The sequence below is a fragment of the Promicromonospora vindobonensis genome, assembly GCF_042685865.1.
Taxonomy (GTDB): domain Bacteria; phylum Actinomycetota; class Actinomycetes; order Actinomycetales; family Cellulomonadaceae; genus Promicromonospora; species Promicromonospora vindobonensis.
This window is the reverse complement of the sequence record NZ_JBHUOG010000001.1, coordinates 2,787,022-2,901,475: the sequence shown is the minus strand read 5'-3', so window position 1 is coordinate 2,901,475 and position 114,454 is coordinate 2,787,022. Positions and strand designations below refer to the sequence as shown.

Annotated in this window: 112 protein-coding genes and 2 pseudogenes (1 of these 114 cut by a window edge); 81 read left to right on the top strand and 33 right to left on the bottom strand. The window is 68.9% G+C overall.

Annotation, left to right across the window (positions count from 1 at the left end):
* Positions 1-198: 198 nt before the first annotated feature.
* Together ACFS27_RS13145 and ACFS27_RS13140 are read right to left on the bottom strand one after the other, a co-directional pair.
* Positions 199-462, bottom strand: coding sequence for a YHS domain-containing protein (locus ACFS27_RS13145; protein WP_377183518.1), 264 nt, complete (start codon positions 460-462; stop codon positions 199-201).
* 84 nt (positions 463-546) lie between these two features.
* Positions 547-762: a heavy-metal-associated domain-containing protein gene (locus ACFS27_RS13140; protein ID WP_377183516.1), complete on the bottom strand. Its 216-nt coding sequence runs from the start codon at positions 760-762 to the stop codon at positions 547-549.
* An 85-nt stretch (positions 763-847) separates the two neighbouring features.
* On the opposite strand from ACFS27_RS13140, the gene ACFS27_RS13135 reads away from it, so the two are divergent.
* Positions 848-1,192: a hypothetical protein gene (locus tag ACFS27_RS13135; protein ID WP_377183718.1), complete on the top strand. Its 345-nt coding sequence runs from the start codon at positions 848-850 to the stop codon at positions 1,190-1,192.
* Positions 1,141-1,317 (top strand): FAD-dependent oxidoreductase, encoded by a 177-nt coding sequence (locus tag ACFS27_RS13130; RefSeq protein WP_377183514.1) that lies wholly within the window; start codon positions 1,141-1,143, stop codon positions 1,315-1,317. The genes ACFS27_RS13135 and ACFS27_RS13130 overlap by 52 nt, the downstream gene beginning before the upstream one ends.
* Positions 1,318-2,469: 1,152 nt before the next feature.
* Here ACFS27_RS13130 and ACFS27_RS13125 read toward each other — a convergent pair.
* Entirely contained in the window at positions 2,470-3,102 is a 633-nt protein-coding gene (locus ACFS27_RS13125; RefSeq protein ID WP_377183512.1) for a TetR/AcrR family transcriptional regulator, read from the bottom strand.
* Between the two features lie 102 nt (positions 3,103-3,204).
* Between ACFS27_RS13125 and ACFS27_RS13120 the strand changes: the two genes are divergently transcribed.
* The 6 genes from ACFS27_RS13120 (at position 3,205) to ACFS27_RS13095 (ending at position 7,820) form a co-directional block, all read left to right on the top strand.
* Positions 3,205-3,372: a hypothetical protein gene (locus ACFS27_RS13120; protein ID WP_377183510.1), complete on the top strand. Its 168-nt coding sequence runs from the start codon at positions 3,205-3,207 to the stop codon at positions 3,370-3,372.
* A gap of 29 nt (positions 3,373-3,401) precedes the next feature.
* A complete protein-coding gene (locus tag ACFS27_RS13115; protein WP_377183508.1) occupies positions 3,402-3,890 on the top strand; it encodes a DUF2269 domain-containing protein in 489 nt (162 codons plus the stop codon).
* Between the two features lie 161 nt (positions 3,891-4,051).
* Positions 4,052-4,444, top strand: coding sequence for a hypothetical protein (locus tag ACFS27_RS13110; protein ID WP_377183506.1), 393 nt, complete (start codon positions 4,052-4,054; stop codon positions 4,442-4,444).
* 108 nt (positions 4,445-4,552) lie between these two features.
* On the top strand, positions 4,553-5,395 hold the full coding sequence (locus tag ACFS27_RS13105; protein WP_377183504.1) for a C40 family peptidase: 843 nt from the start codon (positions 4,553-4,555) through the stop codon (positions 5,393-5,395).
* A gap of 549 nt (positions 5,396-5,944) precedes the next feature.
* Positions 5,945-6,793 carry a F510_1955 family glycosylhydrolase gene (locus ACFS27_RS13100; protein WP_377183502.1) on the top strand — a complete coding sequence of 283 codons (849 nt, stop codon included), beginning with the start codon at positions 5,945-5,947 and terminating at the stop codon, positions 6,791-6,793.
* A 298-nt stretch (positions 6,794-7,091) separates the two neighbouring features.
* Complete coding sequence (locus tag ACFS27_RS13095) at positions 7,092-7,820, top strand: M15 family metallopeptidase (protein ID WP_377183500.1); 729 nt, start codon at positions 7,092-7,094, stop codon at positions 7,818-7,820.
* Between the two features lie 615 nt (positions 7,821-8,435).
* On the opposite strand, the gene ACFS27_RS13090 is transcribed toward ACFS27_RS13095, so the two are convergent.
* The 5 genes from ACFS27_RS13090 to ACFS27_RS13070 form a co-directional block, all read right to left on the bottom strand.
* Positions 8,436-8,960: a hypothetical protein gene (locus ACFS27_RS13090; RefSeq protein ID WP_377183498.1), complete on the bottom strand. Its 525-nt coding sequence runs from the start codon at positions 8,958-8,960 to the stop codon at positions 8,436-8,438.
* Positions 8,961-9,623, bottom strand: coding sequence for an aldo/keto reductase (locus ACFS27_RS13085; RefSeq protein ID WP_253878198.1), 663 nt, complete (start codon positions 9,621-9,623; stop codon positions 8,961-8,963). It lies immediately after the preceding gene.
* Between the two features lie 127 nt (positions 9,624-9,750).
* Positions 9,751-10,392: a dTMP kinase gene (gene tmk / locus ACFS27_RS13080; RefSeq protein WP_253878200.1), complete on the bottom strand. Its 642-nt coding sequence runs from the start codon at positions 10,390-10,392 to the stop codon at positions 9,751-9,753.
* The gene (locus ACFS27_RS13075) at positions 10,389-11,003 is read right to left on the bottom strand and encodes a 3'-5' exonuclease (RefSeq protein WP_253878202.1); all 615 of its coding nucleotides are present in this window, start codon (positions 11,001-11,003) and stop codon (positions 10,389-10,391) included. The genes tmk (ACFS27_RS13080) and ACFS27_RS13075 overlap by 4 nt, the downstream gene beginning before the upstream one ends.
* Complete coding sequence (locus ACFS27_RS13070) at positions 11,000-12,160, bottom strand: radical SAM protein (RefSeq protein ID WP_253878204.1); 1,161 nt, start codon at positions 12,158-12,160, stop codon at positions 11,000-11,002. The genes ACFS27_RS13075 and ACFS27_RS13070 overlap by 4 nt, the downstream gene beginning before the upstream one ends.
* A gap of 238 nt (positions 12,161-12,398) precedes the next feature.
* Here ACFS27_RS13070 and ACFS27_RS13065 point away from each other — a divergent pair, with 238 nt between their 5' ends.
* The 3 genes from ACFS27_RS13065 to ACFS27_RS13055 all read left to right on the top strand — a co-directional run bounded on the left by ACFS27_RS13065 (position 12,399) and on the right by ACFS27_RS13055 (position 16,574).
* Entirely contained in the window at positions 12,399-13,649 is a 1,251-nt protein-coding gene (locus ACFS27_RS13065) for a cytochrome P450 family protein (RefSeq protein ID WP_377183494.1), read from the top strand.
* 163 nt (positions 13,650-13,812) lie between these two features.
* Positions 13,813-15,093 (top strand): hypothetical protein, encoded by a 1,281-nt coding sequence (locus ACFS27_RS13060; protein WP_377183492.1) that lies wholly within the window; start codon positions 13,813-13,815, stop codon positions 15,091-15,093.
* 116 nt (positions 15,094-15,209) lie between these two features.
* Complete coding sequence (locus tag ACFS27_RS13055; protein WP_253877748.1) at positions 15,210-16,574, top strand: ABC transporter substrate-binding protein; 1,365 nt, start codon at positions 15,210-15,212, stop codon at positions 16,572-16,574.
* A 138-nt stretch (positions 16,575-16,712) separates the two neighbouring features.
* On the opposite strand, the gene ACFS27_RS13050 is transcribed toward ACFS27_RS13055, so the two are convergent.
* The 11 genes from ACFS27_RS13050 to ACFS27_RS13000 all read right to left on the bottom strand — a co-directional run bounded on the left by ACFS27_RS13050 (position 16,713) and on the right by ACFS27_RS13000 (position 28,542).
* Positions 16,713-17,498, bottom strand: a complete 786-nt coding sequence (locus tag ACFS27_RS13050; protein WP_253877750.1) for an NUDIX domain-containing protein — start codon at positions 17,496-17,498, stop codon at positions 16,713-16,715.
* Positions 17,499-17,585: 87 nt separating this feature from the next.
* A complete protein-coding gene (locus ACFS27_RS13045; protein WP_253877752.1) occupies positions 17,586-17,984 on the bottom strand; it encodes a hypothetical protein in 399 nt (132 codons plus the stop codon).
* Complete coding sequence (locus tag ACFS27_RS13040; RefSeq protein ID WP_253877754.1) at positions 17,981-19,141, bottom strand: hypothetical protein; 1,161 nt, start codon at positions 19,139-19,141, stop codon at positions 17,981-17,983. The genes ACFS27_RS13045 and ACFS27_RS13040 overlap by 4 nt, the downstream gene beginning before the upstream one ends.
* 35 nt (positions 19,142-19,176) lie before the next feature.
* The gene (locus ACFS27_RS13035) at positions 19,177-20,076 is read right to left on the bottom strand and encodes a hypothetical protein (protein ID WP_377183489.1); all 900 of its coding nucleotides are present in this window, start codon (positions 20,074-20,076) and stop codon (positions 19,177-19,179) included.
* Positions 20,073-21,368: a lanthionine synthetase C family protein gene (locus ACFS27_RS13030; protein ID WP_345376353.1), complete on the bottom strand. Its 1,296-nt coding sequence runs from the start codon at positions 21,366-21,368 to the stop codon at positions 20,073-20,075. The genes ACFS27_RS13035 and ACFS27_RS13030 overlap by 4 nt, the downstream gene beginning before the upstream one ends.
* A 374-nt stretch (positions 21,369-21,742) precedes the next feature.
* Positions 21,743-22,540 (bottom strand): HAD family hydrolase, encoded by a 798-nt coding sequence (locus tag ACFS27_RS13025; protein ID WP_377183487.1) that lies wholly within the window; start codon positions 22,538-22,540, stop codon positions 21,743-21,745.
* 244 nt (positions 22,541-22,784) lie between these two features.
* On the bottom strand, positions 22,785-23,531 hold the full coding sequence (locus tag ACFS27_RS13020) for a 5-formyltetrahydrofolate cyclo-ligase (RefSeq protein ID WP_253877762.1): 747 nt from the start codon (positions 23,529-23,531) through the stop codon (positions 22,785-22,787).
* Positions 23,528-24,757, bottom strand: coding sequence for a hypothetical protein (locus ACFS27_RS13015; RefSeq protein WP_253877764.1), 1,230 nt, complete (start codon positions 24,755-24,757; stop codon positions 23,528-23,530). The genes ACFS27_RS13020 and ACFS27_RS13015 overlap by 4 nt, the downstream gene beginning before the upstream one ends.
* A gap of 49 nt (positions 24,758-24,806) precedes the next feature.
* Positions 24,807-25,664: a phosphotransferase gene (locus tag ACFS27_RS13010; RefSeq protein WP_377183484.1), complete on the bottom strand. Its 858-nt coding sequence runs from the start codon at positions 25,662-25,664 to the stop codon at positions 24,807-24,809.
* 14 nt (positions 25,665-25,678) lie between these two features.
* A complete protein-coding gene (locus tag ACFS27_RS13005) occupies positions 25,679-27,031 on the bottom strand; it encodes a hypothetical protein (protein WP_253877774.1) in 1,353 nt (450 codons plus the stop codon).
* 302 nt (positions 27,032-27,333) lie between these two features.
* Positions 27,334-28,542, bottom strand: coding sequence for a M20 metallopeptidase family protein (locus ACFS27_RS13000; RefSeq protein ID WP_377183482.1), 1,209 nt, complete (start codon positions 28,540-28,542; stop codon positions 27,334-27,336).
* A 235-nt stretch (positions 28,543-28,777) separates the two neighbouring features.
* Between ACFS27_RS13000 and ACFS27_RS12995 the strand changes: the two genes are divergently transcribed.
* A complete protein-coding gene (locus tag ACFS27_RS12995) occupies positions 28,778-29,815 on the top strand; it encodes an NAD-dependent epimerase/dehydratase family protein (RefSeq protein WP_253877778.1) in 1,038 nt (345 codons plus the stop codon).
* On the opposite strand, the gene ACFS27_RS12990 is transcribed toward ACFS27_RS12995, so the two are convergent.
* Positions 29,771-31,276: a hypothetical protein gene (locus ACFS27_RS12990; RefSeq protein ID WP_253877780.1), complete on the bottom strand. Its 1,506-nt coding sequence runs from the start codon at positions 31,274-31,276 to the stop codon at positions 29,771-29,773. The two genes, ACFS27_RS12995 and ACFS27_RS12990, sit on opposite strands and share 45 nt — an antisense overlap.
* Before the next feature lie 234 nt (positions 31,277-31,510).
* Here ACFS27_RS12990 and ACFS27_RS12985 point away from each other — a divergent pair, with 234 nt between their 5' ends.
* Positions 31,511-32,161 carry a YdcF family protein gene (locus tag ACFS27_RS12985; protein WP_253877782.1) on the top strand — a complete coding sequence of 217 codons (651 nt, stop codon included), beginning with the start codon at positions 31,511-31,513 and terminating at the stop codon, positions 32,159-32,161.
* A gap of 60 nt (positions 32,162-32,221) precedes the next feature.
* Here ACFS27_RS12985 and ACFS27_RS12980 read toward each other — a convergent pair whose 3' ends face one another.
* The gene (locus tag ACFS27_RS12980) at positions 32,222-33,529 is read right to left on the bottom strand and encodes a hypothetical protein (RefSeq protein ID WP_253877784.1); all 1,308 of its coding nucleotides are present in this window, start codon (positions 33,527-33,529) and stop codon (positions 32,222-32,224) included.
* Between the two features lie 309 nt (positions 33,530-33,838).
* Here ACFS27_RS12980 and tmk (ACFS27_RS12975) point away from each other — a divergent pair, with 309 nt between their 5' ends.
* From tmk (ACFS27_RS12975) to ACFS27_RS12945, 7 genes are all read left to right on the top strand, one after another.
* The gene (tmk, locus tag ACFS27_RS12975; protein WP_253877786.1) at positions 33,839-34,477 is read left to right on the top strand and encodes a dTMP kinase; all 639 of its coding nucleotides are present in this window, start codon (positions 33,839-33,841) and stop codon (positions 34,475-34,477) included.
* Between the two features lie 187 nt (positions 34,478-34,664).
* Positions 34,665-35,900 (top strand): methyltransferase, FxLD system, encoded by a 1,236-nt coding sequence (fxlM, locus tag ACFS27_RS12970; protein ID WP_253877787.1) that lies wholly within the window; start codon positions 34,665-34,667, stop codon positions 35,898-35,900.
* Between the two features lie 48 nt (positions 35,901-35,948).
* Positions 35,949-36,143 carry an FxLD family lanthipeptide gene (gene fxlA, locus ACFS27_RS12965; RefSeq protein ID WP_253877789.1) on the top strand — a complete coding sequence of 65 codons (195 nt, stop codon included), beginning with the start codon at positions 35,949-35,951 and terminating at the stop codon, positions 36,141-36,143.
* Between the two features lie 64 nt (positions 36,144-36,207).
* A complete protein-coding gene (locus ACFS27_RS12960; protein WP_377183477.1) occupies positions 36,208-39,420 on the top strand; it encodes a lantibiotic dehydratase in 3,213 nt (1,070 codons plus the stop codon).
* Entirely contained in the window at positions 39,417-40,619 is a 1,203-nt protein-coding gene (locus tag ACFS27_RS12955) for a lanthionine synthetase C family protein (RefSeq protein WP_253877793.1), read from the top strand. Before ACFS27_RS12960 ends, ACFS27_RS12955 begins: the two co-directional genes overlap by 4 nt.
* The gene (locus ACFS27_RS12950; protein WP_253877795.1) at positions 40,601-41,539 is read left to right on the top strand and encodes a thiopeptide-type bacteriocin biosynthesis protein; all 939 of its coding nucleotides are present in this window, start codon (positions 40,601-40,603) and stop codon (positions 41,537-41,539) included. The genes ACFS27_RS12955 and ACFS27_RS12950 overlap by 19 nt, the downstream gene beginning before the upstream one ends.
* Positions 41,536-42,717, top strand: a complete 1,182-nt coding sequence (locus ACFS27_RS12945) for a hypothetical protein (RefSeq protein ID WP_253877797.1) — start codon at positions 41,536-41,538, stop codon at positions 42,715-42,717. Before ACFS27_RS12950 ends, ACFS27_RS12945 begins: the two co-directional genes overlap by 4 nt.
* A 250-nt stretch (positions 42,718-42,967) precedes the next feature.
* Here the strand turns inward: ACFS27_RS12945 and ACFS27_RS12940 are convergent, their stop codons facing one another.
* Complete coding sequence (locus ACFS27_RS12940; RefSeq protein WP_377183474.1) at positions 42,968-43,504, bottom strand: GNAT family N-acetyltransferase; 537 nt, start codon at positions 43,502-43,504, stop codon at positions 42,968-42,970.
* Between the two features lie 181 nt (positions 43,505-43,685).
* Positions 43,686-44,273: pseudogene (locus tag ACFS27_RS12935) on the bottom strand (GntR family transcriptional regulator); the annotation flags it as partial.
* Between the two features lie 418 nt (positions 44,274-44,691).
* Between ACFS27_RS12935 and ACFS27_RS12930 the strand changes: the two are divergent.
* The 5 genes from ACFS27_RS12930 to ACFS27_RS12910 all read left to right on the top strand — a co-directional run bounded on the left by ACFS27_RS12930 (position 44,692) and on the right by ACFS27_RS12910 (position 47,520).
* Positions 44,692-45,000, top strand: a complete 309-nt coding sequence (locus ACFS27_RS12930) for a hypothetical protein (RefSeq protein ID WP_253878341.1) — start codon at positions 44,692-44,694, stop codon at positions 44,998-45,000.
* Between the two features lie 3 nt (positions 45,001-45,003).
* A complete protein-coding gene (locus ACFS27_RS12925) occupies positions 45,004-45,498 on the top strand; it encodes a hypothetical protein (RefSeq protein WP_253878343.1) in 495 nt (164 codons plus the stop codon).
* Entirely contained in the window at positions 45,486-45,686 is a 201-nt protein-coding gene (locus ACFS27_RS12920) for a hypothetical protein (RefSeq protein WP_377183471.1), read from the top strand. Before ACFS27_RS12925 ends, ACFS27_RS12920 begins: the two co-directional genes overlap by 13 nt.
* Positions 45,687-45,725: 39 nt before the next feature.
* Positions 45,726-46,987 (top strand): IS3 family transposase gene (locus ACFS27_RS12915; protein WP_377183469.1). Its coding sequence is split into 2 segments (ribosomal slippage): positions 45,726-46,071 and positions 46,071-46,987, totalling 1,263 coding nucleotides; the frame shifts between segments, so codons are not numbered across the junction.
* 182 nt (positions 46,988-47,169) lie between these two features.
* Entirely contained in the window at positions 47,170-47,520 is a 351-nt protein-coding gene (locus ACFS27_RS12910; RefSeq protein WP_253873316.1) for a hypothetical protein, read from the top strand.
* Positions 47,521-47,570: 50 nt separating this feature from the next.
* Here the strand turns inward: ACFS27_RS12910 and ACFS27_RS12905 are convergent, their stop codons facing one another.
* Entirely contained in the window at positions 47,571-47,975 is a 405-nt protein-coding gene (locus ACFS27_RS12905) for a hypothetical protein (RefSeq protein ID WP_253873314.1), read from the bottom strand.
* A gap of 179 nt (positions 47,976-48,154) precedes the next feature.
* Here ACFS27_RS12905 and ACFS27_RS12900 point away from each other — a divergent pair, with 179 nt between their 5' ends.
* The 21 genes from ACFS27_RS12900 (at position 48,155) to ACFS27_RS12800 (ending at position 67,858) form a co-directional block, all read left to right on the top strand.
* Positions 48,155-48,643 (top strand): tyrosine-type recombinase/integrase, encoded by a 489-nt coding sequence (locus ACFS27_RS12900; RefSeq protein WP_253873312.1) that lies wholly within the window; start codon positions 48,155-48,157, stop codon positions 48,641-48,643.
* Positions 48,644-49,371: 728 nt separating this feature from the next.
* A complete protein-coding gene (locus ACFS27_RS12895; RefSeq protein ID WP_253873310.1) occupies positions 49,372-49,941 on the top strand; it encodes a hypothetical protein in 570 nt (189 codons plus the stop codon).
* A 233-nt stretch (positions 49,942-50,174) separates the two neighbouring features.
* Positions 50,175-50,957 (top strand): hypothetical protein, encoded by a 783-nt coding sequence (locus tag ACFS27_RS12890; RefSeq protein WP_377183466.1) that lies wholly within the window; start codon positions 50,175-50,177, stop codon positions 50,955-50,957.
* A 189-nt stretch (positions 50,958-51,146) separates the two neighbouring features.
* Complete coding sequence (locus tag ACFS27_RS12885; RefSeq protein ID WP_301312736.1) at positions 51,147-51,665, top strand: SAF domain-containing protein; 519 nt, start codon at positions 51,147-51,149, stop codon at positions 51,663-51,665.
* Between the two features lies 1 nt (position 51,666).
* The gene (locus ACFS27_RS12880; protein ID WP_253873304.1) at positions 51,667-52,422 is read left to right on the top strand and encodes a hypothetical protein; all 756 of its coding nucleotides are present in this window, start codon (positions 51,667-51,669) and stop codon (positions 52,420-52,422) included.
* Positions 52,419-53,966, top strand: a complete 1,548-nt coding sequence (locus tag ACFS27_RS12875) for a CpaF family protein (RefSeq protein ID WP_253873302.1) — start codon at positions 52,419-52,421, stop codon at positions 53,964-53,966. The genes ACFS27_RS12880 and ACFS27_RS12875 overlap by 4 nt, the downstream gene beginning before the upstream one ends.
* Positions 53,967-53,968: 2 nt before the next feature.
* Entirely contained in the window at positions 53,969-54,892 is a 924-nt protein-coding gene (locus ACFS27_RS12870) for a type II secretion system F family protein (protein ID WP_253873329.1), read from the top strand.
* Complete coding sequence (locus ACFS27_RS12865) at positions 54,889-55,797, top strand: type II secretion system F family protein (protein WP_345375458.1); 909 nt, start codon at positions 54,889-54,891, stop codon at positions 55,795-55,797. Before ACFS27_RS12870 ends, ACFS27_RS12865 begins: the two co-directional genes overlap by 4 nt.
* A gap of 111 nt (positions 55,798-55,908) precedes the next feature.
* Positions 55,909-56,136 (top strand): hypothetical protein, encoded by a 228-nt coding sequence (locus ACFS27_RS12860; RefSeq protein WP_253873298.1) that lies wholly within the window; start codon positions 55,909-55,911, stop codon positions 56,134-56,136.
* Between the two features lie 50 nt (positions 56,137-56,186).
* Positions 56,187-56,582 (top strand): TadE/TadG family type IV pilus assembly protein, encoded by a 396-nt coding sequence (locus tag ACFS27_RS12855; protein ID WP_253873296.1) that lies wholly within the window; start codon positions 56,187-56,189, stop codon positions 56,580-56,582.
* Entirely contained in the window at positions 56,579-57,049 is a 471-nt protein-coding gene (locus ACFS27_RS12850; protein ID WP_253873294.1) for a TadE/TadG family type IV pilus assembly protein, read from the top strand. The genes ACFS27_RS12855 and ACFS27_RS12850 overlap by 4 nt, the downstream gene beginning before the upstream one ends.
* An 89-nt stretch (positions 57,050-57,138) precedes the next feature.
* On the top strand, positions 57,139-57,528 hold the full coding sequence (locus ACFS27_RS12845) for a pilus assembly protein (RefSeq protein WP_253873292.1): 390 nt from the start codon (positions 57,139-57,141) through the stop codon (positions 57,526-57,528).
* Positions 57,525-60,986 carry a LysM peptidoglycan-binding domain-containing protein gene (locus ACFS27_RS12840; protein WP_253873290.1) on the top strand — a complete coding sequence of 1,154 codons (3,462 nt, stop codon included), beginning with the start codon at positions 57,525-57,527 and terminating at the stop codon, positions 60,984-60,986. Before ACFS27_RS12845 ends, ACFS27_RS12840 begins: the two co-directional genes overlap by 4 nt.
* A gap of 109 nt (positions 60,987-61,095) precedes the next feature.
* Positions 61,096-61,491: a hypothetical protein gene (locus ACFS27_RS12835; protein ID WP_253873288.1), complete on the top strand. Its 396-nt coding sequence runs from the start codon at positions 61,096-61,098 to the stop codon at positions 61,489-61,491.
* Positions 61,492-62,288: 797 nt separating this feature from the next.
* Positions 62,289-63,236 carry a bifunctional DNA primase/polymerase gene (locus ACFS27_RS12830; RefSeq protein WP_253873286.1) on the top strand — a complete coding sequence of 316 codons (948 nt, stop codon included), beginning with the start codon at positions 62,289-62,291 and terminating at the stop codon, positions 63,234-63,236.
* On the top strand, positions 63,233-63,619 hold the full coding sequence (locus ACFS27_RS12825) for a hypothetical protein (RefSeq protein ID WP_253873284.1): 387 nt from the start codon (positions 63,233-63,235) through the stop codon (positions 63,617-63,619). The genes ACFS27_RS12830 and ACFS27_RS12825 overlap by 4 nt, the downstream gene beginning before the upstream one ends.
* Positions 63,619-64,560, top strand: a complete 942-nt coding sequence (locus ACFS27_RS12820) for a hypothetical protein (protein ID WP_377183460.1) — start codon at positions 63,619-63,621, stop codon at positions 64,558-64,560. Before ACFS27_RS12825 ends, ACFS27_RS12820 begins: the two co-directional genes overlap by 1 nt.
* Positions 64,553-65,680 (top strand): ParB/RepB/Spo0J family partition protein, encoded by a 1,128-nt coding sequence (locus ACFS27_RS12815; protein ID WP_253873280.1) that lies wholly within the window; start codon positions 64,553-64,555, stop codon positions 65,678-65,680. Before ACFS27_RS12820 ends, ACFS27_RS12815 begins: the two co-directional genes overlap by 8 nt.
* Complete coding sequence (locus tag ACFS27_RS12810) at positions 65,677-66,354, top strand: hypothetical protein (RefSeq protein WP_253873278.1); 678 nt, start codon at positions 65,677-65,679, stop codon at positions 66,352-66,354. Before ACFS27_RS12815 ends, ACFS27_RS12810 begins: the two co-directional genes overlap by 4 nt.
* A gap of 17 nt (positions 66,355-66,371) precedes the next feature.
* Positions 66,372-67,541 (top strand): M23 family metallopeptidase, encoded by a 1,170-nt coding sequence (locus ACFS27_RS12805; protein WP_253873276.1) that lies wholly within the window; start codon positions 66,372-66,374, stop codon positions 67,539-67,541.
* A 32-nt stretch (positions 67,542-67,573) separates the two neighbouring features.
* Positions 67,574-67,858: a DUF6112 family protein gene (locus tag ACFS27_RS12800; RefSeq protein WP_372496139.1), complete on the top strand. Its 285-nt coding sequence runs from the start codon at positions 67,574-67,576 to the stop codon at positions 67,856-67,858.
* 80 nt (positions 67,859-67,938) lie between these two features.
* Here the strand turns inward: ACFS27_RS12800 and ACFS27_RS12795 are convergent, their stop codons facing one another.
* A complete protein-coding gene (locus ACFS27_RS12795; RefSeq protein WP_253873274.1) occupies positions 67,939-68,304 on the bottom strand; it encodes a hypothetical protein in 366 nt (121 codons plus the stop codon).
* 139 nt (positions 68,305-68,443) lie between these two features.
* Between ACFS27_RS12795 and ACFS27_RS12790 the strand changes: the two genes are divergently transcribed.
* The 5 genes from ACFS27_RS12790 to ACFS27_RS12770 all read left to right on the top strand — a co-directional run bounded on the left by ACFS27_RS12790 (position 68,444) and on the right by ACFS27_RS12770 (position 75,340).
* Entirely contained in the window at positions 68,444-68,767 is a 324-nt protein-coding gene (locus tag ACFS27_RS12790; RefSeq protein WP_372496140.1) for a DUF6112 family protein, read from the top strand.
* 225 nt (positions 68,768-68,992) lie between these two features.
* Positions 68,993-69,652, top strand: a complete 660-nt coding sequence (locus tag ACFS27_RS12785; RefSeq protein WP_377183456.1) for a TnsA-like heteromeric transposase endonuclease subunit — start codon at positions 68,993-68,995, stop codon at positions 69,650-69,652.
* Complete coding sequence (locus tag ACFS27_RS12780; RefSeq protein ID WP_377183454.1) at positions 69,649-71,766, top strand: Mu transposase C-terminal domain-containing protein; 2,118 nt, start codon at positions 69,649-69,651, stop codon at positions 71,764-71,766. The genes ACFS27_RS12785 and ACFS27_RS12780 overlap by 4 nt, the downstream gene beginning before the upstream one ends.
* Positions 71,763-72,926 carry an ATP-binding protein gene (locus tag ACFS27_RS12775; protein WP_377183452.1) on the top strand — a complete coding sequence of 388 codons (1,164 nt, stop codon included), beginning with the start codon at positions 71,763-71,765 and terminating at the stop codon, positions 72,924-72,926. Before ACFS27_RS12780 ends, ACFS27_RS12775 begins: the two co-directional genes overlap by 4 nt.
* Positions 72,926-75,340, top strand: coding sequence for a TniQ family protein (locus tag ACFS27_RS12770; protein ID WP_377183450.1), 2,415 nt, complete (start codon positions 72,926-72,928; stop codon positions 75,338-75,340). The genes ACFS27_RS12775 and ACFS27_RS12770 overlap by 1 nt, the downstream gene beginning before the upstream one ends.
* A gap of 58 nt (positions 75,341-75,398) precedes the next feature.
* On the opposite strand, the gene ACFS27_RS12765 is transcribed toward ACFS27_RS12770, so the two are convergent.
* Both ACFS27_RS12765 and ACFS27_RS12760 read right to left on the bottom strand, forming a co-directional pair.
* Positions 75,399-75,656, bottom strand: coding sequence for a hypothetical protein (locus ACFS27_RS12765; RefSeq protein WP_377183448.1), 258 nt, complete (start codon positions 75,654-75,656; stop codon positions 75,399-75,401).
* Between the two features lie 6 nt (positions 75,657-75,662).
* Positions 75,663-76,187, bottom strand: coding sequence for a hypothetical protein (locus ACFS27_RS12760; protein ID WP_377183446.1), 525 nt, complete (start codon positions 76,185-76,187; stop codon positions 75,663-75,665).
* A 363-nt stretch (positions 76,188-76,550) separates the two neighbouring features.
* On the opposite strand from ACFS27_RS12760, the gene ACFS27_RS12755 reads away from it, so the two are divergent.
* The 8 genes and pseudogenes from ACFS27_RS12755 (at position 76,551) to ACFS27_RS12725 (ending at position 84,574) form a co-directional block, all read left to right on the top strand.
* Positions 76,551-77,981 (top strand): conjugal transfer protein TrbL, encoded by a 1,431-nt coding sequence (locus ACFS27_RS12755; protein WP_377183444.1) that lies wholly within the window; start codon positions 76,551-76,553, stop codon positions 77,979-77,981.
* A pseudogene (locus tag ACFS27_RS29755) lies at positions 77,981-78,538 on the top strand (SCO6880 family protein); the annotation flags it as partial. The gene ACFS27_RS12755 and the pseudogene ACFS27_RS29755, both read left to right, overlap by 1 nt.
* Entirely contained in the window at positions 78,471-79,427 is a 957-nt protein-coding gene (locus ACFS27_RS12750) for an SCO6880 family protein (protein WP_449301526.1), read from the top strand. The pseudogene ACFS27_RS29755 and the gene ACFS27_RS12750, both read left to right, overlap by 68 nt.
* Before the next feature lie 92 nt (positions 79,428-79,519).
* Positions 79,520-80,572 (top strand): hypothetical protein, encoded by a 1,053-nt coding sequence (locus ACFS27_RS12745; protein WP_377183442.1) that lies wholly within the window; start codon positions 79,520-79,522, stop codon positions 80,570-80,572.
* A gap of 53 nt (positions 80,573-80,625) precedes the next feature.
* Complete coding sequence (locus ACFS27_RS12740; RefSeq protein WP_253873228.1) at positions 80,626-81,657, top strand: hypothetical protein; 1,032 nt, start codon at positions 80,626-80,628, stop codon at positions 81,655-81,657.
* Between the two features lie 39 nt (positions 81,658-81,696).
* Entirely contained in the window at positions 81,697-82,557 is an 861-nt protein-coding gene (locus ACFS27_RS12735) for a hypothetical protein (protein ID WP_253873225.1), read from the top strand.
* 62 nt (positions 82,558-82,619) lie between these two features.
* Complete coding sequence (locus ACFS27_RS12730) at positions 82,620-83,093, top strand: hypothetical protein (RefSeq protein ID WP_253873223.1); 474 nt, start codon at positions 82,620-82,622, stop codon at positions 83,091-83,093.
* Entirely contained in the window at positions 83,090-84,574 is a 1,485-nt protein-coding gene (locus tag ACFS27_RS12725) for an ATP-binding protein (RefSeq protein ID WP_253873221.1), read from the top strand. The genes ACFS27_RS12730 and ACFS27_RS12725 overlap by 4 nt, the downstream gene beginning before the upstream one ends.
* Positions 84,575-84,669: 95 nt before the next feature.
* On the opposite strand, the gene ACFS27_RS12720 is transcribed toward ACFS27_RS12725, so the two are convergent.
* Positions 84,670-85,056 (bottom strand): hypothetical protein, encoded by a 387-nt coding sequence (locus ACFS27_RS12720; protein ID WP_253873218.1) that lies wholly within the window; start codon positions 85,054-85,056, stop codon positions 84,670-84,672.
* A gap of 180 nt (positions 85,057-85,236) precedes the next feature.
* Between ACFS27_RS12720 and ACFS27_RS12715 the strand changes: the two genes are divergently transcribed.
* Positions 85,237-86,196, top strand: coding sequence for a hypothetical protein (locus ACFS27_RS12715; protein ID WP_377183438.1), 960 nt, complete (start codon positions 85,237-85,239; stop codon positions 86,194-86,196).
* Between the two features lie 39 nt (positions 86,197-86,235).
* The gene (locus ACFS27_RS12710; protein WP_377183436.1) at positions 86,236-86,691 is read left to right on the top strand and encodes a hypothetical protein; all 456 of its coding nucleotides are present in this window, start codon (positions 86,236-86,238) and stop codon (positions 86,689-86,691) included.
* A 119-nt stretch (positions 86,692-86,810) separates the two neighbouring features.
* Here the strand turns inward: ACFS27_RS12710 and ACFS27_RS12705 are convergent, their stop codons facing one another.
* Positions 86,811-86,957, bottom strand: a complete 147-nt coding sequence (locus tag ACFS27_RS12705) for a hypothetical protein (RefSeq protein ID WP_253873210.1) — start codon at positions 86,955-86,957, stop codon at positions 86,811-86,813.
* 299 nt (positions 86,958-87,256) lie between these two features.
* Between ACFS27_RS12705 and ACFS27_RS12700 the strand changes: the two genes are divergently transcribed.
* From ACFS27_RS12700 to ACFS27_RS12650, 11 genes are all read left to right on the top strand, one after another.
* Positions 87,257-88,276, top strand: coding sequence for a hypothetical protein (locus ACFS27_RS12700; protein ID WP_253873207.1), 1,020 nt, complete (start codon positions 87,257-87,259; stop codon positions 88,274-88,276).
* Positions 88,277-88,300: 24 nt separating this feature from the next.
* Positions 88,301-89,302, top strand: coding sequence for a DNA-processing protein DprA (locus ACFS27_RS12695; protein WP_253873205.1), 1,002 nt, complete (start codon positions 88,301-88,303; stop codon positions 89,300-89,302).
* A gap of 219 nt (positions 89,303-89,521) precedes the next feature.
* Positions 89,522-90,679 carry an ArdC-like ssDNA-binding domain-containing protein gene (locus tag ACFS27_RS12690; RefSeq protein ID WP_253873202.1) on the top strand — a complete coding sequence of 386 codons (1,158 nt, stop codon included), beginning with the start codon at positions 89,522-89,524 and terminating at the stop codon, positions 90,677-90,679.
* Positions 90,676-91,017: a hypothetical protein gene (locus tag ACFS27_RS12685; RefSeq protein ID WP_253873200.1), complete on the top strand. Its 342-nt coding sequence runs from the start codon at positions 90,676-90,678 to the stop codon at positions 91,015-91,017. Before ACFS27_RS12690 ends, ACFS27_RS12685 begins: the two co-directional genes overlap by 4 nt.
* Positions 91,014-92,858, top strand: coding sequence for a type IV secretory system conjugative DNA transfer family protein (locus tag ACFS27_RS12680; protein WP_253873197.1), 1,845 nt, complete (start codon positions 91,014-91,016; stop codon positions 92,856-92,858). Before ACFS27_RS12685 ends, ACFS27_RS12680 begins: the two co-directional genes overlap by 4 nt.
* Positions 92,830-93,900: a hypothetical protein gene (locus ACFS27_RS12675; RefSeq protein WP_253873194.1), complete on the top strand. Its 1,071-nt coding sequence runs from the start codon at positions 92,830-92,832 to the stop codon at positions 93,898-93,900. Before ACFS27_RS12680 ends, ACFS27_RS12675 begins: the two co-directional genes overlap by 29 nt.
* Before the next feature lie 190 nt (positions 93,901-94,090).
* A complete protein-coding gene (locus ACFS27_RS12670; protein WP_253873191.1) occupies positions 94,091-94,561 on the top strand; it encodes a single-stranded DNA-binding protein in 471 nt (156 codons plus the stop codon).
* Between the two features lie 14 nt (positions 94,562-94,575).
* On the top strand, positions 94,576-95,406 hold the full coding sequence (locus ACFS27_RS12665) for a hypothetical protein (RefSeq protein ID WP_253873188.1): 831 nt from the start codon (positions 94,576-94,578) through the stop codon (positions 95,404-95,406).
* On the top strand, positions 95,406-96,536 hold the full coding sequence (locus tag ACFS27_RS12660) for a hypothetical protein (RefSeq protein ID WP_253873185.1): 1,131 nt from the start codon (positions 95,406-95,408) through the stop codon (positions 96,534-96,536). The genes ACFS27_RS12665 and ACFS27_RS12660 overlap by 1 nt, the downstream gene beginning before the upstream one ends.
* A gap of 289 nt (positions 96,537-96,825) precedes the next feature.
* Positions 96,826-97,362: a hypothetical protein gene (locus tag ACFS27_RS12655; RefSeq protein WP_377183431.1), complete on the top strand. Its 537-nt coding sequence runs from the start codon at positions 96,826-96,828 to the stop codon at positions 97,360-97,362.
* 145 nt (positions 97,363-97,507) lie between these two features.
* A complete protein-coding gene (locus ACFS27_RS12650; RefSeq protein ID WP_345375437.1) occupies positions 97,508-97,951 on the top strand; it encodes a hypothetical protein in 444 nt (147 codons plus the stop codon).
* Positions 97,952-98,437: 486 nt separating this feature from the next.
* Here the strand turns inward: ACFS27_RS12650 and ACFS27_RS12645 are convergent, their stop codons facing one another.
* From ACFS27_RS12645 to ACFS27_RS12635, 3 genes are all read right to left on the bottom strand, one after another.
* Positions 98,438-99,937, bottom strand: a complete 1,500-nt coding sequence (locus ACFS27_RS12645) for a recombinase family protein (RefSeq protein ID WP_253873178.1) — start codon at positions 99,935-99,937, stop codon at positions 98,438-98,440.
* Positions 99,938-100,154: 217 nt separating this feature from the next.
* Complete coding sequence (locus ACFS27_RS12640; protein ID WP_377183428.1) at positions 100,155-100,766, bottom strand: ATPase, T2SS/T4P/T4SS family; 612 nt, start codon at positions 100,764-100,766, stop codon at positions 100,155-100,157.
* Positions 100,763-101,551: a pilus assembly protein FlpE gene (locus ACFS27_RS12635; protein WP_377183426.1), complete on the bottom strand. Its 789-nt coding sequence runs from the start codon at positions 101,549-101,551 to the stop codon at positions 100,763-100,765. The genes ACFS27_RS12640 and ACFS27_RS12635 overlap by 4 nt, the downstream gene beginning before the upstream one ends.
* 289 nt (positions 101,552-101,840) lie before the next feature.
* On the opposite strand from ACFS27_RS12635, the gene ACFS27_RS12630 reads away from it, so the two are divergent.
* Complete coding sequence (locus ACFS27_RS12630) at positions 101,841-102,671, top strand: HAD family hydrolase (RefSeq protein ID WP_377183424.1); 831 nt, start codon at positions 101,841-101,843, stop codon at positions 102,669-102,671.
* A 503-nt stretch (positions 102,672-103,174) separates the two neighbouring features.
* Here ACFS27_RS12630 and ACFS27_RS12625 read toward each other — a convergent pair.
* The gene (locus tag ACFS27_RS12625; RefSeq protein ID WP_377183422.1) at positions 103,175-104,266 is read right to left on the bottom strand and encodes an NADH:flavin oxidoreductase/NADH oxidase; all 1,092 of its coding nucleotides are present in this window, start codon (positions 104,264-104,266) and stop codon (positions 103,175-103,177) included.
* A 182-nt stretch (positions 104,267-104,448) separates the two neighbouring features.
* On the opposite strand from ACFS27_RS12625, the gene acs reads away from it, so the two are divergent.
* The 8 genes from acs to ACFS27_RS12585 form a co-directional block, all read left to right on the top strand.
* Positions 104,449-106,479: an acetate--CoA ligase gene (gene acs, locus ACFS27_RS12620; RefSeq protein ID WP_377183420.1), complete on the top strand. Its 2,031-nt coding sequence runs from the start codon at positions 104,449-104,451 to the stop codon at positions 106,477-106,479.
* A 110-nt stretch (positions 106,480-106,589) separates the two neighbouring features.
* The gene (mshD, locus tag ACFS27_RS12615; protein WP_377183418.1) at positions 106,590-107,561 is read left to right on the top strand and encodes a mycothiol synthase; all 972 of its coding nucleotides are present in this window, start codon (positions 106,590-106,592) and stop codon (positions 107,559-107,561) included.
* A gap of 57 nt (positions 107,562-107,618) precedes the next feature.
* Complete coding sequence (locus ACFS27_RS12610) at positions 107,619-110,138, top strand: RNA degradosome polyphosphate kinase (RefSeq protein ID WP_377183710.1); 2,520 nt, start codon at positions 107,619-107,621, stop codon at positions 110,136-110,138.
* Positions 110,135-111,169 (top strand): NUDIX hydrolase, encoded by a 1,035-nt coding sequence (locus ACFS27_RS12605; RefSeq protein ID WP_377183416.1) that lies wholly within the window; start codon positions 110,135-110,137, stop codon positions 111,167-111,169. Before ACFS27_RS12610 ends, ACFS27_RS12605 begins: the two co-directional genes overlap by 4 nt.
* A gap of 83 nt (positions 111,170-111,252) precedes the next feature.
* The gene (locus ACFS27_RS12600; RefSeq protein WP_357470117.1) at positions 111,253-111,852 is read left to right on the top strand and encodes a hypothetical protein; all 600 of its coding nucleotides are present in this window, start codon (positions 111,253-111,255) and stop codon (positions 111,850-111,852) included.
* 337 nt (positions 111,853-112,189) lie between these two features.
* Positions 112,190-112,807 (top strand): DUF47 domain-containing protein, encoded by a 618-nt coding sequence (locus ACFS27_RS12595; protein ID WP_377183414.1) that lies wholly within the window; start codon positions 112,190-112,192, stop codon positions 112,805-112,807.
* 1 nt (position 112,808) lies between these two features.
* Positions 112,809-113,813 (top strand): inorganic phosphate transporter, encoded by a 1,005-nt coding sequence (locus tag ACFS27_RS12590; protein ID WP_377183412.1) that lies wholly within the window; start codon positions 112,809-112,811, stop codon positions 113,811-113,813.
* Between the two features lie 99 nt (positions 113,814-113,912).
* Positions 113,913-114,454, top strand: the start of a protein-coding gene (locus ACFS27_RS12585; RefSeq protein WP_377183410.1) for a sugar porter family MFS transporter. Its footprint extends 901 nt past the window's final position; the window shows 542 of its 1,443 coding nt (coding positions 1-542); it begins with the start codon at positions 113,913-113,915; its stop codon lies beyond the right edge, outside the window.

The window sequence follows — 114,454 nt, the reverse complement described above, 5'->3', positions numbered from 1 at the left end:
GCGGTGTGCCCCGCGTGCTCGTCACCAGCCGGAGCCGCCGGGTGGTGAGAGTGCTCGCCGCGTCCGGGGGTCCCGGCGCCGTTCGGCCCGTGGTGGTGCTGGTGATCCTGGCTCATGGTGGTCAGCCTTCGCTGGGTGGGGTGGATGGGCAAGAGGAACGGTCGTGGGCGGCCGGGCGGACGCCCACGACCGCTGGGGTCAGGCCGCGGTGACGTACCGTTTGGGGTCGGCGTCGAACAGTGGCCCGCACGCGTCGCAGCAGAACCAGTACCGGGCGCCGTCGTAGTCGCGGAACAGGCCCGCGGCCTCGGCGTCGGTCTTGATGACCGAGCTGCCGGGCATGACTGGGCAGTCTGCGACGTCCTCGGCGCTCAGGCCGCTGGTGTCCGCGGCGTGCCCGCAGGCGGTCGCCGGCGCGGGGCCGTCGTGCGCATCGCCGTGGGCGTGGGCGTGGTCATGCATGCCGTGGTCGTGCGCGTGATCATGCGCCATGAGAGAGAAGCCCTTCGTTCTGGGGTCGGGGTCAGGTGTGTTGCGCCGGCGTGCTCAGGCCCGCTGTGCGCTGTAGCCGGCCTCGGCGACCGCGGCCAGCACGTCCGCGTCATCTACCGGGGCAGAGCTCGTCACGTCGAGACGGCCCGTCGAGGCGCTGACCTGCACGCCGTCCACTCCGGGCACCTGGGTGACCTCTTCGGTCACCGACATCTCGCAGTGACCGCACGTCATACCGGTCACCGCGTAGGTCGTGGTGGTCTGGCTCATGGTTCATCCCTTCCAACAGATACCCTTAGGGGGTATGTTCCCGGAGAACATACCCAGCCCGGGTATCCTATGCAAGGGGCGGAGCATGAACACGTTCGGCGTCGTCGTAGTGGGGCATGGTGCGGCTGCCCAAGCCGTGCTCCGAGAGCTGCGAGCCAACGCGCCGCACCTGTCCGCGGCCCTGATCGCCGATGCAGGTGGCATCATTCGCACGCTGGTCACCAAGGGCGTGCTCACTGGTCTGCTCTCCGCCGACCAGACAGCAGGCCACCCGCCGCAGGGTGTGGAGCGGGTCGAAGGCCCCGCCGCGGGCCCGAATGCCTCCGGCGGCGCGTCGACCTGCACCTGCTTCACACTGCCCACCCCGGGTCAGCCCGGGTGGCGATCCTCGGCGCGGGATTGGTCGGTGCGGAGACGGCTGCACCTTTGACGGACGCCGGCGCATACGTCCATCTGATCGCCCGCTCCGAGCGGCCGCTTGTGGCGACGCTGGGGCCACAGCTCGCCGATCGGGTGGCCGACCTGCACCGAGAGCACGTCAGCAAGGCCCTTTAAGTCCACGGCTACGGCGGTCGGGTCTCTTCGGCGAAGTCGAGTGCAACTACTCGCCTGACGCAGCAGTGACCACTGTTCGGTTGCAGCGACTTGTCGACGGCGTCTGGAAAAACTTCGGGAAGTCCGTAAGCAGTTCCAGCGCCGCTACGCACCTGTCGATCTATGGTGGGGCGGGCGCATCCTCGGGTTGCCATCGCTTTTGGGGTCGGATTCATCGTGAGGCCTTTTCACGGAGCCTGGGGCTATGCAACCAAGTACGGCACGCCCGTGACCCTCTGCTTTTGAGAGAGGTACTGACATCACCTCCTGGTGGGACACAAGACATCGCCTGCAAGCCGGCAGCAGGAGCATCCTGGTCGAAGCTTCTGACGACTCGGTCTACATTGCGCTCGTTCTCGACGAGGTGAATCCGCTGACGGCTCGCGCGCACGCGTTCGTCGTGCGTGCCGACGACGGGCGTGTTCACGAGCTGAATCCCATGCTCGCCGTGCAACTGACCGACGAGCAAGCTCTCTATACCGGTGTAGTCGCTGCAGGTAAGGACGCCCCTCCGTTCGTCCACTTTGTGTTTGCGAAGGGTGCTCCGGGGCGAATCGAGGCGGGCCTTGCTCCCGATGGTTCGCCCGTCGCGGTCGACCTATCCCCTAATGGATGGGGAGCAGCAGTCCAGGCAGCAGATTCGCGTTCACCAGGGTTTGAGTTCTGAGCCATGCGAGTCGTCACTGCGACTTGTGGCACAGTTGCGGCTACGGTCGCACTCGCTATTGAATCCTAGGCCTGCAGGAGACCAAGTCCCGCGTTCGGGCTGTTTATCGACGAGATGCAAGACCTCGACGAGGCGACCTTCGCAGGACTCATCGCCGCTCAGCATGCCGCGGGCCAACGCGAGTGGCGGTTCTGCATCATCGCCGCCGAGCTACCGAGCCTTCCCCGCGTGCTGACCGAAACGCGGCCATCACCCGGTTCATCAGCTCAGCCGGCCGGCTGGTCGGCACTGTCGCCCTCGATGCACCAGGCGTGGCCCGAGATCTCGTGCCCTCGATCTCCCGTGCCTGATCGCACGCAGGATCCCTGACGATTCAGGACCTGCTCGCCAGCAAGCGCCTCGGGCGACGGTGTGTCACTCCCACGGCGACGCGCCGTCCACCCAGGCTAATGGGCCCCGCGATGATTCCTGGCCGCTGCTACCTGGCTGCCGTTCTTGGCCTGAGTCGAGTATCCGAGTCCGTCCAGCACCACCCGCGCGAGCATGGCAACTCCGTCCAGGTCGCTCGCCTCGCTGGCCGCTTCCAGCGCGCGTCGGCAGTACACGGCGAGCCCGTCCGGGCCGACATCAGTACGCACGAGGCCTTCTGCTGCCGCCTCCGCAATCAGATCGGCGAAGACGCTGTGCAGACGCCGCTCCGCGTCGGCGATCTCGGGCCCTTGATGGACCAGCGCGCGGATGTCGACGGACGAGTGCCTCCCGCGGTGGAAACAGATGGACGCGTAGGCGTCGACAACGGCCTCGAGTCGAGCACCCGACGGCCGTGATTCCACGCGCAGGTCCTCCAAGGCCCGGAGGTGGCCCTCGACGTGCTGTTCGTGGTGCTCCACAAGGATCGACTCGATGTCCGTGAAGTACTTGTAGAGCGTCGCTCGACCGATTCCTGCGGCGCCGGCCACTTGCGACATCGTCAGGGAGAGAGGGCCGTGCTCCTGGGCCAGTCGCCAGGTGGCCTCAGTGATGGCATCTCGCACGGATCGGCGATGCTCATCGATCGATTCCTCCCACAGCTTCGGCACCCGGCAATCGTACGCCTCGTCGATGGCGTGACACTCCGTCGATAGCCAATACACTGTGTCTCGAACGATTAGTTCTGGCCAGGCCGATCCAAGGAGACGACGATGACGCGAAACGCACCGGACCCGGCGGCAGACAACGACCCACGGCCCCATCCTGGGCTGCCCCGATGGGCCAAGCTGCTAGTCGCGGGTGCTGCGATCGCGGTCGTCGTGCTCGTGGTGGTCATGCTGCTCGTCGGCGGCGAGCACGGTCCTGGGATGCACGGCTGATGCTGATGCCTCCGGCGATTCGGAAACTGATGCTGACGGTCCACATCACCAGCTCGGTGGGCTGGCTTGGCGCGATCGTGGCGTACATCGCCCTCAATGTCCCCGTCTACGTCAGTAATGACGAGCAGGCCGTGCGGGCGGCGTACCTGATGATGGAACCCGTTCTGCGGTATGCCCTGATCCCGCTCGCCGCGGCGGCGCTGGCCACCGGCATCGTCCAGGCCCTCGGCACACCCTGGGGTCTGCTGCGGCACTACTGGGTGACGATCAGCCTGGTACTGACCACCTTCGCGTTCGCGATCCTCGTGCTCCACCTGCCGGAGGTCGAGGCCCTAGCGGCTGTCGCGGCGAACCCGACGGCCGATGTCGACCGGCTCGGCGGGGACCTGTTCCACGCCGTGGGCGGCCTGGTCGTGCTGCTGGTCCCGCTGGCACTGAACATCTACAAGCCGCGCGGGTTGACCCGTTACGGCTGGCGTCGCGCACAGGACCGCCACACAACGAGCCCAACCACCTGACCAGCGCGACCAGCACGCATCACAGCATTGGCCAAGGCCCCGGACGGCACGGATCACGACCCGGTGTTGCAGAACACCGTGTCCATTCCGTTACTCTTGGGCTCGCTATGGACCTGAACCGTGTTGCTCGCTCGCCGCTCGCCGCTCCTCGGCGTGGTTTCGTGAGCGTCCTGACGGTCATGTTCCTCGTGCTCGCTGTCCTGGGCGTGCAGGCCGTGTGCGGCGTCCACCTGGACGAAGCCGGCCACACCAGCGCGCTCACGGATGCCGGTGCCGGGCACCATGCGGCCTCTGCCGGGTTGGGCACCTCGGACCAGGCCACCGAGGCGGACCTCGGACACCACGGTGACGACCCGTCCCACTGCTCGGAAGAGCGCACGGCGACAGCACGGTATGACCGGACGCTGTCGCCCTTCCCGGACCTGGCCCAAGCCCCGGACCTCGCCCAGCAGTGGCTGGTGCCCGGTATCGCGCACCACGCCCCCCGGGGGCCGTCGGGCCTGGCCGTAGCAGCCGCGCCGTCGCTGCACGCTCTCGGGATCTCCCGGACGTAGACCACCACATCCCGTCGACACCACCCCACCTGGGTGTCGACCGGTTCAGCGCGCCCCGAACCGGGTCGCGTGCGTGGTTCTACTCCGATCCGAAAGGTCCCAGCTTTCATGGAGCCCAGCTTCAACCTGAACCCGGCCGTGCGCGGCCGTGGTCGTCACCGGGCGGCGCGTCGCCCCGTCCTGGCCGACGTCGCCCGAACCGCCACCGAGCAGGCCACCGCGTTCGCCGGCCGCACCGCCGTGGTAGCCGCGGCCGGTTCCGGCGTCCTGCTGTCCCTGGTGGCCGCCCCCGCCCAGGCCGCACCGGCGCCCGCGTCGATCAACACTTCGCTGGCCGGCACGCCCGTCAACGGCACGCTCAACTCGGTCGATCTCAATGCCCTGGCTACCCAGGCAAAGGAATCAGTCGCCGCTGCGCCCGTGGTGACCGTCGCTCCCGATGCGGAGCTGAAGGTCGAGACGGCCGCCGTCTCCGTCGTCTCGGCCGACGAGAATGAGGAGTACCAGGCGCAGCTCGCCGCTGAGGCAGAAGCGGAGGCGGAGGCGGAAGCCGCCGCAGCCGCCGAAGCGGAGGCTGAAGCAGCTGCCCAGATCGCCGTCGATATCCCCGCCTCCGCCCAGGGCTCCGCGATCGTGTCCATCGGGATGCGGTACCTCGGGGTGCCGTACCTGTGGGGCGGATCGACCCCGGCGGGGATGGACTGCTCCGGGTTCACGTCCTACGTCTTCGCGCAGGTAGGGATCAACCTTCCCCGGACCTCGTCCGAGCAGCGGTACGCGGGGACCGAGGTGCCCTGGTCCCAGGCGCAGCCCGGTGACCTGCTCTGGTCGCCCGGCCACATCGCGATCTACGCCGGTGACGGCATGCAGATCGAGGCGCCCGTGCCGGGCAAGTCCGTCCGGTACACCCAGGTCTGGCAGTCCAACCCGGTAGTCCTGCGGGTCGGCTGACCGATACCTGGCGTGAGGGGCGGGTTCAGGCCCGCCCCTCACGCTGCCCACCGGGCGCCGTTCCGGTCGCCCGGAAGCCTCGGTACCGCTGAGCCGAAAGACCCCCATGCACACCCACTTGACTCCTAACCCAACAACAAGAACGACGCCAGACCTCCGCTCCCGACCGCGGGTCACCGGCGTTCAAGTGGCCATGCTGTTCTTCGTGCTCGCCCTGCTGCTGGCTCCTACGCACGGCCAGCTGTTGTCGTCGGCATCGGCAGCCCCGAGGGCAGAGCTCACCCAGCCCCGCGGGGAGAGTCCCGCTGATCGGGCTTTACAGACCGGTCCGAGTCCCGCTGCCGCGTCGTCCGCATCCGAACCGACAACGGGCGGCCACCACAGCACAGTCGCCGGAATCCCGACCCCACTCGCCCTGGCCGTCGGAGCCGTGATCCTGGTGCTCGCGATCCTATTGGCGATCACGACACTCACCAGGCAGCGCCACGACGACGATCCCCGTACGCCCACCAGAAAGGCCCAGCCGTGGCTCGACCGAGATCTGTTGTCATGACCGTCGGGATCGCGCTCGCCGTCGCTCTTGTCGTCGCCGCGCTCATGATCCCGAGGCTGGCCGCCGATACTCTGCACGAAGGCCAGAGCGACACCGGAGCTGCCCCAGAGATGGAGCACATCCATGGGATCGGGATCGATCCTGGCGACGGCACGGTCTATGCGGGAACGCACCACGGCCTCTTTCGGATCGCCGACGGCCGGGCGACCCCGGTCGCGGACCGAGTGCAGGACTACATGGGCTTCACCGTCGCCGGACCGGGCCAGTTCCTGGCCAGCGGCCACCCCGGCCCAGGGCAGGGCGGCCCGAGTTCGGTCGGCCTCATCGAGAGCACCGACGCCGGCCAGACCTGGAAGACGCTCTCTCTGAGCGGGCAGGCAGACTTCCACGCGCTCGAGTACCGCCACGACCGCGTGTACGGACTCAACTCGATGACCGGCCAGCTCCTTGCCAGCACCGACAAGAAGTCCTGGGAAGAGCTCAGCAGTGCACAGATCGCGGACTTCGCGGTCAGCCCAACGGATGCCGACTTCCTGGTGGCCACCACTGAGCAGGGCCTGACCCACAGCACCGACGGCGGAGCCACGTTCGAGGTGGTTGAGTCCGCACCGGTGATGATCTTCGTCAGTTGGGCTGACGACGGCACACTGGCCGGCGTGACCCCGGACGGCGTCGTCTACACCACGCAGGACCCCATCGATGAGTGGACCGAGCAGGCTCACCTGGACGGCCAGCCCGAGGCGCTGACCATCGCTTCAGGCGCGCAGATCTACGCGGCTGCCAACGGCACCGTGCTCGCCTCCACCGACGGCGGGGCCACCTTCTCCTCGATGGTCGAACAGTGAACTGCTCGCCATCCGTCGGCCCGACGGCCAAGAGGTACTCCATGACACCGATGGCTCGAGGGTGTGTCTTCGCCCGTCGCCCACCACACGTTCCACACCGCGATCCGCACCACTGCCTACGTCGGAGGAAGCGATGAGGCACGGACGAGACGCGACCTCCTCCCGGCGCCTAACCCTGGCCGAGGGCTCCGAGACGCAGACGCGGCGTAACCGAGGACGGCGTCGCAAGGGTCGCCACGCGGCCTCGCCGCGTCGCACGCCACCTCCGACCTCAGGACGATGGTCGTTGACTCTTGGCGTGGGGATCGCCCTGGCCACCACGACATCGTTCACGGTCGCCGCAAACGCCGGGGCGTCGGGCGGCGATGAGCACAACCGGTCAGGAGCGGCTGACGCCGTGGCGGCATCCGGTCCATCGCCGTCGAGCATGGCAGCGGCGGTGCCCGACCGGCGGAGCGGAGCGTCGCGCAGTCAGGAGCGTTCACCACGCGGAACCTCTGCCGCTGGTGTCACCGTGTCTCCGGATGCGTCGATGCCGGTCGAGGAGCCAGCCCCCGTGCGGGTGAAGGCCCCGCCGGTCCTGCCTGGTTGCGATGGCGAGGCGACGGGCGCGGGACTCAACGGCCAGGTGCCGCAGAGCGAGCTGTGCGACCTGTGGGACGGACACCCGCCGATCCGTGCCGACGCGGCCGTGGCATTCGCGCGCATGAACAAGGCATACACCGCGCAGTTCGGCGAACCCATATGCATCACCGACGGGTACCGCAGCTACGCGCAGCAGGTCGCCGCGAAAGCGGCAAAGCCCACCCTGACGGCAACGCCGGGCCGGTCCAACCACGGTTGGGGGCTTGCGGTGGACATCTGCGCCGACGGCTACGCCGGTGAGCGCTTGAACTGGCTCAAAGCGCACGGACCCGAGTACGGGTGGGACAACCCGCCGTGGGCCCGAGAGGGAGGCTCGGGACCGTACGAACCGTGGCACTGGGAATTCACGGCCGCCGTGGCTCAGATCGACGAACACCACTGAGGCAGCCAGCTTCGACGGCTGCCTGCCCTATCCGGCACGCTGCGAGCGTGTCAGACGGCGATGCGTGAAACGGAGGATCACATCACCGCCTCTTTCAACAGGTCTGAATCCGGTCATACCCGAGGGGGGTACTATCCGGGAGTGCTTGAGACTTCACCGGCCCGTGCTGCGACGTCGACCCCTGGTCTGACGGCGTGCAGTCTGTGCGCTGGAGAGACGTTGGGTGAGGGTGACACGATGCCGGGCGGCCAGCTCGCCCGGCTGCGCCGACTGGGTGCGGCCGGCATAGCGCGCCTGACCCTGTCTGAGTGCCTGGACGAGTGCGAGCGGGGAGATGTCGTCGTTGCGCGTCCGAGCGGCGCCGGGCGGGAGGCAGCGGGCAGGCCTGTGTGGTTCGAACGCCTCGCCGGCGACGAGCCGACCACCCGGCTTTGCCAGTGGCTCCAAGCCGGCGGCCCAGGTGTCGAAGACGTCCCTGACGAGCTGGTACCGCTGATCATCGACCGGTCAGGATTAACGCAGCACCACAGCCTTCCGCCAGAACCGATCGCTCCCGCCACTCGGCTCCAACGCTCCTGAAACCTCTGTAGCCTCAAGCCACCACCTCGTCGGTGATCATTCGGTCGAGCGCGTCGAGACCGGACTCGTCGTTGTCAGCGTCCTGGAACTGTCGTTCAGCCTGGCGCTTCTGGTCGGCGATGTGCCTAAGTCTTCGTCGAGCGCTGAGTTCGGCAAGCCAGGACGAAACGATCCGCGCCGCTCTTCATGATCGAGTTCGAGGGCATCAGCGTCAGCGTCGGCTCTACACGCAGGGCAGGTGCACAAGAGGTGCTTGGCGTACGGCATGCCGGTAGTGCAGAGAAGCATGTACGGCGCCGACAAAGACGACAGCGCTCTGCCCTCGGCTGAGAAGCGGGTCCGCAGCGCATCGTGGACTGCGTACGGCAGCTCGGTCGGAGTACCTGACGGAGCGAACACGTCACGCGGCACAGCCCGGAACGCTGATTGGATCGCTGGATCGTCGAGCACGCCCTCCTCGATGAGTTCCTTGACCATCTGCTCACGCAGTGCCTCGGCGCTTGGTGCGACCGGTGCGGGCTCGTCGTCGAGTTCTGTTTGGGCGAGGTCGGGCTGCGTCATTCAGGCCTTCTTCCGGGTCGCTGCGGCGAGGTTGGCGTGGAGGTGGTCGATCGATGTCGTCCCCGGAATCGGTAGGACGGCGGGCGACTGGTCCAGGAGCCATCTGATGGCTTCGGGCGCGCCGCCGGCGCGAGCGAGTGTTCCGGCGCTGAGCGGTGCGTAGGGCACGAACGCCAGGCCCTGTTCGGTGCAGTACTCCAAGACGGCGCGGTCCCCTTCGAGCTGGTTGAACTTGTTTTGCACAGCGGCGATGGGGGTGATCGCTCGGGCGGCTTCGGCCTGGGTGGGGGTGGCCTTGGATACCCCGATGTGTCGGATCTTGCCCTCTTCACGGAGTACGGCGAGTTCGCCGAGCTGGTCGGCCAACGGCACGTGCGGGTCGATGCGGTGCAGGTAGTACAGATCGATCCGGTCCAACTCGAGGCGGCGCAGGCTCATCTCGACGCATTGACGCAGGTACTCCGGGCGACCTACAGGCGCCCACCGGTTCGGGCCCTGGCGCGTCATGCCGCCCTTGGTGGCGATGACCAGGTCGTCCGGGTAGGGGTGCAGGGCCTTGCGGATGAGGCGTTCGCTGGTCTCCGGCCCGTAGGCGTCGGCGGTGTCGATGTGGTTGACCCCGAGGTCGACCGCTTCGCGCAGGACGGCTTTGGCTCCGTCCATGTCGGCGGGGTGGAACCAGTGCCGGGTCCGGTGATCTGCATCGCGCCGTACCCGATGCGGCGGACCGGGAGGTCCCCGCCGATGCTGAATGTTCCGCCCAGATCAGTGGTTGCAGGTGCGATGCTGGTCATGAGGCCTCCTTCAGGTCGAGGGGGACTTCGAGCACGATCGCTGCCGCCCGCTCGGCAACCGTGGCGGCGTCCAGGTCGGTGGTGTCGATCCGCTCGATCCGAGCGTTCGTCTGGGCGAGCCGGTCGGCTGCCTCGAGGAAGTAGGCCACTTCGTTGGCTGTCGCGTCGGGCTGGTCTTGGTAGCGGTTGTGCGCTCCGCGCTCGGTCAGGCGCGCTCGGACGACGTCGGGTGCGCCGGTCAGCAGGATCGTCAGGTCGGCTTCGAGGACCGGTGTGTTGATGGTGTCCAGGAAGGCGACATCGACGCCGTCATGGCGTTGCATGACCATGCCGGAGGCCGTGTACCGGTCAGTGACGACCATCTGTCCTGCAGCCAGGCGGGGCGCGATCTCGGTGGTGGCTTGGTGGTAGCGGTCGGCGGCGTACAGGCACGCCAAGGCGTGGCCGGCGACCGTCTGGGTCAGCTCGCGCGCCAGGGCGCCGATCGGTCCGGTGGAAGGCTGGGTGGCCTGGTGGACGTCGAGGCCCGCGGTACGCAGGAGCGTGCTCAGGTTCGCGCACAGCGTCGACTTGCCGACGCCGGACGGGCCGTCGACGGCAATCAGCAGACCGGCACGGCGTGAGATCAGGGCCGTCATAGGTCGAACAGCGTCGCGTCGGCGGCCACCGCAGGAGCCTGCTTGGACGATGAGCCCATCGCGCCGGCCTGCCGGAGCTCCTCCAGGGTCGTGCCTGGCGTGAGCCTGGCCATCTGGACGAAGAGCCGCGCGGTGACGGTCGCGTCGTAGTCGGCCCGGTGCGCCCGCATCCCCGGAGGCAGACCGTCGGCGAGATGGCGGTGCTCGACCAGGGCGCTCAACCCGTAAGAGGGCAGGTCGAAGGCGCGTCGCGCCAGCTTCAACGTGTCGAGCGCGACCGGGACCTCCCAGCCGGGCAGCGATCGACGCAGCACGTCGACGTCGACGTGCACCCCGTGCCCCACCGGAATCGCGCTCCCCAGCACTGCCCGGATCTCTCCGGCAACTTCTCCGACGGCGGGCGCGTCGGCGACGTCGTCGTTGCTGATGCCGTGGATTTTGTGCGCCTGCCAGGAAATCGGCGTCGGCGGGCGAAGAAGCCACGTCCTGGCCTTCTCGATCTTCCCCCGCCGGACCGGCACCACGGCCACCTCGACGAGCTCTGGTGGCCGCGCGCCGTTGCCTTCGACATCGACGACGACGTAGTCGGCCTCATCCCAGACCATGCTCATGCGGGTGTCTCCTCGTTCGGGACCCACCCGATGTCGGCGCGCCCGTGCAGGCGGAGCTTGTGCGGGTGGCGCGTGTCGTGGAACTGGAACCCGAGGCCGTGCTGGAGGAAGTACCGGGGCGACTCGTCCAGCCCGGCCACCAGCACGGCGCGTTCGGTGATGTCCACGATCTCGACATCCTCCCTGCCTGGTAGCCGGCGCGCGAGGTCTCGGACCGCGTCTTCGGTCGGGACCTGATGGTTCTGTGCGCACAGCGCCAGCTGCTTGACCGGGCAGATGTCGCACAGCTCCCGGACGCCGTAGTGCCCGTTGTAGTCCGGCACGTCGTGGGCGAACGAGACCGAGCAGCTGGTCTTGCGGAACAGCGGCCCGCCGGCGCCGTCGGTGAACGCTTCCAGGACCCGGCGCTCCAGGGTCTCGGGGACGATCTTGCGGCGCGCGGTGTCCGCGTACGGCTCCGGGAGATTATTGGCCTTGTAGTAGTCGGCGATCTCGTCGCGGTAGAACAGGCCGGTAAACACCGTCCCGTGCGCGTGGTGGGACAGCTCGACGGCTTTGGCCATGTGCTCCGGCGTGTCATTCAGACCGGGCACCAACGGACGCCAATACAGGATGACGCGATACCGGTCCGCGTGCGCGTGCAGGGTTTTGAGAGACTTCTCGGCGATCTCGCTCGCGACCGGCTCTATCCGCTTGTCGCTGATCCCGGAGAAGGTCACCAGGATCGTGACCCGGATGTTGGCCAGCCGGTTGAGCCGGTCGCAGTCCTCCGGGTCGACCCGGTAACGGGTGATGACCAGGACGTGGTTGGTCAGTCCCCGTGCGTCGAGGTCTTCCAGGACGTTGAACAGGTGCCCCTTGACCCGAGGCAGGAAGGGGTCGGTTGCCCGGTTGAAGATCTGCACCGGGGTGTGATGTGCCTGGAAGTAGGGGTGCTCGACCAGCTGTCGTACGGCTTCGTCGTCGGGCATCAGAGCGCGCGGCTGGGTCATCTCCCACACGCCGTAGGTGTGACGGATGCAGTACGCGCAGTCCAGTGGGCAGCCCTGGATGTGGTTGAGCGACAGCCCGGACTTGCGGTAGTCCACGACGCTGCGCGCCGCTTCGGGCAACTGGGCGATCTGGTCAGGGGTGAGCAGCGGAACGGTGACGGGCACGAGCGCCTCCGGAGGGATCTACCGGCCCCTTCCCGAGCGAAAAGGGGTTCATGGCCAATCTGCCGGTTACCGCGTGGTCTCGGCACGGCATTCTGGCAGGTCGGCTCCGGCATTCTGCGAGGTCGATGCTCGTCTCGGGCCGAAAGAATAGGCATTCTGCCAAAATGCGTACCGCAGACTGCCAGAATGCGGCGGGGAACTCTTGTTTGTGATCGCCGGCTGCTGTGCGGTAGCGCCCATGACTTCTGCTGCCCCGGCACGACATGTCCTGGATCCGACCGGGAAAGATGTGTACGGCGAGATCGAGAGGTTCCGGGCCGACGGCCCGATGGTCCGCGTTGAGATGCCCGGCGGGCGGCCCGCGTGGGTGGTGCTCGGCTACGCCGAGGCAGTCGAGCTGCTGAAGGTCCGCAACAGGAACCCGTTGGTGTCCAAGGACATCGCGCATTGGGCCGACTTCGTCGCCGGGCGGGTACCGGAGGGCTGGCCGCTGCTGATGTGGGCAGTCAAGGCGGGTATGTTCACCGCCGACCCGCCGCGGCATCGGGATCTGAGGTCCTGGGCCGCGCCGGCATTCACTCCACGTCGGATCGAGCGCCTGGCACCGGTGATCGAGCAGATCGTCGCTGATCGCCTAGACGTCATGGCCACTGCTGCTGCTGCTGCTGACGGGCGGGTCATGGATCTACGGGCAGAGTTCTGCCTTCCTGTGCCGATCGAGACCATCGGTGCGTTGCTGGGTGTTCCAGACGATCTGGCCGGGACGTTCCTGCTAGGTGCGGACGCCCTGTTCGACACCGCCATCACCCCCGACGTAGCGCAGGCCCGGTTCGGGGCACTGCTGGGCGCGATCGAGACGATGGTCGACCGCAAGGTGGCCGACCCGGGCGTTGACCTGACCAGCGACCTGGTCAAGACGCTGGGCAAAAAGGACGCCTATACCCGCGAGGTGCTGCTGGAGACCGTGCGGTTGACGATCGTGGCCGGGTACGAGACCACGGGCAACCTGATCGACCAGGCCGTGTTCGCGTTGCTGACCCACCCCGAGCACCTGGCCGCGGTCCGGGCCGGCGAGGTCTCGTGGGACGCGGTGATCGACGAAACCCTGCGCTGGGCGGGCGTCGCCGGCAACCTCCCGCTGCGGTTCGCCGTGAAGGCGTTCGAGCTTGGTGGCGCCCAGATCCAGGCAGGTGACGCGATCCTGGTCTCCTACGTCGGTACCGGTCGTGACCCACGCAAGTTCGACCGGCCCGACGCGTTCGACCCGACCCGAGCTACCCGGGACCATCTCGGGTTCGGGCACGGCACCCACTACTGCCTCGGCGCACCCTTGGCGGTTCTGGAGGCCAAGGTCGCACTGCCCGCTCTGTTCGACCGGTACCCCGGCCTGCGCCTCGCCGAGGACCCGGGCACGATCCCGGCGAACCCCGGCTTCATCACCAACGGGCACGCCCGCCTGCCCGTCCACCTGGGCACGACCAGAGCCTGACGGCCGCACTCCGCCGGGGCCGCGACCGTCTGCGGCCCTGGCAGAACGCGCGGTGCCCGCCCACCCGATGCCCGCCTATCGCTGGTCGCGCTGCCACGTCCCCCTTCGCTTCGTCCTACCTGGGCTTCGTGCGCCCTGCGCGCCCCCTCTGAGGAGACTTACGTTGTTCGGCACCACGTCTGATGTCCGCCTGGACGACCTCGCCGCGAACCCTGGCCCGGGGCTGCCGATGCTCGCCGCGGCGACCATGGCCCCCGACCCGGACGCGGTCTACCGCACGTGGCGGGCACAGTGGGGACCGGTCGTGCCGGTCGAGCTGTCCGACGGCGTGCTGGCCTGGCTCGTGCTCGACTACGAGGACATCAAGCAGATCCTGATGACCTGGTCCGTCTTCAGCCGCGACGTCGAGCACTGGGCAGCCTTCCAGGACGGCCGGGTGGCCCCTGGCACGGGCCTGCACGCGTTCTTCTCGCCGCGCCAGAACGCGTTCTACACCGAGGGCGATCGGCGGGTGCGGTTGCGCAGCGTCGTGGACGATGCGTTCGCCGCGATCGACGAGACCAAGCTCGTCCGCGACGTGCGCACGGCGTGCAGAGCACTGCTCGCCCAGATCGCCCCCTTGGGCCAGGCGGACCTTGTCGCCTCCTACACCGCCGCCGTCCCGTCGTTGGCCGTGGCGGCGATGTACGGGCTGCCGGCTCACCTGGCAGACCGGATGCGGCAGTACGCCACCGACATCTTCTCCAACACCCCCGCGGCGGTGCCTGCGTTCGTCGGACTTAACACCATGCTCGCCGAGCTGATCGCCATCCGGCGCGAGGACCCGGGCGACGACCTGCTCTCGACGATCGTGCACCACGAGCACGCCCTGGACGACACCGAGCTGCTGGACACCGCGCAGATGATCCAATCCGCGGGCCACGAGATGTCGGTGGCCTGGACCACCATGACCCTGGTCCACCTTCTCGGTGACCACGACTTCGGCACCCGCACCCGCTCCGGCCGCCTGATGGTGGATGAGGCGCTGGACAACGTCATGGTCCACCAGTCCCCCACCTGGCACACCCCCGCCCGGTTCGTCACCGGCAACACCGAGCTCGGCGGACGCATGCTGCGCAAGGGCGAGGCGATCGTGTGCGCGGTCGCGCACGCCACCAAGACCGAGCACGAAGGCGCCGACCTCATCTGGGCCTCCACCAGTCGCGCCACCCTCGGATTCGGCGCAGGCGTGCACCGGTGCCCCGCATCCCGTGTGTCTCGGATCATCACCAAGACCGCCGTCGAGCAGGCTCTGATTCAGCTGCACGCGCTGAAGCTGGACGTCCCGATCAAGGACCTCCCCTTCGTGCCCGGCCTGTGGGCCCGCTCCGCGGCCACCCTCCCGGTCACCTTCGAGCCCACCCACGCGCCCGGCTCGGCGCAGCGGGACCCCGTCAGCGTCTAACGCAGCCCAGGCCCATGGGCCGGACAGACCTGCGCGCCACCGTTCTGGGCCCGCACGAGCCTGCCCTGCAGCCGCACGTAAGACCTCCCACCTGCCTTCCGAGAGGAATCCCCGCCATGCCCACTCCCCCACGCCACCACCGCTCCGTTGCCGCGGCATTCACCACGCTCTGCGCGCTCCTGGCGCTCTCCGCGTGCACAGCCGGGCTCGACGACGACGCCGGGACCGTCGACCCGTCGGCTGGCACCAGCGGACGGGACGACCTGCTGACCGAGGGTGGTGAGCTCCTGATCTGGGCGTGGGAGCCCACGCTGAACCAGGTCGTGGCGGACTTCGAGGCCGACTACCCGAACGTTGACGTCGAGCTCGCGAACGTCGGCACAGGGAACGACCACTACGTTTCCTTGCAGAACGCGATCAGTGCCGGTTCGGGCGTGCCGGACATCGCTCAGGTTGAGTACCACGCCCTGCGCCAGTTCACCATCGCCGATTCGCTGGCTGACCTCAGCCCATACGGCGCAACCGACCTGAGTCGAACGTTCTCCCCGGGCACCTGGGACGCCGTCACCGGCGGCACCGACGCCGTGCATGCGCTGCCTATGGACTCCGGGCCGATGGCCCTGTTCTACAACCAGCGAGTCTTCGCCGACGCCGGCGTGGCCGTGCCGACAACATGGGAGGAGTTCATCGACGCCGCCGAGGCGATCCACACCCACGACCCCGACACCTACATTACCGCGGACAACGGGATCGCGACGGTCACGACTTCCATGATCTGGCAGGCCGGCGGCCACCCCTTCCAGGTCGAGGGCACCGACGTGACCGTGGATCTGGCCGACGAGGGCACGCTGAAGTTCGCGCGCATGTGGCAGCAGCTCATCGACGCCGGCCTGGTCGCCGACATCCCCGACTGGTCCGACGAATGGTTCCAGGGCCTCAGCGACGGCTCGATCGCCGCACTGGTGACCGGTGCCTGGATGCCCGCCAACCTCACCACCGGCGCTGCCCCGGCGTCCGGCGACTGGCGCGTGGCCCGCATGCCCCAGTGGACCGAGGGCGCCAACCAGACCGCCGAACTCGGCGGATCCGCCCTCGCGCTCACCGAAGCCAGCCAGGCCAAGGAACTGGCCTACGCGTTCCTGAAGTACGCCAACATCGGCGATGGTGTCACCACGCGGTTGGACGCCGGCGCGTTCCCGGCCACGATGCGGGACCTGACCGACCCCGCCTTCCTCGCCCAAGAGCCTGAATACTTCGGTGGGCAGCAGATCAACCGGATCCTTGCCGACTCCGCAACGCACGTCCTGCCCGGCTGGCAGTACCTGCCCTACCAGGTCCACGCCAACACCATCTACCCCGACACCGTCGGCCAGGCGTATACCGGCTCGAGGACGCTGACCGAGGGGCTCGCGGACTGGCAGGAATCGATCCTCGGCTACGGCGACGAGCAAGGTTTCACCGTAGGGCACCCCAGCGAGTAGGGGGCCCGTCCCCGAGAGCGGCAGGCGCACCATCGCTGCTACCAGCGATCAATACGGCGACACGGGATCCCGGGTGTAGCCCGAGCCAGGTCCGACGCTGTCCCGACTCGAACGGGACGCACATCGGGGCCATTCGAGTCAGATCGTCCACGGGCGCCAGAACGAACCGTCCGCACCACTGAGGAGTGCGTCTTTGAGGGCTGCGGGACGCACATCACGTTCAGCCAGCTCGGCCAAAGCGAGCCACTCGACTCCGGGGCGGAGCTCGTCCCGGTCGGCGGCAGTGATGTCGACGTGGGCCTCGAACACCAGGGTGATCACGCTGTGAACCTCGCCAGTCCGGGAGTGGTGATGATCGACGACCCCTGCGAATCCGGCAATCGTGGCCACCAGACCGGTCTGTTCGGCCACGTGTCGTAGGAGTGTGCTGTGGACGGGCTGACCATCAATGGAGCCCCCGGGCAGGTGGGACCATCCCAGTCCCTGATCATCGACCACGAGGAACTTGCGGTCGTTCCGGATCAAGGCTTGAGCGATGACCTGAACGCCGGCGAGATGGCTGCCCGGGGTGGCCGCCGGCGGCGGCGGGAGTGAGCCTTGGGTGATCGCTGCTCGAGCCCGTGCCTCGTGCGGGCTCAGGCCTCGCGGAGTGGGGAAGAAGCCGAGCTCCTGGTCTGACCTGGCTTTCAGGATTTTCCGCAGCGCCTCGCGGTACAGCTTGCTCGGCCAGCGGACCTCCCCACGCTCGTATCGACCGATCTCGCTCCCCCGCAGCCCACCTGACCGCCCCGTCTTGACACGGACGTATTCATTGACCGCTGCGGCAAGCTCCGCTCTCGACATCGCCTGCCCAGAGCCGGAGGGCGACGACGTCGCTTTTCGCTGGGTCCGGAGCTGTTCGTTCCTCACCGCCCACCCGCCCATGCACTCGACTCCTCATCGCCACAGTGACGCCGTACGCGACAGGCCACCATCCACTCCCGGTAGAGCCTCGCCAGCACCCACACCCCCTTAGCCCTCAACTGGGCTCGCCCCGTCCTGCCGCGCGCACCCCACCGTGACCGACAACGGCGTATGCCGGTGCGAGCCAGCCATCCATCCCCGCCAGCGAGGGCACTGCGTGCACCTGCCCGGCACGCTGGCGCCTGGGTCGAACTCCTCGTGCTTGAGAATCTCGAATCTCGACGTGGCCGGGTCCAGGTCCAGGACCGCCGCGAGGAACGCGGCACCAGAGCAGTCACGGGTCGCGACCTGTGCGGCCAGCAGGAGAACCTGCTCTGTGTGTCTGGCTGTCTCGAACCACAGCGCCTCCGGTCGGACGCTGACCTCGATCAGCTTCACGTGGCACAGTGCGGCGATCTGGCTCAGAGCATGAGCGACCCGGTCGACGCCGATGCTGGTCGTGGTCATGACGCCTGCTCCAGCACTGTCTGGGCGAGCGCGGCGGCGTCGAGCAGTCGGGTGCGGGCGCGGCCGATCAAGGCGCCGCCGGCAAGGCCTGACCGCGCCACGACCCGCGCTAGGTAGACCTGTTCCGTGCCGGTCGCGACACGGACCAGCGGGTGACGCAGGACATCCCGCGCGGCGGGTCCATCCATCAGGTCGCAGGCATCGGTCACGACCCGGTGCGCGATGTCCTCACCAGCTCGACGGACCTTCAGGTCCGAACTGAGACAGGCGATCGAGGCAACGAGCAGGGCCAGGCGAATCCGGAAGCCGACGTCGCCGTCGTCCACTGGTGTCCGGGCGTCGTACCGGTCGAGCATCTCCCGGGTCGCTTCACCGCGCCGCGCAGGTGGTACGCACAACACGGTCAGGCAGTCCCGCACCTGCTGCTCCCACGCCTGTCGTGGCTCACAGGCGTCGATGACTCGGCACGCCGCGGGCATGTCCCCCCTCATGATCCGGTCGACGATCATTGCCTGCCGGCCCTCGAGCAGCCGGGAACTGGCCCGGTCGTAGGTCTCGGCCAGGTCGGCTGCCGCCGACCAACGGCCGACCGCAGTCTCGGCGGTGATCCCGCCAACCAGGAGGTGCGTACGGACCTGGTACTCCAGGGTGCGGCGTTCCTCAGGAGTCGCCAGGACGTTGCCCAGGGGTAGCCGCGCATCGCCGATCCGGACCGGCACCAGCCCGTGGACGGCGTGCAGCAGCAGGCGCAGCCCGGCCACGACCTGACCCGGACCGCTCTCCAGACCGTGCAAGCGCGCCAGGGTGATCCCGGGCCCGAGCATCCGGGCAGCCTGCGGCGCGGTCAGGCGCCGCGCCGGTTCGACGTACGCGCGCAGGTGGGACTGGCACAACTGGCGCGCCAGGTCGAGCGCCCCGCAGTCCTCGGCGACCATCGCGGCCCGGCCGAGGGCCCGGGTCGCAGTCACGACCGCCTCGACCGGGTCGCGGACCGCATGGGCTTCCCGAGACATCTGGTCGACGGCGTCGATGCGTCGTGTCAACGGCCCGATGTGCGGACGCGGGCGGGCGACCAGCGGGAGCAGCCGGGTGACCGAAGCCAGGCCAGCTTTGTCGATCGAACCGTGAGCCCGCGGTGCGCCCCGCAGTCTGCTCATATCAGGGAGCGAAACCGCTGATCGGGACTGGGTCGTCATCGTCTCTCCTGGGACCACAATGCGTTGCGGATAGCGACGGCCAGGATCTGCTGGTCGGTCGGTGAGAAACCGAGCCGGTTCCATTGCGCTGCTACTACTAGACGAAGGTCGAGACGCAGCGCCTCAGGCACCGCCGTGCGCGGGGTCGGGAGGAAGCCCTGGTTGGTAGCGCCTAGCCGAGTGGCCGCGTGGGTGAGCTCTGCTGCCCAACGGGCCGCGTACGGGTCAAGATCCAGGAGCGCCGCAGCGGGCGTACGCAGGAGGGCACTGAGCATCTCGGTCAGGCCATGAGCCCGGATCCGGGCCGGCTCTGCCAACGGTGCCGCCCCAAGCCAGTGCTCATCGACGAAGTCGGCGGTCTGTGCGTCGCTCAAGCCCGCTGCGCGGCATATCACCGTGGTCAAGATCCCGGCGATGTGCCGCGGCGCCAGCAGCGGCCGGTCGCGCGCGTAGTCCAGGACCCCCCGACTGTCCGCGCAGTGCAGGTCCATGAGTGCACGGCGCCGGTCTGCGTCGTACTTGGGTTGTGTCGACCGTGGCCTGGTCAGGCGAGGTTCGGGTGTAGGTGGGGACGTTGCGGTCCAGGGCACTGGGTTGTCGAGTGCCCCGGGCCGGTTCAGCACGAGTATCGCCTCCTCCACCAGGAGATCTTGGAGGTAGACGCGCCAGCCCTTGTCGTGGTTCAGGAACCACCAGCGACCCCCTCGGTGAGCGCACAGCCCGTCTAGGATCACGGCCACAACGTCCGGCCCGCTGGCGCAGTCCGTCTCGGGGAACAGAACATCGAGCTGGGACCACCCCGCGACGTCCGCTGCATCAGGCGTCGGACCGGGGGATACCGGGGTCGGGTCAGTCAGTTTGTCGGCGGTGGGTAGGTAGATGACCGTGCCGGTCATTCGGCCCATCCGATCCCGAGGACGCCGTCGGCGCCGGAGACCGGGGCCGCCCGGGTGCGTAGTGACTCGAAGACTAGGCGTGTTCCGAATCGCCCCCACAAGAACTCGGTGTCGTCTGGGTCCGGGAGGACTCGGCTGGTGCGAGACACTGCGTCGGCAGCCACGCCCAGGCGGCTGGTCTCAAGCGAGTGCCCTCGCCTGTGTAGGGCCATGAATGCTTCGGCATCCTCGGCGGCGCGCAGCACTGTCAGATACATCCCCCCGGTTCCGACATACAGGTCAGGCTCGGTGAGCCGGTTTAGTTCACGCTGGGTCAGGCACGACGCGACGGCGTCCTCAGCTACGACTCGGCCGCGCTCGTCACCCAACGCGATTCCGGCCATCTGCAGCGCCCGGCCGATGCCCGGGGTCCCGTGCGCCCACGTTGGCTCTGACGGGCCTGGTTGGTGCACGCGCCCCGTGCGGAGCTCGTCCAGGCTCAGCTGCTGGGGCCACCAGGTCACCTTGTCGGGGGTCTCCTGCCTCCACCGCGTGTACCAGCCGGTGATGTGCCGGATCGCCTCAGCCTGACCCGGCACTGCGTAGCCGGCACGGTAGCTCGCTGCGAGGAACGCAAGAATGCCCGCGCCGCCACGTGCCATCCCGAAATCCGCGTACCCATTCGGTTGTTTGTCCCCCACCGGTGTTGTGGGCTGGGGGGCGCTGGCGCTCCACCACCCGGGGAGGAGCACCTCCGAGAGAATGCGGTCTTTTGAACGGTCGACCAGGTAGGACAAGACGCCTGACAGTGCCCCGCTGACTGCCTCGTCGAGCGCGGTGCCGCGCGCGGGCTGGTGTACGGCGCGGCGCAGCAGCACCATCCCGAGCCCGGTCAGACCTGTCATGAGGTCGAACTCGCTGCCGTGCGTCGGTGCTCCCGCCTCAATCCGGTCGTTGACGGCTTCGAACCGCTCAGCGGTCAGCTCCACGAGTATTTGGTCCAGTGCGGCGAGCTCGTGTGCCCACCGCGCACGGTATTGGGCGCCTGTCGTGTCCAGAACAAAGGTGAGCGCCGGGGCCCCGTAGAACAGGTCGGCGCGCGCGGACCGGTCGAGCGGCCTCTTTTTGGCGGCCAGCAGCGCGTCGGTGACCTCGTCCCAGGACCCCCGGGTGGTCGTCATCGCCAGCTCGACGGCGAGCAGCATCCTGGCGAGGTCGCCGTCCGCCAGCGACTGCGCCGGATCATCCGGCCTGCGCTGCCCGTGCTGGCCATCGAGACCGCGTTGCCCGAGACGGTTGTGCGTGGCGATCACAGGTCGCTCCCGATCGAGCGGTGCACGCTCGCACATTGGTCTGGCTCGCTGCGGTTGGCCCTCTGGTGGCCGGGATAGTGCAGGTAGGTCGGCATTGCGTATCTCCTGGGGGTGCTGGGACCCGGCCGGTGACGGTTTCTCCGGCACATCACCGGCCGGGGTGGCGGGTATCAGCAGCGCCTGCTCGCTGACCCCGCCAGCTCTTCGAGCGCTCCCGGTTTCGCGGGAACGGCTACGTTTTCGGGTTGGCCGTGCTTAATACGTAGCCGGAGTGGTCGCGGCGCGGGATCGAGGCCGGAAAGGTGCGCGCGGGTGCAGTTCGTCCACGACGGCACGGACTTGGTCGTCCAGTGGCGCCGGCGACGCGATGGCCGTCACTGTGCCACTCCGCTGGTCACGGGGCCCTCGAGCATGGTCCGCAGCACGAGCGCAGCGCCGTGCTCGGCGAGTGTCCCGGTGACGTGGTCCGCGGCGGCTCGTACGGCGCTCGGCGCGTGCCCCATGGCGTGGGACTCTGCGGCCCACGCCATCGCAGGTAAGTCGTTCATCCCATCACCAACGAAGATTGTGCGCTCCGGCGCGACGTCCAGCATCATCCGTACGGATTCCAGCGCGGCTGCCTTCGACGTTCCGGGAGGTGTCACGTCCAGTGCGTGGGGAGCGGCGTAGACGACGACCCCGAGGGCACACAGCGGCTCCAGTAGCAGCTCGGCGATGTCCGGTGCAGCGAGCACGACACGTGTTGCTGCGCCTTGATCAAGCTCGTGCTGGCTCACGACAAGCTGCCGGCCGTTTATCCGTCCCTTTGGGAAGATCTCCGAGACGCGGTAGCCCCATCCAACTTTCTCGATCGCGATACGCACCGTCGGACACAGTGCGCGCGCGAGGCGGAGCACCGGCTCGACTACGAGTGTTCGGCGGGTGTGGATTTGATACCGGCCGGGCGCCGACTCGTCAACCCGCGCGATCATGGCGCCGTTGGACACCACGATCCAGGAGCCGTTCAAGCCGAGGTCAACGGCGATGGGCAATGCTCCGACCAGCGAGCGACCTGTCGCCAGGACCACGGGATGTCCCGCCGCAGTAGCGTCGGCCACGACCTCCTTCGTCGCATCAGGAAGGTTGGTCGTGCCATCGGGCACGAGCGTCCCATCGATGTCCAGTGCCACCATGCGACGGCGCATGGTGCTCTGCGGGTTGTCCTTCATCGGGCCTCCTCGCGCGGCGGCCTGTCACGCCTCGAGGGCGGGCAGATCGCGCGATGATCGGTAGTGCATCCACCATCGACCAGCGCACCTGCATTGCAGGAGGGCATTCAGAAAGTAGTAGTCCGGCATTCTGTGTCGGGCTTCGTCAGGTCGCCGTAGAAGGTGAATACGTTCTGGGCGGGCGCCTGAATCGCGGGGATGTGAATTGTCACCTGCCTGTTGCACGCCGTGCGGCAAGTACCGGAATCTCACGGATCATCGATGCGGGTAAGACCGCCCAGTTAATGTCCGCGGGGCGCTTTCGAGTCGAGGTCTTGATGACGCGGGTTGGCGTGATGATCAGGTCGACATGGAAATCGTGGCCTGCCTCAGGAACTGCCGTGTCCACAACCTGCAGGTCATGAACGGTAGTGACGATCGTCGTCTTGTCCCCGATGACTCCCGCTTCGGTCAGCAGTGCCACCTCAATATCACCGTAGCCAGCACCCTTGCCCAGCCGACCACCCGACGCATCTACAGCAACACTCCCGGTCACCACGAGATCGACAGGCGACATCTGCCCGACGTCGACCAGCTCCCCAAGGCGTGCGGCTTCGTGGCGGTCAGCAGCCGCATCGCGCGGCCCCGGCATAACAGCAGGGTCCAGGAGTAGGAACGGACGGGGCTCTGCCAGTCGTGGGACGGCCATGTAGACGCACTTCCCTGCCACCAGAGCAAGGGCACGTACGGGACGTTGCGCAGCATCCGGAACCGCCTTGATCACTGAGGCAGTGGTCCACGCCTTGAGCCCAGTCAGGCGGTGCGCGGCAGCATCGGCTCCCTCGAAGTCAGGTATGTGCCCATGGACACCTGGCTCGACAACTCCCGCGTCCTCAAGCCGGTTCCACACCAAGCGGCGCAGTGCTCCCTTTTGCCGGTCCACGTCGGCGTGCTCCGGTCGGGGGCTGCCGGTCATGAGGCCCCCAGAGACAGGAGTCGTTCGCGGATATCGGCTACCTCGCCCACGTCCCGCCACGGCGCAAGCTCGCGGCCGGCCTGAAACGCGATCGTCATTCCTCCACCACCACGGGTGGACTCCACAACGTCGAGTGCTTCGCCCAGCACGACTGCGGCCTCTTCGGGGCGCCGCTGCCGGATCAACGCCAGCGCGAGGTTCGCGGTGACCATCGCCCGCGCCTTGGATCCTTCCGGTGTCCGGGTCGCGGCTGCTTGGAGGCGCCGCTCGGCGCGCCGACCATCCCCCAGAGAGACGAAGACCGATCCCGCCATCCGGTCCACCGTATCGGGCGAGAACCAGAGCGCAGCGGGGTCATCGAGGGCCGCAGCCTGGAGGAGGTTCTCGGCATCGGCCAGCGCTCGCATCGCCTCGCGCGCCGACCCGAGCATCCCGAGCGCCTCTGCCGCATGCAGGAGCCCCAGTCCGGCCAAGACCTTGCTCGACCTCGCGGCAACGTCCGCGGTCCGCCGCGCTAGAGCCAGGCCGTCTTGCGGGGCCTTGTCGCTATAGAGCGCCACGTAGCAGGTCCGCAGCCACGCGCTGGCCTCGGCGACCCTGTCCCCGGCCCTTGCTGCTGCCTCCGCGGACTGCTGAAAATACCGCCGAGGAGCCACACTGTCGCGGCGGGCCGATGCATCCCAGACGATCTTGCCGAGCAGAGCCGCAGCCAGAGCCTCGCCAGCGAGCCGTTCACGCTCCGGGCCTCGGTCCTGGGACATTGCCTCCGACAGCAGGCGAGCTGAGTCGACCAGGAGCAATCCCGCTGGCCGGTTGTCGTAGTCCGACTCCAAACGCTTGAGGCGCTCAAACAACCCGCTAGGTGCCTCGTCCGGCAGCTTGGCCTGGACTTTCGCGATCGTCGCCGGACTCGAACCACGGCCCCGCCGCGTGGGATGAAACCCGAGGTCGGCGTCGCTCTCGACGCCCAGGACGGCGCGGAGCCCAGCACGGTAGACCGAGCCCGGCCAACGAGACCGGCCCCGCTCGTACCGAGCGAGCGTGTCGACATCGAGGTGTCGGCGCTCCCCTGTGGTGCTCCAGATGTACTCATTCACCGCCGCGGCAAGCTCAGCCCTGGTCATCGGCAGGCCGCTTCCCGACGGCGACGGGGTCGCCTCACGCCGACGGCGCAGGTGCTCGTTGTGCACAGTCCTCCCCTCCCCGTCCGAGAGGTCCTGGTCCACCGAAGTCACAGACATGCCAACCTGCCGGGATCCGACGGACAGTCACGCGTCATTCGATCGGCTGCCAGTCCCAGGGGCGCGGTCCGTTACGGCCGCGCAGGCTGTTCACACGGACATGCGCGTCGTCACGAAGGTTCGTACGCCCCTGGGCGACGTACACGGCGAAGCACGTCACTCGTAGCTCCCGGATATCGCGGAAGAGCTCGAACTCTTCCCATTGAGTGACATCGCTTCCGTACTCGTCGCAGTACTCGGCGTACTTCGCCGCCGTCAGGGTGCCAAAGCTGGTCAGCCTGCATGCTGTGGATGTCAGGTCCCACTCGGGCGGCCCGACTGAGCAACGTTCAAGGTCCATGAAGGTGACACCCTGCCCGTCGACGTCGACGACGTTTCCGGCCCATGCGTCTCCGTGGATCACTGCCTCGGGCAGGCCCAGAGGCCGTCGTTCCCAGCGAGCCAGGAGCTCAGCGAGCCGGGCAAGCAGCCAGCGGTGGTCGTCGTCGGACAACCATTGCGCAGAGGTGACCCGCTCGTGCAGGCGGACGAACGGTGCGACTTTGTGCTGTGCGAACTCATCGGGAACCGGGAGAGCGTGCAGCTGCTTCAGCGCTTGCGCAACCTGCCGCGGTGTTCCGGCTTTCCGCGGCGCGAGCTCTTGCCAGAACGTGATGGGGTGGCCTGCGACAACGACCGGCTGCGGGACCGGGAGCGGCTCGACCGCACGCACACCGTTGTCGTTGAGCCAGCGGCCGAGGAAGACCTCACGCGCAGCGACGCCCCCCTGCCCCGGCTTGCTGATCCGGACGACGACCTTGCCCGGCAGCCCGTAGACCTGGTTCTCACCGTCACGAAGAAGCACCGCGCCGGCGGACGAGAGCCCGACTTCCCTGCATGCATGGTCGAGCACCTGACGCATAGTCGTCATGCAGCAGTCCCGACGGTCTCCAGGGAGATGAGCAGCCGAGCGACGTCGATACTCGCGCGATGGCGCTGGGCGGGCGCGACGATCTCCAATGCGGTACGCCTCACGCGCAGAGACCGAACACCTTCCGCATCACGAACCGCATCCTCAGCGATCTTGGTTGCCTGATTCGGGTCCCCGGTGCGCATCGTCAGAGCGGCCAGCTTGAACCCGGAGAACGCACGCGACCGGATATATGCGTCGGGGTGCTCGGCCACTGCGGTGGCGAGCCGGCTAGTGGCCTCCTCGACTTCTACGCCGTGAACGGCTAGCTCGTGCAGGGCATGGCCAGTGTCACCGGAGTGCTGGGCATGGTCGTAGTACGTCATCCAAGGGACGTCGTTTGCGGGGTCGGCGTCCGCGAACGCATCGTCGGCCGCTCCGATTGCACGGAGCGTGGCTTGCACGTCACCGAGCCGACCCTGGGCACGGGCGACCGCGGTATGCAGCATCGCTCGCTCCGTCGGGGTGAGGCGATCAGCATGCACCAGACCGAGTTGCGCGAGCGACCGGCCCCCGTTCACATCGCCGATCCATACCGCCTGGCGTGCCCGCCACGAAAGGGCCTTCGCCCGCAGGTTCCAGTCGTTGCCGGCTTCCGCGCATTGCGTCGCAAATGCCAGGATCCTCGCGGCTAGCTGGTGCTGATGAGCATCGAAAAGTAGGGACCCCATCGCCACCCCGAGCTGCCCCACGGCCGTCGACAGGTGCGGTCGAAGCCGCGGCGGGCACGAGGTCTTGAGCAGATCCACCGCAGAGGACATCTCAGCAGAGACGGCGTGCCCGAGCTCCTGCCCACCATGAACGTGAGCCCACGACGTGAAGAACTCACCCACCGATCGCAGGCGTGCGATGTCCGCCTCTGACACCACCCGAGCTGGCGCAAGCACCTCAAGCTCGCGAGCGAAACCGTCCAAGGAGACGCTCAAGCTGGCAGCGGTCAGCGTCTGCAGAAATTGGCGTCGATCCACGGGCTCGGCCAACTCAGCCGAGGCAACAGTCTGACGGGCAGCCTGTACTGGACCGCCCGGGACCGCAGTCTTGCCTCGCCGGGTCGGGAAGAACCCGAGCTCAGCATTGGTCTCGACGCCCAGGACAGCACGGAGACCATCGCGGTACATGGCACGAGGCCATCGGATTTGGCCGCGCTCGTAGCGAGCAAGGGTGTCAACGTCCAGGTGACAGTGCTTGCCTGTCGTCTTCCAGACGTACTGATTCACGGAGGCCGCCAACTCGGCACGCGTCATCGGCAGGCCGCTGCCCGATGGTGACAAGGTCGCTTCACGACGTCGACGCAAGTGCCCGTTGGCCACAGCTTCCTCCTCGAACGGACCGCGTGGAGATAGAGATGACGGCACCGCTCACAGTAACGACCGACGTCACGGATGGGGAGCCGATGCGTCAGAATGCCGGAACTGACGGGCCAGAATGCCTGCCTCGATGCGTGACATGGTGGCGATTGAGAGTCGAACTCGCGTTGCTTGACGTTGGTGCACCAGACGGCAATCGCCTTCGAGCCCTTGAGTCGGTCGCCCTCTCTTCTATCGCAGCAAAACCAGATCGCTCATCGAGTCGAGTCCAGGTGCAGGGACGACGCCGCTGATGGGCGCCACGCTTAGGGCAGTGAGACCGCCAATTTCGTCAGGGCGACGACCGCCAGCTCCGCAAGTGCCGCCGCCTGGTCGCCGAGCACGGAGTCGTCGAACCTGACGACTGCGGAGTGGTTGGAGGGCGCATCCTCTGCTGGGACGTCGTCGGGCCGAGCCCCGAGCTGGATGAAGCACCCCGGCACTCGCTCCAGGACGTAGGAGAAGTCCTCGGCCCCCATGATCGGATTGGGCCGCTCGAAGACCCGGTCAGCCCCGTACATGCCGCCCAGGGTGGTCTTCGCGTGGTCCCACATGTCGGGGTCGTTCACTGTCACCGGATATTCCGGTTGGAAGCTGACGTCGGCCGTGCAGCCGTGCGCGTCCGCAACGCCTGCGACGAGCCGTGGCAGTTCGACAGCCAGCTGTTCCAGCGATGCGTGCGACAGGGTGCGCACGGACGCTACGAGCCGAGCGGTGGACGGGATGACGTTGGACGCCGTTCCCGCGTGCAGCTCACCGACCGTGATAACCACCGGGTCGAACACGTTGATCCGCCGGGTCGTGTACGACTGGAGCGCCATGACGATCTCGGCCGCGACCGTCACCGGGTCGACTGACATCCATGGTGAGGAGCCGTGACCACCCCGGCCGTGAACGGTCACGTTCAGGACGCTGTTGCCTGCCCAGGCGGGGCCCGCTTTGGAGACAAAGAGACCCTTGTTGTACAGGCCGGTGACATGGATGCCAAACGCCGCATCGACGGCCGCGCCGGCCGCGTCCAGGACGCCTTCTTCGATCATCGGGAGTGCTCCTCCGGGTCCCTCTTCGCCGGGCTGGAACATGAAGACGACATTGCCCGCGAGCTCGCTCTTCCTTGCGCTGAGCAGACGCGCGGCACCGACCAGGCCGGCCACGTGCAGATCGTGCCCGCACGCGTGCATCGTGCCGGTGGTCGCGGCGAACGGCTCACCCGAGTCCTCCATGATCGGCAGACCGTCCATGTCTCCGCGCAGCAACACAGTCGGCCCCTGCTCGGTTGATCCCTGGAGAACCCCACGCAGCACGGCGACCACCGAGCTGAGCCCTGCACCGACTGTGATCTCCAGCGGCAGCCCGTCCAGCGCCTCCAGTACCGCCGCCTGCGTTCTCGGCAGATGCAGTCCGACCTCGGGGTGCTGATGGATCCGCCGCCGCAGGGCGACCAGGTCGTCGAGAATCAATGCCGCATCATCCACAAAGCCCACGCTGTCGGTTCTCCAATCGAAGTGCTGCCTCCATCGCCGGGCCGCTGACGTCTGTTGTCCCGTGCGTCCCGACTGGGTTCCGCAAGCATGGTGGGCGTCGCGAAACTTGCTGAGAGCCTAAACGGCAAGAGCGCCCACCAGGCAGGGCGGCCTCGGTGTATCAGGGTGTGGACACATCAGTCGCATGCCTGGTGCTCAAGCGGTGCTGTCAGGCACGATCGCGGCCATGCGCATCCTCATCCTCGGCGGCACCTGGTTCCTTGGTCGTGAACTCGCGCAGAGCGCGCTCGCCCGGGGATGGGAGGTGACGTCGTTGACCCGCGGTCGCAGCGGTCTGCCACCTGAAGGTGTCGAGCACGTCACTGGTGACCGTAGGAGCGCGGATGATCTTCGGCGGCTGAGCGAAAGCGGACCGTGGGACGCGACCGTCGACACCTCCGCCTACGAACCGGGGGACGTGAACCAGGCGCTTGCGGAACTTGGTGACAGCGCGGGTCTCTATGTGCTGCTGTCGACGGTGTCGGCGTACCGAGACTGGCCGGATCGTCCCGTTGAGGAGTCGGATGACTTGTGGCCGACGCGCATGGACGCGCGTGAGTCGGACCCGGATGTGGCCGGGCTGCCCGGGCCTTTCCAGTACGGAACTCTTAAGGCGGGATGTGAGCTCGCAGCGGCGGCTGCGCCAGGAGGTGCCCTGATCCTGCGCCCCGGGGTAATCCTCGGTCCCGGGGAGTACACCGGTCGAATGCTGTCGCTCTTCGAGCATGCGCAGCGCGACGCGGCGTGGCTGCTGCCTCCCCGTGATCCCAGGATTCAGCCGGTCGACGTACGCGATGTCGCGCGTTTTGCCCTGGACCAGATCGCGGCGGCGCGACCCGGCATATACAACCTGACAGCTCCGTTCGGCCACGCCACCTACGGCGATCTGATCGATGCATGCCTCGAAGCCACCGAGGGAGAGGCGACTCCGGTCCACGCGAACGACGCGTGGCTCATCGAACAGGGGGTACGCCAGTGGACGGAGATCCCCCTGTGGCGCACCAACCTCGGGACGTGGCAGGTCAACGGCTCTAAGGCGGCGGCAGCCGGGTTCACGTGCAGGCCCCTGCGAGAGACCGTCCTCGACACCTGGGCCGGCTACCAGAAGCAACAGCCGGTGTATCACCCACGACAGGACGAGCACGGTATGAACCCTGCCCGCGAGGAACACCTGGTCACGCTATGGAGCGATCGCACCGGAGGCGACGCCACCCGCGAGAAGTAGCGAGCGGTGATCATCAGCTTCCCCGGTGAACGCTGTGATCTGGTCTTTCAGAGCGTGTGCGGGCTGGTACTTCTTCCATCTCGGATGGCCCAGAGCATTCTGGACGCGATCAAGGCGACCGGTAAGCCCTACTCGACGTTGGTCCACGGGCGTAGACCAGATGTACCGCAGCTGGTCGACCGCGGCATCGAAGCGCTCAGCGGCTAGCTCGGCGGACGCAAGATCAATCCGAGACCGCCTGACAAGGTGGCCCGAGACCGTGCCAGGAGCTGCTGCGATTGTCTCGCGGAGACGGTCAGCACCCTCAACGGCGTCGCCGACCGTCACGAGCGCAGTCCCCGCGCACATCGCGTTGCGCGTGAGCCCCCAGCCGAATTCACCGCCGATCTCGTCGTGTACTTCTTCGGTTCCATCAGAGGAGGCCAGGGCTTCATCGGCACGTTGCAACGAGTCAGCGACCTCACGCTGGTCGCCTATCAAGGCCCAGGCGCGAGCCCGCACAGCGTGTAGGCGTGCGCTCGCGCTTCCGTCCGGAGCAGCGGCAAGAGCCAGATCTGCGATACGCACAGCGTCACGTGGATTGCCGGACCAATAGGCCACCAGGCTCAGGTGGCCGGTCGACCATGCCTTCAGCCCGGCGTGCCCGATGACGTCCGCGTACTTGGCTGCTGCACGCGCTTGAGCCACCGAGGCTTCGGGCTGTCCTAGATCGAAGCTCGCCACTGCCAGCAGGGCGCAGGAGATTCCAGCGTCAAGGTTGAGGCTCGTCAGCTGCGCCGGCCGGCGCGTCTGCTCGAGCAGACCATAGGCCAGGTCACGCGTACCGCGAGCATCAACCAGCACCTTGGCTGGAGGAAGAATGTCGTACTGGCGCGCCAGGCGCACTATCTCGTCGTGCACAGTCGCAATTCCCGTCGGGTCGATTGCCGCCGTCGCCGTCGCAAGGTGCCACCACGATTCCCGAGCAGCCTCATCGGCCGCGGGACCCGCATCAGCCTCACCTTTGGGGGCTGTCGGACTTCGGTGGGTAGATGACGCCGCGACGACGCCCAAGGGCATCGTCGCCCAGGCGCCGGATGGCATAGGTGGAGTAGCCGGTGATGGCCTGGCATCGCCGGCGTGATGGATCAATTCACCTGGAAGGTTGGCTTCGCCGACCTGAAACGCCGAATTCTTCCGCACGGCAGTCCTGCCACGGGGTGTAGGAACGAATCCGAGGTCAGCATCTGTCTCGACGCCGAGGACCACGCGAAGTGCTTCCCGGTACATGCCACCCGGCCAACGGATCTGCCCGTGCTCGTAGCGACGCAACGTATCTACGCTGAGGTGGAGGTCTTTGCCTGTCGTCTTCCAGAGGTACTGGTTGACGGCCTCGGCAAGCTCTGCACGGGTCATCGGGTGACCACTGCCAGAAGGTGAAAGAGTCAATTCACGACGACGTCGCAGCCGCACGTTCGACATCGACCACCTCACATTCCTCGATCCGGACCCGCCCACCCATGGCAGACCACCCCCGGCGAGCCGTCCGCTCAGAGTAGTGACCCCGGTCACACAAGCGCAGCCCTGGGTGCCAGATTGCCGGACGGCAATCTGGCGCACCGTGTCACATGACCGAGGCGTGAACGTCTTGGCCGAGTAGTCCTTGGCCCGAAACACACCCTCTGCATGTGCTGGCGGCATGCCAGACTGACCGCCATGTTTTCCACCAGCGTGATGCAGGACGCTCAGGTCCTGTGGGACTTTCACCAAGTACCTGACGAGGGTCGGTCGACAGACATCGGGATCGGCCTGGGCAGCCACGACATCGGGGTGGCTGAGCACACCGCCGACCTCTTTCAGAAGGGGCGCTTCCCGACCGTGGTGTTCACGGGAGCGAATGCACCAACGACGGTCGAGCGGTTCCCGCGCGGCGAGGCGACGCATTTCGCTGAGCGAGCTCAGGAATTCGGTGTCCCGCAGAAGGCGATCATCATCGAACCGAGGGCGGTCAATACCAGCGAGAACTTCACGTTCACGCGTGATCTATTAGCTGCGCATGACGTGAAAGCATCGTCGGCAACGATCATCAGCAAGCCGTACCAGCAACGACGCGCGTGGGCGACCGCCCGCAAAGTCTGGCCCGAGCTCGATCTAGTGTGCTCGGCACGCTGGCTGGAGCTGGAGGAATACATCGAGTCCATCGGTGACCCGGAGCGGGTGCTGAACATGCTCGTCGGCGACACGCAGCGCCTGTGGGTGTATGCCGAGGCCGGGTTCGCGGTGCCGGTCCAGGTTCCTACAGCGGTGCAGGCTGCGTACGACCGGCTCGTGGACGCGGGCTTCACCCGGCGTCTCGTCGTGTCGTAGCCGGGAGGCACAAATTGCCGCCAGCACGCCGCCGAGGACAGTCAAGGACTGGATATACCGTCAGGCCGGGGTGATGGGAACACCAGCCAAGTCGGCCATGCGGCTGAGCTCGGCCCCAGGGCGCCGTGGGGCGCTTGAGATCAGCTGGGTAACGATGCAGCGCGTGATCTGGTGGTGGCGAACCTGCGAGGGCGCCACCATCTCTGCCCGGACGAGCGTTGCGAGCGCGTCCTCACGGTCACCGACCGCGAGGCTAGCCCGAGCAACGTCGAGATGAAGGCGTACCCGCCGTTCTATCGGCAGGTGTTCTATTCGCAGCAGTGCGCCGGTCGCCAGGGCGGTATCCATGTCTCCTACCGCGGCTGCAACGTTGGTCCGGTGAATCGCGACATTGGATGGCCCGAAGGCGGTCCACAGGTCGTTCCGATCGGTACCCGTGACCTGCGCAGCGTTCTGGGCCTCATCAAGGTAATCGCCGGCGCCAGCGTGATCGCCTTGACCAGCCGCCAGCATCGCGCCGGTCAGGAGCATCGTGCCGTAGACCGACGCCGACAGCGGTGTCTTGCCCATCAGAGGCTCGAAGTCGCGGGCTACTGTGGCGATTGTGGCAAGGGCGTCGGCGCGATCCCCGGAGGCGGCCTTCGTGAAGGCAGCCGTGCGTACGAGGGACAGTCGCAGGCATGGATCGCCCGCTGCCTCGGCGGCGGTCACGCCTCGATCGGCAACAAGCCGGGAAAGATCAGTGTGCTTGGCCTTGCTCAGCACGATCGCCGCGATCTGGCAGGCAAGCGCGATCACGCGCGGGTCGGTGGCATCAGCCATCGCAGGTTCCGGATCTATCGAAACGAGCGCGGCGGAGGCGTGGTACGCGGCGTTCTCATAGCGGCCGGCCTGATATGCCTCGAATGCGGTCGCCACATGTTGACGCACCGGAGCAGATGAGTCAGGGGCGTCAGTTGGGACTAACTTGGTCGAGGTGTGCGACAGGACTGCGCGGCGGAGCGCGTCCATCCCCGTGCCAGGATTTGGCAGTTCGCCGACATCACGCGGGGCGGGCCAGCTAGCGACCCACGCGCTGAGGTCAGGGATCGCGCTCCTCCCCCGTCGCGTCCGGAAGAACCCGAGGCCGGCATCGGTGTCGACACCCAGGACGGCACGAAGCCCATCGCGATACATGGCACAAGGCCATCGGAGCTGCCCGCGCTCGTACCGGGCGAGGGTGTCGGCATCGAGGTGGCATTCCTCGCCGGTCGTCGCCCAGATGTACTGGTTCACCGCCGCAGCAAGCTCTGCACGTGTCATGGGCAAGCCGCTGCCCGACGGCGACGGCATCGCTTCCCTGAGCCGACGCAAATGCTCGTTGGCCACGGTTTCCCCCTCTCGCGCTTCCCCTGAAGATGAAGGCCAACACTCAGAATAGCGACCGGCGTCGGGCGCCGGGAGGCCTAGCCCAGAATGCCGGATCGGGTCGCTCAGAATGCCCTCCCCCGCAGAGTCGAATCGACGCACAGTGGCCGTGCACGCGTGCCAATCCGGCGTGCGTCGACATTCAGTTGCGCCCAAGGAGGCAATCGTGCCGGTCCCTGTACGACTTCTCGTGCCCGACTGCCCTGCTCATCATCCTGAGCACAACCAAGACACGGGACACGAAGCGGCCATGACCTCACATGACCTGCCGTGAGCACGCCGATGAGCGCGGGATTGTTCGTCGCGGTCGACGGACCCAGCGGCGTGGGCAAGTCCACTCTTACCCGGGCGCTCACAATCCGCCTGACAGACGACGGCCACACAGTGCACCGGACGGCTGAACCCTCAGACGGGCCTATCGGATCGCTCGCACGCACAATGACGAACACCGCTGACGGCGCCACTCTCGCTTGCCTCTATACCGCCGACCGGCATCATCACCTCGCCCACGAGATCGAACCGCGCCTCACGGCCGGGGCGATCGTGATCACCGACCGGTACATCGCCTCGGGCCTGGTCATGCAACGCCTGGACCGCGTGGATCCCGCCTACCTCCGTGCCCTCAACCAGCCGGTCCGCCCACCTGATCTCCTTCTCGCCCTCACGGCCGACGACGAAGTCATTCGAAGGCGCTTAACTCGACGCGGGACGCACAACCGATACCAAGACCAACGTGCTTCCAGCCAGGAAGAGGCTGCGTACCACCGCGAGGCCGCCCAGCACATCGCCGGCCAGGGCGCACTCGTGCAGACCATCGAAACCACGCACCTGACAACCGACGCCGTGGTCGCCCTCGCACACAAATACGTGCGCGACGCGCTCACCGCGCGCGGAGGCGTCGCCGCATGACCCTCACCACGGTCACATCCGCGCGCGATGAGGGCCCCGCATGGTGGCTGACCCGAGGAAGCCGCCTTCCGACAAGCCTGAAGTCAAGTGCGCCACACGCAGTGGCCAGCCCGTCCGGTGCCCACCACACTCAGCAGCACCCGGCCTTGGCGACCGCCCCGGCCCCGGCCCCGATCGAAGGATGAGGATGAATCTGACGACCGACACGACCCGCACGACCGACGACGCGCGCTCCGCCCGCGAGGCGATGGTGGCCTGGTTGGAGGGCCACTTGACGTCGCCTGCGGTGCTTGGCGCGCTGCGCACGGTGCCGAGGGAAGCGTTCGTGCCCGAGGGCACGCCGCTGACGGACGCATACGCGCCGGATCGGCCTGTGATCACCCGGCGTGAGGAGCATGGCGCGGCCACATCGTCGGTGTCAGCTGCGTCATTACAGGGCCGGATGATCGAACTCGCGCAGGTTGGTCCTGATGCCCGCGTGCTGGAGATCGGCAGCGGCGGGTACAACGCGGCGCTGCTGGCCGAGGTCGTGGGCGAGGCAGGGTCAGTGGTGAGCATCGACATCGACCCGTGGGTCACCGATCGCGCAACCGAGTACCTGTCTGCGACCGGATACGGCGACCGGGTGACGGTCGTGACCGGGGACGGTGAGCTTCCGGTGGAAGGCGAGGGCCCGTTCGACGCGATCCTGGTGACGGTCGGCGCATGGGACATCGCCCCGGCCTGGCTGGAGCAGCTCGCGGAGGGAGGGCGGCTGGTGGTGCCGCTACGGATGCGGTCGGTGACCCGGACCGTAGCGCTGCGCTGGGACGGGGACCACCTCGTCTCCGAGGCTGCCGAACCTGGTGGGTTCGTGCCGATGCAGGGTATCGGCGGACACGACGAGCACGCGCTGCACCTGCCTGATCCGGCCGGTGGGTTCTTGACGCTCCGGTTCGACGACGAGGTGCCGGACCAGCCGCACCTGCTAGACGGCGTCCTGGCTACCCCCGTGGTCGAGACATGGTCGGGGGTGCCGCTGGCCCACGGTCAGGAGTTCTCCGGCCTGCACCTGTGGTACGCGTCTTTCCTGGACGGGTTCTGCCGGATCAACGCCGACCCGGATACCGAACTTGCCGGGCAGCAGGCTCAGACCTGGTTCCCATTTGGGACCGCGGTCGGCGACTCGTTCGCCTACCTGGCGATCCGACCCCTGGACGGCAGCGGCGTCGAGTTCGGTGCCCGCGCCTGGGGACCGCACGCTGACCAGGCCGCCGAGCGCCTCAACGCCCAGGTCCAGGCCTGGGACGAGGCCGGACGGCCGGACAACGCCGACATCGCCTACTGGCCCGACGGCGCGAACCTGACCGTCACACCGCGAGGCGCGACGCATCTCCGCAAGGCGCGGGGCGTCATCACAATCTCCTGGCCGACCGAGTCCTGACCGGCCAGGACGCCGAGCACGACACCACCACTCCAAGGAGGACACTGCATGACCCCGCCCCTGACGCTAGATGCCCCGGCGCTGAGCCTGGACTCGGCTCTGCTCGATGACGACTTCGAGCTCGACCTACGCGTGATCGAGTCCACGACCCCGCTGGTGGCCACGATGTGCTCCACGAGTGACGGATGTGGCAGCTCCTGCTCGAACAGCGCCTGCACGACGGGCAAGAACACGCCGTTCTGACCTGCACCCGCTGGTGGCGTACCCGTACGGGTGCGCCACCAGCCTGATCCTGGAGGGATGCCCGATGCCCACGCGACTGCGCAACACCGGCCCGCTGCTCGTACGGGCATCCACCGCCCCCACTGACCTGCCTGACCCTGCCGGACTTGACCTCGCCACGGCTCCCACGCCCGACCTGCTGGGCTGGCTGGCCACAGCCTGGGCTCACGACGGGCTTCGTGAGGCGGTCACGGTCGCCAGTCCAGCCCTGACCCAGCGGATCACGACGCTACTGGCCACGCCTGTCATCGACGCTTCCGGCACTGTCCTACCCGATGCTGTTGGTTCTCGTGCCGCCGAGCCTCGTGTGATGCGGCGCGCCGTGCGCAGTCTGGCGACCTACGTGATCCGGTGGCAGCAACGCTGCACCCCGTTTGGGCTATTCGCCGGCGTCACTACCGCCGTACCGAACTCCGCCTCCTCCGCCTCAGGTCTCACCGCCTCACAGGATTTCGCGGCCTGGCGACCGGTTGCGCGGCCGGATGCTGAATGGCTCCGCCTGACCGCTGCCGGCCTGGCGGGCGGCACCGATCTCTCCGCGCGGCTGATGGTCACCGCGAACCCGCTTGCCGTCGAGCGTGATGGCCGGATCCTGCTCGAGCCGCGGCTGGTCGGGGACGGTCGGGGAACCACGCTACGAGACGTGTCGATCCGTGCCACGCCTCTGGTGCGCGCTGCACTGACGACCGCCCGCGAACCCGTCGCACTGACAGCTCTGACCGAACGGCTCGCGCGGGCGACCCAGGCCGACGAGGTCCGCCGCACCCGGCTGCGCGTCCTGCTGGACACCCTCATCGACCGGGGGTTCCTCATCTCTTCCGCCGTCCCGGCCTCCACGTCCGGCGACGGTCTGGACGATCTCCTCTCGCTCGCCGAAGCCGTAGGGGCGCCGGCCCGGGCAGCGTTGGCTCGCATTGGGGAACTGCTCGACGAGTACAACGCGCCCGACGGCGGCACAGCCAGGCGCCGTGAAGCACTGACCGCTCAGATGCGTGAGGTCACCCCGGAGGCAACCACGCTGATCGCGATCGACACGCGCTTCGAAGGCGCCTTCACACTCCCGGCGTCGGCGGTGCGGGAGGCCGAGCGCGCCGCGTCGGTGCTGCTGCGGCTGTCGACCGAGCCGTTCGGTGCGGTGCGCTGGCTCGACTACCACGCCCGGTTCCGTGCCCGCTACGGCACCGCGACCCCGGTCCCGGTCACCGACCTTCTCTCCGACGCCGGCCTCGGCTACCCGACCGGCTTCCTCGGCGCGCCCCGGACACGGCCGGCATGGCGGCAGATCACCGACCGTGACTCCGTCGTGCTCAACCGCCTGCACCGCGCCGCCCTGGACGGCACGGACGAGGTCGTCCTGACCGAGGCCGACGTCGCCGCGCTCACCGTCGGCGACCCGCAGACCGCGGTACCCCCGGCCCGGTGCGAGCTCGGTTTCACGATCCACACCTCGTCACCGGACGCGCTGTCGCGTGGAGACTTCCGGCTGCTGGTCACCGCGGCACCGGAGTCGTGCACCACGATGACCGGTCGGTTCGCTCACCTGCTCGACCCCGTCGGCCAGGACAACCTGGCGCGCCACGTCCGCCAGCCTGCGGCCGCGCCCGACCGGCCGGTCGTGGCGCAGCTGGTCTTCCGGCCGCGGCGAGAGAGCGCCGACAATGTGGTTCGCGTACCAGTCCTGACCGATCACGTGATCGTCCTCGACGAGCACTACGACGGCCCCGCCACCCGCATCGGCATGCACGACCTGGCTGTGACCGGTGACGACGAGCAGCTCTACCTCGTGCAGGCCTCGACCGGGCGCCGGGTCGTGCCGGTGTTCCCGCACGCCCTGGAGCTGACCTCACGCACGCCGCCGCTGGTGCGGTTCCTTGCCGAGGTCTCCGACGCGCGATCGATCGTGTTCCGCCCTTTCGACTTCGGAGCCGCCCGCACCCTGGACCACACTCCGCGCTTGCGGTACGGACGCACGATCCTCGCCCCTGCCCGCTGGATCCTGCACACCGGCCAGCTCACCAAGCAAAACCACGAGCAGCGCAGCGGGCGCGGCTCGTGGTGGGACCGGTTCGACGCCTGGCGTACTCGCCACCGGGTGCCGGCGCGGGTCGTGCTGGCACAGGACGGCACGCACCTACCGCTGGACTTGGACCAGCCGCTGGACCGGCACCTGCTGGAGCACCTGACCGCGGGCAAGGACGTCGTCGAGTTCCACGAGCAGATCCCTGACGGTGATGGGTGGCTCGGACGCCCTGCCGAGGTCGTGGCACCAATGACGCCCAAGGACCCGCCCGACCGCCTCCCACCCAACATGCTCCGCGGCGCCACGGATCGCGCAGTCCCAGACCGCACCGCTACGGGACTGGCCTCGGTGAGCCGGCCCGCTCCTGGCCGCCCTCCGAGGGGTCTGCTGAGTGAGGGGGTGGTCGCGGTGCGGATCGCGGGCAGTCCTGCGCGGTTCGACCAGCTCATCACCGACCATCTGCCTCGCCTGGCCCGCGAGGTGGCTGCCACGCACCCGCACCGCTGGTGGTTCACCCGGTTGCGGGACCTGGTCCTGCCCGAGCGCGACCAGTACCTGCAGATGACCCTCGATCTGGGCGACCCCTTGGCGGCCTCGGAGGTGCTGCCGGTTGTCGTCCGAGTCCTGGAGGACGTGGCTGCTGCGGGGCTGCCGTGCGAGGCAAGCCTGCACGCCCATCACCCGCGGACCGGCGTCTTCGGCACCGGACCCGCATTGCAGGCGGCCTACGACGTCTCCGCTGCCGACGCGCTGGCGAGCGTCGAACAGATCCGCCTCGCCCGCGACACTCCGGTATCCGGGCAGGGTCTGGCGGCGGCCTCGTTCGTCGCACTGGCCACCGACCTGACCGGCGGCACTGCGGCCGGATACCGGCTCGTGCTGGACACGGTCCCGCACACCCCGGGCAAGCTCGACCGGGACGCTGTCGAAGCCGCGTTTTCGTTCGCGGACCCGACGGACGAGCACAAGCAGCTACGCGCAGCGGGGGGCGACACCGTCGCCGACGCCTGGGCGACCCGACGAACCGCCCTGACCACCTACCGGACCCTGACGGCCACCAGCGGCCCCGTGCTCGGCACCGTAGTCCAAGCGCTGTGGCGCGACCACCACGCCCGCGCCCTGGGTGTCGACCCGGACACGGAGCGGACCACTCGTCTGATCGCACGCCGGGCCGCCCAACGGCTCGTCGCACTTGAGAGGGCCGGGGTACACCGATGAGCGCCCCGATCCTAAATCAGACCACCGCCCATACCTCGCCCGGGGTCTCGTCGCAGTCGCTGGCCGAGGACAGTGCCGGTCTGGTCCTGCTATCTATCGAGCACGCGATGACCGGGGCAGCGACCTGGGACCAGGCCCGAGCGGGCCTGCGCGCCCTTGCGACGACACCGGTCGACGCCGCCCAGCACACCGGGCTGTTCTACGGCGCGCCCGCTCTGACGTTCATCCTGCACACCGCACAGGCGGACGGGCGCCCACGCGGCCAAGCCACCCTGAGCCGGCTCGACGACCTCGTGTCCCGGATCGTCCGGGCCCGGCTGGACGCCGCCGCACACCGCTCCGCCTCCGACGCGGCACCCGAGTTCGCCGAGTACGACCTGTTCCACGGGCTCACCGGGCTCGGCGCCCTACTGCTCCTACGGCGTCCCAGCAGCGACGTCCTGGCCGACGTCCTGCACTACGTCGTCGACTTGGCCCAGCCACGGATCCGAGACGACATCATGCTGCCCGGGTGGTGGGTAGACCACGACCCCGACCCTTCCGCGCCCACCCCGGGCGGGCACGCGAACCTCGGCATGGCTCACGGCGCCGCAGCGCTCCTGGCTCTGCTCGGCACCGCGGCCCGCCGAGGGATCATCGTGGACGGGCAGCTCGACGCGATCGCGGCACTCCTGAACTGGTTCGACCAGTGGCGTCAGAACGGCCCGCGCGGCACCTGGTGGCCGCAGTGGCTCACCCGCGACGAGCTGCGCACTGGACGACCCACCGACTCGCACCCGCCCCGCGTGTCGTGGTGCTATGGCGCCCCCGGGATCGCCCGCGCCATCCAGATCGGCGCCATCGCCACCGGCGACCACACCCGACGCGCCACGGCCGAGGCGGCGATCGCCTCCGCACTGACCAGCGAGCAGATCGAGCGGCTCACCGACCCGGGCCTTTGCCACGGGATCGCGGGCCTGCACCAAACCGCCTACCGCGCCGCGCTGGACGCCATCGACACCACGATCGCCGACCGCTTGACCGCCGTCGCGCCGTACCTGGCCCGCAGCGCCACCATCGACGGCGCCGACTCCCCCGGCGAGGGCGGCGGCGATCGGAGCTTCCTGACCGGGCGCTCCGGTGTCGACCTGGCCGCCTCGACCCTGCACCACCACCGACCACCTACCTCTGGATGGGACGCATGCCTGCTGATCAGCTGACCCGCTCCGAACCCCTGGCTGCCGCGGTCATGGACGCCCTGACCGCATCAGTGCCCGAGGCGGCCGATCGGCACGGCATCGCCTCCGACGTGCTCGCCGATGCTGTGGACGCATACACCACCGCTGGCCTGGCAGCCCTAACCCCGAGCGGTGACTCCCGGTGGACCCAGGCCAACATCTCCCTGCCCAGTGATGCTGCGCGCGATGAGGTTGCTCGCGCGCTCGACGACCTCGGGCAGGACGGCGCCCATCTGGGATGGTGGTTCCTGAACAAGCCTCCCGGGTGGCGCATCCGTCTGCTGGACGCCGACCGGGCCGCGCTCGCTCGCTCCCTGGACGTGCTGCGGGCCGACGGCGTGATCGCGGAGTGGACGTGGTCGGTGTACGAGCCCGAGACGACGGCCTTCGGCGGTGCCGCAGCGGCGATCTGTGTGCACGACCTGTTCTGCGCCGACACCCGTGGCGTCCTGGCTCACCGCGCCGGGCCGAAAGGTCTGGGCTCGAGGGAGACGTCGGTTCTCGCCCTGGCTGGCCTGGCCCGTGGTGCGCGCCTGGACATGTTCGAGACCGGGGACATGTTCGCCAAGGTCGCCGCCCTGCGCCCGCCGGTCCCGGTCGAAAGGGCCGAGGAGGTGCGCCACCTCGCCGAGGCGCTGCGCCCGCACCTGCTGGCCCACCCCGACCCGGCCGAGCTCGCTTTGATCGTCGGCGATCACCTGGAACTGTGGATGACCGCTTTCCAGGCCGCGGGGTCTCAGCTGGCGGACCTGGCCAGCACCGGGCACCTACAACGTGGCCTGCGCTCGGTGCTGGCCCAGGTCGTGATCTTCCACTGGAACCGCCTGGACCTGTCCGTCGGCGCCCAGACCGCCCTCGCCGGTGCAGCCGTCCACGCCCTGCTCCCCGGAGACAACTCTTGACCACACCGACGGGCACCACGCCTGCCGCCGGCGCGCACACCACGATGGAATTCGACGCCGCTGTCCGTCGCTTCCCACTCGTGGCCTGGGCCCGGCCCGCCTGCCCACCCCTGCCAGAACGCGTCGCGGACATCGCCGACCAGGCCAAGAACCTGCGCGACGCGCCCCCCGACCGTGAGACCGCAGAGAGCGCCGCCGCGCTGCTCAACCTCGCCGCACTCATCGCCTCCGACTGCCGCGACGCAGCCCTCGCCGAGGACCTCTGCCACCAGCACCTGGACACCTACCTCAGCCACGACCGACCCGTCGCCTACGCCGACGCACCACTACTGCTCGGACCAGCGACCAACCTCGCCCGGCTGCGAATGCGCGCCGCCGACGGCGACACGGCCCTGACCATCCTGGTCAGTCTGCTGCGCGGCGTGCAGCACAACACCGACGTCACCGTCGATGACCGCACCCTGCCCCTGTCGACCCTCCACGGGCCGGCCACCGAACGGCAGGAACTCGTGACGTTCGTCTGGCTCCAGCTACTCACCGACGGCACTAAGGCCCTGACCCTCGCCGGCCGGTGGGCCGACGCCGCCCGCCTCGTCCATGCCTACAACGGGATCGGGCTGCATCTGTTCGAAGGACGACAGATCACTGTCATCGACAACCTGCTCAAAGGCGACCCAAAGGCCGCCCGGGAGGTCTTGGCCGACGCCGAGCTCAGCGAACCTTGGGAGCACGAGGTCGCCGCTTGCCTCAGGTTGCTTCTCGCCGCCCCCACTGACTGCTCGACCGCGATCGAGAACCTCCTCGCCCTGTACGACGCCGCCGAAGGGCACCCCGAACGACCGCACTACCGGGCGCGCCTCGGCGTCACCGCGAGCGTCCTTGTCTGTTCCCACGATCAACAGCTGGCCGACGACGTCCTGCACCGCACCGCGCTAGAGGCCCTCGAAGCGCACGACGGGTACGCGGCGCGCGAGGTGCTCCTGCACCCACGCGTCGACAAGGTGCTCGGCGCCGAGCGGGTCGCCGAACTGCATCAGTGCGTCGGGACATGCGGCCTCAAGGGCGGACGCCTCAACGGAAGGGTCCTGGCCATCCTCATGGACGCTACTGGCAGTGCACTGCGAACTCTGGGACGGGCGTACCGCACCAAGACGGAGACTCGCACGGCGATCACTTAGAACTCGCCGTGCTCTGCGACCACCGCACCTCGGGCAGTTCCTCGCCGGCCGCGAGGTACAGCCAAGTCCCGTTGCCCGGGCCTGCGCACACCGACCACATTTGGGGCCCGGTCGTGGGGTTGCTCGTCCACCGTCCCGGTCGATGGAATTGATTACGAACGAGCTCGTGGTGGCGGCGGACCATGAGAGCGCTGGTGTTGCCTTTACTACCGCCGACCAACTGTCGGGGTCATTGGGGCGAAGCCGCCCGTCAGGCTCTTGTGAGGCGTGGCGTGATGGCGGGACGGGCTGGGCGCTGGAAGAGCGCACCAGAGGGGTAGTCGGCGCGCTCTACGGTCCGTAGGTGCTCGAACCCTTGGCTCCGGTAGTACTCGTGCAGGGCGTGGTTGGTTGTCCAGGCGTCCAGGCGTAGCCAGCGTGCGCCTTCTTCGTAGGCCCGGTTGCCGCACCAGTCCAGGAGCTCGCCGCCTAGACCCTGTCCGGCGGCGGGGCGGCGGACCGTGAGGCGGTGGACGTATCGCGCCGGTTCGGCGGTCTCTTGCGGTGTCCAGATCGCGGGTTGGGCGGCGGCGTCCAGGGTCACGGTGGCCACGGTGACGTCGCCGTCGTCGATCAGCCAGGCGTTCCCGTTTCCGGCGTCTGCGGCGAAGCCGGCGAGCATCTGCTCTTCGTCGGGGAAGTCTGACGCCCATTGGTCGGTGTTCCTCGTTGCCAGCCAGTCGATCGACTCGCGCCTGATCTCGAGCAGGAGCGATACGTCGGCTTCCGTGGCTCGGTAGATCTTCACTTCTGGGTGGCTTCGTACGCGTCGATGTTGCCGAGCTCGTACACGATGCGGTTGCGGTCGGCGGGCAGCGTGACGCGTGTGACGCGTGTCGGCCGCTCCTCGGTCCACGCTGTGCGACGTAGACGATCACCGGGACACCCGTGGCGACGTCGAGCGTCTGGTGGTCGTCGGGCGAAGGCATCCGTGACGTCACTTCGTCGATGTGGCCGACTTCGACGTACCCCGCTGCGGCCATCGCCCGGACGGTGCCTTCCTTGATGTCGTGCGGGACGTTGAGTCCGGCCTTCTCGGCGACGTCCATCGGGTACCACGAGTCCTGGCGGGAGGAGACCTGCCCGTCGATGTACCGGACGACGCGCCGGAGCACCACGAACGTGTCGATGGGGATCTGGAGCCGGTCTGCAACTTCGGCGACTGCCGGCTCGATGCGCATGGAGAATGCGGTCGACGGCTCGAAGCCGGCCTCACGCGCCTCGGCCACGAAGGCGTCGGTGCTCGACGACGGCCGGTCCACGCGTTCGGCGCGTGTCGCGTGATGGGTGAGCGAGCTCCACTCGCGCACGAAGCTGCCGCGCCCTTGCTCGGTGGCGATCAGGCCTTCGTTCTCCAGCGCGGCCAGGGCCAGGCGGATGGTGTTGCGCGACGTGCCGTACTGGTCCATCAGCTGGCTCTCGGTCGGCAGCCTCGTTCCCGGTGCGAGCTCGCCCGTCGTGATCCGGTTGCGAATCTCGTCCGCGATCCCGCGAAACAGCGTTCCGGCCCTGGCCATGAAAATCTGCCCTCCATCGGGTTGTACCAACAACTGGAACAAGCCTACGCGTACATCTATTGACACCGGACGTGACGGGTGTCACGGTGGTACGCAACTTGTTGGTACAAGTCCAGCAAGTGGTATCACTGGGAGAGGATAGTGATGTCACAGAAGCGGATTGTGGACCTCGCCCCCGCGCGAAGGCGGCGGCTCGCCGAACGCGGTAGCGAGCAGCCCGGGGACGTCCGATGAACGCCACCGACCTGCTGACACTCGTCACAACCATCGAAGCCTTGATCGCGGCGGGCTTCATTGGCTGGGCGGTGCGCGTGTGGACCCGCTGAACCATGCAACGGCACGCACGACGGTCGTGCCGTCCGGCCGTGCACAGCACCCGACCTCAGTTGCGCAGGCCGCGACGCCGCAGGTCGCAGCAGTGAGCACCCACGGCGGTGCCACGATCATGTCGGCGGATGCCGAGCAGGTACCTGCGGACGGACGACTGCCCGTCCTGCGCCAGGCGCTCTCCAACGCCGGCACCGCCGCGGCAGCGCTGGTCGACCTCTCGGCCGAGCTGAGGCAGGCCGGTGTACCAGGTCTGGCCTGGGACAGCGACTACCTCGCCGACCAGGTCGACGCCCTTGCTGGTGCGATCGCACTGCTGGTAAAGGCCGGAGACGAACAGACCGGGACGACCGGACCTACCGACCAGGGCGAGGCCGAACGGCCCCGACAAGCGGACTGAACGATGGCGACCACGCCACGCCACGCCCGGACCAGCAGCCCCCGCCCCCGGCAAGCCGCGCGACCGGCCAAGAACGCAGAGCCGACGGTGAGCACCTCGCTGCGGCGCGCTGCCCGGGCCGCCTACACCCGGACCGGCACCTCGATCCCGTTCGAGCGGCGCCCACCAGCCCGGCAGGCGTACTGGACCTGGGCCGCCCGGCGCGCCCTGGAGGCCGCCCTCGACCCGGACGAGCTGGCCGATGTGATCACCGCGCACAGCCGGTACGAGTACGACCACAGGGTCGGCCTGTACCGCTGCGTGTGTGGCGGGTACCTGACCAGCGGCTGGCCAGACCACATCACCGCCGCCATCCGCGCCCACGTCCTTGGCCCCGAACCGCAAACCGGCCCGCCCGGCACAGGGGAAGTCCAGGCAACCACCAGAGGTGGAGCGCCTGACCGAGACCGCAGACGCGCACGACTACCTCACCCAGGAGGCCATCGATGGCCCGCGTGACCGGCGAGACCGTCGTCGACCGCCTGCACTACCTGCACGCGCTGGTCCAGCAGGCCGACGAGACATCCCTGGCCCTTGTGGCGTCCTCCGAGCTCGGACCGATGATCAAGGCCTTGCTTGCGGTGCTGGACGACCACACCCCCGACGAGCGGGGCCGGGGGCTTCACCCCGTTTGGTGGACACGCTGATACTGGATCGTGGATCCAGAGGAAGCGAGTTTGATCCGCATGGCTATGAAGAACTATCCGGAGGAGTTCAAGGCCGATGCTGTGGCCTTGTACGAGTCCACACCCGGGGCGACGATCAAGGGGATCGCCCGGGACTTGGGCGTCTCGCGAGAGACGTTGCGGTTATGGGTGCGCCGCGCGGCTGAGCAGCGCGGGCAGGCCGCCGTGACGGCCGGTCCGGCAGCGGGCACGACGCCCGGCGAGCCGGCGGTGCGTTCCGGTGGCCGGGTCGGGCAGCTGGAGGCACGGGTCGCCGAGCTCGAGGCAGCCAACGCTCGCCTGGAGGCTGACAAGCGCAAGCTCGCCACCGAGCGGGAGATCCTGCGCAAGGCCGCGAAGTATTTCGCGGGAGAGACGACCTGGTGAGCCGCTTCCAGTTCGTCGCCGAGCACCATCCCACCTACTCGGTGAAGCGGCTGTGCCAGGTTCTTGAGATCAACCGGTCGAGCTACTACAAGTGGCGCGACGGTGCCGCTGGTCGTGCCGCCCGGGCCAGGGCTGATGCCGGGCTGGCGGCACGGATCCGGGCCCTGCTGAAGGAGGATCCGGCTCTTGGCTCGCCGCGGGTCACGACCGAGCTGCGTAAGACCGACCCGGTCGGGCCGCCGGTGAACCACAAACGGGTCGCTCGTGTGATGCGCGAGCACGGCATCGCGGGGATCCGGCTGCGCCGACGGGTACGGACCACGGTCCCGGACCCGTCCGGGCAGAAGGTGGCCGACCTGATCAAGCGGGACTTCACCGCTCCGGCACCCAACCGCCGGTATGTCGGCGACATCACCTACCTGCCGATCGGTGGCGGGCAGTTCTTGTATCTGGCGACGGTGATCGACCTGTACTCGCGCCGTCTCGTGGGCTGGTCGCTGGCCGATCACATGCGCACCGAGCTGGTCACCGACGCCCTGCAGGCCGCCGTAGCCGAGCGGGGTTCGCTGGCCGGAGCAATCTTTCACAGCGACCACGGAGCCCAGTACGGATCGAAGGACTACGCGCAGCTGTGCGGCCGGCTGCAGGTGACTCAGTCCATGGGCGCGGTCGGCACCAGCGCCGACAACGCCCTGGCCGAGTCGTTCAACGCCACGCTGAAACGCGAGACCCTGGCCGGCGCACCCGCGTTCGACGATGCCCGCGCCTGCCGCCTCGCAGTGTTCCGCTGGATCACGCGCTACAACCTGCGCCGACCGCATTCCCGGCTCGGGAACCAGAGCCCCATCGACTACGAACACGAAACCGACCCGGCTACGCTACGGCTGGCCGCCTGACCACACGAAGACGTGTCCACTTCTCGGGGCGAAGGCCCCCGCTGCCAACGCTGCCACTCATGGCGGCCCTACTGGTGGCGCCCCAAGCACCCTTGCCGGGCCTGGGCCCTGGCCGACCACCACCTGCTGGTCGCTCCCCCGTCCCGACCATCAGGCCCGGTGCACGTCGTCGGAGGCCCGCGATGAATTCCACGACCACGCCGGGCCCCACGATGACCAGGGCGACCTACGACCGGGCTTGGGCGAGGTCAGTCATCGGCTACTGGTCGCACGTGCGTGTGCGCGACATCGACACCGAGTTCGTCACCCTCACGTTCGGGCAGGACGTCATCAAGATCATCCAGCTCACCGTCACGGCGACCTCCACTCGGGACGCCCACCGCCTGGCCCTCCTACTCGATCTACCGCCCGAGGCACCCAACCCCGCCCATGCCTGGCAGACCTGGACCGGATGGGTCTCCGACATCTCCAACCAGTGCGCAGTCCTGGTCCGCGTGACCGCACCCATCGGGTCGACCACCGAGGCGTCATGACCTGCCAGCACACCCTGCACGTCCCGGCGGCGGGCATCCGCCTAGCCTGGTCATCGGCTACCACGATCGTGATCGACCCCGGCCCGGACGAGAATGCCCGCACCCGCAACCTGGCCCGCGAGCGCTGCCTCCTCACCGGTGCGGTTGTCCTGTCCTTGGCTGGTTTGGTGATCCTGCAGGGTTCCCAGCCGGACGAACGGCCCTGGATCCTGGCCGCTGGTCTGCTTCTGAGTGCGCTCGCCTGCGCTGCCGCGCGTCCTGGCCAGCGCGCCGTGCCGCCCGGGCTTGTCGAACTGCTCGAACCCCTGCGCGTCATCGATCCCCTTCACCCGGGCGAGATCCACCGCCTGGTGTGGGAAGCCGCTGGTCTGATCGAGACCACCACGAGGCGCGGCGACATGCCAACCTGCTCTCACTGCGCGGACCGTATCGACCAGATCCACGCCCTGCTGCATGTGCTGGTCCAGCCCCACGGGGGCGGGCCGGTCCTGGCTCGGAGGTTGGACTCGAGCATGCCCGCGGCGGGCGAGACCGGGACCACCGCACGGCCGCCAGGGGCGCACATTTCCTCCTGCCCCTGGGGCTGCACATGCCCGCCGCGTCCAGGCACTCAAGCCGTGAAGCAGAAGGCACCGTGACCGAACCCGTCGCTCAGCTCATCGAGGGCTACCTCACCCCCTACCGGTGCCGGACCCTGGAGAACTACACCGGATACCTCCGCAGGTGGACAACCTGGTGCGGCACCCGCATCGACCCAGCCCGCCCCACCCGGACCGATATCGAGGCCTGGATCGGGGAGCTGCGCGAGGAAGGCCTGGGCGACAACACGATCCGCAGCTACCTGTCCGCGGTGGCCGGGCTCACCCGCTGGCTGGTCACCGAAGGGCACCTCGATACCGATCCAATGACGCACGTGCGTCGACCAGCCACACCCCGGGCAGGAGCCCGCTCGTGGCTGTCACGCCCCGAACGGGCCGCGTTCATCGCCGCCGTCCAGGACGACCCGGACCTGAACGTGCGCGCCGCGCACGCCTCCACCGCCCAGATGCCCGCATACGACCATCTGCGCAGCGTGGCCGGCGGGGACATCGCAATCCGCCTCTACGACGCGATCGCAGCCTGAACGACGATCGCAGCCACTCGACGCCGTCAGTGCCATCGTTCGAACGGCATCATCGGCGCCCGGGCAGCTTTCGTTGGGCTCCGCGTACCGGAGATACCAGGCACCCGCACCCTGGGAGGACCCAACCCAAGGTCGGATTGGTCTCTGGGCGGCGCACCCATCCATAGTCGGAGACGACCGGTCGACCAAGCATCGAGAACTCCGTTGGTGCGTGGGCCGCGACAAAGAACAATCGCACACCGCCGTGGACCCAGCATGCTCGAGCCGTCAAGCCGACCAGACACTGATCGGTCCCGATGCGCTTCCGACGCCACAAGTTCGGGGTCCACCAGGATTTCACCCTCAGAAATCGCGCTCAGACCAAGGCGCAATGGCGCCAGCATGTCCCTGCCGCGCCCCAGGGCTTCAGCGCGACCTCAATGTGTATCACTGCGTCTGCGTTTTTGACCTGCACAAACACAGGTCCGAGGGGCATCAACGCAATTTCTCCGTGCGCGATATTCGAGCGGCCCTCGTGGCACCGTGGTGTCGCGCCAGCTCTTGTTCTCGGTCCACAGGACGGCACTGGATAGCGCCGAGTTGGACAAATGACCAAGTAGCACTTATCGAGATCTGATGCAAATCTAGGCTCCCCGTTTGCACTTCACGACCGGGATCCTTCGTGGAACTCACTTCCGCACCCAGGCGAAGGAGACAGCATGAGAGTTCGGCCCAGCACGATCGCAATCGTGACCGCCGCGGTGTTTGCCGCCGCGGGGTGCACCTCTTTTGCCACAGAGCCGTCGATGTCGACGTCACCCACGACCGCAGCGAGTTCGACGTCCTCCCCTTCTCCGAGCACCAGCCCGACGACGGAAGCGCAGCATGCTGCTGCCAACGCGACGGAACTCGTGCACGAGTACTACCGCACCACCGATGCTGTTGCTACAGACCCCTCTGACCTTGAGCCGCTGAAGTCAGTGGCCACAAGTGCCGAGCTGCTCAGGCTCCAGAACACGTTCACTCAGTGGGCCGACGACGGCTGGCACAAGACCGGCGCGATTACGGTCGTCGAGCTCACAACCCAGTCTGTATCGCTGGAGGATCCCGATCCGACCATTCAGATTGACGTCTGCTACGACGTCACGGGTGTCGACGTCGTCGACAGGTCGGGAGAGTCGCAGGTCGCGACAAACCGTCCCGACCGGACCTGGGAACGACTGTGGGTGTCCAACCCGAACTACGGCGATGATCGCGAGTCCGGTTGGCTCGTTGCTGACCGCAAGACACTGGAGCGCAAGCCATGCGCCGCCCGCTGAGCCGTCTACTCGTGGCCAGTCTCGCGGCAGCGGGACTGTTCGTGCTGCATTCAGAGGTTCCTGCCATATCGCTCGGGTCTGTCTTAGGTGCTGACGGCGACTGCAAGACCGCCGTGGACCAATTCACTGGGACGTGCACGGCGGATGTGACAGTTCCCGGTCGCGGGAGCCGCACTGGCCACCACGATTCTCGCGAGTCCAGTAGATCTGCGGATGCGCAAGGTAGCGAAGGCGTGAGCCGATCGGCCAACAAGGACGACGGTAAGCCGGCGTGCGTGCGGACTGATGGCGTCAAGCCCCAGCCGGTGCCGTGCACGTCGGCGCATGGGATCTGGCAGGCGGATGCGGAGTGCTATGCGAGTGCGACGCCGTCTGATCCGCAACCGCCGCAGTCGTCGGCGGTGTGGCAGCACTTTGACGAGAACTTCGGCGTCGGCGACGAGCAGGGCAAGGTCTACGACTGCTACTACCCGTCCACAGGGCAGACGGCTCTGATCTACCTATTCGATCCGCCGACAGCCGCGCAGGCTCCGCCGACGCCGGGCGAAGTCGCACGGGAGGCGCTGGCAAAGCTGGACCTGCGGGCGGTCGAGATCGGGATGGCGCCGCAGCCGCCGGCCACGGCGGTAGTCGGGCTACCGGTCTGGTTGTGGGTCGACCATCCGTCCGAGGAGACGTTCGGCCCGGCCTCGGCGTCTGCGACCGTGCGCGGCGTGACCGTCACGGTCACGGCCAAGGTGACCGACGTCGTCTGGGACCTGGATGACGGCACCACGCTCTCCTGCGATGCCGGGACTGCGTACCGAGCCGAATTCGGGGCGACGCCGTCACCCGACTGCGGCCATGTCTTTCTGCGTGAGTCCGGCACCCGGCCGGACGGCGCTTACACGGTGACGGCTACCTCGACCTGGACGGTCGAGTGGGCTGGTGCCGGGCAGACCGGGACGATCGCCATGGACCCGTTGGTGGCCCAGACACAGGTGATCGTGGCAGAGGGTCAGGTGCTCGTGAGCTAAGCGGGCGCCCAAAAGGGGGCACAAATGTCCGAATCCACCACCACACGACAGAACGCAACCGACCATGAACCAGCGGCTACCCGGCCGCCCATTGCACCGCCAGTGTTACGACGCCAGCCCTGGCTCGCGGTCCTGGCCTGCGCGGCGTTGGCCACCGGCGGTGTGCTCGGCCTGGTCACATGGATGCTCATGTCCACGTCGCAGGACATCGTGATCGCGGCCCACGACCTGGACGCCTACGAGGTGGTGGATGCTGACGACGTCCAGGTCGTCTCGGTCACCCTGGACCCTTCGGTCTCGGCCATCCCCGGTCGGGATGCTGCCGCACTGATCGGTCAGCGCGTCACCGGCGCGGTCGAGGCGGGCGGGGTCCTGTCCCCCGGCTTGGTGTCCGAGGACGCGTTCCCGCCCGAGGGGCAGTCGGTGGTCAGGGTGACGTTGACCCCGGATCAGTCCGGTGAGCTCTCGCTGGAACCGGGTGACGCGGTGCGGGTTGTCGTGTCCGCTGCGACCGCTCAGTCCGACGCCGAGCCGACCTACACCTCGGCGCAGGTCGCGGCTGTCCGCGTAGGCGCATCGCGGACCGTCGTGGAGGTGCTGGTCCCGCACGAGGAAGCTGTTGCACTGTCGGATGCCGTGGTCGCCGGACGGGCTTCCCTCGTCCACGACTCCGCCGTGACTTCGGATGCCGCCGGCGGGGGTGAGTGAGGTGGCCGTGATCGCTCTCGCCTCGACGAACGGTGCGCCAGGTGTCAGCAGCACCTGCCTGGGCCTGACGTTGGCCTGGCCAAGGCCCGTGTTGTTGCTCGAGGCCGACCCGCGCGGGTTGTCCGCGCTGCTGGCGGGGTGGTTCCAGGGCGCCGGGCCCTACGAGACGGGCCTGGTCGAGCTCGCGCTGTCGTCGCTGGCCCCGGCGGACGCTCTGCGGGAGGTCGCGCTGCCCTTCGAGGGGACGCAGGCGTCGTTCGTGGCCGGCCTGCGGACACACACCCAGGCCCCGACGCTGCGTGGACAGTGGGAGCCGATCGCCCAGGCGCTGGCCGAGCTTGACGCCGAAGGCACCGACGTGATCGTGGACGCCGGCGCGCTCGGCTACCCAGGCTCACCAGGTCCGGTGCTCGCTTCGGCCGACGTGACCCTCCTGACCCTGAGGTCATCGCTGCCGTCCCTGGCAGGCGCTCGTCCGTGGGCCGACGTCGTGGTGCGCGAGTCGCTGTGGCGCAACCCAGGTCTGCTGCTAGTCGGTGAGAAGCGCCCCTACACGGGGCGTGAGATAGCCGCTTCCCTGTCCCTTCCCTTGATGGCGCAGGTGGCCTGGGACCCCAAGGGCGCCGAGTTCTACTCCCAGGGCAGCAGGCAGCCGGGCTCGTTCGAGACCAGCAAATACGTGCGATCGCTGAATGCCGCGGTCGCAACGCTGCAGACCGTGCTCGCGCACCACCGCACCCTGGAGGTGCGCGCATGACCGCTCTGCGTGACACCCGATCCGCCGATGACAGCAGCCCTGACTACGACCTGCCCCGTCCCACGTCGATCCCGTTCCTGACCGAACCACTGCCCGACACGACCACTGTGGCACCGACTACTCCTGGACTATCTGCCGGCACGGGTGCCAACCCGTGGGTGGCGCCGTCCGGCACGGTACACCTCGGCCCCGACGTGAACTGGAGCCTGGTGGCCAGTCTGCGCACGCAGGCGTCGAAGGACCTGGCAGCGCGGGCCTCAGCCGCGGAGGGCCCTCTCGACCGTCCCGCCCGCGAGCAACTCGCTTGGGACATCATCCAGGGCTTGATCGCGCAGATCAGGGTCAGCCGGGCGAACACCGACGGCGGCACGTTGAGCACTCTGCAGCAAAGTGAGCTGGCGCAGGCGGTGTTCGACGCTCTGTACCGGATGGGCCGGCTGCAACCGCTCCTGGAGGACAAGCGCGTCGAGAACGTCCTGATCTACGGCTTCGACGAGGTGTGGCTCGAGCTCAACGACGGCGCCTTGGTCGCCGGCCCGCAGGTCGCCGACAGCGACGAGCAACTCATCGAGTTCTTGCAGTTCCTCGCCTCCCGTTCCGAGGCCAACCCGCGGATCTTCTCCGAGGCGCGGCCACGCCTGCACCTGCAGCTGGACGACGGGTCACGACTGGCCGCGGTCGCCTGGGTCACCCCGCGACCCCAGGTCACCATCCGCCGCCACCGCGTCGTCGAGGTCTCCCTGGACGACCTCGCCCGGGACGGCGTCATGACCCCGTTGGCGGCGCAGTTCCTAGCCGCGGCGGTCCGGGACCGACGCTCCATCGTGGTGTCCGGCTCTCCCGGTGCGGGCAAGACGACGCTCGTGCGGGCCTTGTGCTCGCACATCCACCCGCTCGAGCAGATCGCCACCATCGAAACAGAGGCCGAGCTGCGTCTGCAGGAGCGGCGGCGGTTCGTGCGGGCGTGGGAGGCACGACCAGGCACGGGGGAGATCGGCCCGGACGGGCGGCAGGCCGGCGAGTACACGCTGTCCGACGCCGTGTGGGACAGCCTGCGGTTCAACGTGCAGCGGACCGTCGTCGGCGAGATCCGCGGGCCTGAGGTGATCGCGATGCTCAAGACGATGGAGAACGGGTCCGGATCGTTGTCCACGACCCACGCCCGGGGCGCCATCGACGCGATCGAGAAGCTGACCACGTGCGCTATGGAGGCCGGCGCCCAGTTCACCCACGACATGGTGACCGCCAAGCTGGCCCAGGCGATCGACTTGGTGGTCCACATCGAACTGACCCTCCCCGACGAGGACGACGAGCATGCCCACCGTGGTGGTGCTCGCCCTGCCACGGTCCGGCGGCGGGTGACCGAGATCGTGGCGATCAGCCGCGGCGACCAGCCCGGGACATTCGCGTCTACTCGGGTGTTCACCACCGGACCTGACGGTCAACTGGTGCCCGGTGTGCTGCCGGACGAGTACCGCAGCCTCGCCCGGCGCCGTTTCGACCTGGCCGCCTACGCAGCCGCCCAGAGCATCGGGGGCCGGTGACCATGTGGCTCGCGATCACCACCGGTGCTCTCATCGGGCTCAGTGTCTTCTTCCTGGTCGCCTGGTGGCGGGCATGGGCCCTCCTCCCACGCCCAGGCACCTGGCACCGCAGCCGCCTCGCGCGTGTCTCGCGCCGCAGTTGGATGCTGATCGGAGCGGGACTGGTCGGCGGGATCGTCGTCTGGACAGTCACGGGGATGCTGCTCGCGCTGGTCGGGATCCCCGCCGCGGTGATCGGCCTGCCCGCGCTGTTGTCCAATCGGGCCGAGACCGATCAGATCGCTCGCCTGGACGCCATGGCCGAGTGGTGTCGCTCGCTCGCCGGGGTGATCACCGTCGGGATCGGCCTGGAGCAGGCACTGCGGGACTCGCAACGGGCAGCCCCGGCACCGATCAAGAAGCCCGTCGAACAGCTCGTTCACCGGGTGGACGCCCGGTGGGACACCGAAGCGGCGGTCCGGGCGTTCGCCGAAGACCTTCACGACCCGACCGGTGACCTCATCGCCATTGAGCTCTCGCTGGCCGCTCGCCGTCGCGGCACCGGGCTGGCTGCGATGCTGGAGGCGGTGGCCGACTCGGCAGCAGCCGATGTTCGCTCGCGCCGTCAGGTCGCGGCAGACCGGGCCAAGTCCCGGGCCACGGCTCGCTGGGTGACGATCCTTTTCGTCGGTGTGCTGGTCGCCCTGGCGTTCAGCGGGGAGTACGCCGAGCCGTACACCACCGTCCTGGGACAGGTGGTCCTCGCGGCGCTGATCGGTGCCTACCTCGGCACGCTGGTCTGGCTGGACCGTATCGCCCGGGGCAAGCCGCCTGCCCGGAGCCTCGGCGTTCAGGCTCGCGCGGAACGTGACCGGCGTGTGCGCGCCACGGTTCTCACCTCCCCTGTCCCGTCTGCCCCGGTCGGCGCCTGGGGAGGGGCGTCATGACCGGCCTGGCCGGCGCCGTGATCGTCGGCGGCCTCCTTGCTCTCGGGTTGACGCTGCTGGGCATCTACTTCTTTGCGCCCGCCCGGGTCGATCCCGTCAAGGCGCTGGCTGCACTGGCCCCGTCGCGCACCATGATCCCGAGTGTCCGGGTCCAGCCCGCACCGCAGGACGGTGTCGAACGCCTCGGGACTTGGGCGATGCGCAACGTGCCCGACACGGTATGGCTGCGGACCCCGGTCAAGGAACTGAATCTGCTGGGCCGGTCGCTGACCCGGTTCTACGGAGAGAGGATCGTGTTCGCCGCCTATGGTCTGGCGATCGCGCCCCTGGCCGTTTGGGTCGTGGGCCTGTTCGGGCTGGAGCTGCCGCCGGTGGTCTCCGTAGCCGGTGCGGTCTTCCTGGCCGTGGTGATGTTCTTCGTCCCGAACTACAACGCCATCGACGACGCGAAGAAGATGCGCACCGAGCTGCGGCGAGAGGTAGCCACCTACGTCGAAGCGGTCGCCTTCGAACGTGCCGGCGGGTCCGGTGTGCGGCAGGCCATGGAACACGCCGCCGCGGCCGGTGACCACTGGGTCTGGGCCCGGATCAGCCAGGAGCTGACCCAGTCACGCACCTCCGGGCAATCCCCCTGGGACGCACTGGAAGCCCTCGGGGACGAGCTGACCTTGCCGGAGCTGGCGAACGTCGCCCACGTGCTGCGCCTGGCGGGCGAGGAGGGCACCGCCGTCGCAGCCAGTCTGCAGGCGCAACGGACCGCGCTGCGTGCAGCGCTGGTCACCGATGACCTGGCCGCCGCCAACGCGGCCAACGAACGCATGGACATACCCCGATCCCTGCTCGGTGTCGTGTTTCTCGCGCTGCTGATGGCCCCCGCCGTCCTGCGGATCTTCCAGAACACCTGACCCCCACTCCCCTGCCCGCATAACCACCCGGATTCGAAGAAGGAGGGGCCCGCCCATCAGTACCCCAGACCCGGCGGCTGACGTCGCCGGACCGACGGAAGGACCACCCTCATGCTTCACCTGTACGTCACCCTCCAGGTAGCCCAGACCATGCTCTTCGACCGGCTCACGGACCCGTCACGACGGCAGCGGACCGAGCTCGATCGGGAGGCCGGCGGGATCACGCTGGAGTTCGTCTCCTGGGCAGTCGCCCTGCTCGTCGTGGCCGGGATCGTGATCGCCGTGGTGACCCAGTACGCCGAGTCCGAGTCGGCAAAGATCATCAGCCCGAACCCCTGACCATGATGACCCCACGGCCGGCTGCTCGACAGCGAGCGACCCGACAGAAAGTGACCGGGCCCGGGCGGCGCGACGACCGAGGCTCCATCACGCTCGAGATGATCGTCGCACTGCCCGCCCTGCTCGGGCTGTTCTTCATCTGTGTGCAGGCCGGGCTGGTCCATCACGCCCGGCAGGTCGTGATCGCCGCAGCCAACCAGGGCGCGTTCGCCGCCGCGGCCGAGTACGGCACCGGCACCGACGGCACCGCTGCCGCGACGTCGTTCCTGGACCAGGTCGGCGACGACGCGCTGACCGAGTGGTCGGTGAGTGCCACCCGTAACGCCACGACCGTGCAAGTCCAGATCACGGCACAGGCCTACTCAATCCTGCCCGGATTCGAACCCGAGGTCTCCGCCGTCGCCTCGGCGCCAGCGGAAACCCTCACCCGAAGCGTGACCCCATGAATCACATCAACGCTGCCCGCGCCGCCAAGAGGCACACCGGCGCCGCTCGCACCGGAAACACCGAGGCGGGCTCGGCGTCGCTCGAGATGGCCGTGAATGTGGTGGGTTTCGGGCTGCTGCTGGCCCTGGTCCTGCTGGCAGGCCGGGTGGTGACGGCACGACAGGTGGTCGAGACCGCCGCCTACGACGCCGCCCGCACCGCCTCCATCACCCGCGACATCACGCTCGCCCCCGCGCGGGCGCAGGAAGCTGCCAGCGCGAGCCTTACCAACCAGGACCTGACATGCATGTCGAGCAGCACGAGCGTGGACACCTCGCGGTACTCGTCCACCCCCGGTGAGCCATCACAGATCACCGTCACTGTGTCGTGCGAGGTCAACCTCACCGACCTCGCCCTCGGGCCCATCACCCACACCGTGAGCCGAGCAGCCACCTCGCCGGTTGATTCGTGGAGGTCGACCTCATGAACCGCAACGAGCCGCATACAACTCGCCCCGTCGAGCCCGTTCGGCGTTGGTGCTCGCGCCGCGACCGCGAAGCTGATCAGGGTGGCTCGGTGTCCGTGTGGATGATCACCGCCACCGTCGGCCTCATCCTGATCGTCGGCGTGGTCCTGGACCTCGGCTCCCAGCTGCACGCCCAGCAGCACGCCTACGCGGTGGCCGCCCAGGCTGCCCGGACCGGCGGCCAGCAGCTGGACGCCGCCAGCGTGCTCGCCGGCGGCGACTTCACCGTCGACCCTGCCGCCGCCGTCGACGCCGCGAGCGTCTTCCTAGCCGAGTCGGACATGCCTGGCACCGCGTGGGTGGAGGGTGACCAGGTCCATGTCGCCGTCCGCGACACCTACACGCCACAGATCCTGGGCCGGATCGGTCTGGGACCGTTCCCGGTCGAGGTGACTGCCTCGGCTCGTCTGGTCCGCGTCGTGGGAGGAGCAGAACAATGACCCGCACCACCAACCACCAGCTCCCTGTCTACTCCGCTACGCGGCCCGGCGAACCGCCAGCTCGTGTCACCGCGGCGGACAGGTTGCGTGGCCTGGGTGCGATGCTCTGTGTCCTGCTCCTGGTAGTCGGGCTCCCGGCCGGTCTGTTGGCCGCACGGCCACTGGTGCTGCCGGCCTGGTTGGACCTGGAGACGGCGCGCATCGTGCTCCTCGGCGGCGATGTGTCCCGCGTGCTCCTGCTGCTCGGGTACGCCGTCGCCTGGCTCATCTGGGCCTGGCTGACCTGGAAGGTCCTGGTCGAGGTCGCGCGACAGACACGGCAACTGCACCGCCCACACCTGGCACCCGTGCCCGTGGGCCTGGTTGGCCGGCTCGTGGCCACCATGTCGATGCTGGTCGTGTCCCTGCCCCTAAACCCCGCTCTCGCTGCGCCGTCGGCCGCAGTCGGCGTCGCGCCCGCCCCCGACGCCGCCGTTGGCCCGGCTACCGAGCGTGCGCCTGGGCGAACAGCCGACACGGTCGACGGAAGCCCGAACTCCGATGCGCCGGCCGCCTCGGCGAGGACCAAGGGACACGCTGGTGACGAGGCCGTCAGTCGTCCGGAGGCTCGGGTTGTGTCGTACGTGGTGCGACGGGGCGACACGCTGTGGGGTCTGGCCGAGTCGAGGTTTGGCGATGGACGTCGCTACACCGAGATCCACGACCTCAACAGGGACACCCTCGGGCCCAACCCTGGTCTCTTGCCCGCCGGGGCGACCATCCTGCTGCCCGACTCAACACCGGACACCCGTGATGACGAGGCCGAGGGCACGGACAGTGCGAAGCACACGGTCCGTCCCGGAGAGACCCTGACCGGGATCGCACGGGACCACTACGGCGACCCTGCCAGGTACACGACCATCGCCCAGGCATCAAAGGACACCGTCCAACCCGGCGGCGAGCACCTCACCGATCCCGACCACATCAAGCCGGGGTGGATCCTCACGCTGCCCGGCTCTCGAGCCGCCGAGCCCGAGACAGACTTCGCCGCGCACAAGGAGCTCCCGTCCCAGGGTGCCCATCCGACGCAGCCCAAACCGACTCGGAACGCATCCGGCGAGCCCGCCCCGGTTCCCCGTCCAGACGCAGATAACGACGATCAGGCTGAGGATCGTCCTGCCGTGCCGGGGCCTACGGGCTCGCGCGCAGACTCCCCCTGGGTCACCCCCACGCCGCAGGTCGATGATCAGGGCTCCAACGAGGACGACGACGAGACCGGCCAGGCAGAGGGGTCCTCGCAGGACGCCGAGGACGAGGCTTCGGCGTGGTTACTGCCCGGTGTCGCGGCCGGCGGCGCGATCCTGGCCGCCGGTCTGCACGTCACAGTCACCCGCGCGCGCAGCCGCCGGGAGCGGTTGCGCCGGCCCGGCCGCATGGTTGCGCCGACCCCGCCCGACCTGGTGCCCGCCGTCGCCACGGCGAGATTCGTCGGCGGCGACCGCGTGTCCGACGTGCAGCGCCTGGACCGCCTCCTGCGCGCCCTGGCCGGCCCCCACCTCGTGTCCGGCCTCCCCCGCCCACAACTCGCCGCCGTCGAGCTCACCGCCGACCAGGCGGTCCTGCACCTGACCGCACCCGCCACACTGCCTGAACCATGGACCGGTGACGGCACGCGGTGGGCGACGCCCTTAGCCGCGGCTCCACAGGAGTGCCGGGACCTGGTGCCGTACCCGGTACTGGTCACCGTCGGGGTCGACCAGGACGGGCACGCCTGGCTGCTCGACCTCGAGCACCTGCGGACCGTCGCGGTGACCGGAGACGACGAAAACGTGATCGCGTTCGGCAGGCACCTGGTCGCCGAGCTCGCCGTGAACCCGTGGACGGTCAACCTCACCACCCACGCCGCCGGCATCGGGCACGGCGCCGCCGGACTGTCGCAGTACCGGGTCGAGGAGGACGAGGACACCGCGTTCCTCGACCCGATCACCACCTATGTGCGCCACAGCGCCAGCGAGACGCCGGGCGAGGACCACGAGTGGTTCCACGCCGTCGTGACCACCAAGCCCAGTGACGAGCTCAGTGCCCTCGGAACCGCGATCCATGCTCACCCTGGCCGGGCCAGTGCTGTCGTGATCACGCTCGGCGTCGAGCCACGGCCCGACGACGTCGTCCTGGCAATGCTGGACGGACGACTGCGGATCGAACTGCCGGACGCGGGACTCGACCTGGACCTGGTCCCGGCCCGGATAAGCGGCGAAGAGCTGGCCGCCTGTGCCCGTCTCGTCGAGGTCACCCGGGACCCGTCCGACGTTGCCAACCCGCTCGCCGACACCATCACCGGACGAGCGATCGCGGACGACGCCACCGCGCCCACGGTTCAGGTGACCGAGCGTCCGGACGATCCCGACACCGCGGCGGGGCCTTGGTCGATCCTGCCGGGCACCGACGTCGAGTACATCACCCGGACCGCGAACACTCGCGAGGACCTCTCCCGACTCGCGCCCGTCGTCCAGCCGGCCGACGCCCGCCCCGACGGCGAGGGCCTAAGTCGTGTCGGTGACGAGGTCGCTCGACACGATCAGGCGGACATGGACGCGGCTCTGGATCAGGACCTGGCCGACTGGTGGAACCAGGACACCGACAGACCACGTATCGAGGTCCTGGGCGCCGTGTCGATGTGGGGCGCCGGACCGGCGATCACCGACCCGACCCCGACCGTGCGCAAGGCGATCAAGGCGGTCACGGAACGAGAGTCGATGTTCACCCACCTGGCAGCGTTCATCGCGCTGCACCCCCGGGGAGTGACGCTCGAACAGGTCGAGCTGGTCACCGGCGCGGTCAGCAACGACGTCCGCTACCGGATCACGAGCCTGCGCCACTACCTCGGGACCCGACCTGACGGCACGTCGCGCATTCCGCACGGCAAGGCGGGCCGGCCAAAAGCAGACGATCCTCCGCACCTGTACCGAATCGAAAACGCCCTGGTCGACGCCCACCTCTTCCGCCGCCTCTACCAGCGAGCCATCCGACGCGGCGCGGACGGCCTGCCCGACCTCGTGACGGCCCTGGAACTGGTCGGCGGGAGACCCTTCACCCTCGCCAAGGATGACCCCCGGTGGCTGTGGGCCGCCGAGAGCGAAGGCCTGGCCGATCAGTACACCGCTCTGATCGGAGACGTGGCGCACCTGGTCGTCACGCGTGCCATCCTCGACGGCGACCTGGCCCTGGCGCGCCGCGCGTGCGAAACCTGGCGCGCGTGCGACCCTGCCAGCGAAGCACTCGCCGCCGACGACCGGCTCACCACCCTCGCCGAAGGGCACCCCGACCAGGCACGGCAGATCGCCGCAGAGCTCTGGACACGCAATGACGACGAGACCGGCCCGACCGGACCCAGCGAACGCACGCAACGGATTACCGAGGCCCACGACGGCTACGCCGCCGAACGAGTAGAGGCCACGGCTCGCCCCGACGAGAAGTAGTGCGGTCTGGGCTGCCTGCCACGCCGCGCGGACGTTCATCGCAGACTTCGGCCGACGGCTGGTGTAGTCCGCCTTGACTTGAATAGAACAAGCGTTCGATAGTTGCGCTATGGGCACCACGAAGAAGGCTCGACTGCTCGCGAAGTACCAGCAATGCGCACAGGCCGCCGGACGCGGCGACCTGACTGAGCTACTCGGCTTGGCCGCCGATCCCACCTTGACCGGGGAGATGCTCGCGACAATCGCGCCGGGCAATCGCGAGCGTGACGCCGACGTCGAACTCGTCCATGCCATCCTCGATCACCCGTCATGCAGCGAGGGCATCGCCTCCCGGTACATGACGCACCGCGACCCCGCCATCCGCCTTCGGATCGCGACGTTTCCCTCCGTCACTGGTGCGTCGCTAGAGATCCTCGCAGTCGACACCGATCAGCGGGTACGCGATGCCGCCACCGCCCAGCTAGAACGCTTGAACAGCACTCGCACGACCCGCGACTGGCGCTGACCCTCCCACCGAAGTCGTTGAACCTGCCCCCATCAAAGGCCAGACTTCGGGTCCGGTGCCGGCCGCCGGATACCACAACGAATCTCGCGCTCCGACTGGCGGTCGCCTAGGAAGTTGAGCGGGCCTGCACGGCATGGACTCGTCAGACTTCGATGTCGGTGGCTCCGTGTAGAACTGGCCACGTTGACGCTGGTGCGAAACCCAAGGGGTCAGGATGACGGATCGCGCGCGGGGCGGCGGGGGTACCGCCGCCACAGCTGGGCATGCAGATACCCATGACGAGGCGCTGGCGAGTCTCGATTGGTCGAACGTCGCTCCGTGTGCTGGATGGCGACAAGAACTCCGTGTTCGCCTGCCCACGCTCCAGCGTGCCGGCGAGGTGGCTCGCTGACGTGCGTGACGCAGGGTTCATCTGGTTCGTCTACGGGGGCCGTTCCGCCCTCGAACGAACGCAGATCATGGAGGGCACGTACGAGAGGTCCAACGCCTTCATCAGGCTTTCCCGCCGGTGGTCCTGGCGATAACGACAAGGCACCGTGGTCAGATGGTCCGGCAGTAACGACATCAACTTCGCAAGCAGCGACCAGCCGTCCATCCGCCAACTGACACCCGCGCTGGGACACAACAACTACACGGTCCCGTCGCCGCATTCGCTACCTCGCATCCCTGTTGGAAGCCGCCCTGGGCGCCAGCCGCGCAACTGCGTTTGTGACCTGCAGTTTCTATTCGCGCCATCACCCATATGCGATTAGCACTGGTCGCGATTTACGCGATTTTCGGGTGTCAGCGTGGCTGGCATGGACACGCCCCAGCCCACGGATCTCGACCAGCGCACCCATGCGGTGGTCGCGGCATTCCGTGCGCCGTCGACCGCGGACGCAGCGCATGCGCTGGCGCGGGCGGGCGTCCCGGTCTTCCCATGCGTTCCGCGGGCGAAGCATCCACGGACCAGGCGCGGGTTTCAGGACGCCACGACTGACCCCGGGACGGTGGCGTGGATGTGGCGGCAGTGGCCGGACGCGAACGTCGCGATCCCGACCGGTCGGGTCTCCGGGTTCGACGTCGTGGACGTCGACACCCACGAGACCGGCTCCGGAGAGGCAGCGTTCGACAAGGCAATCCAGCACGGGCTCACCGGCGGTTGGGCGTTCACCGTCCACACCCCGCACGACGGCCTGCATGCCTTCCACCCGAACCCGGGGATCGAGCAGCGCTCGTGGCAGCTTCCCAAGGTGCACGTCGACTTCCGGTCCGACGGCGGGTACATCGTCGTGCCGCCTTCCTACGTCGAGTACGACGACGGCACGTCGGGCACCTACCGGCTCGCCACGGTCGCCTCAGGTCCGCCGTCCCCGGTCGACGGGGGTGCGCTGCGCGACTTCCTGCAGCCGCCACGTCCTCGCCCTGTCGTCGCCCCGGTCACGGACGGCGACCCACGGGCTGCTGCTGAACGGTTGGCCCGCTACCTCCTGTCCGAGCCCGGCTACCGCCACGCGCGCCTGTTCTGGGCTGCGTGCCGCCTGGCCGAGGAGAACCACGACTACGACGTCGCGCTGAGCACGCTCGGCTCCGCGGCGGTCCAGCTCGGCCTGTCGCCCAGGGAGGCCGAACGCACGATCCGCAACGCGTACCGACATGCGCACCCGCATGCCGCACACCCAACCCCGAGTCCGGGTCGGGAATCCAGCACGTTCGCGCCGGGCGGCCGACGCCGCCCGAACCCTCCCCAGGCGGTGATCTCATGAACGCCCCGTACAACCAGGAGCACGCCCCGTACCAGCACCACGTCCAGCACGACACCAAGCCAGTCTCACCACAGCAGACCACGCCGCAGCAGACCGAGCCGAACCCGTTCGCGGTGCACGGCGACCCGTCCCAGCACACCGACCCTGCCGTCGGCGAGGAGGCCGAGGCGTCCCGGCGCGTGCACTGGACCCGGCTGGCAGACCTGTACGCCGACCCCCGGGTCGCCCGACTCGCGGTGCGCGGCGTGGACCTGCACGCGCACTTGCTGCGCACGGTGCGCAACGCTCCGTTCAAGGCAGCCAAGGCGGCGCGACGGCGCTTGGCCCCGAGCTCCGCGCCCGCCCGCCGTCTGGCCGCAGGTGTCGAGGGGGTTGAGCTCTGATGACCGTCATCGAGACCACGGATACCCCGGTCCGCGCCGTGAGCGCCTCCGCTCCCCGGCACCACGGCCCCTCGAGGCCGACGCCAATCCGGAGCATGAAGAACACAGGCGGTGACCGGCCAGGGTTTGCTGATCCGCAAGGGCTGCGGCGGCTACTGGTCGCCGTCTACCGCGGCGGCAAGGACGGGTGGCGGTCACACCCGGGCGTGCCTGCGCTACTGGCGTTCTGCCAGGACAAGTACGGCGCGTTGGCCCGCCGTAACGGGCAGAGCCCGCAGGACGCGGTAAGCGCTGCGTTCGAGGTGTTGGCGGTGCCGTCGATCCTGGACGCGGACGACCCGTGGGCTGTTGTCACTACGGCGGTGCAGCGCACCCTGCAGGCCCAGGATCGTGCCCACCGTCTGCTGTGCTCGACCGACCAGGCGCGCCGGCTGATGCACTCCGGCGATCACGACATCGCCAGGTTCTGTGACCTCGACCCCGACTCCAGCATTCCGGACGCCGTCGAGCGGGCCGCCTCGACGCCTCAGGACGACCTCCCTGGGCCTGCAACGGTGTCCGGGACCGCGGGGGCCGAGATGACGCCGCTGGATGTGCGGGTCGGGCTGATCACGGTCCGCACGGTGCTGACCGCCACGGGCTGGCCGCCGGAGGTCGCCCGGGTGGGCGTGGATTACGTGTGCGAGCGGCTGCGCATCGCGGGAAGCCAGGGCACGGCCTTCGAGTACCTGCGTCGCGAAGTCACTCCGCTGCAGTTGCTCGGGCTGGACCACCGCATCTGGGTTCGGTTGTGCCGCGTCCTGCTCGGCGAGCCCGGACAGCCGGGCCTGCTGGCACGCGCGGTCCTCGGTGAGCGTCCGGTGGATCTGCTGGACGACGCCGGCCTGGTGGCTGCTCTGAGCAAGCGGGATGCCCGCCCGGTGGGGGTGCGTCATGGGTGAGCAGATAGGCGCGCTGGAGGTAGCGCTGGACGCGATCACGGTCGGGGTCCGGCACCGCAAGGACGTCGGCGACCTAGAACCGTTGATGGCCTCGATCGCCAAGCGCGGGCTGCTGCAGCCCATCACGCTCACGCCTGAGCTGGTGCTGGTGTGTGGGTGGCGGCGGCTGGAGGCGATGCGTCGTCTCGGCTGGACGCACACGCGCCCGTGGTGGCGCCCCGGCCTGTCCGACGGCGCGACCACGGTTTTGGCTGAGCATGACGAGAACTTTCTCCAGCAGGCCTACACGAAGTCCGAGCAGGCCACGCTGTTCCGGGAGCTGAAGACCGTCCTGCAGCAAGAAGCCGCACGGCGACAGTCCGCGCACTGGTTCACCAGCAACAACGGCGACGGTCCCGAGAGCCAAGGCACCAAAACCAGGGGCCGGAGCGAAGGGCTGGACGAATCGGACGAATACGGTTCCGGCTCCGAGCCGGAACCGGAGGAACTGGGCACATCGGGCGACGCTCGCGAACAGGCCGCGCAGCTCGTCGCGGGCCGTAAGAGCTATCACGCGCTCGAGCGGATCGGGACGCTGATGGACCTGGCAGTGGACCCCGAGCAACCAAAGGACGTCCGAGCCCTGGCGGCCGACGCCGTCGCACGCATCGACGAGGGCCACCCGCTCAAGCCTGAATGGGCACGCGTCCAGGCAGCGCTCGCCGCACATGCCCCAGCCGCCGACGGCCTGCCCGGTGGTCGGTCGCAGGCGGCGTCGGACCGTTCACGGTCGGCACCGGCCCGGTCGTCGTCGGCCGCACCGAAGGTCTCTCGGGCTGGGTTGCGGGCCTGGGTCATGACGTGGCGCGGGGCCGCGGTCCTTCTGGACGAGCACGACCCGGCCGTCCTGGGTCCTGCCCTGCCGGAGACGGACTGGAACACGGTGCGCGACCTGTCACAGAACCTGGCCAGCTTCTTGCGCGAGGCACAGGCGGCACGCGAGGAGGCCGGGCTGCCGACCACACCACCCGACACGGACGGCCAACCCGAGCGCCGGACCACGTACCAGCCGGACGGGAAGGCCGAACCAGAGTCTGCCTCAGGGCTGGCTTCGGTCATCCCGATCGGAGTGCGCTCATGATCCGCGCCTGGATCCGTGCCCATCGGCTGGTGGCCGGGGCGATCCTCGCTCTGACGATGATCGGCATCGCGACAGGACTTCACCTGTCCACCAGCGAAGGTCTCGCTGGGGCCCATCCATCACCCATGGCGCCCAGTACCCCCGCCCCCGAACCTGTGCTCCCGAGCCGGGCTCCCGACACGCACGAAGACAAGTCCGCGCCGGACCCCACGCCGTCGGACTTCGCTCGGCACGTCGCGGACCTTCTGTTCACCTGGGACACCACGACCGACGACCGGGACGCGATCGTCGAGCAGATCCTTGCCGTCGCGGACCCGACCGGCGTCGAGACGCCAGGCCTGGTGACTGACCTGGAGGCTTACCTGCCCGACGAGGCGTGGTGGAACCAGCTGCGCCAGTACCGGGCGGCCCAGTGGTTCGACATCGAGACTGCCGCCGTGCCCGAGGAGTGGACGGACGCCGAAACCAGGGGCGAGACCGACGGTCTGCCGCCGGGCGCCACGGCGGTCACGGTCTCCGGCACGCTCCATCGCGCCGGAGACGTCGCCGGGGAGCTCCAGTCCGCCTCCGCCGACATGGCGCTGACGGTGTTCGTGGCCTGCACCGAGGACGGCTGTGCGGTTCTGCGCCTGGGCGCCCCCGGTGAGGTCCTGGACCGCGAGCGGCTGCTTTGAACCGGGAGGTGTGAACCATGCGCAAGCTCCTCCTGCTCCTGGCCGTGCTGGTGCTGCTGCCCGGTCCGGTGCTGGTGGCGGTCGGCGCCGTTGTGGTCACCTCGGCGACGTCGCGCGCTGTCTGCGGTCCAATCGTGGCCGGTGTTCCCGACGCGCTGACCGCCACCACCGCTGATGGTGTCAGCGTTCACCTGGACCGGGTCCAGCTCTCGCACGCGGCTACCATCATCGACGTCGGCGCTCGGATCGACGGCGTCGGGCGGGACGGGATCCTGGTGGCGTTGATGGCGGCGCTGACCGAGTCGCGGTTGCGGATGCTGGCCAACACCGGCGCCTACCCTTCCTCGGCGCGGTTCCCGCACGACGGTAACGCGAGCGATCACGACAGCCTGGGCCTGTTCCAGATGCGCCCGGCCGCCGGGTGGGGCAGCGTCGCCGAGCTCATGGACCCGCAGTACCAAGCCAAGGCCTTTTTCGGCGGCCCCGACGGGCCAAACAATCGGTCACCGCGTGGCCTGCTCGACGTGCCCGGTTGGCGGGACCTACCCAAAGGTACGGCAGCTCAGGCGGTCGAGGTCAGCGCCTTCCCTGACCGGTATGCGGCCTACGAGCCCGTCGCCCGCGCGATCCTCACGGCCATCACCAGACCCGGCGCTGACGCATCCGCTCCCACCAGGGACGAGCCGGCAGCAACAGCACCGACGTCGGAGCAGGTGGTGTTCCCGTTGCCCCACGGCGCCGGAAGACGGCTCAGCGGGTTCGGGTACCGGTTCCACCCAATCCACCAGACGACCCGTCTGCACGAGGGGACCGACTACGCGGCCCCGCCTGGCACACCGGTGCTCGCGGTAGCCGACGGCATCGTGTCGTTCGCCGGCCCCTACCCCGGCGCGGGCAACATGATCGTCATCGACCACCACGTCGATGGCCAGGACATCGCGACCGCGTACTTCCATCTGCTCGACAGCTCGTTCCTGGTCGCTGACGGCGACCAGGTCCGGGCCGGGCAACAGATCGCTGGTGTCGGTTCCACCGGCGACTCGACCGGACCACACCTGCACCTCGAGGTCCACCCCGGCGGGTTCACGAAGCCGGCTATCGACCCCGAGCCCTGGCTGGCCGGCCAGGCCGCCGAGCCGCTCTCCGAAGCCCGCCCGGCGGCTTGCCCGGTTGGAGGTCCGTCATGACCGCGGTAATGCGATCGAGCGCACTCACACCCATGAGCGGGCACCTGGTGATCCACATGGTTGCCCCGGACTTCTCCGCGGTGACCGGCACATCGTTCCCCGAAGTCCTCGGTGCACTGCTACCCGTGGTGCTGGTCACAGCTGTCGCGGTGCTGGTGGTCTCGGCCTTCGTCTGGGGGGTCGCGGCCAGCATGGGCAGCTGGCAGACCGTGGCCAAAGCCCGCGTCGGGGTATTGGTTGCGCTCGGCGGCGCAGCACTGGCCGGCGCAGGGATCGCCTGGCTGAACTGGCTCCTAATGACCGGGGCTCGCTTCTGACGAGGCGATTCCGAAGCCACCGCTGAAGGGCAGTCCAGCCCTGTCCACCAGCCGCCGCCCGCCTGTGCGAAGTGCGGCGGTCAGCCCTGCGCCGCGGATGCCGCGGCGAGGTCGGTGCGCATCCGCGCACGCAGAGCGGCTACGGCCTGGTCGTAGTCCGCAGCGAGCTCGTCGACCTTGGCGCCGTCGGCACCACGGCCGGCGACACGGCGCAGTTCGTCGGAGCTAGCCAGGACCACGGACAGCAGTTCATCGGCCAGGTCGGGCGCAGCCAAGTCGATCGGGACCGCAGCGGCGTGTAGGGCCTCCAGCGCGGCGTCACAGGCTTTCTGCGCGGCGTCGTCGGCGACCCGGATGGCGGGGGTGGTCATGGAGAGCCGGAAGGCGCGGGCGGCGATCAGCACCGGCACGTACAGGCCGAGGCTCTGCTGCCAGGTGAGCGTCATGGCACCGATCCTCCCGCACTCCCGCACTCAGCGACACACGACCGCGGACAGGACCGCTACCCGCTGGGCGTCGGTCTGACGGTGTTTCTCTCGCCCCTGCTCTCAGACAGCCGTGTCACTGCTGCTGAGGGAGTCAACCATGTTGCACCGTGCCATCACGGGTGTGGCCACCGGACTGGTCGGTGGCATCTCGATCGACCCGAACACGAACGGCTTGCCTGGTATCGACCAGCTCAAGAACATCGTCGGCGCGCTGATGACCGTGGGGTTGATCTGCGCGGTGCTGGGCGTGATCATCTCGGCGATCGTGTGGGCGCTGGGCGCCAACTCGTCGAACCCCCAGATGTCCGGAAGAGGCAAAACCGGTGTGCTGGTCGCGCTCGGGGCGGCGATCATCTGCGGCGCGTCGGTGACCGCCGTCAACTTCTTCTGGGATGTCGGCCAGGCCGTCGCGGGCGGGTGAGCCCTGTAGGGATCCATCGAAGATGTCACCTGGAGCGATGTACTTGTCCCCAAGTTGTCACTCGTGCGGTGAACATGTCACTTTCGGCGGGTCGCGTCGGGGAGATTTGCCCCGTTTGGGTACGTTGACGGTTCCTGCCGCTCTGGTGGGCCTACGACGGAAGGTCTGGCCATGGGCGCTGGCAGCTCGGTCAGTTTCAGAGACGACTCGGGCCGGGAGTCGACGATGGATCTCGAAGCGGTCCAGCCCGGAATCTTGGCTGCGGCGTCGCCGTGGCGAGTGTTTCGGTGGCGGCACGGGCAGGCGCACTACTCGGGGTGGTACTGGTCGGCAACGACCGGGACGCATGTCGTCTACGAGAGCCGCCTGGAGCTGGCGCGCCTGCTGCTGGCCGATTTCGATCCTCGGGTAGCGGCGATCGCTGCCCAGCCGTTCTGCGTGACCGCCGAGGTGGACGGTCTGAAGCGTCGGCACGTGCCGGACTTCCTGCTCCTGGACGTCGACGGCGTCGTGACGGTGGTCAACGTCAAGCCGGCCGATCAGCTGGCCCGGCCGAAGGTGGCCACGGCGCTGGCGTGGGCCGGGGAGGTGTTCGCGGGGCGGGGCTGGCGGCACGAGGTGTGGTCGGGGGCGCCTGCGGCGGTGCTGATGAACGTCCGGTTCCTGGCGGCGTACCGGTATCCGGACCGTGTGGACGCGGCGACGGTGTCGTGGCTCGAGCGGCGGGTGACCACCAGCGCGCTCCTGGGCGACCTCGAGAATGGGGACAGTAGCGCGGCAGGTGATGTGCGTGCCGCGGCCCTGCACCTGGTCTGGCGGGGCGTCTTCCGCGTCGATCTGGAGGCGCCGCTGTCGGCGGCCACGACCCTGGAGCGTGCCGCATGAGTGCGCAGGGGCCGACCGTCATGATCACCGTCGGCACCCGGCTGAGCCGGGCCGGTGAGCGTTTCACGGTGCTGGGTATCGAGGACCAGCGGCTCCGCCTTCGAGGTCGGGACGGCCGGGTGCTGCTGGTGCATACCGCGGCGTTGCTCGCCGAGCCGTCCACCACGATCGAGGGCGCGGACACCACGTCGGTGCAGGCGCTGGGGCCGGTGCTGGAGAACCTGACCGTCGCGCAGCGGGCGCAGCTGGACGAGCGCCTGGCCCACGTCCGTGAGCTGCTCACCGGTTACACCTCGGGGTCGGCGTCGTCGGCGGCCGAGGGTGAGCCGCGGGCACCGTTCGACCCGGCGCTGCCGCTGACAGACCGGTATGCCGCGAAGTCGGCCGAGTCGGGCGTATCGGTGCGCACTCTGAAGCGGTGGGTCGCGGCGTTCCGTGAGATCGGCCCTGCGGGACTGCTCGACGGACGCGGCTTGCGGGTGAGCGATCCGCTGGGTGGGGTGGACGAGCGGTGGTTGGCGATGTGCCGGACGGTGCTGGCCGAGCACACCGACGCCGCCCGCCCGACCCGGAACCTGCTGCTCCAACGGGTGTCCGCGCGCCTGGCAGCCGAGCACGGGCAGGGCGTGGTGCCCGAGCCGGGGCCGGGCAAAGCCCGTGCGGTGCTGGGCGAGATCACCCGGGGCACGAACGCGTTCACCGGCAGCACGAAGGGGAAACGGTCGATCGCCGGGCGCCCGCAGGGCGTCTACGGCAGGTTGCGTCCGACGAGGCCGGGTGAGTACCTGCTGCTGGACACCACGCCGTTGGACGTGTTCGCGATGGAGCCGGTGACGCTGCGCTGGGTGCGGGTCGAGCTGACGATCGCGATGGATCTGTACTCCCGGTCGATCACCGGGCTGCGGTTGTCGCCGATGTCGACGAAGGCAGTGGACGCGGCCCTGGTGCTGTTCGAGTCGCTGCGCCCGGATTCCCGCGCACGCACTGGCGGCGGGCTGCTGCCGTATGCCGGTCTGCCCGACATGGTCGTCGTCCCCACCACAGCCGATGACGCAGACGACGTCGACACCGGCGCCGTCGGGTTGGCGGGCGTGGCCGCGGAGACCGTGGTGATCGACCACGGCAGGGTCTACCTGTCGAACCATCTGCTGGGGGTGTGCGCCCGGCTGGGGATCTCGGTGCAGCCGGCGCGGCCACTGACCCCGACGGACAAGGCCGCGGTCGAGCGGTTCTTCCGGACGGTGCGCGAGCAGCTGCTGGAGGCGCTGCCCGGCTACACCGGCCCGGACGTGCACTCCCGCGGCGCCGATCCAGAGGGCTGCACCTACTTCTTCATCGACGAGCTGGAGTCGATCCTGCGCGAATGGGTCGCCGGGATCTATCACCAGCGCCCGCACGGCGGGCTGGCCGACCCGCTGGTCCCGGGCCTGGAGCTGTCTCCGGCGGAGATGTTCGCCGGTGGTGTGTCGCGAACGGGCCGGTTGCGGGTCCCGGCCCGCGCTGACCTGGTGTTCGACTTCCTGCCGGTGGCCTGGCGCACAATCCAGCACTACGGGATCGAGGTGGGCGGCCTGCGCTACAACGGGCCGGCGCTGACGCCCTACCGCAACCGCACCAGCAGCTTCACGGGCCCACACACCGGGAAGTGGCCGGTGCGCTACGACACCGACGACGTCTCACAGATCTACTTCCAGGACCCGGCGGACCACACCTGGCACGCCCTGGTCTGGGAGCACCACACCGCGGTCGCCGCACCGTTCTCGGCCGAAGCGCTGGCCTACTCCCGCCGGCTCGCGCTGTCCTCTGGCCGGCACGCGGACGCCCGGGTGGCGCTGGCCGAACTGCTGGAGCGGTGGGACGCCGGGCTGGTCAGGCATCCGGCCGAGCGGCGCATGGCGATCCGCGCGAGCCAGCAGCGCCAGGCCCGCCTAGCCGCGGCCGGACCCGATCCAGAGGTCGCCGACCTGTCTACGCTCCACGCGATCACCGACCCTGGACCCGAGGACGCCGCCGTGACGCCGGCAGGTGGTGTCGGGGGTGACGACGATACCGACGACGAGCTGGACGTCGGTGACGAGGAGTTCTACGCCAACGCGTTCGAGATCCTCACGTGAGCCGCGCGGACGCCACCGAACCTGACCTTGAGGAGCGGGACTGGGACCTGTCGACCAAGGACGGCTGGCTCACCATGGTGAATGCTGCACCACGAGCCAGGCCACCAGTTCGTCTTGTCGAGGAGATGGGCGCGATGACCGCGCTCGAGCAGCGACGGTACGACCACAACCGCGCCGTCTGGCACGCGAATCTCGGCCCGATACGCACCCCGGCGCTGGACGCGGTGTTCGATGGGCTGGACGAGATCGTGGGCTCCAACCTGCAGGACGGCGACAAGGTCAAGCCGGCTGCGGTGCTGGACGCGCTGCCCGGTCTGGGCAAGACGACCGCGGCGGTCGCGTTCGCCAGGGGGTTCCACCGCGACCAGATCGACCTGCACGGGGCCCGCACCCGCGTCACGGACGGTTCGTGGCAGCGGATCCCGGTCGCCTACCTGCCGTTGACGTCGAACACGACGATGCGGTCCCTGAACTCGATGCTGTGCCGGTTCTACGGGCTGCCCAGCGCGCACCGCGGCACCGCCGCGCACCTGGCGCACCGAGCCGCTGAGGCCGTCGCGGCCTGCAAGACCGGACTGATCGTCGTGGACGACGTGCACTTCCTGGACATGAACCGCCGCGACGGACGCGAGGTCGCCAACCACTTCAAATGGCTGGCGAACACCTTCCCCGTCACGTTCGTGTTCGTCGGCGTCGGACTACGCGCCCGCGGCCTGCTGGAGGAGGGACTGACCGGCGCGGACGCCGCGTTCTCCCAGACCGCACGCCGTTGGACGGTGCTGGGCCTGGACACGTTCGAGATCAGCACCGAACAAGGACGGCGCACCTGGCGGCAGCTGCTGCTGGCGATCGAGCACAACCTCGTCCTGGTCCATGCCCGCCGCGGCATGCTCAGCGAGGACCTGTCGGACTACCTGTTCGCGCGAAGCAGCGGGCACTTCGCGTCGCTCATGTCGCTGATCAGCCGCGGCTGCTACCGCGCGATCAAGACCGGCACCGAGACGCTGACGGTCGACCTGCTGAACGCCGTGCGCATCGACCAGGCCGCGGAGACCGCCCGAAAACACCTCGCCGCCGCGATCGACGCCGGGCTACTGACCGCCCGGCCCTCGCCGCCGCAGACCGCGACCCCGCAACCCGCACGACAACCCGTCCTGTGATGAGGGCCGGGCCCCTGCCGTTCACTCTGGACCCACTGCCCGGGGAGACGTTCGAGACGTGGCTGCACACTTACGCCGCCCGCCTGGGCGTCCCCACCCTCCGGCTGATCCAGGACCTGAATCTGCCGGACCCGCACGGAGAGCTACATCGCGGACGCTGGCGGCGCCCCGACCCGACCGACCACACCATCGCCGCGCTCGGCGCAGCGACTGGGCTGACGGACGAGGCCGTACGCGGCATGTTCGACGCCGAAGGCCACGTGCCGCAGCACACCGCCTTCACCGCGTGGGCGCCCCGCCTCGCGAGCCGGTTCTGCCCACCGTGCCTGGCAGACGGGCACTGGTCACCGAACTGGCGGCTGCGGCTGCAGTTCTTCTGCCACAACCACGACGTCTTACTGGCCGACCGGTGTCCTAGCTGCGGACAGCCCCCACCGGCCCCACCGATCCGGCCAGACCTGTGGCCCGGCAGCGTGTCCCCGCTCAAGGGGCTGTCGGTGACCGGCACCAGCTGCGGGTGCGGGCACGACCTGGCAGCGACCGATCCACCCTGCTCCAGCGACCCGGACACCGCGGCAAGGGCGCAACGATTCATCGACGATCTCCTGACCGGGATCCGCGGCACTGACCGGAAGCCAGCCGCGCGGCAAGACGCATTGGACGCACTGAGCGATCTCAGCCTGATCGCCGCCCACATCGCCGCCGACCTGGCAGGCAAGACCGGTAAGCAGCAGGTCGTGGTGACCGCGCCGATGCTGCGCGCCGACACCCTCATTCCCGCGGTCACCATTCTGGACCACCACGACGCGACGACCGACCCGCTCATCGACCTCGTCGCGGCCCTCGCTCCGAGCCGCCTGACCCACAAAGCGGTCCCGCACACCTGGGCCACCGGCAGCCCGGCGTTGCGCACCCGTATCGCCTACGGCCGCTCCGAATCCATGACAGCGATCGACCAGCTCCGCCACGCCATCACCCTGCCCGCCCCCATGCTGCTGCCGCACCGAACCGCCGACCGGGTCGACCCTGCCATCGGGCGAGCGGCACGCCTGCCGGACCACATGTGGCTGAACTGGGCGATCAGGCTCGGGCAGGCCACCGCACGACGGGCCGCGACCTTTAGTTCGGCGGCGCTGGTCGCGCTGCTGCTCCCGCACAGCGACCTGCGCCTGAAGCCTCAGATCGTCACGCTGGTCAACCCCGCAATCGGCGCGGCCACGGTGGCCCACCACATGGCCCGCCTGCTCGACCTGCCCACCGGTACCACCGCGCTGCGGATCCTGACCGAGCTCGCGTTCGCCATCGACGACCACGACATCCCGATCGACTACGCCCGACGACGGCGACTGGTCGCAGGCAACGAGCTGATCGACGACGACGCTTGGAACAGCATCGCCTCCTCTCGGATCATCAGCCCCCGGATCGGCCGTGGGCAGCTCACCGCCAACGCCCGCCGCTACCTTTACGAGCTGCTCACCGGCGGGAACCTCTACATCGCGCCGCCCCCGCACCGGGTCATCCCTGACGACGCCCGGCGCGACCAGTACCGGACCTTCGTCGCGTTCATGACCATCGACATCCGCGATGCACTGCACGCCCACGCCCGCCGGGTCCTGGACGGCGCCGGGATCACCGGTGAACCCCTCACCTGGGAACCACCGACGACCTGGGTCACCACAACCGACTGGCCCGGCACCGACCCCGACCAGACCGATCCCGCCGCGATCCACGACGCCATCCTCGAAGCCCGCCTGCCCCTGCAGCGTGTGACCGCCGACCTCGGCCTCTCGCTCGAGCACCTGCGCGCCGTCCTGCGTCAGCATCCGCTGCCTCGGCCCGCGAGCCCGATACCCGTCCAGCGCAGCATCCGCCCGGCCGACTCGAACACCACCAGCATGACCACCACCAGTCCGGCCGCGAAGACGTTCCATGTCGACCCCGACTGGTTTCGCGAGCAGTACGTGACCTGGTGGCGCAGCCTGCCCGACATCGCTGAGGAGATCGGCTGCAGCTCATTCACGCTCCGGGCCTTCGCGCACGCCCACGACATCCCGATCCGCACGAAGACCGACGCGAACAGTAACATCGACCGAGACGCAACCAGCGGACGCCACCCGTCACAGTTCCCGCAGCCGCTACGCGATGCACTGCGCGGGACGAGCACCCGGCTACGCCTCGAACGCTTCGTCACCCTCGCCTATCAGCCCAGCATCAACCAGGCCGCCCAGGCTCTCGGCTGCAACCCAGGAAACCTGCACGACCAGCTGACCACCCTCGAACACGCCGTCGGGTCACTGCTCATGCGCCGGCATGCCGGTGCCCGTCCCGTCGGACCGCTCACGCCTCTCGGACAGGACCTGAGACGCCAAGCCCAGGAACACCTCGGGATCTCACCGATCCTCCCGACTACATGAGAAGAACTACTCCATGTGGTTCACGAGCTCGGTCTCGGACGTCTCGTCGAGTGCCAGATCATCCCTCGCTCGTGTCTTCCAGGTCCTGTTCCATGACGACAAGCAGCGACCTCGCAGTGATCGCTCCGAGGTCGCTGGCCGCGTCGTCCAGTGCCTGCCTTGGCGAGACCCCGGTGCTCTGTGCGATGTGCTCGACATGCGCGTTCAACACGGTGTCGACAAGGTCGGAAGAAATGGTCGCACCAACCCACTCGAGCTCCATCTCCACCAGAGCTGCGAACTCGGCGAACAGTGCGGTCTGTCGAGTGAGGGCCATAGGCGGCTACTGGTCGACGTGGTTATCGATGTGGTCGTCGAGGTAGCTCCCCAGGTCGAACGCGAAGGTCTGGAAACCGTGGTCCTCTCGCACGATCAAGAGCGCTGGGGCGTCGGCCAGCTCTTGTTCAGTGATCTTGGTCGTCCCACCTGCCCGGGCGGTCAGGATGGCCAAGAGTTTCTCGGCCCGGTCGAGATCGTCCTGGAACTCCTGCCGGGTGGTGCCACGGGCCGTGTCATCCAGTTCGGGCTCGGCGTCGAACGCACCGAGCAGGAGGTGCTCGGCCTGCAGGAGGTCCCGCTGCCGCAGCGCCGCGAGCTCCAGCATGTGGTCGATCTGCTCGCGGCGCTGATCCGGTTCGTGAGCGAGCAACCATGCCGCGCCTTGGACTGCCGTCGTGTCTGCGTCGGGCCCGAGGCGGTTGCGCGCCTTGTCGAGTCCTGACCGCAGCTGGTCGTCGGACAATCGCTTGCTCACGGAAGCGGGTAGGGCGTCGCGCAGATCGGACACCTCGCCGTCGGTCTCATCCATCGCAACATTTTGGCATGGGACATGCCGGTCGGATGCCTGCGTGAGCCGGGACGGCGGCAGCCCTGCGGTTAAGCCAACGACGCGCTCTGAAACGCGGGAACCGACTCCCCGGGCCCTGGCGCGGATGGCCGCTCACACCTCTCGGACGGGACCTGTACCGCCAAGCCCAGGAGCACCTCGGGATCTCACCGATCCTCCCGACCTGTGAGAAGAACCGGTCTTGATCGAGGGAACGGACAACTTTCGATGCACTCACTGCTGCAGCAGGCACACCAGAGCTGGGCCGCAAGCGCGCTGCCGCTTAACCACTGGATGACAACTGCGCCGCCCAAGGGACAACTTGAGGGACTTCCTACAAGCCCGATGGGACTGTGCTCCAACCCGGTCACCGCCGGCGTGTGCCAGCAAGCCGCCGAAGAGGCCACCACTCAGATCGGCGCCGTCTTCGTCGACCTGCTCACCACCCTCGCGGACGGCGTGGGCGCCCTGACCTCGTTCCTGCTCGTCCAGCTGTGGAATCTGATGGCCACCACGACCCTCGTGGACGTCACCCGCGGTGAGTTCACGGGCGTCTACAACCTCGTGTTCGGTGTCGCGGTTTTCCTCATGCTGGGTCTTTTCCTGCTGCAGCTGATCACCGGGATGCTGCGCCGCGAGCCCGGTGCGCTGGTCCGTGCTGTGTTCGGGCTGGCCAAGAGCGTGTTGGGTTCGTTCGTCGTGGTCACGCTGACGGCGACGTTGCTGGAGATCACCGACCAGGTCTGCCTCGGGATCGTCCGCGCGTCCGGCACGACGATGGAGGCGATGGGCGCCCAGCTGCTCACAGTCGGTGTCGCGGCCACCGCAGGATCGGCCCTGGCGCCCCTGCCCGGGGCGCTGCTGTCGTTGTTCCTCGCCGCCCTGTCTGCTGCGGCCGTCCTGATCGTGTGGTTCTCGCTGCTGGTGCGCAAGGCGCTGTTGCTGGTTGCGATCGCGCTCGCGCCTCTGGCGCTGGCGGGGGCGTCGTGGGACGCGACCCGCGGGTGGGTCTCCAAATGGGCGCAGTTCGTTGTGGCGCTGATCGTTTCCAAGTTGGTCTTGGTCGTCGTCTTTCTCTTGGCCGTGTCCTTCACCGGGACGCCGGTTGCGGCGGACCTGGCGACGTGGTCGGAGAAGCTCGCCGGCGTGACCCTGCTCTTGGTGGCTGGGTTCGCGCCCTACATGACCTATAAGGCCGTCGCGTTCATGGGCATCGACATGTACCACGCGATGTCCGTGGAGCAGGAGGCAAAGTCGGCGCTCAACCGGCCCATGCCGATGACCGCAGGAAGCGCTGCGGCGGGCGGCTTCTTGGGCCGCAAGGCCAAGACGGTGCTGGGCGCCGACGGCCGGCCGGGCGGGCAAGGTGGCGGTCAGGGCGGTGGCGCTGCGGGTGCAGGGTCCGGTGGGCCAGCGGCTAGTGGCTCGAGCGGTGGTTCGGCTGCTGGGGCCGCGGCTCCGAAGGTGGTCTCGGCTGGTGCAGGTGCCTCCGGTGGGTCGGCCGCCGCAGGTGCGGCGGGTGCAGGGGCCGCAGCTGGGGTGGCTGCTCCGCTGGTGATCGGTGCGCAGCTGGCCAAGGCCGCAGTGTCCGCTGGGCCCAAGGCGGGTACAGCTGTAGCGGGTGCCGCCGGGCAGCAGACCGACGCCGCGGCATCGTCCGGCGCGGCAGGTTCCCAGGGTGGTGCCGCCCAGGCTCGTCCGCCGGCCAGCGCCGGTCCGCCGGCCGCGCCACCGGTGCGTGAGGTGCCGTCCGTGCTCAGCAAGGGGCAGAAGTGATGACCGCCCCGGCAACGTCGTCGGACAGTGCGCTGAGGGCGGTGAAGTTCTCCCGGCTGGCGAGGCATGCGTTGTTGCTCGGTCTGACCGCGGCGCAGCTCGCAGCGATCACGGCCGGTGTGCTGCCGTTGATCGTGGCCCTCTACGTCGGAGGGACCACGATCGTGCTCGCGGTGCCGTTCACAGTGGTCGGGGTGGTGGTCGCTGTCGTGCCGGTGGGCGGACGTGCCGTGGTCGACTGGCTGCCGATCGGCGTCGCGTGGGCGTGGCGGTCGACGACCGGGCAGCTCATTTTCCGGGTGCGGGTCGATCAGCCGCGTCCGGCCGGGACGCTCGCACTGCCCGGTCGGGCCGCGTCCTTGCGGCAGTATGTCGATCCGGTTACTGATGCGGCGCTGGTCCACGACCCGTACGCGAGCACGCTGACCGTGACCATCCCGGTGACGTCGTCCGGCTTCGAGCTCCTCGACCCGGCCGACCAGGCCCGCCGTGTGGCCGGGTGGGGGCGTGTTCTGGCCACGGTGTGCCGATCCGGGCGCATCAAGGCGGTGCAGGTCACCCAGCGGACCCTGCCCGGGTCCGGGGCCGGTTTGGTCGAGTGGTGGCACGCTCACCAGGCGGGGGGGCCACGAGTTCGCCTCCCGGATCTACGGGGAGCTGATCGAGCGGGCCGGGCCGACGGCCGAACGCCATCAGACCACGATCAGCCTCGCGCTCGACATGCAGGCCGCGGGCCGTGCGGTGCGGGCCGCGGGGGGCGGCTTGGCTGGAGCGGCTGCCGTGCTGCGGCAAGAGGCCGAGACGCTGACGACCGCGCTGCGCTCGGCGGACCTGACACCGTCTGCCCCGTTCGGTACAGGTGAGTTGGCCGTGTGGCTGCGCACCGCCTACGACCCGCCGGCCGCACCGGTCCTGGAGCAGCACCGAACCGCAGGCAGAGATCTGGCCACGGCGGGTCCGGTGGCGGTGACCGAGTCGTGGGGCACATTGCGGTCGGACTCGTCCTGGCACGCGGTGCTGTGGATCTCCCAGTGGCCGCAGAGTGCTGTCCACCCCGGGTTCCTCGCACCGCTGCTGCTCACCTCGGGCGTGCAGCGCACCATGACCCTCCGGTATGAGCCGCTGCGGGCCGACGCAGCAGCCCGCGACCTACGGCGCAAGAAGACAGGCCACATCACGGAGGCCGCTCAACGTGCTCGCGTGGGCCAGATCGAGGATGTCACGCAGGTCGCCGAGTACGACGACGTCCTGACCCAGGAAGCAGAGCTCGCCGCCGGACACGGTGTCCTGCGCGCCACCGGCCTGGTCACGGTCAGCGCCCCTGATCTGGACACGCTCGAGCACGACGTCGCTGCTGTCGAGCAGGCCGCGATCCAGGCCGGGTGCGAGACCCGCCGCCTGTGGGGACAGCAGTCACTGGCCCTCGCCCGAACCCTCACCGCCTAATCCACGTAGGGAGAACTGTGATGTCGGAGCAGCCGACCGGGAACCACCCCGTACCCACCCACCCCAACCCCGACGCGGACAACGCTGCGCGCGTGCCCGGGCCGATCGATATTGCCGGGACACTGGAGTCCCCAGCCCAAGAAGCGTTGAACGCCTTCCACGCGCGATGGCAGCTCTACGCCCGGAGCGAGGACTTTGAGCTCCGGGACCCGGAGGCCAGCCCGGACGTGGCCTCGATCGGGATCGCCCGCCGCGAAGCGGCGAGCTCCCAGGTGGTGCGCGTGTCCGCCCAGGAACACACCACGTGGATCCGGTTATCGGTTTCCAAAAGCAAGCGCCCCGCGGACATGACCGCTGCGGCACGAGTGCTGCGGATCTCCCTCGACGAGACCAGCGATGTTCTGCTGGCGGCCTCAACTGCGCTGCGTCACATGCGGACTGTCGCGCGCTTGGCCACCGACCTGTACAGCGCGCGCAGCAACGCCGACGCCCTGGAGCGGACCCTCGACCTGGAGGCCCACACCGCGGGACTCGACGCCGCCGTTCTGAAAGATCCCAGGGCTCAACGCAGCCATGTCGGGGTGTGGGAAGACACCCGAGACCGCTTCAACGCTGAGCATGGGCCGGCGACCGTAGTTGCAACAGGAAGCCGGGCAAGGAGCGACCTGATCTGGCGGTTCGGGGACCTGGTCAAGGAGCAGGATGCCCTGTGGACGGCCCCGATCAAGACGTGGCTCTGGTCCGGCAGCACACCAGAGCGCCCCGGCAACATCGTCCAGATGCTGGCCCTGCTTCCGCGCGCGGCGAGCAACGTCGCCGCACGCATCGCGCGCATCCGACAGCTCGAACAGGACCTGCACGTGGTGGAGGAGTGCCAACGGATCATCGCTGGGCTCGAGGACGCTCACGAACGCCTAGCCAATGCCGAGGCACTGCACTCGGCCCGTCTCGAGGAACGGCGGCTGGTCGATGCCGTCCTCGCCGCCGTCAAGGACGCGGCCACTCCCGTCGAAAGACCGACCTCGGCGGCTCCGTACACCGGGCGTCCGGCGCCCCAGACCTCTCGGACGCTGGAGCCGCCCACGACCCCAGGGCCGGGCCACGCCCGTGGCCCGGCCGGACCACCCAGCCTGTGGCCCGTGTAGTCCCGAATCTCTGACCTGCCGCGCGTCCGGGCGCATCCAGACACCTGATGGCCATGGACACACCACGTACGACACCGCCTGGCACGGTTGAGGCCGCCGACACGATCGGGACCCCGTTCGAAGAGGCAGTCAACGCCTTCGACGCCCGGTGGGACCTGATCGCCCCGAGGGACGACATCGAGCTGTGGGGGCCAGCAGGACCCGGTGCGGCGTCGATCGGTATCGCACTGCGCTGGGCCAAAGAAGAGTCGGTCGTGGACATCGCCGTCGACGGCGGCCGGGTCCGGTTCTCGGCAGCAGCGACCCAGGCACCGCTCGATCTCGCGGCCGTGTCGAGGGTGCTGCAGCTACCGGCCTTCGAGGTCCGCCACGTGCTCCACGCCGCGGTCGAGGCACTGCACTACGCACGTGAGGCCTACCGTCTGGTCGATGAACTCGACCATGCCATGGCAGCGGTTGAGTTCCGGGAACGGGAACTGGATCGCGCCGCCCATGCGGGAGGGCACGACGCCGCATGGTTGAAGGACCCGCAAGCCCAGCACGCGCGCACGGTCGAGCTGGAGGCGCAGCGGGACCGGTTCGCGGCCGAGCACGGCCTGGGCGGGCTGACCGCCTCGGGGCTCGACGATGACTACGGACTGGCCCAGGACATCATGCTGCTCACCGATGAGCGCGACGAACTGGCTGCCGGAGGACTGACTGGCTGGTTGGACCTGACCCCCGTGACCACGTTGTACCGGATCGCGGCCGGCGTCGTGACATACCTCCGGCACACCAGGCAGGTCGGCCAGGCCCTCGAGGTCGCCCGTGAACGTCGGCGGATCGCGGGTGGGCTCTACGTCGCCTGCGAGTCTCTGGCCGACGCCGAGGAACTGCAGTCCGCCCGCGACCTGGTCACCAGTCTGCGGGACGAGGTCGCCGCGAACCTGCGCTCAGCGTCCACACCGAGCGAACGACCGCCGGTACCGACCCCGTACATGGCACAACCAGCGCCGGCCGCCCCGCGCACGCTCGAGGAGCCCACCGCCCCGGATCAGCCAAGTCCCGGCAGGCCGCGACCTGTGCCGGGCTCGCCCCGCTTGTGACCCGGTCCACGACCGACGGTACTGGTGCACCTGACCGTCATGGACACACCACGGCCGACCGCCCTGACCCGGACCTGCGGCTCGCTGACGATCACGGTCCGGTACGACGGCGCTGCGCACACCAGGCCTTTCGGGCTCCGCCACCGGTGGACCTACCGGATCGAGGACGCAGCACAACCAGAGCGGACACCCGCCGAAGGCGTCGACCTGTATCCCGCACGCCAGAGCCCAGCCAACGCACGCGAAGCTCTCCGCTCACTCCTTGCGCTCCTGACCATCGCTGGGCGCGGCTATGCCGACCAGCTACAGAACCCCGGCTCGGCGTCGGCCGGCCTGGTCAGGTTCGCCGCCTGGGTACCCGAAGCCGCGCATCACAACACCAACGAGCTGGCGGCTCTCGCCATCGAGCTCGCGTCCACGGAGCACGGCCCGGAGCACGCCACCGTGCCTGCCCGGAACGCCGCCTCCACCGACCACGCACCTTCCGGCGAGGCGTCATGGCCGCCGGGCCGCTGGTACAGCGTCGTCTTCCTGCAGGGCGAGGAAGGCTACGACGTCGTCGATCTGATCGACGCGCAAGGGCCGAATGCTGGGATCGAGCACCTCTCCGCCTGGGATTACGGGTCCGAGACACGGGACACGGCCCTGTTCCACGACCACACCCACACCACGCTCCCCACCGAGCCGGGCGGCCATTGCCTCGAGTCCGGGCCGTACGCCCTGGTCTGGCACACGGGTCTCGGGCACGTGAGCCTGCTGCGGCAGTTCGAACCGGACCACGAACCGCCGATCTGGTGGCTCGACCGCGCTGACCTGCTCACCGCGGAAACGCCCGCGAGCCCCGATCCTGCACCAACCGTCGGGCACGCCCCGGACAAGGCCTACGGGCCGTCGCTGTAGCCATTCCAGACGGTGCCGCGTCCATCCCCGTCACCAAACCCCGTTGTCTGAGGAGGACCTCCATGGCGACCGACAGCGACCCGAGGGCGCTGGACGACGGCGCGCAGGCCGTTCGGGCCCTCCACGCCCTGATCGAGTCCACCCAGCAGCTCGAGCCTGCCGACAGCTACTACGCCATCCGGGATCTCCTGGCATGCGTCCGGCACCTTTCTCAGATCGCCCAGCACGTCGCCACAGCCCACCGCAACAACGCAGATCGCGCCGTCCCAATCGACGAATTTGCCTCCGGACTCGGCCTCACGGGTGCCGTGGGCGACCAGCTGGACGGGTGCCGCCAGCACCTGGAGGGCGCGCGCACCACTCTGCAGAACGCGGCCGACAGGTCCAGCCGGATTCACTGGCTCACGCCTCCGCGCCCTACCCCCGCTGAGCCCGAGCTCCGCGAGCCCTCCCTCGGTGACAACCTGCCACAGCCCATCGCCGCGCCGCCCGGGCCCGTGCGACGCGACGCACCCTCGCGAGGGCCGCAGTTGTGACCCGCGAACAAGAGCAGGTCCATGTCGCCACGCTCACGACCCCGCAGCGCGAGAGCTGGGCGGACCGCCGCGAGCGGCGTCGAGCGCTCCGCACCTTGCAGGCCCGCGCCGCAGCACCGCACACCCCTGGCGACGCACCCTCGCGAGCTCCCACACGCAATGCCACGACCCGGTACCTGCCGCGTTCGGGCGAACCGGGTCCTGCCGCACTGCGTTCGCCGGTCGGGCTGCGTGTCCCACGCCATCAGGACACCAGCGCCACCTGGGGCAGCGCGTACCCGTTCCTGGCCGACGCTGGTCCGGATGCCGGCGGGGTGTTCGTCGGTCAGATGCTGCCGTCGGGCAGCTCGTTCGTGTACGACCCGTGGGAGCTGTACGCCCGCGGCCACATCACGGCCCCGAACGTCCTGATTGCGGGGATTCTCGGTGTTGGCAAGTCTGCGCTGGCCAAGTCGCTCTATCTGCGGAGCCTGGCTTTCGGACGCCGGGTCTACGTGCCTTGCGACCCCAAGGGCGAACACAGTGTGGTCGCCGAAGCGGTCGGTGGTCGGGCCATCGCCCTGGGTCCTGGTATGTCTGCCCGGCTCAACCCGTTGGACGAGGGATACCGCCCCGCGTCTGTGCCCGACGACGTCTGGGCGGGCCAGGTTCAGACCCGGCGCCGTACCTTGCTCGGGGCGCTGGCAGAGACCGTGCTCGACCGGCCGCTGTCGCCCGTGGAGCACACCGCGATCGACGTCGCTCTGGCCGCGGCCGACCGCGTCGCGGGTGGCGCCCCGGTCCTGCCTCAGGTCGTCGATCACCTGCTGGCCCCGCACCGCGACGACGACCCGGACGGCAGGCTGGTCGAAGACGGCCGGTCGGTCGCCCACGCTGTGCGACGTCTGGTCGCCGGCGATTTGAGCGGGATGTTTGACGGCCCCAGCACCGTGAGGTTCGACCCGTCGCTGCCGATGCTCTCCTTGGACCTGTCCCGTGTCGGCGAGAGCTCCACCGCCATGAGCGTCCTGATGACGTGCAGCTCCGCGTGGATGGAAGCCGCGCTGTCCGACCCCGACGGTGGACAGCGATGGGTCGTGTACGACGAGGCGTGGAGGCTCATGAGCCAACCTGCCCTGCTGCGTCGGATGGATGCTCAGTGGCGGTTGGCGCGCTACTACGGCATCGCGAACCTTTTCGTCGTCCACAAGCTCTCCGACCTGGACAACGTCGGCGACTCGGGTTCCGCAGCCCGTGCCATCGCGACCTCCTTGCTCGCTTTGGCCGAGACTCGGATCATCTACCGGCAGGAAACCGACCAGCTCGGCGCGACCGCGGCGGCCCTCGGCCTGACCGCAACCGAGCGCGCCCGGCTCCCGATGCTCGGCCTCGGCCAGGCCCTGTGGCGCATCCGCGAACGCGCTGTCCTCGTGCAACATCAACTGCACGACGTCGAAGCACGGCTCTACGACAGCACTCAGCGAATGCGCGCCAAAACCTAGAAGTTCGCGCTGATTTTGAAGGTTTCGCGGGAACTTCAAGATCCACCTGCTTTTCAGATTACCTGGGGGCAGATGTTCCGGGAACATCCTGATGCTCATCTGCGAGACCGGATGCGTCGTCGAGGTCGGCGCGTGTCAGAACCGACCGGACGGTCACATCGACGCCGGTCAGAGGGCTGGACGATCAACATGAGGGCCAAGGGGTTGACGGCCTCCACCGCATATCGGGTAGCGCGTGCCACACCGGCGAGCGGGGCCAGGACATACGGCGCCCAGGTCAACGCGATGGCCTGGTCCAGCGTCCACACAGTCAGCGCCACCAGAGCCCGGTAGGCCTCCCACGCGGTGGACGCGAGCGGGTCCACCACACCGGACGAGAAGCCACCGCTGGTGGTGTCCAGGTCAAGATCCCAGATCGAGGTACCCGAGGTGTCGGCCACATCCACCTGCCCGGGCGACGGCACGCTCGAAACTGCGCTCATGGATCACCCCCTGCGACGCCAGAGCCAGGAACGTCGGGGCGTACACCGGGCCACTGACGTTGACGGTGACTAGGCCGCCCGGGTGTCGCGTGTTCGGCGGTCATCTCGGGCCTGACAGACCACCTCCCTGGCAGTCGGCCGCACACCAGGTGCGCGCCAGGTTCGAGAAGGACGAGTCGGATGCCCACTGAACATGAGCTGGACCTGATCGACGCCGCGGCCATGGAGTCTCACGACGCGCTCGATACCCGTCCAGCGCACCAGATGCTGACCAGGCAGATCTGGACCGCCTTGCGCGGACTGGGCCTCACGCACGGCTCGGTGACCTGTATCGGGATGGACGCCGCGACGTTCACCGGCCACGCCACGCCTGAGGAGTACGGCGAGGCCGGGTCCTACGCGGAGTGGACAGGTCCCATCCGCCCCGCCGGCGACATCTACGACGCCGTGCTGACGCCGCAGTTCGACACCGACCCGCCCCTGGACGTCATCATCGCCAACCTGCCCTATGCCGACCTGCACTTCCGCAGCTCGCACGCCAGACGCGTCCTCCAGGTCCACCAGGAGCTGCTGTTCGCCGCCGCGGAGCGTACTGCCGCAGGTGGGTTCCTCGTCGCCCTGGCCACCCGGCACCTCATGGACCACGAGAATCCAATGTTCCGCCGGGCCATCGACCAGGAACTGGACCTGCTGGGCGCCGTACGGCTGCCCGGGACCATCTACCACCCCACGCTCACCCACGAGCAGACCTCGCCCACCGATCTGCTCGTGCTGCGCCGTCGCCTCGACGGAGAGCCGAACCGGTCGGTTCCCTGGGTCGACAGCGGCCGGGGCGTCTTCCCCGGCGGCCAGGCCAGCATCAACACCTACTTTACGAACTACCCGCACCACGTCGTCGGGCGGATCGACTTCGTCGAGGACTGCGACCACCGAACGCCGCGAATGACCGTTGTAGCTCCGGACCGCGAGCTGGAACCTGCCTTGCGACTCAGCCTGCGGCAGATCGCGCAGGAAGGCCGCGCCAACGGACTCACCGCAGCGTCGCTGTCACCTTCTGCTGAGGCTGGGCGGTCCGCTCGCACCTCGGCGCCAAGTCGTCGCGACCGCGCTTTCCCCACGAGCAACACCCCGGGCGTCTGAAGACCGGGCCGCTACGTCGTGCGGGAAGGGGTGCAGGAGATGACACAGGAGATACCCGATACGGAGCGACTGGTGTTGAGCATGTATGTGCTCACCGACGGGCTCGCGCGCATCGCGCGCACGTATGAGCAGCATGTCTACCTGAACGACGAAGGCGATCCTGAACGGTTCTCGCCGGGGCACTTCATCCTGTACTCCGAAGGACAGGACCAAGCGCTGTTCGCGATCGAAGAGCAGTACACGGGCATCGACTGGCCCTACCCGGAGGACCGTCTCCCGACCTCGTGGACCTGGCACACCCGGCGAGTCGTCCACCAAGACGGCGCCTACAAGTTGGTGGTCGAGGAGGAGGGCCAGGTGGCGTCACCAGATGTCGTGGAACTGCTCGTGCGAGCTCAGACCTGGGCCCGCCGGGAGAGCAACGCCCTAGCGCACCAGGAGGCTCCCCACCGCATGCCGCACCGGTCCCACCGGCCACTCGGGCCAAAACTGTAGGACAGCTCACGACGATCTCAGCCTCTTACGAGGACGCGTTATCCCGCTGAGGTGCCGAGGATGTGTCCACCGCCGGTACGCCAGGCGAGCCCGGCATGCGGATCAGATTCGCGGTCGAGTCAGAAGTCCCAACCGGCCCAGTTGACGTTCGACACGAACCACACGGCGGCAGCTATCGCGAGGCCAGCCAACACGGTCATCGACAAGAGCACGACGATCGCCACCTCCGGCCATCCCCAGGAACGCTCGCGGCGATCTCGCGGCACGATCTGACCTCCTCAGCAGCCCGCCACCCGATCTGACCACGCGGGCGCAGCGAGCCTACTCGCGTCCGCGGCGCTCTCAACGACTCGTGCCTTGCCGCCATCGCCATCGCCGTCGCCATCGAGCGTGTGGTGCGTCATTCGGCGTTCTGCGCCACCGCCGTCCGAAGCCCCCTCGTTCCGAGAGTCACTGTGCGAAGCACACCGTCCGCCCGGTCGAAACGCTGGCGCCCCGGACGTGCGCCCGTACCTGATCCTCGACCGCCTCGTCCGGCAGGCGGCAACGAGAGGACGGTGACGTCGTGCCGACAGAAGAGGTCTTGAACGTCCTGGACGCCGCGGCGATCCACCGCCACGACCGGTACGCCTCTCGAACAGCTCACACGATCCTGGCCGAGAAGATCTGGGGTGCGCTGCGCGACCTCGGGGTCGCGCGGGGTCGAATGCTGGTGACCGGTCCCTATGCGGCGACGCTTGCCGGTGTCCCGGCTCCTGCTCCGCGCGCTCCTGGTGCACGCACCGATGCCCGCTACCGGGAGCTGACCGCTGCGATCCCGCCCGTGTGGTGGCCGCACCAGGCCCTGCGCCTGGCCGAGCTCACCATGTACGACCCGGCGCAGCACGACGTCGTGATCGCGAATGTCCCGCTGGCCGGCCTGCATCCCCGGTCCGTGCACGGCACGCGCCGGATCGGGCAGGTTCACCGGGACCTGTTGGCCCAGGCACTGGCGCGCACGTTCCCTGGCGGGGTGCTCGTGGCCATCACGGCCCGTCAGATCCTGGACCACCCGGCCACCACCACCCGGCGCTTCCTGTTCACCCAGAAGGCCCAGCTGCTGGGTGCGGTCCGTCTGCCTGGAACGGTGCTGCATCACCATGGCCCCGACGAGGCATCGCCAGTCGACGTGCTGGTTCTGCGACGCCCACTTCCCCACGAGACACCCGAGCCGGCCGACTGCCTGCGCGTCGACCCGGTCGACCTTCCTGGTGGCACCGCACACGTCAACGAGTGGTACGCCGTGCACCACCCTGATCACGTCATCGGCCAGCCCCGGGCGGTCACGGACCCGGACCGGGACGGCACCCAGTACACCGTGGACCACGGAGAGGTCCCGTGGGACAGCGCACTGGAGACCGCCCTGGCCCAGATCACCAGGGATGCCCGAGACCGCGGGCTCACGGCGGTCTCCGCGTCGTGGAACCCGCCCGATTCCAGACTCGCCCCGCAGGCCGACTGGTCCGCCCGGGCCACCACGCGGAGCACATTTCCAGGACGCCCCGACGGCACTGCGCCATGCCCTGGCAGCGCCCCGGGTATGTGAGCCTCGTACTGATTGGAGTCGATGATGAGCCCGTTCGACCTGAACCTCGACGACGTCGACGAGCGCACTGCCCGCGCGTTGCTCGCAGTGATCAGCCCGCCGGGCACCGCCGCGGTCATGGGTGGCTGGGTCTCTGCCCGCGGCGCCATCGAGACCCTGCGCCTCGCGCTCGGAAGCGAGCCAGTCGACATGCACACGCTCTGGGAGGTGGATGAGTGGCGCACCACGATCCGGGAACGCCTCGCTGAGCCCGACATCGCGGGCGCGTTCTTCACCGCCCTCGCCCCTGATCCCCGGGTCCTGATCCCGTCAGACCCGCACTGGCCGACCGGATTGGAAGACCTGGGCCACTGGGCGCCCCTGGCGCTGTGGGCCGAAGGAAATACCAGCCTGCTCGCCACGCCCCATACCGACCGCGTCGCCGTCGTCGGTCGTCAGGCAGCGACCGAATACGGACTGGTCACGGCTCAGAAGCTCGCACACGACCTGGCCGGCCGGGGCCTCCAGGTGGTCTCCGGCGGCGCGCACGGCATCGACCTCGAAGCCCACCGCGGAGCCTACGTATCCGGCGGAGCGACGATCGTCGTCCTGGCCGGCAGCCTGGACAACCCCCTCCCGCCAGCGAACATGAGCCTGTTTCACCGGATCCGTGACAACGGGGGTGTCCTGCTCACCGAGACACCTCCCGGGATCCTCCCCTCCCATGCCGCTGCGCGAGCCCGGCACCGAATCACCGCCGCACTGTCCGGCGGGATGGTCGCGATCGAGGCTCGTAACCGCTCCAAGACCCCAGGCGTGTGCGAGGAAGCCCTCGCTCTGGGTCGCCCCCTTGGTGCCTTCCCGGGCCCTGTCACGAGCCTGACCTCAGTGGCTTCGCACGAGTTGATCAGCAGCGGGGAGGCGGTCTTGGTCACGAACGCCGACGACGTCGCCCGGATGCTCCGCCGCGCCAGCCGTGGCGCGGTGCCCCTCGAGGGTCCGGCGCCGTCGCAGCGCCCGGCACCTCCTCACGGCCGGCTGAGGTGACACCGGCACGTCTGTCGTGCGGACGGTGTGGCACCAAGCCCAGCACCGGTCAGCGAGGCCGACTACGCCGCGCACGAGAACGACCCGACAGTCGATCCTGCGACCAGCGCCAACCTCCCGCAGCGTCGCGGCTGGCCGCCAGTGACGTAGCTGCCGGACGCTGCTCGGTCAGCGGGGCCGTCTTTCCCCCTGCCTTCCAGACACGTCTGGGAGGCAACAATGCGCAAAGACAGCCGGACCCTGGATCAGAAGATCGCCGATCGTAAGGCCAAGGTCGACGCGCTACACGAGAAGCTGACCGTCGCGGTCGCCGAGCTGATCACGCCGGAGGACTGGCGGCGTGCGCTCGAGTTCGCGGCGAAGTTCCGCAGGTACTCGTTCGGGAACACGATGCTGATCTGGGTCCAGAACGCCCAGGCTCATGAGGCCGGACTCGTGCCCGCTGGCCCTCCGGAGTACGTCGCCGGGTACAAGCAGTGGAAGAAGCTGGGCCGCCACGTCATCAAGGACATGGCGGGCTTTCAGATCCTGGCGCCCGTCGAAGGACGCGTCGCCGTCTCCGAGGACGGTTCCTACCGCCGACTGGCGCGCGGCGAAACGCCTGAGCCGCACGAGACGATCGACACGCGGGTGGTCGGATGGGCGCCCGCGTACGTGTGGCCGCTGGCACTGACCGACGGTGACCCGGTCCCGACCAAACCCGTCGCGCCCAGCCCGCAGCTCTTGCAGGGCCAGGCGCCGGCCGGTCTGTTCGACGGAGTCAAGAAGGTCATCGAGGCCAAGGGCTTCACCGTCGGTGACGCACCCGCCACTGGCTGGCCGAGCAGCCGTAACGGGCTCACCGACTACGACACGAAGAGCGTCCAGCTCCGGGCCGACCGGGACGACGTGCAGCGTTGCAAGACGCTCATCCACGAAGCCGGGCACATCCTCCTGCACGACCGCACGGACCAAGATGCCGCGCAGCACCGTGGCATCAAGGAGGTCGAGGCCGAATCGGTCGCGCTGATGGTCGCCGCCGCCCACGGGATGCAGACCGACGACTACTCCATCCCCTACGTCACGACGTGGGCGTCCAGAGTCGAGGGCCAGGACCCGTCCGCCCTGGTTGCCCAGACCGCAGTCCGCGTGCGTCGAGCTGCCCTGGAGATCCTGGGCGCGCTGGACACGGTCCTGGTCCCCGACAGCGACCCGCCGGGCCTGGACCAAAGTGCGAAGCCGGAACGGGCCGCCCGAAGCGGGACACGGCGTCGCGCTGCCGCCCTGTCAACCGGCGTGACTGAAGCGACGGCGCTCCCTGGTGGCGACTCCGTCGGATCTGAACTCGGGGTACCCGACCGTGCCCGTCCGGTGTCAACGACGGGGATCGGGCGATGACCCGCCAACTGCGCGACGAAGATCGCGCCGACGTCGTCCTCGACATCGACCAGGACGGCCACATCACGGTCACCCTCCACGGCCAGCCCTGGCCACCCCTCTCGAACGATGCCGACGTCTCACTGGGCCGCACGGATGTCCCGTGGATCCTTCGAGAGCTCGTGACCGAGCAGGACATGCCGCTGTGGGTCATCGCCAGGAGCGCAGGACGCACGTTCAAGGGCTTGGTCGTTCCCGAACACCTGAAGCACTCCGACCTGACGTTCCCGACCGGTCCGCCTGAGCCACCACGCCGACCGGCACCGAGCGGGCGTGGTATCGGGCTGGGTGCATCATGACTCCCGCGGCAGGTCGCCCGATGGGCGACGAGCTGACCAACCTGGCCCTGGGCGCGCTCGTCGCGCTGTTGACGTTGTCGGCGGTGCTGCGGTTCTCCGCGAACCTGGCAGCGCTCGTGACCGGCCACACCGTGCCCGACGGCGGTCCGGCCTCCGGCCTTGGCGTACTGGCCAGTCCGACTGACCCCGGCCGGGTGGTGGGCGCCGCCGGCCTGAACCCGTTCGTGTACTGGCTCGCCGTCGCTGTCCTTCTGGGCGGGTGCGGGGTGCTGGCCTGGGTCGTGTGGCGCACGGCGGCCAGCCTGCGCACACCGTCGGCACACACCAGCAAGGCGGGCCTTGCGACCTCCCGCGACCTGGCCCGCTCCGCGTCCCGGCGGGCGTTGCTGAAGCGGTCGGGGACGCTGCGCCCGTCGGTCCCCAGGGCCGAGCCGACCGACGTCGGGTACCTGCTGGGCTACGCCCACGGGCACGAGCTGTGGGCGTCGGTGGAGGACTCCATGCTCGTGCTCGGTCCGCCCCGCTCCGGCAAAGGCTTGCACCTGGTCATCTCGGCGGTCTTGGACGCACCCGGCGCTGTCATCACCACCGCGACCCGGCCGGACACGCTCGCCGTGACCATGGCCGCCCGACAGGCTGTCGGACCGGTGGCGGTGTTCAATCCGCAGCGCCTGGCCGGGAACCTGCCCGCCGGGCTGCGATGGTCACCGATCCGTGGGTGCGAGACCCCGCGCCGCGCCATGGTGCGAGCAGCCGGGCTGGCCAAGGAGACCGGGCTGGGTGGCAAGGGCGTGGACAACGGCAGCTTCTGGGAGAACACGACCCGCGGCGCCCTGCAGGCCCTGCTGCATGCCGCGGCCTTGGCTGGCCGTACTCCCAAGGATCTGTACGTGTGGTCGTTGTCGCCGGCCGCTGCTGCGGACGCCGTCGCGATCCTGCGCGCTCACCCGCGTGCCGCGCACGGGTGGGGCGAAGGGCTGGACGGCATGCTCAACGGTGACTCCCGCACCCGGGACAACATCTGGATGGGGGTTGGCCAGGCCCTGTCGTGTCTGGCCGACCCGGATGTGCTCGATGCCGTCAGCCCGGGCCCGGACGAGGTGTTCGATCCCGAGGCGTTCCTGCGCGAGCGCGGCACGCTGTACCTGCTTGCCACCGGTTCCGGGGCCTCCGCGTCCGGCGCCCTGATCGCGGCGCTGATCGAGGACATCACCGAGACCGCACGCCGCCTGGCCGCAGTCTCGCCGCGGCAGCGGCTGGACCCGCCGCTGCTCCTTGCCCTGGACGAGATCGGCAATATCGCTGCCCTGCCCTCGCTGCGGTTCCTGATGGCCGACGGCGGTGGCAGCGGGATGACCACGATCCCGGTGTTCCAGTCCCTGGCACAGGCCCGTGACCAATGGGGTGCCGAGACCGCGGCAGCGATGTGGGACTCAGCGATCGTCAAGATCGTCCTGGGCGGGATCTCCACCACCGGGGACCTACGCGACCTGTCCACCCTGATCGGCGAGAAGGACGAGGTCACCGACTCGGTGACGATCAACGAGACCGGAGCACGCAGCATCCAGCGCTCCCTGCGTCGGGTGCCCGTGATGCCGCCAGAGGCGATCCGGACCTTGCCGTTCGGTACCGACCTGGTCCTGCTGCGCTCGGCCCCGCCGATCATCGCCACCCTGCGCCCTTGGACCAAGCGCGCCGACGCCGCGCAGCTGGCGGCCGGGCGTGAGGCATTCGAAGCCACCGTCCGCAGCGGCGCCAGCACGGCCGCCGCGAGCGGGGACGCCGTTCCTGACGAAGTAGGCGACCACGTCGATGAGCGAGCAGACGATGCTGCCGCCTGAGGCCCTGGTGGAGAACGCCTTCGCTCAGGCCGTGCAGGCGAGCAGGAGTCTCGCCGAGTCCCTGGACGCGTACCAGCATCTGAGGGACTGGGCCGACACGGACTACCGCGACTACGTCGAAGCCTCCGAGAATGCGGTCCGCGATCTGCGCCTGGTGGAGGACTGGGAGGCGACTGGTGCGCCCCGATGGGGCGACGTCGTCGCCCATCTCGCGCTCGCTGATAGCCGTCTGCATACCGTTGCCGAGCTGCGCACGCCGATCATCCAGCAATGGGACAAGGTGCGCGATCATCTGGCCAGTTACCGGCCTGTGCTGGACGCGTCGTCCGTGGTCGGCGGGCGACGCGGCATGTACGCCTGGCTCGCCTTTCAAGCCACGCTGGCAGCCCACCCCGCCGAAGTCACCGCGATGACGCCAGCCCAGCGAATCGAACGCTTCCACGCGATGGCCGACGAGCTCATCGAGCGCATGGACGCGGCATGGTCTGAGGACCGTGAGGCGTACGACCAGTGGAACTTCGACAGCGGGTCCGACCCGGACAACGTGCCCGTGCTGCGCACCGAGTGGGCCGTCGAGGCCGACGTCCTGCTCGCCGAGCTGCCCAACGAGTTCCTGGACAGCTCGCTCCCTGTGAGCGCCTTGGATCAGTACCTGATCGCTCGTGATCTCGCGGACTGCGCCCGCAACTTGCCCTCCGGTAGCGACATGACGCAAGGCGTGAGTATCGAGCGGAGCATGATCGGCGCGATGCTGCGCCTGGTGGCCGACCGCCCCGACCAGAACGTCCCCGACGGCCATCAGCACCTGCAGGACGAGCTCAACGAGCTCGCCGTCGACCTAGACCGCTATCAGTGGCACGCCGGACGCACGCCCGCGTCACGTGGCGTCGTCGTGAACCTGATCACCACCACGGAGCACATCCGGGACATCGTCGACGAGCAGAACCATCGCCGCATCACATCCGCACCATTCCCCCACCGCGATCGGTTCCGCATCGCGCCGCAGCGGCTCTCGCACGACTCGCCCGGCCCTGGCTGCTGAAGCCCTTCCTGGTGCGGTGTGCAGGTGCACAGGTTCGGCACCAGCTGGTCGGCGCACGCCCGAATCGCTCCCCATTGACCGGCGGGAAGTGCATACGGGGGGCGTGAGGACGGCTTCGGCGGGTCCGGGAACGCACCTGTCACTCAGCACCCCGCTACGCCGGTGGGGGTTGAACGACAGGGAGCTTGCGATGTCTTCTTCGACGATTCCCACGTCCGTCAGCCTGGAGGGTCGGCTGGCTGCAGACCCCGTGCTCCAGCACACCAGGGCCGGTCGGTCGTTCGTCCGGGTGCGGGTTGAGGCCGAGGCCGTCCCGGTTTCGCTGGGGGACGGTCAGTTCGCGGACTTCCCAGCGGTGCCGTGCGATCTGGTCGTGTTCGGCAAGGCCGCCGACCGGATGACCAGTCGGTTCCGGTTCGGCGACCGGTTCGTCGCCTCCGGGCGGGTGAAGACCACCAGCGACGGCGAGGCCTGGTTCGTGGCCCGCCGGATCGGGCACGACGCCGCCCGCACCACCTACCGCGTCACCCGGGCTCGTCGCATCGCTCGCAGAGGGACGAACGCGCTCAAGGCCAGTGACAACCACCGCCCGGGGCAGCCTGCCGATCTGGACCAGCTGATCGTCGCCGGCCGAATCCTGCCCGATTCCTGGACCGCGTGAAGGAGCCCGCAGCCATGGATGAGAACCACACCACAACTCCGGACGACGCCCAGAACGATCGGCCCACGCACGACTCGGCCGAGCGCTCCGTGGCGGACGAGACGATGCTCGACGACTTCGTGAACAACGCGTTCATGCTGCCCAGCGACGTCGAGGCCCTGGATGAGGACTTCGACAGCCCCGACGAGAGCACCGACCACAACGGGGACGACGACCCCACCGACGATGAGGACCCCTTCGCACTACCAACAGGCTTTGGCGGTGCGTCCGCATATCGCCCGGGACGGCCGGCTGTACCGAGCTTGCCGCTGCGGCCGATGAACCTGAACCTCCTGTCCTCGCTGGAGGCCAGCCTGTACTGGCGGGACCTGGACGCGTGGGTGACATGGCTGCGCCGCGACTACGGGCTCGGAATCACGGTGATCCCGCCGCTGTGGCACCGGCACGCCGAGCTGCGGTGGGAGCTGTCAGCCCTGCACACCGCATGGCTGGCCGCGTACGACCCCAAGACATCGGCCTCCGCCCCCATCACGTGGCATCGCGAGCTGGTCGAGGCACAGGTCCGACTGGCCGAGTGGGTCTCTCACAGTGGCACCGGGCTGACCGAGGACCGCCCGACCCCGGTCACCCTGTGGCCCGGCGAGACCGGGTTCGGTTCCCAGGAGACCTGGGACTCCGACGCTGTCCGACCCCGCCCGTTCACTGACAGGGCTGCGGACTTCGAGGCTTGGGTCGCCCAGGACATCGCCGCCCGACGCGCGGTCGAAGGCCGGGTCCGGTCCGAGACGCGACGCCGAGCGCCCAGCGTCATGCCGCAGCAGCGGGCCGGTTCGGGAAGGTCATGATGTTCAACGACGAAGTCGAGCGCTTCCTCGACGACGCTTACGACGATGACGAGCACGCCAAGGCCGCCGCACGCGCGGACATCGCCGCGATGCACGATCACGACGCCGCGGACGCCACAGCTGCCCACGACCTGATCGCCCGCCACGTGTGGAAGACGCTGCGTGAACTGGGCATCTACGAAGGCAGATTCCTGGCCCACGGCCCGGACCCGGAGGTGCTGGCAGGACTGCCGCCCTCCGAACGCCGCCTCGAGCCGGGACAGGCGAACGGCTTCACGGGGCAGATCCCCGCCGGGCACGACCCGGCGACGTCCTGGCCCCATCACGGAACGATCCTGCGGGTGATGGACGGGGATACCTTCCACGACGAGCACGACGCCGTGATCGGCGTCGCCCCGTACGTCGATGTCGCCCTGCGCCGCCCCGGCATCGCCGACCAGCGCCAGCTCACCCAGACCATCGGAGTGCTCACGATGCTGGAAACCACGGAACCGGGCGGGTTCACCGTCGCGTTGGTTTCCCAGGAACTGCTCGACGACCCCGACCCGCAGTTTCGCCAGTACATCGCCCACCTGGGCGAGCTCGCCGGCGCGGTGCGTCTCCCTGCCGGCGCTCTGCGCACCGATCCGGGCAACGACAGCTGCGTCGACATTCTCGTCCTGCGCCGCCACTTCGGAGCACCCCGCAACCCGCACACCTTCTTGCGATCCCTGGCCTACGAACGCAACGGGCTCCAGGCTCATCTCAACGAGTACTACCTCAAACACCCCGAGCAAATCCTCGGCGACCCAACGATCCAGCAGACCATTTGGTCACCCGCCGAACTCACCGTCCGGCCCTACAGCGTAGGACTCGAGCACGACCTCGCAGTGGGCATGTCCGCCATCGTCACCTACGCACGCCAGGCCGGGCTCACCGCCGACACGCTCGCGTCACCACTGGAGGCATACGAGACCAACCTGGACGCCCCGAAGAGGTACGTCTCTCTGGACCTGCCCGGAGATACCCACAGGGTCGACCTGGATGTGGCCCGGGACAGGATCAACCAGCTCCGCTCAGCCCAGCAAGCCCCGGACTCCGAGAACGGTCCCTCACGGCCGGGCGGGACGAAGCCCAGTCCGGGCATGTGACCGCTGAACGGGCGAACACGCAGCTCAGGCCCAAACCGGTCGCTGCGCTCCACCTGTCGCAGCTCTGCCGCGCCCCCGGCTAGCAGCAACAAGGCGTCGGGGCGGCAGAGCTCAGCGGTGGAGGCTCGCCGCCGAGCCTTGGAGACTTGTCCCCATGAGCGCGTCAGAGAGGGTCGTCCTTCCGGACCCGTCGTCGTTCGACGGTCTGACCGACCATTGCACGCCAGCTCACGTCCGGCTCCTTCGGCGGCCGGTGCTGCGAACCATATCCTCGGCTACCGGGCCACTGGTGCTGTCGATGTTCGTGCTGATCGTCGCGACGTCCGCGTACTCCCAGGGCTGGCCGGCGGCGATCGTCGCCGGGGCCGTCTACGCCGTGCTGGTCACTGTCGTTGTCGCACACGTCGTACAGACCGCTGTCCCGGCGCGGTGCCCGCGGCCCCGCACACGGCGCGCGACCTACGTGCTGCAGGACGGGACGGCGGTCATCGAGGCGCGGGCCACCGGCACAGGCCGAGACGTCGTCGAGCTGTCCAATCACGCCAAGCTTCCCGGGACCTCCTCGGACACCGTCCGGACAATGCGGCGAACCCTGATCACCACGATCCTCCGAACCAATCCCCACGTCACCGTGCGAGTTACGACCCGGGTTCCCGCGCTCGCGCGACTGTACGCCGAGGACTTCGACGCCGTTGCTGAAACGCTGGGCTTGGACCGGCACAGCATCACGCGGCGGGTCGGCGTCCGTGAGCGAGTCACCGGGGTGCGAACCGAGGTGCTGCTGTTGCCGGGAAGGCAGTCAGGAGCAGACCCAGCTCTGCGTTGATACCCCGGACGCCTCGCGCGCGCCACGCACAATCGTGCCCGGTTCGTAGCGCCGCCGGCTGCGTGCGATGCCGAAATGTGGCTCGTCTCGGTGCTGGTCCGACACCTGTGAGTGTCACGTTCTCGCCGATCCCCAGGAGCTGGACATGCCGACCCTCACTAACCCGCAGCACGCCGCAGAGGATGCTGCCGAGGCCATGCGAAACCTGGTCTTCGCGACCCGCAGCTTCGTCGACCCATGCGACACGTACTGGGTGGTGTCCGACCTGGCCGCCACAACCCGCCGCATGGAGCAGGTCGCGATCCAAGTCGCCTCCGCGCACCGCGAGAAGCTGCACCTGGCACATGACTACAACGGCTCGACCGCCGTCGGCGAAGTCAAGGCACTGACCGCAGCGGCCCACCTGCGTCGAGTGGCCGACCTGCTGCGGCAGGCGCACACGAGCCTGGACCTGGCGGCGAAGCACTCGGGATGCATCGCCTGGTACGACACGGTGCCACCCGCGCCCAATCGACACACGGCAAACACCGGGGGCGCAGTACCTCTGTCTCCGCCATCAAAGGTTCGGTCCAGGCGAACTTGTCACTGACCACCGAGAATCAGGTCCCGAGCACATCGGATGGACGCCTTTGCGGCCGGGTTACTGACTCGACCGTGAAGCTCACAGCGCGAGTCGCACACCGCTTCGGACCCCGCAGTTCACCTGTCCATCGAGAGTGCAGGTGTTGAGGGCGTCGCCGGTCAGCACCGATCCCGTCCGTCACGACCGACACAGGCGGAGGAGAGGAGTGGTTATGAGGACCCCGAGGCGGACAACGCACGATGCAGCACCGACAAGGACGCCCGCGTCAGCCGACACCACACGCCGGCCCTCTGCACTGCCAGACGGCTTCGACGTCGAGGCCTGGACACGAGCAGCTTGTGACGCGTCCGGGGTGCCATTCGCAGTGGAGGACCCGCTGGCGCTGCTCAAGCTCCGAGACCTGGCCAAGCACCCGGCATAACGGCGAGTGTGCTGTCAGGCAGGACCCTCCCGCCCGTCGCTGACAGTCCAGATCACCGGTTCATGCGGCGCCTACGCCTTGAAGGTCAATTCGACTCTTGCGGGCCGGAAGCGGGACCCACAATTCGGATCGGGGTTGACGACAAGAGTGTCGATGAGTGCGGACATGATTGCCCGCTTCTGGGGAATCGACCACTCCTCCGCCCAGGCGCGTCGCAGGGCCACTTCGTCGCCAATTGGGAGGCCCTTCAGAGCGCTGGTGCGGTTGACCTTGCCAAGCATGAGTTCGGCTTGGTGGATCACGTTCTGCGCCGCAGCCCGACCGGCAGATACCTCGGATCGGCTCACCAGCCCCGCCCCGTAGTCACGGGCGATGTCTTCAAGTCGTGCCCTGGCGGCGACGATCTGCGCCACAGCATCTGCCACGATCCCAGAGGAGTCAGATGCCGTATCGGGCAGTTTTGTCACCGCGAGACGTGCGATCACTGCCTCGCTTACAAGCTCTTCCAGTGCCGGTGCCGCGACATTCAGGCCGCCCCGTTCCGGGTAGCCCGGGTGCGGCTTGCACCTGTAGTCCCGCCTCGCCCTTCTCCTGCTGCCGCGACCACGCTGCCCGGACACGAGACCCGCACCGCACTTGCCGCACCGGGCAATCGTCGAGAGCAAAGTGACCGACGACGCGCCGACCCTGCGGTCCATGCTCCCGAGCATCGCTCGGATGCGGACAGTCTCCTCGGGGGTGATGATCGCTTCCCAGTTGCCCGGCCCCAAGATCTGCCGACCATTGGGGCCATCTGTGGTCCCCAGCGACGGATCGTAGGCACGCTGCCCAGAGATGCGTGCAGAGACAAGGATCGACTTCACCGTGGTCGCGTGCCACACCCCGAGTGTGCCCTTTCCCGCACGCGGCGACGGCACGCCAGACTCTTCGTTCAGCCACTTGGTTATCGCCCCGAGGGACTGTCCCGCCAAGAACCTGTCCGCCATCTCGCGAACGACAATGGCCTCTTCCGGGATGAGGACCCCACCGATGCCATAGCCGAACTTTGGGGCTCCGTGCCAGTCACCGCGCTCCGCCTTCTGCTTGTTCGCACGCCGGATCCGATCAGCCTTGTGCCCCGACTCATACGCAGCCATCGCGACGAGCTGGCGCGCCATGAGCCGCCCCTCATGAGTGTTGAGATCGAACGCACCGCCCATCACAGCCTCAATGCGGATCGGATGGGACTCGACGAGCTCGATCAGGTCCTCAAGTTCACGAGGCTTGCGATAGAGGCGATCGACATGCCAGACGACAACACGCGAAGGCCCCAACTTGATGCGGGCGAGCATCCTGTCGAAGCTCTTTCGCTTCTTGTTCAGATACGCCGACGTGTCGTTGTCCATATAGACGTCGTCGTCCGACACGACCAAGCCGAGCCGTGCGCACAGATCGAGGCAATCGTCTCTCTGACGCTCGACGCCAGCAGCCTCACCCGTGCGGTCCTCACTGATCCGCAGATAGACCAGAACCTGCTCAGCCACCTCGACCGACAGCCCATGCTTGGAGCGCAGGCCAATACTCTCGATCAACTGAACTCACCCGCTTCAGTCGCTACGGCAGCGTGCTGCCCAACCCACGAGCGACGAGTCGCTCGCTGTCCTGCGATGGACACCGCGCTCTCGGATCTGGGCTTCCTCCCATGAATACAAGGACGAACCCAAGCGCATGGCACGGCTGCTGATCCGGTAGGAGAGAGTCGTTCGGACCTTCTGCTCACCTGGTCACCACCTCCACTGATTAGGGGTGTCAGAAACACCAAGTGGACTTTCCGGTCCCGGTGCCCCCGCTGATCAGCACGTTGGCCCTGCGCAGCACGAGCGAGCGCAGCAGGCCGGCCCACTGGCTCGGTAGCGCACCACCGGCAACGAGCTCGTCGAGCGTGAAGGCGCGGTTCCGGAGCACCCGCAGGGAGATCAACGCGCCCGCCTCGGCGAGCGGCTCCAGCACCGCGTGCAACCGGGTGCCGTCGGGCAGGCGGGCGTCCACGGTCGGGCAGGCGTCGTCGAGTCGCTGGCCGCCGAGTGCGGCGAGCCGGACCGCGAGCGCACGCACCCCGGCGGCCGTCCCGAGGTGCACCGGTACCTGCTCGAGACCGGCGCCGCGGTCGACCCACACGTCGTCGGGACCGTTGACCAGCACGTCGGTCACGCCCGGTGCGTCGAGCAGGCTCTGCAACGGGCCTGCGCCCGTGAGCTCGGCCAGGGCCGCGCGTTCCAGGTCCCTGAGCGCGTCGGAGCCGAGCACCCGCCCGGAGTCCCGTACCGCGTCGCGGACGGCGGCACCGGCACCGGTGCGACCGGTCGCGAGGCGCGCGCGGACGTCGTCGAGCAGGGTGGCCGCGCCTGCCGGCGCGCTCACAGCGCACCTGCCGCGTCGGTCGCGAACCGGCCGAGCACTGCCCGGTGCGACATCGCAGGGCCCTCGCCGCGCTCGATCGCCCGGGCCAGCCCGGCGTCCCTGCTCATCACCGCGATGACCGGCAGGCCAAGGGCTGCGGACACGTCGTCCGCGTCGACCGACCCCGGCGCCGGGCCGCGCACCACTACCCGCACGTCCGCGACGCCGGCCCCCCGCAGGGCGTCGCGCACCCGTTGGGCGCCGACGGTCGCAGGCAGCGTCAGCGGCACGACGAGCAGTGCCGTGTCGCACCGAGCCACCAGGGTGCGCACGGCCAGGCCGTCACTGCCCGGCGCCTCGACCGCTGCGCCGACGCCGCGGCGCGTGGCAGTACCCCAGGCACCGGGCCGCGGCAGGTCGAGCACCAGGGTCTCGCCCGCCCGGACCAGGCCGCGGCAGACGTCCAGCACCACGTCGTCGTCCGGCTGCACACCCGATGCCGTGCCACTCAGGACCGGCACCAGTCCCCAGCGCGGCAGCGCCGCCACCACACCGGTGCCCTCGACCTCGCCACGTGCTCCGATCAGGTCCGGCCACCGTGCGCCACGCCCGCCGTCGGCCCCCAGCAGCAGGTCGGTGCCCGGTGCGTGCGCATCGAGGTCGACGAGCGTTGCCCGCTCACCGCCCCGGCGCAGGCCATGGGCCACACAGGCGGCCACCACCGACGCTCCTGCCCCACCGCACGCTCCGACCACGCCGATCACCCGCCCCGGCTCCGGCACCACGCCGCCCCCTGTGCTGACCATCGCCGCCTCCTTCGCCCGGCTGTCCGGGTCTCCTCCGGGCACCGGCCCGGCCTTCACCCGGGCGGACTGCCCGGGGCTCCGGAATCAGGTTGGGCGTTCGGCGCCACGCCTGCGCACCCCTGCCGACGCGGCTGTGCACAGGCAGCGCACAGTCGTGCCTGTGGTCGGGCTCGCACGACCGCGCCACCGCGACCAGGGTCTGCCGACCGAACCGACGAGTTTTCATCCGGGCGGCGGAACACCCCTTGGAAAACGGTCCACGGCGGGGTCTCCCCGTTAGGCTCGTCGCGTGACCGAGCAGGCTCCCCAGATCGCCACTCGACCGATGTCGCACGCCCCGCGTACGGCCGCGTTCTTCGATCTCGACAAGACGATCATCGCCACCAGCTCGTCGGCGGCTTTCTCCAAGCCGTTCCTCGCGGGCGGACTCCTTTCGCACGCCGACGTGCTCCGCAGCGCCTACGCCCATTTCGTCTTCATGATCGGCAATGCCGACGCCGACCAGACGGAGCGGATGCGCGCACACCTGTCGTCGCTGGTCACCGGCTGGGACGTCGAGAAGGTCCGGCAGATCGTCACCCAGACGGTGCACGAGCTCATCGACCCCTATGTCTATGCGGAGGCGGTCGAGCTCATCGCCGGCCACCACGCGGCAGGACGGGACGTGGTGGTCGTCTCGGCGTCGGCGGCGGTGCTGGTCGAGCCCATCGCAGCGGTGCTGGGCGCTGACCACGTCCTCTCGACGCAGATGACCGTCGAGGACGGCCGGTTCACCGGTGAGATCGACTTCTACAACTACGGCGACAACAAAGCGGTCGGTATCCACCGGCTCGCCGCGCGCGAGCAGTACGACCTCGCGCGGAGCTTCGCCTACTCCGACTCCATCACCGACGCCCCGATGCTGGCGGCCGTCGGCCACTCGTACGTGGTCAACCCGGACCGGGGGCTGAAGCGGCGGGCGGCGCAGTCCGGCTGGGGCGTCCTCGCGTTCACCCGTCCGATCGCACTGCGCCCACGCATCGAGCCGGCCCCGGTGATCGCGGTGGTCGGTGCGGCCGTGCTGGGGGTCGCCGTCTGGCTGGTCTGGCGCGCTGTGCGGCGACGGTCCCGACGCCACTGAAACGCGCCCGGTAAAGGTCGGCCGATCTACCGCTCCAGGTCAAGCCGCGGCAAGGCCGAAGATTTTCCCAGCCAATTGCCGGCATGACAGGAATTGGCAATTGTGAAGATGAGTCGCCTCCGGTTGCTTTTGTTACCAGAAAGCAGTGTGATTGTGTTCACAGCAAGTATTCAGGGCGGAAGGGACCGTGCCCTGGGGTCGAAAAGGTCTTGGCCTGATCGGCAGCGAGCGACGTGCATGGTCACCCCGCCAAGCTGGTGAGAGCGGTATCCGGCTTGAGGATGCTCCCGGATGCCGTACTCGTGGACCGAGATCTCGCCACCGCAGTGGCCGGGCCCTTGCACTTCCGGAACGTGATCGGAAAATGCGAGGAGCCCGGCCGCACGGCGAATCGTTTCGCGGAATGCACCGCCAGCGGAAAAGAATCACCGCGCTCCACATTCCTCCCGGCGCTGAAACGCCGCAGGCACAGGAATCAAGCCAGTCACACGCTCAGCAGGCGGTCACCGCCACTGGCCACGCAGATACTGCGGCTGCATTCCCACCCCTGATTCCACCGGCACCACGCCGATCTGCGCCCGCAACGCGTGTGCGGCGCGCAGCGGCCAGTACGGGTCACGCAGCGCCTCACGACCGAGCATGACGGCGTCGGCCGAACCCTCCACCAGGATCTGCTCGGCCTGCACCGGCTCGCTGATGAGCCCGACCGCGCTCACCGGCAGCCCGGACAGCTCGCGTACGCGACGTGCGTGCGGCACCTGGTAGCCCGGCCCGACGCTGATCGACGCCGGGGCCACACCGCCGGTCGACACGTCGATCAGGTCAGCACCGAGCGTTCCCAGCCGACCGGCGACCGCCGCGACGTCCTCCACCCCGAGGCCGTCGTCACGCCAGTCGGTCGCGGAGAGCCGCACCAGCACGGGCAGCTCGGCCGGCCACGCGGACCGCACTGCCTCAACGGTCTGCTCGACGAGCCGTGACCGGCCTTCCAGGGATCCGCCGTACTCGTCCGTGCGGGAGTTCGCGAGCGGTGACAGGAACTGGTGGAGCAGGTAACCGTGCGCGGCGTGCACCTCCACCGTGTCGAACCCCGCCGCACGTGCACGCCGCGCGGCGGCGGCGAACTGCTCGGGTATGTCCGCCACCTGCGCAGCCGTCATCTCCGCCGGGGCGTCGTACCCGGGGAACGGTACGGCCGACGGGCCGATGGTCGGCCAACCGCCGTCGGCCGCCGGGACGGTGCCCTGCACCGGGGACCACGGCCGGAAGGTGGACGCCTTGCGCCCCGCATGGGCGAGCTGGATACCGATCCGCGCCCCGCGCTCGTGCACGAAGTCGACGACGCGCTTCCAGGCGACGGCCTGTTCGTCGTTCCAGATGCCGGTGTCCTGTGGCGAGATGCGCCCCTCCGGCACGACGGCGGTCGCCTCGGTCATCACCAGTCCGAACCCACCGACCGCGCGGGCCCCCAGGTGAACGAGGTGCCAGTCGTTCGGGACCCCGTCCGACGCGGAGTACTCGCACATCGGCGCCAGCCAGACCCGGTTGGGGACGGACAGGTCACGGAGCATGATCGGATCGAAGAGGAGGCTCACAGAACCCACCAACGTGGCCGGTCGCCGGGCCATTCCGAGGTGTCCGACCTGAATCTCAGCACGTGACACCGGAGTGTGAGGACTGTCACCGTCCGGGACTACACTCACCGGGCAGAGAGAACGTCAAGGCAGCGCCAAGTGCCTGCCCGAACGAAACGCGAAGACGCGCACCGGAGGTCACCGTGACAGACACCAACCCGACGTCGGACCCGGCAGCTGGCCCCAGCCTCGAGAACCTGCTGCACGAGACCCGCAGCTTCCCGCCGAGCGAGGAGTTCGCGGCGCAGGCCAACGCGAAGGCCGACCTGTACGAGAGTGCGTCGGCAGCCGGCGAGGAGTTCTGGGCCGAGCAGGCCAGGGAGCTCGTGTCCTGGAAGACCCCGTTCACCGAGACCCTGGACTGGAGCGGCGCACCGGTCGCACGGTGGTTCGGGGACGGGACACTGAACGCCGCCTACAACGCGGTGGACCGGCACGTCGAAGCCGGCAACGGCGACCGTGTGGCCATCCACTTCGAGGGCGAGCCGGGCGACACCCGCACGGTCACGTACGCCGACCTGCAGCAGGAGGTGTCCCGTGCGGCGAACGCCCTCGCCACGCTCGGCGTCAAGACCGGTGACCGCGTGGTCATCTACCTGCCGATGCTCGTGGAGTCGGTAGTCGCCATGCTGGCGTGCGCCCGCATCGGCGCCCCGCACTCCGTCGTCTTCGGCGGCTTCTCCGCCGACGCGCTGCGCAGCCGGATCGCCGACGCCGAGGCCACCCTTGTGGTCACCGCCGACGGCGGGTACCGCCGCGGCGCGCCGTCGGCCCTGAAGCCGGCCGTCGACGAGGCCCTCGCCCCCAAGGAGGGCGCGCCGGAGACCTCGGTGCAGAAGGTGCTCGTCGTCCGGCGCACCGAGCAGGACGTCGACTGGGTGGAGGGCCGCGACGTGTGGTGGCACGAGGCGCTGGCCGCCGCGGACCCGGTGCACGAGCCGGTGCCGGTCGAGGCGGAGCACCCGCTGTTCATCCTGTACACGAGCGGCACCACCGGGAAGCCGAAGGGCATCCTGCACACCACCGGCGGCTACCTCACGCAGACCGCCTACACCCACAAGTACGTGTTCGACCTCAAGCCCGAGACCGACGTCTACTGGTGCACGGCAGACGTCGGCTGGGTCACCGGGCACTCCTACGTGGTCTACGGGCCGCTCGTGAACGGCGCCACGCAGGTCCTGTACGAGGGCACGCCAGACACGCCGCACCGCGGCCGCTGGTGGGAGCTGATCCAGAAGTACAAGGTCTCCATCCTGTACACCGCCCCTACGGCCATCCGCACCTGCATGAAGTGGGGCGACGGCATCCCCGGTGAGTTCGACCTGTCCTCGCTGCGCGTCCTCGGTTCGGTGGGCGAGCCCATCAACCCGGAGGCCTGGATGTGGTACCGCCGCGTCATCGGTGGCGACCGGACCCCGGTTGTCGACACGTGGTGGCAGACGGAGACCGGAGCGATCATGATCAGCCCGCTCCCCGGCGTCACGGCTGCCAAGCCCGGCTCCGCGCAGGTTCCGCTGCCCGGTATCGCGGCGACCGTCGTCGACGACGAGGCCAAGCCCGTGCCCGACGGCGGCGGTGGCTACCTCGTGCTGTCCGAGCCGTGGCCGTCCATGCTCCGCGGGATCTGGGGCGACCTGGAGCGCTACAAGGAGACGTACTGGTCGAGGTTCGAGGGCCTGTACTTCGCCGGCGACGGTGCCAAGAAGGACGACGACGGCGACATCTGGCTGCTCGGACGCGTGGACGACGTGATGAACGTGTCCGGCCACCGCCTGTCCACCACCGAGATCGAGTCGGCGCTCGTGTCGCACGAGATCGTGGCGGAGGCCGCCGTCGTCGGCGCGGCCGACGACACGACCGGGCAGGCCGTCGTCGCCTTCGTGATCCTGCGCGGCAACCACGCGAGCCGGGCGGCGACGCCGGAGGGCGCCGCAGAGGTGCAGAAGGAGCTGCGCGACCACGTGGGCAAGGAGATCGGCCCGATCGCGAAGCCCAAGAAGATCCTCGTGGTGCCGGAGCTGCCCAAGACCCGGTCCGGCAAGATCATGCGCCGCCTGCTGCGCGACGTCGCAGAGGACCGGACCGTCGGCGACGCCACGACCCTCGCCGACTCCTCGGTGATGGACCTGATCACCGCGGGCCTGCAGGCCCCGGCCGCCTCCGCGGAGGACTGACCTCGTCCCGCCCGAGGTAGGACAGTGACGCGGTACCTCGCCAGAGTTCGACCTCGTCACTGTCCTACCTCGCCACAGAGCTATCTCGGCAGATGCAGGAGGATGGGTCCATGCGTATCGCTGCCCCCATCGAGATCGGCCCGCTCGACGCCGACGCCCAGCAGGCCGTCCGCGCCCTGGCCGCGGCCGCCGAGTCGCACGACGGCGTCGCACCGCTCTCCGAACAGCCACTGCTCAACCTCGGCACCGACGCGGAGTGGATCACCCACGTCGTAGCGCACACCAAGGCCGGCAGCACCATCGGCTACGTGCAGGTCGACCGCTCCGGCGACACCGCGAGCGCCGAGCTGGTGATCCACCCGGAGCACCGCCGTAACGGCCACGGCCGCATGCTCCTCAAGACCGCCGAGCGAGACGCCACGCTCCCGTCCCGTTCGGGTGAGCCCGGCCAGCACGGCAAGCACCTGCGGGTCTGGGCGCACGGCGACCTCGAGCCGGCTCGTGCGTTCGCCCGGTCGGCGGGTCTGCAACCGGTGCGCGAGCTCCGCTTCCTCGCCCGCTCGCTCGACCCGGCTCGGGCTCCGGAGCTTCCCGCGGCACCCGTCGGGTACCGGCTGCGCGCGTTCCGCCCCGGTACGGACGACGCCGGGTGGCTCCGGGTCAATGCCCGCGCGTTCGCGACTCATCCGGAGCAGGGCCGCATGACTCTCGACGACCTGCGGGCGCGACTGAGCGAGCCGTGGTTCGACCCGGAGGGGTTCTTCCTCCTCGTTCCCGAGAACGAGGGTGCTGCGGGCGACCCGGACGGCGTCGGCCCTGCGGCGTTCCTGTGGACCAAGACGGAGCCGGGCCAGCCGGACGGTGCGCGCGACGGCGAGATCTATGTGCTCGGCGTGGACCCGGACCATCAGGGTGAGGGCCTGGGCCGGCTGATGACCGACGTCGGGCTGGCGTACCTCGCGCGCGCCGGGGCGACGCGCGCCGTGCTGTACGTGGAAGGCGACAACACGCCGGCGCTGGCCACGTACGAGCGGGCCGGTTTCGCGCGGGCCGCCGTACATGTTCAGTATGCCCGCCCGTGACGAACGCTCTCCGAGAGCGTCACCCACTGTGTACCGAACGGTGACACCATGAACCACATGAAGGACAGCGCTGGGCACACCTCCGCCAGGACCCGGGACAAGAACGGCCGATTCATGAAGCAGAGCCCCCGTACGGCAAGCGCAGAGACCATGAACGGCGAGCCCGACGGCCACCGTGACCTGGCAGAGAGGTCCGGGAACGGAGACGGCAGCGCGACCGGCGTCACCACCAAGGCCTCGAAGGCCACGGCGGCCGCAGGGGCGAAGCCCGCCGCGGCCAAGCCTGCGCCCAAGCCGGGAGAGGCTTCGGCCGAGGAGATCCTGGACCCGCACTCCCTTGACCAGAGCCTGGCCGCGTACATCGCAGAGCACATCGCGGAGAGCCCCGGCGGCACCACCCTGCTGGAGCCCCATCTCGGCGAGCCGCTGCCCGTCGACCGGTTCGCCGACCGGGAGCTGAGCTGGCTCGCGTTCAACCGGCGCGTGCTGGAGCTCGCGGAGGACCCGCGCATCCCGCTGCTGGAGCGGGTCCGGTTCCTGGCCATCTTCGCGTCGAACCTGGACGAGTTCTTCATGGTCCGCGTGGCAGGCCTGAAGCGCCGCATCGCGACCGGCATCGCGGTGACGAGCGCCTCTGGGCTCAGCCCCCGCCTAGCGCTGTCGCGCATCTCGGAGGAGGCGCACTCGCTCATGGAGCGGCATGCGCGCGTCTTCCAGGACGACGTGCAGCCCGCGCTGGCCGGTGAGGGCATCACCCTGGTGCACTGGAACGAGCTGGACACCAAGGAGCAGGAGCGCCTGCACAAGTTCTTCCGCAAGCAGATCTTCCCGGTGCTCACGCCGCTCGCGGTGGACCCGGCCCACCCGTTCCCGTACATCTCGGGTCTCTCGCTCAACCTCGCCGTGGTGGTCGCGAACCCGACGACGGGCAAGGAGCACTTCGCCCGCGTCAAGGTGCCGCCGCTGCTGCCGCGCTTCATCGCGGTGGACGCGTCGGGCAAGCCGCGGCGCCCTGGCACCAAGAAGGCCGACCCGCAGCGTGGGCCGCTCTCGTTCGTGCCGCTCGAGGAGGTCATCGCGCAGCACCTCGACTACCTGTTCCCCGGGATGGAGGTGCGGGAGAACCACACGTTCCGGGTCACCCGCAACGAGGACGTGGACGTCGAGGAGGACGACGCGGAGAACCTGCTCCAGGCCATGGAGAAGGAGCTGCTCCGGCGTCGCTTCGGGCCGCCGGTACGCCTGGAGATCGCGAAGGACATCAGCCCGCGCATCCGGGACCTGATCGTCCGCGAGCTGGGTGTGAAGGAGGAGGAGGTCTACGAGCTGCCCGCGCTGCTGGACCTCACAGGCCTCAACCTCATCGCCGACCTCGACCTGACGCCGCTGCACTACCCGCCGTTCGTGCCGTCGACGCACCGCCACCTCGCGGAGGTGGAGAGCTCCAAGCCGACCGACGTGTTCGCAGCGATCCGTCGTCGGGACATCCTGCTGCACCACCCCTACGACAGCTTCTCGACGAGCGTGCAGACGTTCCTCGAGCAGGCCGCTGCCGACCCGAACGTGCTGGCGATCAAGCAGACGCTCTACCGGACGTCGGGCGACTCCCCCATCGTGGACGCGCTCATCGATGCAGCGGAGGCCGGCAAGCAGGTCCTGGCCCTGGTCGAGATCAAGGCGCGGTTCGACGAGGAGGCCAACATCTCCTGGGCCCGCAAGCTCGAAGAGGCGGGCGTGCACGTGGTCTACGGGATCGTCGGTCTCAAGACGCACTGCAAGCTGTCGCTCGTGGTGCGCCAGGAGCCGGACGGCTCCCTCCTGCGCTACTGCCACGTCGGCACGGGTAACTACCATCCGAAGACGGCGCGCCTCTATACCGACCACGGTCTGCTGACCTGCGACTCGGACGTCGGCCAGGACCTGACCCGCCTGTTCAACCAGCTTTCGGGGTACGCGCCGAAGTCGACGTTCCACCGCCTTCTCGTCGCGCCCCGCGCCGTGCGCTCCGGCCTGGTGGAACGCATCGAGCGCGAGGCGACGGCCGCCCGCGCCGGCCACGAGGCGTGGGTCAAGATGAAGATCAACTCGGTGGTCGACGAGACGGTGATCGACGCTCTCTACCGCGCCTCCCAGGCCGGCGTGCAGGTCGACCTGGTGGTGCGCGGCATCTGTGCGATCCGGGTGGGCGTCCCAGGGCTGAGCGAGAACATCCGGGTGCGGTCCATCCTCGGCCGCTTCCTGGAGCACTCCCGCCTCTTCGCGTTCGCGAACTCGGTGGGCCCGGCTCTCGCCGAGGGGCCTGCGTCCGGTCCGGAGGTCTTCATCGGCTCCGCCGACCTGATGCACCGCAACCTCGACCGCCGGGTGGAGACACTGATCCGGATCTCCGACCCGAACCACGTGAGCGAGCTGCTCGGCCTGCTGGACGACTCCATGGCGGACACGACGGCGTCATGGCACCTCCTGCCCGACGGCCGGTGGGAGCGCCCGTCCGCCGGCCCTGAGGGCACCGGCCTCCGCGACCTGCAGGCGGTCCTGATCCAGCGGCAGCGACGCCGGCTCGAGCCTGCCCGGTGACCGGCCGCCGGTCGGTGGTGGGCACAGGTCCGACGGCGGCGCCCTCCCCCACCACGGGGCTGCAGACCCCGGTCGTCATGACGGCGGGCGGGATCGTGTGGCGCCGTCGTGGTGGCGGGCTCCAGGTGCAGCTGGTCCACCGCCCCCGGTACGACGACTGGTCGTGGCCGAAGGGCAAGCTCGAGACCGGGGAGTCGTTCCAGGGTGCCGCGATCCGAGAGGTCGGCGAGGAGACGGGCAAGGAGATAGTGCTCGGCAGGCCTCTGCCAGGGCTGCAGTACCTCACTCCCGACGGCCGCGTGAAGCGCGTGCACTACTGGGCGTCGCGCCGCGCCCGGAAAGGGCGGGACACGGCGGCCCTCACGGCGCGAGCGCCGGTCGCGCCGACCGACCGGACGGAGGTCGACCAGGCGGAGTGGATCGACGTCGCCGAGGCGGAGCGGCGCCTCACCAGGGCGTCGGACCGCGGCCCCCTGAACGCCCTGGTGGCCGCTGAGGCCGAGGGTGTCCTCGACACCCGGACGCTCGTCATCGCGCGGCACGGCCGAGCGGTGCCGCGCACCGCGTGGCACGGCTCCGAACGGGACCGCCCGCTGACCCCGCTGGGGCACGGGCAGGCGGCCGCGCTGGTCCCTGTGCTGGCGGCCTACGGCGTCGAGCACGTGATCAGCTCCCGGTGGGAGCGGTGCGCCACCACCATCGACCCGTACGTGCGGGCCGCCGGACTGCGACCGAGCTACAGCGAGTACCTCACGGAGGCACAGCACGAGCGGTCGCCGTCGCGCGTCGCCGCCACGGTGCGCGACCTCCTGGAGGAGACCCGTGAGTCGTCGGTGATCTGCACCCACCGCCCGGTCCTGCCAACGGTGCTGGACGTGCTGGGCCAGCACGCGTCCCGATCCGTCGCGGACGGCCTGCCGACGATCGACCCGTTCCTCGAGCCGGGTGAAGTACTGGTGGCGCACGTCGCGGACACGGCGACGGGACCACGAGTGGTCGCCACCGAAAAGGTGAACCCGCCGGTCTGGTGACGGTGGTGGTAGACACGTGGCCGACTTCGGGCGCACTATCGGTCACCATGAGCAGCGACAAACGACCACCGAGACGGCCGGCCATGCTGGACCCTCGAGACGCCGAAGCACTGCCCGGCGAGGTGGACCCTGCCCTGCGTGACGAGGTCGCGCACGCGACCGCGCGCGCCCTCGTGGACCGGGCGCGCACGACCGAGGACCCGACGGTCGTGGAACGGCTCATCCACCTCGTCGAGAACGAGGGCCTCGACACCGTGGCCGGGCTGTGGGCCGATGCCGCACCCGTCTCTCTGCCCGGCGCGCTCTGGCGGTTGTACGTGCTGCGCGAGTGGGTGCGCCGCGACATGCCTACCGTCATGCTCAGGTATCGACTCGGTGTGGAAGCAGCGCCCGTCCAGGAGGCCGTCGCGGGGGTCCCGAGCCCTCCGGAGCCGGGTGACCTGCAGATTCTGGCCGACGCCGTGCTGTCGGGCGTCTTCACCGGCGACCTCGCCGTCGCCCTCGAACGGGCCGGTGCGTTCTGTCGCATCCTGTCGACCGGAGCGGCGTTCGACGCCGACTCCCGCGAGGTCGCCGACCCCACCGGCGCCACCCGCATGACCCGCAGCGCGAGCTCCCTGCTGCGCACCGCTGAAGAGCTGGAACACGCCGGTGGCCTGTGGCGAACCGGTTCCCTCGAGTAGCCCTGAACCGTGTCAAGCAGGCAGCCCGCGAGAGCGTTGTGACGTCCGACCCCCTTGGCAGATCCGCACACGCCATTAGGATGGTGCAGGCGACGCCGGGCTGCGGTAGCCCCGGGCTCCACCTCAAGCCGCTACGAGCGGCCCCGCGCCGAGAGGCGCTCCCGGTTCGGCGTCGCTCTCACTTCCCTCTCCTGACCGGCGCAAGCCGGTGGAGGAGCTCTGCTCAGATGCCTGTGCCGTTTGTCACGGGTTACCAAAGTGCGACCTTGCAAATTGGCGATAGTCGGCAACAGCTCTACGCTGAGCCTGTTCCAGAGCCCTCAGAACGGGAGCACTCGTGCGCCTTACTCCGCGCGACACCACGTACTTCGATCTTCTCGCCGCCCTGGCCCAGCATCTCGTCCGGGGTTCGTCCCTGTTGGCGGAGCTGCTCGGTGCGGACAAGGCGGGACGAGAGAAGCTCGCCGAAGAGATGCACGAGGTCGAGCACCTGGCGGACGATGCCACGCACTCGATCATGCGCCGCCTCAACCAGACCTTCGTCACGCCGTTCGACCGCGAGGACATCTCCGGCCTGGCCTCGGCGCTGGACGACTGCATGGACGAGATGGACGAGGCTGCCGACCTGATCGTGCTGTACAAGGTCGAGGGTCTGCCGGACCGCGTGTCCGACCAGGTCCAGGTGCTGCAGCGGTGCGCTGAGCTGACCGCCGAGGCGATGCCCCGCCTGCGCTCGATGGACAAGCTCGCCGACTACTGGGTCGAGGTGAACCGCCTGGAGAACCAGGCGGACAAGCTGCACCGCAAGCTCATCGCCCAGCTCTTCGACGACCTGGCGGGCGACCCGGTCCAGCTCATGAAGCTGAAGGAGATCGTGGAGGTTCTCGAGAACGCCGCGGACAGCTTCGAGAAGGTCGCGAACATGGTCGAGACCATCGCCCTCAAGGAGTCCTGAGTTGGAGGTCGCCCTTGTCGTCCTCGTGGTGGCGCTCGCCCTGAGCTTCGACTTCACCAACGGGTTTCACGACGCCGCCAACGCGATCGCGACATCGGTTTCGACCCGGGCGCTGACCCCGCGCGTCGCGCTCATCATGGCGGCCGCCATGAACTTCGCCGGTGCGCTGCTGGGCACCGAGGTCGCTGAGACCATCGCGACCTCGATCGTGAACCTGGGGGGAGCCGACACGCACGCCGAGCTCACCGTCGTCCTGTGCGCGCTGATCGGCGCGATCGTGTGGAACCTGATCACCTGGTGGTTCGGCCTGCCCTCGTCGTCGACGCACGCGCTCATCGGCGGGCTGGTCGGCGCAGGGATCGCAGGCGGCATGGGCGTCTACTGGTCCGCGATCGTGGACAAGGTGGTGCTGCCCATGATCATCTCCCCGCTGGTGGGCTTCGGCCTCGCCTTCGCCGTCATGGTCGGCGTCATGTGGATCTTCCGCTATGCGGCCCCGGCCAAGACGAACCGCCGCTTCCGGCTCGCGCAGACGGTGTCGGCGGCCGCCATGGCACTGGGCCACGGCCTCCAGGACGCGCAGAAGACGATGGGCGTCATCTACCTGGCGCTGCTGACGGTGGGCTGGGCCAACGCGGACGAGGGCATCCCCCTCTGGGTCAAGCTCTCCGCCGCGGCGGCCATCTCGGCCGGCACCTATTCGGGCGGGTGGCGCATCATGCGCACGCTCGGCCGCAGGATCATCGAGCTCGACCCCGCGCGCGGCTTCGTGGCCGAGTCCGTCTCGGCCCTCGTGCTGTACGTCAACGCGTTCGCGCTGCACGCCCCGGTCTCCACGACGCACACGATCACGTCGGCGATCATGGGTGTCGGCGCCACCCGCAGGCTGTCCGCCGTGCGCTGGGGCGTCGCCAAGAACATCGCCGTCGCGTGGGTCCTCACCATCCCCGCGGCCGCCCTCGTGGCGGCCCTCGCGACGTGGGCGCTCTGGCCGGTCCTGGCCTGACCCGAACCGCCCGTACCGGGGTGAGCCGGGCTGCGGACCCCCTGTACCGCGACTGGCTCGGCGCGCGACCGGCGCCGGACGCTGCTTAGCATCGGTCGTATGAGCACCGCCCCATCGGCGCCGAACGCCGGCGCGAGATCAGCCCACCGCAAGGCAACGGCCCTCGCCTTCGCCGCCGCGGTGGGCGGCTTTCTGTTCGGCTTCGACAGCTCCGTGATCAATGGCGCCGTCAACGCCATCGAGGGCCAGTTCGAGCTGGACCCCTCGGTCACCGGCATCGTGGTCGCCATCGCGCTCCTCGGCTGTGCGCTCGGCGCGTGGTCCGGCGGGCGGCTGGCCGACCGCTGGGGCCGCACGCGCGTCATGGTGCTCGGCGCCATCCTGTTCTTCGTCTCGTCGATCCTGTCGGCCATCGCGTTCTCCGCCTTGGACCTCGCCCTCTGGCGCTTCATGGCCGGCGTGGGCATCGGCATCGCGTCCGTCATCGCGCCGGCGTACATCGCGGAGATCGCACCTGCCTCGATGCGGGGCCGCCTCGGCTCGCTGCAGCAGCTCGCGATCACCGTCGGTATCTTCGCCGCGCTGCTCTCGGACCAGATCCTCGCCGAGTCGGCAGGCGGGGCCGCCAACGTGCTGTGGCT

Bases quoted from the DNA above. Each gene is read 5' to 3' on its own strand.
- ACFS27_RS13075 (WP_253878202.1), bottom strand. From the start codon at position 11,003: ATGAGCATGGTCTGGGATGAGGCCGACTACGTCGTCGTCGATGTCGAA.
- ACFS27_RS12735 (WP_253873225.1), top strand. From the start codon at position 81,697: ATGGACACACCACGGCCGACCGCCCTGACCCGGACCTGCGGCTCGCTG.
- ACFS27_RS12690 (WP_253873202.1), top strand. From the start codon at position 89,522: ATGCGCAAAGACAGCCGGACCCTGGATCAGAAGATCGCCGATCGTAAG.
- ACFS27_RS12920 (WP_377183471.1), top strand. From the start codon at position 45,486: ATGGCCCGCGTGACCGGCGAGACCGTCGTCGACCGCCTGCACTACCTG.
- ACFS27_RS12815 (WP_253873280.1), top strand. From the start codon at position 64,553: ATGGGTGAGCAGATAGGCGCGCTGGAGGTAGCGCTGGACGCGATCACG.
- ACFS27_RS13035 (WP_377183489.1), bottom strand. From the start codon at position 20,076: ATGACCGGCACGGTCATCTACCTACCCACCGCCGACAAACTGACTGAC.
- ACFS27_RS13145 (WP_377183518.1), bottom strand. From the start codon at position 462: ATGCATGACCACGCCCACGCCCACGGCGATGCGCACGACGGCCCCGCG.
- ACFS27_RS13115 (WP_377183508.1), top strand. From the start codon at position 3,402: ATGCTGACGGTCCACATCACCAGCTCGGTGGGCTGGCTTGGCGCGATC.
- ACFS27_RS12840 (WP_253873290.1), top strand. From the start codon at position 57,525: ATGACCCGCACCACCAACCACCAGCTCCCTGTCTACTCCGCTACGCGG.
- ACFS27_RS13120 (WP_377183510.1), top strand. From the start codon at position 3,205: ATGACGCGAAACGCACCGGACCCGGCGGCAGACAACGACCCACGGCCC.
- ACFS27_RS12780 (WP_377183454.1), top strand. From the start codon at position 69,649: ATGAGTGCGCAGGGGCCGACCGTCATGATCACCGTCGGCACCCGGCTG.
- ACFS27_RS13065 (WP_377183494.1), top strand. From the start codon at position 12,399: ATGACTTCTGCTGCCCCGGCACGACATGTCCTGGATCCGACCGGGAAA.
- ACFS27_RS12720 (WP_253873218.1), bottom strand. From the start codon at position 85,056: ATGAGCGCAGTTTCGAGCGTGCCGTCGCCCGGGCAGGTGGATGTGGCC.
- ACFS27_RS12860 (WP_253873298.1), top strand. From the start codon at position 55,909: ATGCTTCACCTGTACGTCACCCTCCAGGTAGCCCAGACCATGCTCTTC.
- ACFS27_RS12850 (WP_253873294.1), top strand. From the start codon at position 56,579: ATGAATCACATCAACGCTGCCCGCGCCGCCAAGAGGCACACCGGCGCC.
- ACFS27_RS12905 (WP_253873314.1), bottom strand. From the start codon at position 47,975: ATGCAGCAGGGCGTGGATCTGGTCGATACGGTCCGCGCAGTGAGAGCA.
- ACFS27_RS12805 (WP_253873276.1), top strand. From the start codon at position 66,372: ATGCGCAAGCTCCTCCTGCTCCTGGCCGTGCTGGTGCTGCTGCCCGGT.
- ACFS27_RS12755 (WP_377183444.1), top strand. From the start codon at position 76,551: ATGGGACTGTGCTCCAACCCGGTCACCGCCGGCGTGTGCCAGCAAGCC.
- ACFS27_RS13050 (WP_253877750.1), bottom strand. From the start codon at position 17,498: ATGGGCGGGTGGGCGGTGAGGAACGAACAGCTCCGGACCCAGCGAAAA.
- ACFS27_RS12660 (WP_253873185.1), top strand. From the start codon at position 95,406: ATGTTCAACGACGAAGTCGAGCGCTTCCTCGACGACGCTTACGACGAT.
- ACFS27_RS12925 (WP_253878343.1), top strand. From the start codon at position 45,004: ATGGCGACCACGCCACGCCACGCCCGGACCAGCAGCCCCCGCCCCCGG.
- ACFS27_RS12695 (WP_253873205.1), top strand. From the start codon at position 88,301: ATGAGCCCGTTCGACCTGAACCTCGACGACGTCGACGAGCGCACTGCC.
- ACFS27_RS13055 (WP_253877748.1), top strand. From the start codon at position 15,210: ATGCCCACTCCCCCACGCCACCACCGCTCCGTTGCCGCGGCATTCACC.
- ACFS27_RS12885 (WP_301312736.1), top strand. From the start codon at position 51,147: ATGTCCACGTCGCAGGACATCGTGATCGCGGCCCACGACCTGGACGCC.
- ACFS27_RS13040 (WP_253877754.1), bottom strand. From the start codon at position 19,141: ATGAGCAGACTGCGGGGCGCACCGCGGGCTCACGGTTCGATCGACAAA.
- ACFS27_RS12795 (WP_253873274.1), bottom strand. From the start codon at position 68,304: ATGACGCTCACCTGGCAGCAGAGCCTCGGCCTGTACGTGCCGGTGCTG.
- ACFS27_RS12835 (WP_253873288.1), top strand. From the start codon at position 61,096: ATGGGCACCACGAAGAAGGCTCGACTGCTCGCGAAGTACCAGCAATGC.
- ACFS27_RS12670 (WP_253873191.1), top strand. From the start codon at position 94,091: ATGTCTTCTTCGACGATTCCCACGTCCGTCAGCCTGGAGGGTCGGCTG.
- ACFS27_RS12955 (WP_253877793.1), top strand. From the start codon at position 39,417: ATGAGCGCCCCGATCCTAAATCAGACCACCGCCCATACCTCGCCCGGG.
- ACFS27_RS12995 (WP_253877778.1), top strand. From the start codon at position 28,778: ATGCGCATCCTCATCCTCGGCGGCACCTGGTTCCTTGGTCGTGAACTC.
- ACFS27_RS12790 (WP_372496140.1), top strand. From the start codon at position 68,444: ATGTTGCACCGTGCCATCACGGGTGTGGCCACCGGACTGGTCGGTGGC.
- tmk (WP_253878200.1), bottom strand. From the start codon at position 10,392: ATGACGGCCCTGATCTCACGCCGTGCCGGTCTGCTGATTGCCGTCGAC.
- ACFS27_RS12760 (WP_377183446.1), bottom strand. From the start codon at position 76,187: ATGGATGAGACCGACGGCGAGGTGTCCGATCTGCGCGACGCCCTACCC.
- ACFS27_RS12960 (WP_377183477.1), top strand. From the start codon at position 36,208: ATGCCCACGCGACTGCGCAACACCGGCCCGCTGCTCGTACGGGCATCC.
- ACFS27_RS13135 (WP_377183718.1), top strand. From the start codon at position 848: ATGAACACGTTCGGCGTCGTCGTAGTGGGGCATGGTGCGGCTGCCCAA.
- fxlM (WP_253877787.1), top strand. From the start codon at position 34,665: ATGAATCTGACGACCGACACGACCCGCACGACCGACGACGCGCGCTCC.
- ACFS27_RS13020 (WP_253877762.1), bottom strand. From the start codon at position 23,531: ATGACCGGCAGCCCCCGACCGGAGCACGCCGACGTGGACCGGCAAAAG.
- ACFS27_RS12825 (WP_253873284.1), top strand. From the start codon at position 63,233: ATGAACGCCCCGTACAACCAGGAGCACGCCCCGTACCAGCACCACGTC.
- ACFS27_RS12680 (WP_253873197.1), top strand. From the start codon at position 91,014: ATGACTCCCGCGGCAGGTCGCCCGATGGGCGACGAGCTGACCAACCTG.
- fxlA (WP_253877789.1), top strand. From the start codon at position 35,949: ATGACCCCGCCCCTGACGCTAGATGCCCCGGCGCTGAGCCTGGACTCG.
- ACFS27_RS12770 (WP_377183450.1), top strand. From the start codon at position 72,926: ATGAGGGCCGGGCCCCTGCCGTTCACTCTGGACCCACTGCCCGGGGAG.
- ACFS27_RS12600 (WP_357470117.1), top strand. From the start codon at position 111,253: ATGCTGGACCCTCGAGACGCCGAAGCACTGCCCGGCGAGGTGGACCCT.
- ACFS27_RS12730 (WP_253873223.1), top strand. From the start codon at position 82,620: ATGGCGACCGACAGCGACCCGAGGGCGCTGGACGACGGCGCGCAGGCC.
- ACFS27_RS12675 (WP_253873194.1), top strand. From the start codon at position 92,830: ATGAGCGAGCAGACGATGCTGCCGCCTGAGGCCCTGGTGGAGAACGCC.
- ACFS27_RS12865 (WP_345375458.1), top strand. From the start codon at position 54,889: ATGACCGGCCTGGCCGGCGCCGTGATCGTCGGCGGCCTCCTTGCTCTC.
- ACFS27_RS13105 (WP_377183504.1), top strand. From the start codon at position 4,553: ATGGAGCCCAGCTTCAACCTGAACCCGGCCGTGCGCGGCCGTGGTCGT.
- ACFS27_RS12910 (WP_253873316.1), top strand. From the start codon at position 47,170: ATGAATTCCACGACCACGCCGGGCCCCACGATGACCAGGGCGACCTAC.
- ACFS27_RS12870 (WP_253873329.1), top strand. From the start codon at position 53,969: ATGTGGCTCGCGATCACCACCGGTGCTCTCATCGGGCTCAGTGTCTTC.
- ACFS27_RS13025 (WP_377183487.1), bottom strand. From the start codon at position 22,540: ATGGTGGCACTGGACATCGATGGGACGCTCGTGCCCGATGGCACGACC.
- ACFS27_RS12710 (WP_377183436.1), top strand. From the start codon at position 86,236: ATGACACAGGAGATACCCGATACGGAGCGACTGGTGTTGAGCATGTAT.
- mshD (WP_377183418.1), top strand. From the start codon at position 106,590: ATGCGTATCGCTGCCCCCATCGAGATCGGCCCGCTCGACGCCGACGCC.
- ACFS27_RS12810 (WP_253873278.1), top strand. From the start codon at position 65,677: ATGATCCGCGCCTGGATCCGTGCCCATCGGCTGGTGGCCGGGGCGATC.
- ACFS27_RS12685 (WP_253873200.1), top strand. From the start codon at position 90,676: ATGACCCGCCAACTGCGCGACGAAGATCGCGCCGACGTCGTCCTCGAC.
- ACFS27_RS12820 (WP_377183460.1), top strand. From the start codon at position 63,619: ATGACCGTCATCGAGACCACGGATACCCCGGTCCGCGCCGTGAGCGCC.
- ACFS27_RS13090 (WP_377183498.1), bottom strand. From the start codon at position 8,960: ATGACGCAGCCCGACCTCGCCCAAACAGAACTCGACGACGAGCCCGCA.
- ACFS27_RS13100 (WP_377183502.1), top strand. From the start codon at position 5,945: ATGACCGTCGGGATCGCGCTCGCCGTCGCTCTTGTCGTCGCCGCGCTC.
- ACFS27_RS12985 (WP_253877782.1), top strand. From the start codon at position 31,511: ATGTTTTCCACCAGCGTGATGCAGGACGCTCAGGTCCTGTGGGACTTT.
- ACFS27_RS12740 (WP_253873228.1), top strand. From the start codon at position 80,626: ATGGACACACCACGTACGACACCGCCTGGCACGGTTGAGGCCGCCGAC.
- ACFS27_RS13140 (WP_377183516.1), bottom strand. From the start codon at position 762: ATGAGCCAGACCACCACGACCTACGCGGTGACCGGTATGACGTGCGGT.
- ACFS27_RS12950 (WP_253877795.1), top strand. From the start codon at position 40,601: ATGCCTGCTGATCAGCTGACCCGCTCCGAACCCCTGGCTGCCGCGGTC.
- ACFS27_RS12765 (WP_377183448.1), bottom strand. From the start codon at position 75,656: ATGGCCCTCACTCGACAGACCGCACTGTTCGCCGAGTTCGCAGCTCTG.
- ACFS27_RS12665 (WP_253873188.1), top strand. From the start codon at position 94,576: ATGGATGAGAACCACACCACAACTCCGGACGACGCCCAGAACGATCGG.
- ACFS27_RS12830 (WP_253873286.1), top strand. From the start codon at position 62,289: ATGGACACGCCCCAGCCCACGGATCTCGACCAGCGCACCCATGCGGTG.
- ACFS27_RS12990 (WP_253877780.1), bottom strand. From the start codon at position 31,276: ATGTCGAACGTGCGGCTGCGACGTCGTCGTGAATTGACTCTTTCACCT.
- ACFS27_RS13085 (WP_253878198.1), bottom strand. From the start codon at position 9,623: ATGGACGGAGCCAAAGCCGTCCTGCGCGAAGCGGTCGACCTCGGGGTC.
- ACFS27_RS13045 (WP_253877752.1), bottom strand. From the start codon at position 17,984: ATGACCACGACCAGCATCGGCGTCGACCGGGTCGCTCATGCTCTGAGC.
- ACFS27_RS12875 (WP_253873302.1), top strand. From the start codon at position 52,419: ATGACCGCTCTGCGTGACACCCGATCCGCCGATGACAGCAGCCCTGAC.
- ACFS27_RS12635 (WP_377183426.1), bottom strand. From the start codon at position 101,551: ATGGTCAGCACAGGGGGCGGCGTGGTGCCGGAGCCGGGGCGGGTGATC.
- ACFS27_RS12610 (WP_377183710.1), top strand. From the start codon at position 107,619: ATGAAGGACAGCGCTGGGCACACCTCCGCCAGGACCCGGGACAAGAAC.
- ACFS27_RS12785 (WP_377183456.1), top strand. From the start codon at position 68,993: ATGGATCTCGAAGCGGTCCAGCCCGGAATCTTGGCTGCGGCGTCGCCG.
- ACFS27_RS12650 (WP_345375437.1), top strand. From the start codon at position 97,508: ATGCCGACCCTCACTAACCCGCAGCACGCCGCAGAGGATGCTGCCGAG.
- ACFS27_RS12715 (WP_377183438.1), top strand. From the start codon at position 85,237: ATGCCCACTGAACATGAGCTGGACCTGATCGACGCCGCGGCCATGGAG.
- ACFS27_RS12800 (WP_372496139.1), top strand. From the start codon at position 67,574: ATGAGCGGGCACCTGGTGATCCACATGGTTGCCCCGGACTTCTCCGCG.